Consider the following 115,343-nt stretch of genomic DNA (forward strand, 5'->3'; position numbering starts at 1 on the left):
GATGTTCGCGCAACTGGGCCTTCGCTTCGTCGGCGAGCAGAAGACGCAATTGCGCCTGCGAGCGCAGCTTCGCGCGTTCGCGCTGGTCGCGCTCGTAGTCGGACAGGCCCTCGGTGACTTCGCTGACGCGCAGCGCGATCTGACCGCCCTGCCCTTGATGCGCACCCAGCAGGCTCGCCTTGATCTTCCAGTAACGCGGCACGTCATGCGGCATATCGCTGCCGCTGTCTTTACCGTTCTCGCCATGACGCGATCCGGGCATCTCATAGCGAAACAACGGCGACCATTTCGCTTCGCCCGCGGACAACTCGCGCAGCGCGCTGCCCAACCAGGCACGGCGCGCTTCGCGCTGTTCCACCGGACCGAACTGGTTGACGTCGAAAATCGATTTACCCAGCAAGTCGCTCAACGACTGTCCCATCAACTCGAGATAACGCGCATTGGCCAGCACGATCTCGTAGCGATGATTGAGGATCAGATAAGCGTCCGGCAACGACTCGAACGCGGTAGCCGCGTCGAACCGATGCGAAGGGTGGGAGGAATTCTGGTGACGGCTATCCATAAGCGTATTCCGGGCGCGCTTCAATCGACGTTCGCGCAGGCCGCCGACGTGGGGCATTGCGCGAGTTCGATCAGACGGTCGAACGCATCGGCCGCGCCGCGGCACGCTTCGTCGATCGTGGCTGGCGAGTGGACCTCGGCCGACAGCGCGCGGATAAAGGCCTGCCAGCGCGCGCCGAGCGTCTCGCGGCCAGCGGCGAGGTAACCGAGCGGATGCGGCGCGAGGCGGTCTTTCAGGCGCGCATATAACACCGCGCCGCCGAGTTGCGAACCTTCGATCACGTAGCAGACACCCCAACGGTAAGCCGCGCTTTGCGCGCCGCGCCATGGCTGCGTGCTAGTCGGTTCCGTCACGCCGGTGCGTTCATCTTGCCGGCGAGCCGCTGTGTGCGCGAGATCCGCGTCGATCAACGCAAGACGGTCAATGCGCGCCGGCAACGTGGACGCTTGCGGCCCGTCGTCGAACTTGTCGAGCCAGGCTTCGAGCGGTTCGAGCCAGTCGCGCAGTATCGCCAGATGCGCAAGATAATCGCGCAGCGCCACGCTCTCGACCGACAGCGGCATGATCACGTGCAGCAGTTCATGACGCGCCGCGGTGGCGGCACGCAATGCGCCGAGCGCGCCGTCTTTACCCGGCGACACGCGGTTGACGGATTCTGGTGTGTCGATCAAACGAGTCCGGTTCAACATGATTGAGTAGCGAATGATTATAGGGGCGCGTGCGCGCACGCGCGATAGGCGATTTGCACGGGGTGCTTCGCATGGCGGCAGCGCGAAAATCGCGGGTCGACTGTCGCGCCAACTCGCTCGCGTAGAGCCTGTACACCGCGCGAGAAACGGCACGTGGATCACGCGAGAACCCACCACATCGAACGTCAAGCCGCGACCGGGCAACCGGCCTGTTCGAGTGCGCTTTGCGCGTGGTCATGCAGGTCGTCGCTGGTCAACGACGCGTCCGGCGAACGTACCCACGCGGCGATGCGCAGCGTCGCGCCGCCGCTGTCGGGATAGTCCGCCACCGTGATGACCGGCGCGAGCGTCGAGCCGCTCAACACGCGCGGTTCGTCGGCGACGAGTTTCTTCAATTCGCCGATCGCAGCATCGACATCCTTACGCTCGGCCAGGCCCACTTCAACCTCGATACGTTGCGTGCCGCCGCTGCTGTAGTTGATCACCGGATTGCTCCAGATCTGGCTATTCGGCACGAACACCGCATTGCCGTCGCCGCGTTCGATGCGCGTGGTGAACAGCCCCACTTCGCGCACGATGCCGGCCGCGGCGCCGCTACCTTCGATCACGTCGCCGACGCGAAACGGCCGCAACATCAGCAGCATCATGCCGGCCGCGATGTTCTGCAGCGTGCCTTGCAACGCGAGGCCGATCGCGAGGCCGGCTGCGCCGAGCACCGCCAGCACGCTGGCTGTGGCAATACCGACTTCGCCGAGCGCCGCGATGAACACCAGCACGCGCACGGCCCAGGTGCTCATGGCGGCCAGCATCGGCGCGAGCGTCGGGTCCGCATGAGTGCGCGCGAGCGCGCGGGCAAACATGCTGCCGGCGCGATTGGACAGCCACCAGCCGACCACGAGGATCAGCACGGCGAGGACGATATGAAGGGCGTCGTGCGTCATCGTGACGAGCAGCGACGGCTGGAAATGCAATAGACGGGCAAGGAGATCGTTCATGGGTCGTCGTTCCGTTGCGATAGGTTCACCCGATGCAACCAAGCAGGATACGTTCCCGCCCTTTACAAAACGGTTGAGGCGGCACACGGCTTGCTCGACGGCTAGCGGTCCACGGCCGGGAGCGCACGCATGAACCCACCTCTGAAATTACATGACCGCGTCAGTTGGAACACGCCGCAAGGGCTCACGCACGGCAAGATCGTGCGTGTCATTTCTACCCATACGAGCGTGGACGGCAGAACCGTCGATGCGTCGGCGTCCGACCGGCATTACGAAGTGGAGAGCGACAAAAGCGGCAAGCATGCCGTGCATCGCGGGGAGGCGTTGCGGCGATTCAAGGCGTAGCGGAGGAATGAAGGAACGAACGAATGAATGAATTAAGCCGGGACGCTTCAGACAGCGCCCAACGGCTTCAGCAGATTGCACAACGCGGCAACCGTGATCGGCCGTGAGAACCAGAAGCCTTGCGCCTCGTCGCAACCCAGCGCTTCGAGTTGCGCGGCCTGTTCAGCGGTCTCCACGCCTTCGGCCGTTACGCGCAATTTGAGCGCGTGCGCCATCGCGATGATCGCGCCGACCAGCGCCTCGCACTGCGGATCGCTGTTCATGCGCATCACGAACGAGCGATCGATCTTGAGACGGTTCAGCGGAAAACGCGTCAGATACGCGAGACTCGAATAGCCGGTGCCGAAATCGTCGAGCGCCACTTCCACGCCCAGTTCACGCAGCGCATGCAGCGTCTGCAAGGCTTGTTCGGTGTCGCCCAGCAGCACGCCTTCGGTGATCTCGACTTCGAGGTACGACGGATCGAGCGCGGCGTCTTCGAGCGCGCTGCGTATCGTCTCGAACAGGTTCTGGCGCTGGAACTGTTGCGGCGATACGTTGACGGCGATTCGCGGCAGATTGCCGGTCAGGCGCAGCAGCTTGCCGGCGTCGCGGCACGCGGTGCGGATCACCCATTCGCCGATTTGCTCGATCAATCCGGCTTCTTCCGCGACCGGCACGAATTCGACCGGGCTGATCAGTCCGCGCTGCGGATGATTCCAGCGCAGCAGCGTCTCGACCTGCGCGATACGGCCGTTCGACAGCGTGACCTGCGGCTGATACACCAGATGCAGTTGCTGCCGTTCAAGCGCTTCGCGCAGCATCCGCTCCAGTTCGAAACGGCGCGCGGCCTGCCCTTCGAGCGCGGTGGAAAAACGTCGCACCGCATTGCCATGCACCGCCGACGCCGCCGACAGCGCCACGCCCGCGCGACGCATCAGCGTGGGCGCATCCGCACCGTCGGCCGGATACGCGACGATGCCGATGCTCGCCGTGATGTTCAGCGCGGTGCCGCCGCAATCGATCGATTCGGCGATACGGCCGAGCGCTTCGGTGGCGAACGTTTCGGCTGCGGCGCCGCTTTCGTTGATCAGCAACGCGAACTGCGTGCCGCTGATCGACGCGATCGTGCCGTCGTTGGGAAAGAGCCCGCGCAATCGCTCGCCGACAATCTGCAACACGAGTTCGGCCGCATGCAGGCCGAGCGCGTCGCGCAGTTTGCGCAGATGATCGAGTTCGGCGATCACGACGCTGAAGCCGTTGCCGTTGCGCGCACAGCGCTCGATCATCATGTCGAGGCGTTCGGTGAAAAGCGTCTGGTTCGGCAGGCGGGTCACGCCGTCGTGATGCGCGACGTACCAGAGGCGTGCTTCGGACAGCGCGTAGCGCGTCATGTCGATCGCAATGCCGACGTAGCGGGCCGGCTCGCCGACCAGCACCATGCCGGTCTGTGCCGAGTCCGTGACCAGCGGCGCCAGCGCAAGCACCACGCGAATCGTCGTACCATTGTGCCGCACGAAGGTCCACTCGCCTTCGTAGCGTGCGCCGATCGCCGCCAGTGGCGGCAATTCGGCGCGGCGCTTCGCGAGTTCGGCCGGGTCGAACAGGGATTCGAACGACCGCGCGCCGAGCAACTCGTCGGCGGCGAAACCGGTCAGCTTTTCGAAAGCGGCATTGACGGCCTCAAACGTGCCGTGCGCGGTGCAGATGAACATGCCGTACGGCGCCGACGCGAGCGCAGCGTCGCGCGTGTGCGCATCGGCATAGAGGTGATGTTGCATCGCGCCGGCCTTTGAATTTCCCAGGTGGTAACAGCGAACAGGCAAAAGCGAACAGGCGTTTCTTCAAGCGGGGCGCAACCGGTCCGGCCTCGCGAAATCGCTTCGGCATGCCCGCGTGAATTTTCGCAGAAGCCGCTGCCGGATGAGCGCCCGGATTAGCCCGGATTGCTCCCCGCCTCCACTCATGTACGCCGGCCAACCGTGCGTATCATAACGGCTTTCCCGCCGCGCTCCCCTCGCGCCGGACGCGGATTCTTCACGGCAATCGTTTCCCTCCGTGTAATCCCCAATTCGCGCGCCGCGCCGGCTGTCGTTCGCCTGTCGCGCTGCTGTCGTTCAGCTGCGGGTCGGCTGCGGTTCAGTTGCCGTTCATTAGCGAATCGCGCACCTCATACCGCACCGGCTATGGCCAGGATATTCCGTGCGTCATAAGTCAATACGCATCGGTGTTTCATCGCGTTGCACAGGGTGTCGCCGGATTGACGACCGTTATATCCGTGGATATATTTTGCTCGCACTTTCCCCGATACAAAGCGCCGTTCCGCCGCATCGATCCGCACGGATCCGCACGTCACCGAGTCCCGCATTGCATGTCCAAGGAAGTCATCGACTCGCACCTGCTCAAGGTGCTGCACACGCTACTGACCGAGTCGAGCGTGTCGCGCACCGCGACCTTGCTCGGCCAATCGCAGCCCACGGTCAGCGTGGCGCTGCGCAAACTGCGCGACATGACGGGCGATCCGCTGCTGGTACGCAGCGGCAGCCGGATGGTGCCGACGCCGCACGCGCTGACCCTGATCGAACCCGCCGCGCAGGCGTTGAGCCATATCGCGGCGATCCTGCATCCCACCACGTCGTTCAATCCGGCCAACACCAGCCAGACCTTTCGAATCGGCTCGCCCGATTATCTCGACGCGTTCTTCGTGCCCGCCGTGGTCGACGCGTTCCATCGCGAAGCGCCGCACGCCAAGCTCGAATTCCGCCATCTGATGATGGTGGACGGCGGTTACGAACACGGCCTGGAAAGCGGCTTTCTCGATCTGGTGATCGGCAACTGGCGCACGCCACCCGAGCATCTGCATCTGCAGCCGCTGTGCAAGGACGAACTGGTGTGCCTGCTGCGCAATGGTCATCCGATCAAACCGGGACGGCTCAATAAAGCGGTCTATGAAGAAGCCGAGCATCTGGCGGTGACGACCTACAACACGACCGCATGGGGCACGGTGGATATCGAACTCGCGCGCAACGGTTTGTCGCGCACGGTCACGACGACGCTGCCGTATTTCGGCATGGCGCCTTACGTCCTCGCGCGCTCCAATCTGCTGTTCACCACCACGCGCGCGCTGGCCACGCATTACACGAAACTGCTGCCGCTGCGCATTGAACCGGTGCCCGGCGAACTGCGTGCGCTGACCTACTATCAACTGTGGCACGACCGCACGCATCGCAGCGTGGCCGCGATCTGGCTGCGCAGGCTGATCGCCAACGTCGCGAAAGATCTGGCTTCCTGATAAAACTTCCCGGCGGCTTCTCGCCGACTCCACACGCAAGCGCAAGATAAAAAAACGCCGCAAGCAAAGCTTGCGGCGCGAACGGGATCAACGGATGCTTTTCAGGTTGACAGGCCCTGAGAACACCAGGCGATCACGAAGTGAGGTCGGTCAGAAGGAAGATTGTTATCGCGTGCTGCGTTAAGAGTTAAGGGTTACGGGTTACGGGTTACGTACGGGTTACGGGTTACGGGTTACGGGTTACGGGTTACGGGTTACGGGTTACGGGTTACGGGTTACGGGTTACGGGTTACGGGTTACGGGTTACGGGTTAGATGTTAGGCGTTAGGCGTTACGGATTCGGCGGCGGCGCCATCGCTTTGATCAGCGCCGCTTTGCCCTCGACGGATTTGCCGAGCAACGCGAAGCCCAAGGTCCGTTCGCCATCCACCTGCGTGCACACCGCACGCGCCGCATGCACCGCTGTGTCGCCGCCGGTTTCGATCGACCACGCGCCCTCGCCTTCCGGCGTGACGACCACCGCGGGACTCGCCGGCGTCTTCACCGTGATCGGCATGACCGGGAACGCTACACGCGTCGGCTCGCCGGCCAGCGTGCGCGCCAACGCCCGCGCCGCGTGCATGATCGGCAGCACATACGGCTGCAATTTGCCGTCGATCGCCGCGCAATCACCGAGCGCGTAAATATCCGGCGCGCTCGTGCGACACCACGCATCGGTACGAATCCCCTGCTCGATCTCGAGCCCGGCCGCCGCGGCCAACGCCGTGCGTGGCGCGAGCCCGATCGCCGAGACCACGAGGTCGGCGTCGATCCGTTCGCCGTCGGCGAAACTCAGGCGGTAACCGTCCGACAGCCGATCGATACGACTCACGCTACGGCCCGGATGAAAGCGGATGCCGCCTCCTTCGAGAGCGCGCGCGAAAATCTCGCCCACCTGCTGCGGCAACAGACGCGCCAACGGCGTGGTCGCCGGATCGATCAGATCGACCGCGTAACCGACGGCGGCCAGGTCGTTAGCGAACTCGCAGCCGATCAACCCCGCGCCGAGAATCGCCACCGAACGGCAGCGCGTGAGCGCCAGCCTGAACCGCGCGTAGTCGTCGAGATCGTTGATCGACAACACGTCGTCCGCGCCGTCGCCGCCTACCAGCAAACGGCGCGGATCGGCGCCCGTGGCCAGCACGAGCTGGCGATAGCCGACCAGCGCGTTATCCACCAGCAGCGTGTGCTCGGCCGGCATGATGCGCTCGACGTTCTGATGCACGCGAATCCACGCGCCCAGTTGCGAGGCCATCGCCAGCGCGTCGAAACTCGCCAGCGCTTGCGGCTCTTTTTTCATGGCCAATGCGTTCGACAACATCGGCTTCGAATAGAAGCTGCCCGCGTCGCGGCTGATCATCACGATCGGCACGGCGCTGTCGAGCTTGCGCAGTTCGCGCGCCACCGTATAACCCGCCATGCCGGTGCCGACGATCACCACCGGCGCCACGCCGTTCTCCTGCTGCGCGGCCGTCATGCGACCACCTGCATTTCGAAATCGTGTTTGCCGGTCGCGCAGTCCGGACACAGCCAGTCGTCCGGCACGTCTTCCCAGCGCGTGCCCGCCGCGATGCCCGCTTCGGGCAGGCCCAGCGCTTCGTCATAGCGAAATCCGCAGATCACGCATTCCCATACTTTCATGACTTCTCTCCCGAATCGCCGCGCGCGTTAGCGCACATAAGCCTGGCCGAGACCGATCTCGGCCAACGCGCGCCGGTAAGCGCCCGACGAGCGGTCCGCCAGAATCGGCGCCTCGGCCGCGCGGTCGATCGGCAAGTCTTCCGGACGCTGTTGCTCGACGATCGCGCGGTCTTCCTCGAACACCTGACGGTTGAACGCGTAGACGTCCTCAAGCGGCAGATCCTTGTCGAAGTTACGCACGATCGGCACGAACAGACGCGTCTTGCGCGCCGACACCGGGCTCGCGGCATTCAGGATCGACAGACGGCCGCTCTCGGGAAACTGCACAGTGAGGCGCGCGAAGAACGGCACGTCCACTTCGAAAATGCGGTGCCACAGATAATCGTCGGGCGCGCGATGCTGCATCGACTTCGGGAAGTTGCTGACGTTGCTCACATACTCCGCCTTCATGCCGCGTTCGCGTCGTTCGACGGAGTACTGCGGCACCACCGGGTTGTGCCGGTCGGCGAAACTGTCGTGGTGAATCCACGCGAAATGCGCGACGTCGATAAAGCCTTCCGTCTGACGTCCCGCCGACGCGTTGATGTCGATCGAAGGCGGCAGAATCTGCTGGAAATCCGGATCGTTCCAGTACGGAAACGAAGGCAACGCTTCCGTGCCGCCGCCGAGCGACACCCACACGAGTCCATAGGCCTCCTGCGTCGCGTAGGTGACCAGACGCAGGCGGTCGGGGATCGGGCCGTCCGTTTGCGACGGAATGTGGTTGCACTTGCCGTCGCTGCCGTACGCCAGGCCGTGATACGGGCACACGATGTTGCCGTTATCGACCCAGCCCTGACTCAGCGGCGCGCCGCGATGCGGACAGATGTCGCGTGCGCTCACCAGTTGGCCGTTCGAGCGGAACACGACCAGCGGCTCATCGAGCAGCGTCACGCTGACGGGTTTGTCGGTGACGTCCGCGGCGAACGCGACCGGATGCCAGTAGCGGCTGAGAATCTCCCAATCGTGGGCGTCGAACGTGCAATTGCGGGGTAACGCGGGGGAGCGCTGAAACGTCAGCGGCTGGGTGGTCGTAGCAGCAGCCGTCGAGGAAGCGCTAGGGGTAGCGGTGGCGGAACTCATGCGTGTCTCCAAAACCTGGTGGGGGTTCGTCGCGCCCATGTGAAGTCCTGAGCGCGTGGAGAGAACGATAGCGGGATGAGGTCCGCCGACCCATCCCCTGAAGGGCATCTAGTCTATGTACGAAAGCGCATAGGGTGTCCCCGCGCGCTACGTGGAAAACGTTACGCGGCGCGCGGCATCGCCGCTTCGATAAACACCGCGCAGAGCGCTTCCATGCCCTTCGCGTCTTCTTCGTCGAAGCGCGCGACCAGCGGGCTGTCCACGTCCCATACGCCGATAAGCGTGCCGTCCGGCGCGACCAGCGGCACGACGACTTCCGAATTCGACGCGGAGTCGCAGGCAATGTGACCGGGGAATTCATGCACGTCGCGCACTACTTGCGTTTGACGGGTTTGCGCGGCCGTGCCGCACACGCCCTTGCCGAGCGGAATGCGCACGCACGCGGGCTTGCCCTGGAACGGACCGACGACGAGTTCCTGACCGTCGTGGAAGTAGAAACCGGCCCAGTTCAGGTCGCTCAGCGAATGGAACACGAAGGCGGAAAAATTCGCGGCGTTGGCGATCCAGTCGGTTTCGCCGGCGAGCAGCGAACGCGCCTGCGCGACGAGTTCTTCGTAGTGCGCGGCTTTGGGCAGAGAGGAGGCGGAAGAAACTTCGAACATGACGGTGTCCGTGACGAAAGCGGAAAGAGGAACAGCAAGGCTGTGCAGTTTAATGCAAGCGGCTGTTTCGTTCACGGGACTGGTGCGGTGGGCAACGCCCTCGTCAATGTCGGCCAGTCGCGAAACCGGCCGACACGCAGCGCTTACTGATCGACGCCGATGATCACGCTCGACGCCTTGAAGATCGCCGTGGCCGCTTTACCGTTCGCGAGCGCCAGACGATCGACGCTGTCGTTGGTGATGATCGCCGCGATCTGTGCGCCGCCGGCGCTGATCGTCACTTCCGAATTCACCGCGCCCTTCGTCACCGCCGACACCGTCCCGGCGATGCAGTTGCGCGCCGACACCTGGTTCTTCGCGACGTCGACCATCACGATCACCGACGACGCCTTGACCAGCGCGAACGCTTTTTTGCCGGCCGCGAGACCGAGTTTGGTCGCGCTGCCGTGCGTGATGATCGCGACGATCTCGAGACCGTCCTGGGTCCGCAGCGTGACTTCGTCGTTGACGGCGCCGTGTTTGACTTCGGTGACGTCGCCGGTGAATTGATTGCGTGCGCTGGTTAGCATGTCGTTCTCCTGGTGGTAGGGCCGCGTACGTGAGCGTCGAGGCCCGATGTGAAGGTGGCGGCGAATGGTGCGAAACACTCGCCGGCCGCGCCCGCGCTTTGCGTCGACAGAGACGTCATATAGACGTCGATACAGACGTAAAGCACGGGTTGGCGCAGCCGTATTTCACGGCCTGAAACGCCATGAAAACACGAAAGCATTATGTAGGGTTTTTCACAACGCAGCGGGGACACGACATATCGTTCACGTCGATCGCTTCGCCGACACCGTATCATCGTGCCCTTGGCCCTTTTCCCCGTCGAAGCTCATGCCTGTCGCCGTCCTGCCCCGCCGTGCCCTCATTGGGTCGAACCACTGGTCGAACGCCTGCCGCGCCGCCGCGCTGTGCTGCTCACTGACCGCACTCGTTACGCTCGGCGCCTGCAGCAATCCATCGCAGTCCCACGACGCCCGTGTGCCGCTCGACACCGTCACGCTGTTTCCGATCGCCAACTACGATCAGAACGTCGATCACTGGCTCGAACCGGACAGCCCCGACTACGACAAGCCGTTCCTGAGTGCCGCGGACCAGCAGGCGCAAGTCAAGTCGCTCTACGCGCGCTACTTCGGCACTGGCAGCGACGCGCCGTCGCCGTGGAATTCGGCGTTCGTCGCGATGCGGGTGTATCGCCAGCAAGGCGCGGACATTGCCGCGTTGCAACAGCGCAGGCTCGACAAGTTCGACAACACCGGCAAGAGCGGCGCGGCGCTCGGCTATGGCGAGAACTTCCGTCCGCACGACAAGGCGTGGATCGACGCGATCGCGCAAAACGAAAACGTCGCGCAGTTCACGCAGAACGCCGCGTATCGCCCCGAACAGCGCGCGATCGCCACGACCAATCTGATGGTGCGCGAACTGCCGACCATCGACCCCTCGTTCTACGATCATCGTCTGGCCGGCGAAGGTTATCCGTTCGACAACCTGCAGATCTCGGCGGTGCGGCCGGGCACGCCGCTTTATGTGCTGGGCAGCACGGTGGACGGCGCGTGGCGCTACGTGCAGACGCCCGACGTGCAGGGCTGGGTGCGCAGCGACGGCGTCGGCATGACCGACGACCGCTTCGTCGACAGGTGGCGCGCCGCCACGGCGAAATCGCTGGGCGCGGTGATCGTCGCGTCGGCGCCGGTGCGCGACGACCGTGGCGTGTTCCGCTTCGACGCGCCGGCGGGCACGCTGCTGCCGCTGCTGCCTCGGGCGGCGGCATCGGCAAGTACCGCGAAGCGGGCTGTAGCTAACACGGTGCCAGCGAAATCAGGCGCGGCAGCACATGCGGCAAGTGCCGCCCATGCCGCAGACCGCGCTGCGGAAACCAGCGCAATCGCAAACGAGCCGGACACCTCCGCACCGACCAGCGCCGCTGCGTCCCACCAACTCCTCGTCCCTGCCCGCGATGCCGACGGTCAGGCGCTGATCCGCACCGCCACGCTGACCGACACGCAGATCGCAGCGACGCCGCTTGCCGCCACGCCGCGTCATCTGGCCATGCTGATGAAGACGCTGATCGGGCGGCCGTACGGCTGGGGCAATAGCGGGCTCTACAACGATTGTTCATCGGAACTGCAAAGCATCTTCGCGACCTTCGGCGTGTGGCTACCGCGTCATTCGTCCACACAGATGAACGCCGGGCGCATGGTCGATCTGTCGGCGTCCACACCCGCGCAGCGGCTCGACTATCTCGCGCAGCACGGCGTGCCGTTGCGCACGCTGATCTACATCGGCGGCCATGTGATGCTGTACATCGGCAACACGACCCGCAACGGCGTCGCGGTGCCGGTGGTCTACCAGGACGTGTGGGGCCTGCGCCCCGCCGACGACAGCCGGCGCGCGGTGATCGGCGGCTCGGTGATTTTGCCGCTGCTCGAACATATTCCGGAAGACGCGACGCTGCAGTCGCTGGCGGCGACGCCGACCTTCCAGGTCAGCATTCTCGGCGCACCGGACGGCGCAGCAGCGACACCGGGCGCCTCCGGCACGCCGGCCACGCCGCCGGACGAAGACAACCCGGCCGGCTGACGCAGTCAGCCGGCACGCCCGTGCTGAGAATATTTTTCCCGGCGTGTCGATTCGACGGCAGTGCACTCGTCGTACGGTTGAAGGCCTCGCTCAGCGAGCCGGCCTTCCACTCACGAAGCCGTTCAACCAAGGAGTCGCCGTCATGTCCAGCACTGCTGTCAAACCGATCCCGGATGGGATGCACTCGCTTACCCCGTATCTGATCTGCGCCAACGCCGCGGACGCCATCGCGTTCTACGTGAAAGCCTTCAACGCCGTCGAACAGTTTCGTCTGCCCGGCCCCGGCGGCAAAGTGATGCATGCCTGCCTGAAGATCGGCGACTCCATGCTGATGCTCACCGACGAATGGCCCGAGCACAACACGCTCGGCCCACTCGCGCTGAAAGGCACGCCGGTCATGATTCATCACTACGTGCAGGACGTCGACGCCAGTTTCAACCAGGCTGTCGAGGCCGGCGCGACCGTGATCATGTCGGTCACCGACATGTTCTGGGGCGACCGCTACGGTCAGTTGAAGGACCCGTTCGGCCACGGCTGGTCGCTCGCCACTCACACCCAGGATCTGAGCCCGGAACAGATCCAGCAGAACATGGCCGATTGCATGAAGTAACCCGCGGGTCCAACAGAGAGCGGCGCCAGGCCGACCCTCGGGTCGGCCTTTTCTTTGCCGGAAGAACCCGTATCGACCGGTTGATCGCAGCACTCGCAGTGGCAATCATTTGGCCCGAGTGCTAATCGCGTATTGACGGCAAATTAAATGCCCGTTTTAATCTCGCCCAATTCGATTCAAGTCGCATTATTAATTACCCGATTCGCATAACTTCGAATCATCGCTAACAACACCGAATTGCCGGACGCAATTGAAGTTAGAAAAAAATACCACGCTTAGGGTTTTTCCCCAGCCTCGCCAGGCAGAAACAATTTCCTGCAACACGCCCGCCCCGTCTACCATTGCCGTTGACGCACCCTTGACCCATTGCCTGAACCGCAAATTCTCATCTAAGCATTTGTATGGCAAAGAAAGTCTGGTGTAGACTCATTTTCAACAATTGCAATAACGTTTTTCATAAAGCAAACACTCAGCGGGGAAATTTCAACCACTCGCCGTCTATCCGGCGGCTTGAATTGAAATTGACCGCGCGATAAAACCGGTGTCCTGTCGGCCTGAGAGGTTTCATGATGAAACGAAAACTGCTGTCATCCAGCCTGATCGTCGCAATGATGTTCGGCTTGCCTCTTCAGCTTGCGCGCGCCGCCGTCTATTCGAACGGCACCGCGACCAGTACCTTCACCGTCACACTCACGCTCGCCGCCAACTGCTCGATCAGCGCGACCCCGCTGAACTTCGGCAGCAACGGCGTGCTCGCCACCGCGATCAACCAGCAGACCACGGTCGCGGTCACCTGCACCAACACCACGCCGTACAACGTCGGGCTCGACGGCGGCACCGTGACCGGTTCGACCGTGACGAGCCGTCTGATGGCCGGCACCGCCACCGGCAACACCAGCACCACCGTCGGCTTCCAGTTGTATCAGGACGCCGGCCACACCACGCTGTGGGGCAACACGCAAGGCACCAACACGGTCAGCGGCACCGGTTCCGGCTCGTCGCAATCCATCACCGTCTACGGCCAGGTGCCAGCGCAGACCACCCCGAAACCTGACACGTATCAGACCACCATTACCGCCACGGTCTACTTTTGACGCGCGGCGCCTGGCGCCTGGGCGCGACTCGCCGGCTCCTCGCGGCAAGCGCGTTCGCGTGGTGCCTGAGCGCGGCGGTCGCGCCGTTCGCGCAAGCCGCGACGCTGCAGATTTCGCCGGTCATGGTGGACCTGTCGGCAGACGCCAACGCGACCGGCATCACGCTGAAGAACCCCGGCGAGAAACCGCTGTTCGGTCAGGTGCGGGTGTTCCGCTGGGATCAGGCTAACGGCGAGGACACGCTGACGCCCACGCAGGATCTCGTCGCCAGTCCGCCGCTGATCCAGATTGCCGGCCACGCCGATCAACTGGTGCGGCTGGTGCGCACGAATCCGGCGCCGTCGGCGGCTGAGCAGGGCTATCGCGTGCTGATCGACGAGTTGCCCGAGCCCGACGCCGCGCCCACCAGCGGCGTGACGATCCGCCTGCGTTATTCGGTGCCGGTGTTCGTCGAACCGGCCGTCGACATCGGTCAGCCGAAACTGTCGTGGCATCTGTCGCGCGGCACGCAAAGCTGGATGCTGCGGGTCGACAACAGCGGCCGAAAACGCGCGCAGATCGCCGCCGTACAACTGATCGACAACGCCGGCAATGCCTACCCGATCAACAAAGGACTGCTCGGCTACGCGCTGGCCGGACGCGAACGGCACTGGCCGGTCGCGCTGCCTGACAACGTCGCGCAGAACGGCCCGCTGAAGGTGCGCGCCTCGGTCAACTCGCTGCCGGCCGAAGCCGCCGTGAAGCTCGACTAGGCACGCGGCTGCACGCTGCTGCACGCGGCCACGGCGCGACCCCGCGCGACCCGGCGCACACGAGTCCGGCCGCGAGCGAGCGCCGGCCGGAGGGAACCGACACGATGGACCGCCACGCAACCGATGAGAATGACACGACGGCGAATACGTCATGGATGGAAGCCGCATGCCGTCGCGCTCGCGGTCACGCTGTCTCTGCTCGGCGCGAGCCGGGCCGGCGCGCAAACGCCGCCGACGTTGCAGCGATCGCAACCGCAGCCACAGCCACAGCAGCCAGCCATGCCCGCCGCCGCACCGGCCAACCCGCCCGCCGCGGGCGCCGCGCCGGCACGTGATCTGTATCTGGAAGTCATGCTCAACGGCCAACGCACTTCGTTGATCGCGCACTTTCGCGAAGTGGGCGGCCGCCTCAGCGCGACCGCGAAAGACCTGAGCGACATCGGCGTCGCCACCGACAAACTCGGCGCCGCCGACAGCGCCTCGCTCGAACTCGACCGCATTCCCGGCCTGCAGTACCAGTACGACGCCGCCAGCCAGAGCATCGACCTGCAAGTGCCCGACGCGATCCGCAAGCCCTATACGTTCGACACCCGCGAACTCACGAAAACGCCGGACGCCGCGTCGTCGCGCGGCTTCCTGATCAACTACGACGCGTTCGCGCAAACCGACACCAACGCGCAACTCGCGCTCTGGAGCGAGGAACGCTACTTCGATCCGAACGGTGTGGTGAGCAACACCGGCATTGCGTACCTGTACCGCGATCTGCATCGCTACGTGCGCTACGACACGTCGTGGAGCAAGTCGGACCCCGCCAAACTTACCACCACGCAAATCGGCGACACGATTTCGTCGTCGCTCGACTGGAGCCGCTCGATCCGCATCGGCGGCTTTCAGTGGCGCAGCAACTTCGCGCTGCGTCCCGATCTCGTGACGTTTCCGGTGCAGTCGCTGTCGGGCACGGCGGTGGTGCCGTCGGCGGTGGATCTGTACATCAACAACGTGCGGCAATACAGCGGCAACGTGCCGAGCGGACCGTTCATCGTCAACAACGTGCCGGGCATTACCGGCGCGGGCGAAGCGACCGTCATCACGCACGACGCGCTCGGCCGCACCATCGCGACCTCGCTGCCGCTCTATGTGGATACGCGGATGCTCGCGGCGGGTCTATCGAGCTATTCGTTCGAAGCGGGTTTCCTGCGCCGCAACTACGGCATCGATTCGTTTTCCTACGATCCGCGGCCGGCCGCCAGCGCGACCGCGCGCCGCGGCATCAGCGATTCGCTGACACTCGAAGGTCACGCGGAAGCGACCGGCGGCCTCGTCAACGCGGGCGCCGGCGCGCTGGTGCGCATGGGCATGGCGGGGGTGATCAACGGTTCGGTGTCCGGCAGCGCCGGCAAGCTGAACGGCACGCAACTGGGTCTCGGCTATCAACTGATCGAGCCGCACTTTTCGATCGACGCGCAGACCTTGCGCGCCTACGGCAACTACGGCGACCTCGCCGCGCGCGACGGCACGCCGGTGCCCACCACCACCGACCGCGTGACGCTCGCGCTGCCCCTCTTCAGCCGGCAGACGCTGTCGCTCAGCTATATCGGCTACCGGTATCCGGGCGTGTCGGCGTCGCGGATCGGTTCGCTGTCGTACACGCTGAGCTTCGGCAATCTGGCCTCGCTCACGTTCAGCACCTACAAGGATTTTCTGCAGCACGACGCACAAGGCGTGTTCCTGACCGCAAGCTTCGGCCTCGGCAACAACACGTCGATCAATGCGAGCGTGGGCCGCCAGAACGGCCAGTCGACCTACAACCTCAACGCGCAGCGGCCGCCCGATTACGCCGGCGGCTGGGGCTGGGGCGTGCAGGCGGGCGGCACGGGCGCGGTGCCGTATCGTCAGGCACAGGCGCAATACCTCGGCAAATACGGCGAAGTGACGGCGGTGGCGCAGGACATCGACCGGCATGCGGGCGCCTCGCTCGACATGACCGGCGCGATCGTGCTGATGGACCATACGATCCTGCCGGCGCGCCGCATCGACGACGGTTTCGCGCTGGTCTCCACCGACGGCGTCGCGGGCGTGCCGGTGTTGCATGAAAACCGCGTGATCGGCACGACCGATCGCAGCGGTCATTTGCTGATTCCCGATCTGAACGCGTACCAGCACAACCAGGTCGCGATCGACAGCATGAATCTGCCCGCCGACGCGCGCATCGCGACTACCTCGATGGATCTGGTGCCGCAGGCCCATGCGGGCGTGCTGGCGACTTTCCGGGTGTCGCGTTACAGCGCGGCGTCGGTAATTCTGCGCGGCGCGGACGGCAAGCTGCTGCCGCCGGGCACGCGCGTGCATCACGTGGAAAGCGGCGGCGATACGATTGTCGGGTATGACGGGCTGACGTTTATCGAGCATCTGGAGCGCGACAATCATCTCCAGGTGGACGGCGCGAACGTGCATTGCAGCGTCGCGTTCACCTACGAGCGGCCCAGCGATGGCTCGCTGCCGACGATCGGGCCGTTGACGTGCGGGAAAGCGATGTCGAATGCAGCGCAAGGTGACGCGGGCGACGCTGCGGTGAACGGCGTATCGGGTGCACCGACCGACACGATCGGCGCGGCCGCCCACGCTGCGACCATCCCCACGGCGGCGCGATGAAGCGGCTCTTCCTGCTCCTCGCACTATGCGCCCTGCTCGGCTGCTTGCCGCGCGCCGCGAGCGCGCAAACCTGCACGGCGAGTCCCTCCGCGCTGAGTTTCGGCAACGTCAGCCCGATCGCGCTGAGCGTCGTCAACGCGACCGGCAGCATCACGGTTCAATGCACGTGGCCCGCCGTCACGCTGACGCCAAGCGTGCAGGTCTGCCTGAACATGGGCGGCACGACGCCGCGCTATATGACGAGCGGCGCCAACCAGTTGCAATACAACCTGTATCAGGACGGCGGCTATTCGATTCCGTGGGGGTCGTCGGCACTCGGCACGACGCCGATCTCGCTGATCCTCAATAAACCGTTGACCGACGTCACCGCGTCGGCGACGGTCAATTTCTACGGGCAGGTCAGCAGCAACCAGCCGACCGTGCCGACCACGGGCAACGTCAGCACGGTCTATTCGCAGCTCCTGAGTCAGACGTCGCTGAACTATGGCTTTTATCTGCTGGTCGGGCCAACCTGCGCGTCGCTGACGACGAGCGGCGGCAGCTTCGCTTTCACGGCCAGCGCGACGGTAATCAACAACTGTCTGATCAGCGCGACCAACATCGCGTTCACGTCGACGGGGGTATTGAGTTCGGCGCTGAGCGCGACGGGCGCGGTGACGGCGCGCTGCACCAATAACGACGCTTACCAGATCACGCTGAACGGCGGTTCGAGCGGCAACGTCGCGGCGCGCCAGATGCAGCGCTCGGGCGGCGGCGGCGCGGTGAATTACCAGCTTTATACCGATGCCGGCCACACGCTCCCATGGGGCGACGGCACGGGCAGCACGACGGTGGCCACCGGCACGGGCACCGGCAATCCGGTCGCGATTCAGGTCTACGGTCTGGTGCCGGCGCAGAGCACGCCGATGCCGGGGAGCTACAGCGACACGATCACCGCGACGATCAGCTTTTGAGGGTCGCGGAAGAGGCGCGACTTAGAAATTGACGGTCCAGACGGTTTGCCGGGCGTCGCGAGCCGCGACGTATTCCACTGGCGGCGGCGCGTTCCGTAGCGCGTTCTGGGTCGCGTTCTGAGCTGTACTTTGAGTCGTACTTTGAGTCGCGTTTGCGGACCCCGCCGGATCGATCCCAGCCTGCGTGATCTCGAACGGCGCGCCGTGCAGACAGGACACCACCGGCTGGTTCGCCACGCTGATGGCCGCGTCGGTGGCTTGCACGAGGCAGGTTTCCTGCACGGTCAGACTGACGGCGATTGCCGCCAGCTCGGCCGGTGCGGCCTGCGAAGCCGGCGCACCGGGTAAGGCAAGAAGAACGGCCGCGAAAACGGCGGCCAGGTTACGGGAAATCATGGTGTTCCGGAGTCGGCTCGGGGAGCGGGATTAAGTCGAAAGCGCGTTCAAACGCCGGGTCAAAACCAGGCCGAAAGCGAAAGTCAAAAGCAGATGCATAGCATGTCGGCATCTCGTGCAAAAAACTTTAGGCTTTCCTCGACAAAACCCGCTAAACCGGCTCGCACACCACCGTGAACTTCAGCAACTGCGTCGGCCCGAACGCATTGCTGATGGCGACGTCCGCGGCATCCCGCCCACGCGCCATCAGCACCCGCCCAATGCGCGGCACATTGTTACGCGGATCGAACGTCTGCCAGCAACCGCCGACGTACGCCTCGAACCATGCGGCAAAATCCATCGCCGAATACGGCGGCGGCACGCCGACATCGCTGATATAGCCCGTGCAATAGCGCGCGGGGATGTTCATCGCCCGGCACAGCGCCACGGCCAGATGGGCGAAGTCGCGACACACGCCCTTGCGCTCCTGCCACGCCTGCCATGCGGTCTTGGTGGGCCGCGCGAAGTCGTAGCCGAACTCGATATGCTGGTGCACGTAGTCGCAGATCGCCTCCACCCGCACGCGCCCGAGCGGCAATTTGCCGAACGTCTGCCACGCGAATTCGGACAGCAGATCCGTTTCGCAGTAGCGGCTGCCCAGCAGGAACAGCAGCGAATCGTTCGGCAACGCCTCCACCGGATGCTGCTCGGTAAACGGCGGCCGCCGTTCCGGTTCCGACGACACTTCGAGCACGGCGCGCGTCGAGAACGACACCTTGCCCTGCGGCGCCACCAGCCGGCTGCACAGATTGCCGAAGCCGTCGCGATACTGGGTGATCGGCACCGACGGATCGACCGTCAGCAGATCCGGACTCAGCACTTCTTTGACGTGCGAAAAGTGGGTGTTCAACATCAACATCATCGGCGTCGGTTGCACGCACTCGTAAACCAGCTCGTAGCCGACGTGCAATTTCATCGTGTTCACACTTGCAAAGAAAGCCGCCGCCTCAGTAGGCGCGAAGCGCCCGGCACGGTTTGATTTCTGAATGAGCCACGGCCGGTTCCGGCGTGGTCGGGTGCTGTCGAAGAGGCCAGTTACGGCTTGAGCATACACCCGCCATATTGGATAAAGAATGTCACTTTGGCCGCGGCGGTACGCGCGAAAGTTATCAACAGAAACTGTTCGCAAATCTGTGCATAACTATCCGGCAAAATCTGCAAGCTGTTGATGTGATTGCCATTTTTACCGTGTCGTCGAAGTTGGGCAGCGGCTTGTGGTGCAGGCGGGTCAATCGCGCGGTTGAGTCGGTGTAGCGCCAGGTGGGGCTGGTTGTTGCAGCTCGTCCGCCACCTCATGTCCCGCTTCGCGCGCAGCCGGCGCATTGCGCGCCTCCTCGCGCCATTGACGGCGCGAGCGAACCATTCTGCGCACGGCGACGCGCGCCATCGTGACCCAGCCCGACGGCCGCGGGTCGGCGAGCATGCTGAGGGCGCGTGCGTAGTCGAGCGTGAGGCCGGGCGTCCAGGCCATCGTGGCGGCGCGTTTGCGCAGTTGTGCGGCAACCCACAGTTCCGGTGTAGTGATCACGCGCAGAAACGGCCGCCATCCGCCGAGATCGCCCCACACGCGTGCCGACGCGCCCTCGATCGCCGCTTCCAGCGCGCGCGACACGCTGCTCGAACAATTGCGATGCGTGAGGTTGTAGGTGGCGTCCTCCCGATAGGTGTCCCAGAAGCGGCGCAGGCGCACCGGATCGTAATTGCGAATCCGCACCTGAACCGTCGACGGGCACCACGCTTTCGATTCGGTCGGGTAATCGGGCTGAAACACGCCCGGCACGTCGTTCTCGTGCGTGGCGCGCAGGAGCCGCGCGAAATCGTCAGGTGAGCGATCGATCTCGACACCCGGGTACAGGCTGATGTAAATGCCCTCGGGCGATTCGAGCGCGGCATGGCCGGTGGAGATCACGCCGTTGCGATCCACCGCCGCGATATAACGATCGACGATCAGCTGACGGCGCGCCTCGCTTTTGGCGGTGCCGACCGGGGTCCAGACGTGAACGGTCAATGCGGCTTCGTCGGCGCCGGGTGGGCCGTCCCATTCGAGGGTGGGCGGTCGGCGGGGCGGGGCGGGGTTGGTGGCACTTGCAGCACTCGCGGCGGCGTTAGCGCCATCCGCCACTTCCTCGCCGACCACCGCCGGATTCGACGCCATCCGCCGAACCCGCGTACTCAGCAGAATCATGTTCCAGCCGCCGAAGATCAGACCGAGGCCCAGACAGTACGGCACGGTGCCGACATAGTGCGTCGGGTACGGCTGGTAGAAAAAAACCGCCAGCGCAATTTCGACACCGCCGCCGATCATCGCGAACCGCCACGTGCGATAGCGCACCACTCGGGCCGAGACGATCTGCAGCAAACCGTCGGCCAGAAACAGCGTGCCGAAAATCATCGACAGAATGAAATTGCCGTGATGATGGCCGGCGAGAATCAGCGCGGCCGCGCAGCAGAACGCGAAGCCCTTCACATAGCGCAGCGTGCGCTGCCCGCCCATGCCGGTCCACGCGACGGCCAGCGTGGCGAGACCTTCGAGCAGCAGCAGCAACGCGAACGGCGTGATCGGAAAATACAGCGCGTTGTCGAGCGCGTCGACGAACACCACCACGCCAAGCAGCAGGCTCACCCAGCCGATCAACTGCAATGTGCGCCAGCGCGTACGCAGGTAATCGACTCCCAGCAGAATCATGACCAGACGAACCATCGGCAAACCTCCGTGACAGGCGCGCGCTTCTGATCGCAATCTTAACCATGTTTGCGGGGATGGGACTCACACGTACTTGTGCTTCTCATGACGACGCGGTTTCGACGAACGTCCTTCGTGTTTGCTCGAACGCGTGCTCACGCTCGCGGCGGTGTGCGTTTCATTCCGCGGCGCGGCATACGAACCGCTCTGCACGCCAGTCGGGACAGCAGGCGCGGTCACCTCGCCTCGCGGCGCGCTCAGGACAGCCTGCGCATCCGGCGACGAACCGCTCGCGGCATCGACGACTCGCTGCAGTTCGTCCTGCGCATAGGCCGGCAACGGGGCAGGCGGATACTTCGCGTCGGTGGCGCTGGCCGAGGCCGGCACGGCAGCGGCGCAAGCAAGGCCGAAGGCAATCATCAAGGGGGCGAGTTTCATGGCGGGTCCTGGTCAGGATGACGCGGCCGGCATGAAGGCAATGACAGGCCCGGCGCGCGTCGATGGATCGGAAGGTTCCTGACGGCTTGCACCGTCAGCACAAGCAGTGTGACGGCCGGGACATGAAGGGTAAATTTTATTAAGCCGGATTCAGATAGGCATAATTCGGCTTAATAAGCACCGACGCGGACATCTGGGCGCGCGCCGGCCTGCAACATCAGAAACGCGAACGAAAACGCAGACGAAACGGCCTCAGGCCGCCGCGGCTTGCGGCATCGCAACGTCCTGCTCGCCGCCCAACGCGTCGAGCAGATCGCTCAGCATGCGGTCGAGTTCGGCGGTCATCAGCGTGACGTCGGAGTCGAAGCGTTCGTCGTCGTTTTGCGCGGTGGGATCGCTCGCTTCTTTCAGCACGTCGAGCGCCGCAATGCGCTTGATCACCAGCGACGGCGTCAGCACGAACGACACGCGGTCGTTCCACGTCATCGCAAGTCGCATGCATTGCTTGCCGGCTTCGATATGACGGCGCATGTCTTCGGCGTCCAGCGTATGGCCGACGTAACGCACGGTCGCATTGCCTTCGGTCGGCGAGCGCAACTCGGTGTCCTGATCGAGCGTGAAGCCGGCGGGGCCTTCGCCGGAGAGCAGCCAGTTGGTCATTGCCGCGACCGGCGATTGCGTGACGCGCACCGTGCCGAGCGGCAGTTGATCGATCGACTTCGCCAGCAAACCGCGCACTTCATCGGCGACCGCTTGCGAGGCCGCGTCGATCACCAGCCAGCCGTTCTTGCAATCGATCCACACGCGCGTATCGCGGCGAATGCTGAACGCGCGCGGCAGCAGGTCGTCGGTGACCTGTTCCTTGAGTTCGCGCATCTGCTTGCGGCCAGGTTTGAAGCCCTGCTGTTCCTCGAGTTCGGCGGCGCGCGCCTTGGTCACCTGCGTGACCACCGATGCCGGCAGCAGCTTCTTTTCGGTACGGAACACCAGCAGCATCTGGCCGTTGAGCGTGTACACCAGCGAGTCGTTATCGCGCGGCGAGGCCCAGCCCTGGCTTTGCATCTCGACGGTATTGCCGGGCGCAAATGCGTGCGGCGCGAGCCACTTCTGCATCTGTTCGGGGGTGACGGACCACGGAGCGGGGAGACGGTGCAACTGAAGGTTTTTGAACCACATGGGCGACGGTCGTGTTTGGAGCAAGGCGCGTCATTCTATATGACGACGGAGGGATCGCGCGTCCTGGCGCTGACCACGCGCGGTTCGTTGAAATGACAGCGTCGAACGGGTTATTTTCAAATTAAACAATAAAATCCTTTCGATGAAAGACCCATTATCAAATACCGTCGTTAGCTGGAGAATGCGTTTCATCAACTTCAACTTCTCCGGAGCCTGTCATGTCCCACCATTCTTTTGCCCGTCTTTCTCGTCACGCGCTGCTTGCAGCTAGCCTTGCCGGCGCCTTGGGCACCGCTCATGCGGCTCATGCGGCTCATGCGGCTCAAGCCACTCAAGCCACGAGCGACGCCGACCTGCCCGTGCCGCACCACATCGCCGTTGACACGCGTTCCGCGCACAGCGCCGCGATCGTGCAAACCGCGCGCCGCTACGCCGCGTTCTGGAACACCGGCGACACCTCCTACGCGAAGCTCGCGCTGTCGCCGGCGTTTATCGATCGCACCTTGCCTGACGGACGGCCGCAAGGGCCTGAAGGGCCGTTGGCGGCGTCGAAGGGATTTCGCGCGGCGGTGCCCGACCTGCATGCGGAAATTGACGACCTGGTGGTGGCCGGCGACCGCGCGTCGGTTCATTTGCATTTCCGTGGCCACTTCACCGGCCAGTTCCAGAACCTCAAAGGTAGCGGCCAGACCGTCGACTTCCAGGCGTTCGATCTCTACCGTGTCCAGGACGGCCGAATCGTCGAGAACTGGCACCTCGAAGACAATCTGACGCTGCTCAGGCAACTCGGCGCGATCAAGCCGTAAAGCGCGCGCGGCGCCGTTGTTTAAGCGCGCCGGACGCGGAAATCACCTAGACTTTTTGAGAGGCGTGATAGGGAAGGAGGCGACCATGGCCGATGAAACCGCACCCTGGCAAATGGTGGAGTACGAGGGTTTCGAGATTCACGTGGCGCCCTTTCCGAAGACTCCGCCGGGAGAAGGCGGCGGCGGCTCAGTGCCGGCGGTGGCGGATAACCGCTACACGTATGTCGGCTACGTCTGCCATCCTGGCGCCGATGCGGCGATTCCCGGCCATTCAGTGCCGTTTCATGCGGATGGAGAGGAAAGCTTCGCCGGTCACGACGAAGCGTTGTACGAAGGGGTACAGGTGGGGCGCAGCATCGTCGAAGGAACGCATCCGGATTTGACGGTGCTGCCGTTGGTGACGGGCGGCGTGTGAACGTTGCGTCCGGCCGCTAGCAATCAGCTGAACGCGCGCTTGATTCGCGACTTGAACAATGCGCGCCGCAGACGGCCGTTCTGCTCCGGTTCCGTCACCGCCAGGCCGCCTTCGACCGCAATGCCGCGCCGCAAAAAATAACGGTCGAACGTGGCCTGCGTCATGCCCCACTTGTTGAGGAATTGACGACGCCCGTCGTTCTTCACGACCTTGCCGGTGCTCTTCTGCTGGAAGTGATACACGAGACTATCGCCGACGCCCAGAAACACACGGCAACCGGCATCCCACAGCTTCATCGAAAAGTCGTTGTCGCTGCTCATGCCCGGGCTCAATTCGCTGCTATAGCCGCCGAGTTTGTACCACCAGTCGCGATGCACGAGCGTGGGCGGCCAGGTCGCGCCGCGCCAGTCCGCCCGCACGAGTTTCGGCGTGGCCGCGACCAGTTCGTCCGCGCGGAAATTTTCCACGTCGCGGCCGAAGTTCTGCACCACCACGCAGGGGTTGCCCGAATCGACCGGCTCGACCATCGTGCCCGACAGCATGAACAGGTTGTCGGCCGGCATCTGCGCGAGCCGTTTGACGAGCGCGTCGTCCCAGCCGGGGCAGCAATACATGTCGTCGTTCATGTAGACGATGTAGTCGTGCGTGGCGCGCGCCGCCGCGATATTCACCGCGTGGCAGATGCCGATGTTGCCGGGCGACGCGGTGTGTTCGATGCCCTCGTCGCGCACCCACGCCAGCGTGCCGTCCGACCCGTCGTTGACGTGCACGATGATCTGATGCGTGTGCGTCGAATGACGCCGCAGGCTCTCGATCACGAGGCGCAGATAAGGCAGGTTGTTCCAGGTCGGGATGATGATTGAGAACATCGAATAGGTATTCCGTGGTGATGGCCCATGCAAACGGATCGTGCCGCTGGGATGCGGCGCGGATCGGCGGCGCCCGGTCTAGTCTTTTGCCGTTTTGTTGAACGGCGTGTTGAACGTGAGCTTGGCGGGAAGATCCGCTTCCCAGCCTTCCAGATCCTCGAACGGATAACGGCCCAGCGCATACAGCACGCGCTTGAAGCGGCTTTTGAACGGCGCGCTCGGCACATTGGGCAGCGAACCCGGTGCGGCGCCGGCCGTCTGGCGAATATAGTCGCGCGCGAAATCGCGCTGCGAAATGCCCCACTTCATCAGGAATTCGCGGCCGCCGCGATTGCGCCGGATACGGCCGGTCGATTTGGTGCCGAAGTGATAGATGCGGCAGGCCCCGACCGAGCGGAACGTGCGGCAACCGACCAGCCAGAGCTTCATCAGGAAGTCGTCGTCGCTGCTCATGCCGGGTCCGAACTCGATGCTGTAGCCGCCCACCATGTGCCACAACTGACGGCTGATCAGCATGGGCTGCAACGCGACGCCGTCGCGATCGGCCGACTTCATCGCCGCGGTGTACTTGAGCAGCCCGGCTTCGTCGAAATTGTCGGGTCCGCTGCCGAAGTTGGCCGCCGTGACGTTCGCATTGCCGGTATCGGTCGGCTCGATCAGCACGGAGGACAGATACGCGGACGCATGTCCCAGCCCGCGCAGACTGGCCTCGAATGCGAGGTCCCAGCCCGGCGTGACGAACATATCGTCGTTCAGGAACAGAATCCAGTCGCGCGTGGCGAGGCGCGCCACGTCGTTCAACGCCAGGCAGACGCCGACGTTACCTTTGCTCCACGTGTGGAGAAGGCCTTCCGAGCGCACCCAGTCGAGCGTGCCGTCGCTGCCGTCGTTGACGTGCACGATGATCTCGTGATCGAACGCCGAATGACGGCGAACGCTGTCGATACACAGCTTCAGATACGGCAGATTGTTCCAGCTCGGAATCAGGATACTGAACATGAGGCGACGGGAAAGCTCGTTGAATGGGATCGCGCGACACGGAAATGCTGAGTGCCGCGGGAAAGAAACGGGAAGGCGGACGACATGACCACGGCCGCCATCGATAACGCGTTGCCCGCGCAATGCTTAAGCGGATCGAGCAAGCCCAGCCGACCGGCTGACGCAAACGCGAGCGGAAATAACGCTGACAACGGGCTTCGTGAGTTGACGCTCAGAAACGGAAGATGGGCGGGCGTCGACATGTCTTATGAATTTAGCCGGCCGCCGCGACAGTTGCCGTGCGACCCGGTAGGATGGCCTCGCCATTGTACCGGGTTAGGGTCCTGATCCTGCAAATCGGCCGGGAGCCCAAAGCCCGCGCGGGTTGCCGATAACGCGGGCATTGCCGCGCCGTGACCACGGCGGCGCCGGCCTCCGCATCGGCCTCCGCATCGACGCGGCAATGTCCGCGTAAGCTTGCTGGAGCGTGCTGTTACCATACGGCCCACTCGCCTGCCCCTGCAAGCCGCCGTCATGCCGACATGCCGACACGGCGGGCGCTGTGTCGGCGGCCGGCTTCAGCATTTATTCCGTTTTTTTCAGTTTCGAGCAATGAACCGATTGATGAGCGCGCTCTACCGCGGCGCGCCTGCCGCCTTGAAACGCTTCGTGGAGACGGCTGTCGAGCGCTCCACGCGCATCCCTTACGCGGGCGTTGCGCATGAGCCCGAGGTGTTTCTGCGCAAGACGTCGCGAGCCAAAATCGTCAAGAAGTACCTGCACAAGCACTGGCTGCTCAGATGGCGCGGACAATCCCGCCTCGAACTGAGCAGCGCCGCCGACGCGAAGCGGTTGCTATGGATCTACACCGGCAAGCGCAATTTCGGCGATGCGACGATGGACATGTCCGGGCGCGCGCTCCTGAAGGGTCGCGGCTTCGACATCGACCTGTTCACGCTACCGAATCTGCACAAGCTGTTCGAGGAAGACGATGTGTTCCAGCACGTCTACTCCGATTTGCAGCAGCTTGCCGGCCGTCGATACGACGCGATCGTGATGTCGGAATTCAACCTGCCGTCCATCAAGCTGAAGACGCGCAATTTCGGGCATTTGCCATATGTCTGCCTGTTCCAGTATTTCTACGGCCCGGACCGCAACCAGACGACGTTCAGTTACGCCGCGGTGAATCACGCGTTTTCGCTGGGCTATGCGCCAACGAGCATCGTCGCGCTGAGCAAGCCTTATCTGGCTGCGAAGACCGGCACGCGCGAGTCGGTGCGAGCGTTGGTACCGAACGAACCGTTCGTGGCGCTGGCGGTCGGCGGGCTCGATACGAACCGCACTTATGGGCGTTGGGGCGAATTACTGGATCTGCTCGATCGATCGGACGAGCCGGGCATACCGAGGCACATCGTGCTGCTCGGCTCGGACAACGGGCTCGCCATGGCGGAAGTGTTGCTGAAGCGGGCGTTTAGCACGCTGAAGATCAGTTCGTGCGTTGCACGATTGACGTTGTTGCAGTCACGCGAAGCCGCGGCACAGGCAAGCCTTTTTGTCGGCGCGGATGGCGGTTTGATGCACGTGGCGCACTCCACACCGACGCCGAGCGTATCGTTATTTTCCGACCGCGAGCCACCGTATCTGCGACTGACTGAAGCGTGCCGCTCGATTGGAATTCAGAGTACTGGCGACGTCGACGAGATTGCGCCGACGGCGGTGATGAATGCGATTCGGACGCAGTTGGTGGGTTTGTCGAGCGCGGCGGGTCCGGATAAGCCGGGTGTTGCAGCTTAAAGGAGAAGGTGCGAGTCTCTTTCGCCGCTCAACTGCCGAGTCCCACTGAACACTGCGGCACGCGAAGCGCTGCCGGAAGAATGACTGCTGTGCCCCTGACGTGGAATGTGCGAGAGCACAGATTCCAGATGCACCACTACCGGAACCGTGCGGGGGACCCACTTATAAGCTAGCGGTGTGAGCCGCTTTCTTTTGCTTACTTTGCTTTGCGGCAGGCAAAGAAAAGTGAGTGCCGCCCCGCACAGGGGCAACGCTAATAGACCACTAACAAAGCAAGGAAAGGCCAACCCACCAAGCCCCGCGCCGCCCCCTCACGCCGCATCCTGCTGAAACTGAATCCGATGCAAATTCGCATAAAGCCCATCATGCGCCAGCAACTCCCGATGACTCCCCCGCTCGACGATCCTCCCAGCCTCCATCACAAGAATCCGGTCGGCCCGCTCGATAGTCGACAACCGATGCGCAATAACGAGCGTAGTACGCCCCTTCATCAACGTCTCCAACGCCGCCTGGACATGGCGTTCCGACTCAGAATCCAGCGCCGAGGTCGCTTCATCGAGAATAAGAATCGGCGCGTCCTTATAGATAGCCCGCGCGATCGCGAGCCGCTGCCGCTGCCCACCTGAGAGCATCAGCCCGTTATCCCCAACCAGCGTATCGATACCATTCGGCATAGCCTGAACCGTATCCCACAGGTTAGCCGCACGCAGCGCCGCCCTGACCTTATCCGAATCGGCCACTTGCCCATAAGCAACGTTATTGGCAACCGTATCGTTAAACAGCACGACATCCTGACTCACCATAGCAATCTGCCCACGCAGCGCATGCAGGTCATACTCAGGCAACGCAACACCATCGACCAGAATCTCCCCGCCGGTCGGATCAAAAAACCGCGGCAGCAAATTCACCAACGTCGTCTTGCCACTCCCCGACGGTCCCACGAGCGCAACCATTTCCCCTGGCGCCACCTTGAACGACACCTTATCCAGCGTGTGCCGATTATTCGTAGCGCTAGCGCCATAACTGAACGACGCATCGCGGAACTCCACTTCACCGCGCGCGCGCTCGAGCGGCTTGCCGCCGCCTTCCGGCTCGGACGGCTCGTCGATCAAGCCGAAGATCAGTTCACATGCCGTCATACCGCGTTGCAGCGGCTGATTCACGTCCATCAGGTGCTTGAGCGGTGAAATGATCAACAGCATCGCTGTCACGAACGCGACGAACCCGCCGACCGTGGTCTGATCCGACGACGACTGCATCACCGCAATCGTGATCACCACCGCCAGCGCGATCGACGCGAGAAACTGCGTGAGCGGCTGCGCGAGACCGCCGGAGACGGTCATACGCATTGCGTAACCGCGCAGGCGCTGGCTCATCGACGTAAAACGGTCGATCTCGTACTGCTCGCCGTTGTGCACCTTGACGACCTTGTAGCCGCCCACCGTCTCTTCGACGATGTACGACAGTTCGTTCGTCAACAACTGATGTTCACGGTTCAGGCGCCGCAAGCGACGGTTGATCTTGCCGACCAGCCAGCCGATTGCCGGCAACAGCACCGCGACGATCAGCGTCAGACGCCAGTTCAGATAGAACAGATAGCCGAGCAGGAACACCACGGTCAGCGAATCGCGCACCAGCGTGACCATCACGCTCAACAGCACGTTGAGAATCTGGTTCACCTCGAAGACGATCGCGTTGATCACCGTACTCGCGGTTTCGCGCTGGAAAAACGCGACGCTCGTGTGAATCATGCGGTTGAACATCTTCAGGCGCAGTTCGAGCAGGATACTGTTCGACACATACGCGAGCAGGTAACCGGATGCGTATTGCGACAGACTCCGAATCAGCGCGAGACCGATCACCGCGGACGGCACGAACCACTTGGTCTTGTCGTTGGCGTGCGCACCGAAACCCTTGTCCAGCAACGGCTTGAGCAGGGCCGGGATCGCCGCGTCGGTCGCGGAACTGATGGCCATCGCGACGATCGCACCGATGAGGACCCAGACCATCGGCTTGATGTACGGCCACAGGCGTCGAAAAATGACGGATGGCGACGACGCCTCGCCTGTGCCGATGGGTTTGCTTAACGTTGGCTTCGCGCTCAAGGAATCCTCTGGGAATGCGGGACGGCTGCCGCGCGGCGGACGGAATGCCCGCCGCGAGGAAATTCAAAGAAGAGCATTGTAAACGGTTGCGGGCGACGGCTGGGAGCTGGCTGAATGGGCTGTGTATACTGCTGCAACTCGCTGCGAACACCTCGCTGGCGGGTCGCCCCGAGTTGCCGGCGCGACCCGCTCGCGAATGTCGCTCGTGCGGCTCGTTCCATCACTTTGCCCTCCACCCGATTCAGGCATGCAAGAAACCACCCTCGGCGTCGCCATCATCACCAAAAACGCGGCGGCGCGGCTGGCCGAATGCCTGCAAGCTGTGTCGTTCGCCGACCAGATCGTCGTGATCGACGGCGGTAGCACCGACGGCACCGCGGATATCGCCCGCGCTCACGGCGCCCGGGTGATCGAAGAGACCGACTGGCCAGGTTTCGGCCCGCAGAAAAACCGCGCGGTAAAGGCGCTCTCCACCAACTGGATTCTTTCTCTCGACGCCGACGAAATCGTCTCGCCGGAACTGGCCGCTTCGATCCGCGCGGCACTCATCTCTCCCACCGCCGACGTCTACGCGGTGGACCGCCTGTCGAGTTTCTGCGGCCACTGGATTCATCACAGCGGCTGGTATCCGGACTGGATTCCGCGTCTGTTCAAACGCGGCGCGGCGCGTTTCTCCGACGACCTCGTCCACGAGCGTCTGGTGTTCGACACGCCCGCGCAACGGCTCACCGGCAAGCTGATGCACTACTCGTACGAGGACTTCGAAGGCGTGCTGCGCAAGCTCGACACGTATTCAACCGCCGGCGCGGCGCAACGTCATGCGGCGGGCAAGCGCGGCAGTTTCGGCAAGGCGCTCGGGCGCGGCGCCTGGGCGTTCGTGCGAACCTACGTGCTACGGCGCGGCTTTCTGGATGGCAAGGCCGGCTTCATGATCGCGGTGTTTAACGCTGAGACGGTGTACTACCGGTTTTTGAAGCTGGCGCGGTTGGGCGATGAGGCGCGGCGCTGAGGGCGAGACGGGACGCGGCGTGGGCCGTGAGAGGTGTTGCTGTGCCGCTTGAGTGTGTTTTGCTGCGCCGCCTGGTTGTCGAGGCTTGTCCGTGTCCGGGCAGCTGCTGCCGCATCGCCGCGACCGTACGAAGCCCTGAGCGGCAGCCCTATAAGCCGTAGCCCAACCCTCTGCTCGTTTTGCCCGCGCCACTGGCGCGGGCAACCCAACCATCAATAGACGATTTCGATCGAACTGCCGGCAAATTCGCCGCGCAACGCCGCGAGGAGTTCGTCGGTCGGCTTCACGCGCCACGCGTCGCCCAGACGCATTTCACCCTGCGCGGTTTCGCTGCGATACACCACCTGCACAGCCAGCCCGTTCGGGATCTGCACCGCCTGACGCTGACGGCCATTGTCGCCGCCATAGCCGCCGCCTCCGCCGCCGTTACGCCCGCCACCATTGCCACCGCGCGCCGACGCAACCGGCGCCGGAGCCGCCGCCGGTTCGTCCTTACCCGCGCTATGCGCTTCGAGCACGCGCCGCAACGCGAGTGCGTCTGCGTTGCCGTTCATCTCCACCTTCACGGCCTCCGCATAACGGCAGCGCGCGCGTCCGAGATCCATGACCGTCTCGACGGTAAAGCGGATGCCGCCGGTGAACGCGTCGTTACGCGCCTGACCCTGCACGACCAGCAGTTCGTCTTCCTTGAACAGTTGCTTGTGGGCTTCGAACGTCTCGTTGAACACCGTCACTTCGCACTGGCCCGTGCCGTCGTCGAGCAGCGCGATCAGCATCTTGCCGCGCTGGGTCATCTGCGTGCGCAGCGACGCGATCACGCCCGCGACCAGCTTGTCGCGCCCTTCCTTCAATTCGCCGATCTTCTGCCGCACGAAACGGCGCACTTCGCTCTTGTACGCGTCGAACAGATGGCCCGACAGGTAAAAGCCGAGCGCGGCCTTTTCTTCCTGAAGCTTCTTCTTTTCCGCCCACTCCGGCTCGTCGACCAGTTCGTGACCTTGCGACGGCGCGTCGCCCATGTCGAACAGGCCCGCCTGCAGCGCATTGGCGCTCGCCTGTTCGGCGGCCTCCATGGCGAGCGAGACGGAGGCAATCAACTGCGCGCGATTGGCATGCAGCGAGTCGAACGCGCCGGCACGGATCAACGCCTCGACCGTGCGACGATTGACGATACGGCGGTCGACGCGATTGCAGAAATCGAAAATGTCGATGAACGGACCGTCTTCCCGCGCACGCAGGATTTCTTCGATCGCGTTCTGGCCGCTGCCCTTGATCGCGCCGAGACCGTAGCGGATCGTTTTCGAGCGCTTGCCGTCCGGCTCGGCGACCGGTTCGAAGCGGTACGCCGACAGATTGACGTCCGGCGGCAGCACCGCCATCTTGTTCGTCAGGCAATCTTCGAACAGGATCTTGACCTTGTCCGTGTCGTCCATGGCGAGCGACATATTCGCCGCCATGAATTCCGCCGGATGGTGCGCCTTCAGCCACGCGGTGTGATACGCGAGCAGCGCGTACGCGGCCGCGTGCGACTTGTTGAAGCCGTAGCCCGCGAACTTCTCCATCAAGTCGAAGATTTCGTCGGCCTTTTCGCCGGTCAGCCCGTTCTTCGCGGCGCCCTGGCGGAACAACTCGCGATGCTCGGCCATTTCCTCGGCCTTCTTCTTACCCATCGCGCGACGCAGCAAGTCGGCGCCGCCCAGCGAGTAGCCGCCGATGATCTGCGCCATCTGCATCACCTGCTCCTGGTAGACCATGATGCCGTAGGTCTCTTTCAGAACAGATTCGACGCGCGGATCCGGATACTCGACGACTTCGCGGCCGTGCTTACGCGCGCAGAAGCTCGGGATCAGGTCCATTGGGCCCGGACGGTACAACGCGACCAGCGCGATGATGTCCTCGAAGCGGTCAGGCTGCGCGTCTTTCAGCATGCCTTGCATGCCGCGGCTTTCCAGCTGGAACACCGCGACCGTATTCGCTTTCTTCAGGATCGAGAACGACGGCGCGTCGTCCAGCGGCACCTGCGCGAGCGACCAGTCCTGCTTCGACGGATCGAGACGGCGGATATAGCGCTCGGCCCAGTCGAGAATCGTCAGCGTGGTCAGACCCAAAAAGTCGAACTTCACGAGGCCGACGGCTTCGACGTCGTCTTTGTCGTACTGGCTCACGACGCCGCTTTCGTCGCCCTGCGTGTACAGCGGACAGAAATCGGTCAGCTTGCCGGGGGCGATCAGCACGCCGCCCGCGTGCATACCGACGTTACGCGTGAGGCCTTCCACGCGCTGCGCGAGTTCGAGCAACTGATGCACTTCGTCTTCGTTGTCGAAGCGCTCCTGCAACAGCGGCTCTTCCTTCATCGCGTCGGCAATCGTGACGTGCTTGCCCGGCTTGAACGGAATCAGTTTGGCGATGCCGTCCGTGAACATGTAGCCGAGATCGAGCACCCGCCCGATGTCGCGCACCGCCGCCTTCGCCGCCATCGTGCCGAACGTGGCGATTTGCGACACCGCGTCCGCACCGTACTTTTCCTTCACGTACTGGATCACGCGATCGCGGCCGTGCTGACAGAAGTCGATGTCGAAGTCGGGCATGGAGACCCGTTCCGGATTCAGGAAACGTTCGAACAGCAGGTTGTAGCGCAGCGGATCGAGGTCGGTCACGCCGAGCGCGTAAGCGACCAGCGAACCCGCGCCCGAACCCCGGCCGGGGCCAACCGGCACGCCGTTGTTCTTCGCCCAGTTGATAAAGTCCGCCACGATCAGGAAGTAGCCCGGAAAGCCCATCTTGATGATCGTGCCGCACTCGAATTCGAGGCGCGCGTAATACGTTGCGCGTTGCGCTTCGCGTTCGGCCTCGTCCGGGTACAACTGTTCGAGACGCTTCTCGAGCCCCTCTTTCGACAACTGCACCAGGTAGTCGTCAAGCGACATGCCGTCTGGCGTGGGGAACAGCGGCAGCTTCGGCTTGCCGAGTTCGAGTGTGAGATTGCAACGCTTGGCGATTTCGACCGTATTGGCGAGCGCCGACGGAATGTCCGCGAACAGTGCGGCCATTTCTTCCTGCGTGCGGAAAAACTGCTCGGACGTGAAGCGCTTCGAGCGGCGCGGATTCGCGAGAATGTCGCCTTCGGAAATACACACGCGCGCTTCGTGCGCGGTGAAATCGTCTTGCGTCATGAACTGCATGGGATGCGTGGCGACCACCGGCAACTTCAGCGCCGCGGCAAGCGCGACCGACTGCTGCACGTACTGCTCGCCGCCCGGCTGACCGCTCCGTTGCAACTCGATATAGAAGCCGCCCGGAAAGACCTTCGCCCAATGCAATGCGTTGCGTTTGGCCGCTTCTTCGTTACCCGCCGCGAGCGCGAGGCCAATGTCGCCGTGCTGCGCACCGGACAACGCGAGCAAGCCTTCGCCCAGGCCGGATTCGAGCCAGCCAGCCTCGACTTCCGCGCGACCGCGATACTGATTGGTGAGCGACGCCTTGCTGAGCAACTCGCACAGATTCAGATAGCCGCGCCGGTCTTTGACCAGCAGCAGCAAACGGGAAGGCTTGTCGCGGTCGTCGGGATTGGTGATCCAGACGTCGCAGCCGGCAATGGGTTTGACCCCTTTGCCACGGGCTTCCTTGTAGAAACGGACGAGGCCGAACGCGTTACCGAGATCGGTGAGGGCGAGCGCGCCCTGACCGTCTTTGGCAGCGGCCTTGACGACGTCGTCAAGACGCACGATGCCGTCGGCAATCGAGAATTCGGAGTGAACGCGGAGATGAACGAAGCGGGGATCTGACATGGGCGACATTGTAACTCCACCCTCCGGGAGTTTTCAGGCCAAAACCGCGCGTTGGCCGTTCGGCTTAGGACACGAACGCGGCAGCCTTTATGCACTGGCGCTCCGCGCTATTTTTGACAATTGCGACGGTCACGTGAGAGCGACGCCGCTCGCCCGCGGCGTCAAAAAAACCTTGCGCGAATTCGCGTGAATTCGCGTGAATTCGCGTGAATCCGCGTGAATTCGCCCCGCCGTTGTTGACAACCGGCCGCAACGCGCCACGAGATCACGGACGATTTGCGCTAGCGCAAATCCCTGGCCATTCGGCCGAGTCGGGGAAAGTGCCGGGTTGAGGGATAATACGGGTTTCGCCCTATTCGACGTGGCCGCGCCAAACGAGGTCCAAACGGAGGCCAAACGTGAGCGCCCAACCGCGGGCAGCCTCACTCGCTCCGTTCTCCGCGCCGCCGGCCACCTCTTACCGCTGAACACACATGAGTATCGTCAACCTCTCCGCGTACCATTTCGCGACCATCGAAGACACCGCCGCGTGGCGCCCGTTCGTCACCGATCGCTGCAACGCGCTCGGCCTGCGCGGCACCGTGCTGCTCGCGCCGGAAGGCATCAACCTGTTCGTCGCCGGCACGCGTGAGACGACCGACGCGTTCATCGACTACATCCGTCACGACGCGCTGTTCGAAGGCAAGTTCGCCACGCTGCAATTCAAGGAAAGCCTGTCCGACAAGCAGCCGTTCACGCGCATGCTGGTCAAGCTCAAGCGCGAAATCATCACCATGAAGAAGCCGGCGATCCGCCCGGAACTCGGCCGTGCGCCGTTCGTCGACGCGCCCACGCTGAAACACTGGCTGGACCGCGGTCACGACGACCAGGGGCGCCCGGTCGTGATGCTCGACACGCGCAACGCGTTCGAAGTCGACGTCGGCACCTTCGAGAACGCGCTCGACTACCGCATTTCGAAATTCAGCGAATTTCCCGAGGTGATCGAGCAGAACCGCGCCGACCTCGAAGGCAAGACCGTCGTGTCGTTCTGCACCGGCGGGATTCGCTGCGAGAAGGCCGCGATCCACATGAAGGAAGTCGGCATCGAGAACGTGTATCAGCTCGAAGGCGGCATCCTGAAGTATTTCGAGGAAGTGGGCGGTGCGCATTATCAAGGCGACTGCTTCGTGTTCGATTACCGCACCGCGTTGAATCCGCAACTGGAACCCACGTCGACCGTGCAGTGCTTCGGCTGTCGCGCGGTGGTGCCGCCCGAGGCGCAGCAGTCGCCGCTGTACGTGGCGGGCAAGACGTGCCCCGCTTGCCATCCGGACGGCAAGGCCGCGCACGCGGCGTAATGCGGGCGGACATGCCGGCGGTGCGGATCACCCAGCCATGACCTATCGCGGGCGCTTCGCGCCATCGCCTACCGGGCCGTTGCATTTCGGCTCCCTGGTCAGCGCGCTCGCCAGTTGGCTCGACGCACGCGCGCATCGCGGCGCTTGGCTGGTTCGCATCGAAGATATCGACGGTCCGCGCACCGTGCCGGGCGCCGCCGAGAGCATTCTCTCGACGCTCGAACGTTTCGGCATGCACGCGGACGAGCCGCCGGTCTGGCAAAGCCGTCGCATGCCGCGCTACCTGCAGGCGCTGGAACAGTTGAAGTCCACCGGACTGATCTATCCGTGCGGCTGCACGCGCAAGGAGATCGCCGACTCGCTGCTGCACGCACATGCGCGCAATACGACTCTCGCTTATCCCGGCACTTGCCGCACCGGCCTGCATGGCAAGCCGGCGCGCGCGTGGCGCCTGCGCGTGCCCGACGGCGATGCGGCCGTCATCACCTTCCAGGACCGCTGGCAGGGTCCGCAGACGCAGAACCTGGCCACTGAAGTCGGCGATTTCGTGCTGCGGCGCGCGGACGATCAATGGGCGTATCAACTGGCCGTGGTGGTTGACGATGCCGACGACAACATCACGCATATTGTCCGCGGCGCGGATCTGATGGATTCGACGGCGCGGCAGATTTATCTGCAGCGCTGTCTTGGCGCGCCGACGCCGCACTATTTGCACGTGCCCGTGGTCACGAACGAACACGGCGAAAAACTCAGCAAGCAGAACGGCGCGACCGCGCTCGATGACGACCAGCCGCTCGACGCGCTGAACGCCGCGGCGCGGCATCTCGGCCTCGACCTCGGCCTGACGACGAACGGCCAAAAACCGGCAGCAACGCTGGAATGCTTCTACGCGGCCGCCACGGCAGCATGGGCCAAGCGAATGGGAATAAGCGAGTGAATGCGGGCGGGAGTTTCTGCCTGGCGACCGGACCGAGAGCCCAGTAGAACCGAACCCGAGCGGCGCCAAACGAAGCAGAAAGCGAAGAAAAAAGAAGAAAAGCGCGAAGCAAAAAACAAAGGGCGATTTACAGAGAAACCGCCGCGATGACCAACCTGTCCGGCCTAAAACTATCGGCTGCCGCCCCGCTCGGGGCATAGGGCGCAGCGCCGATCAACCTGCAAAGACCACCATCCGCATCCGCGCGATCAGGAAGACGGAGTAGTCGACTTCCGCGGCATCCCAAACCCACCCAGCAACGCCGCCAAAGGCTGCTTGGAACCGGACTTCTGCGGCGCGGCAGCGGAAGAAGCCGCAGCCTCTTCGACCTTGCGAACCGAAGCCGGCGACGGCTCATAAGGCTTGAGAAAGAAATCGTCCACCGGCTGCGCGCGATGATGATGCGGCCGATCGAACGAACCCGACGACGCCGGACCCGAACGCCGGCGAGCACCGCGCTCATCACGGCCTTCGCGACCCTCACGGCCTTCGCCGCGGCTTTCGCTGCGCTCACGGCGCGGCGCGCGCTCTTCATGATGATGACGCACAGGCGTATTCACCGTCAGATGCTGCACGTCCAGCGGACGCTTGATCAGCTTCTCGATATCGGCGAGTTGCTTGCGCTCGTTCGGGCTGCACAGCGACAACGCGTCGCCCGACGCACCCGCGCGGCCGGTACGGCCGATCCGGTGCACATAGTCTTCCGCATTGAACGGCAGATCGAAGTTGATCACCGCCGGCAGTTCGGCGATATCCAGACCGCGCGCGGCGACGTCGGTCGCCACCAGCGCTTCGATCTCGCCGCGCTTGAACGCGTCGAGTGCCTGCATCCGCTCGTTCTGCGTACGGTCGCCGTGAATCGCGGTCGCGACCACGCCGTCGCGCTCCAGACTGCGCGCAAGGCGGCTTGCGCCGATCTTGCTGTTACAGAACACGATCACCTGCTTGAGGCTGCGTTCGCGAATCAGTTGCACGACCGCGCCGGTCTTATCGCCTTCCGCGACTTCGTAGACGATCTGCGTCACGTTGGTCGCGGTGGAATTGCTGCGCGCGACTTCGATAGTCTGCGGGTCGCGCAGATACGTGGCGGCCAGTTTCTTGATTTCGCCCGAGAAGGTGGCCGAGAACAGCAGCGTCTGACGTTCCTTCGGCAGCAAATTCAGAATGCGCTGCAAATCCGGCAGGAAGCCCATGTCGAGCATGCGGTCGGCTTCGTCGAGCACCAGAATCTGCACCTGGCCGAGATTGGCGGTTTTCTGTTGCACGTGGTCGAGCAAGCGGCCCGGCGTGGCGATCAGAATTTCGACGCCGCGGCGCAATGCTTCGGACTGCGGGTTCATATCGACACCGCCGAACACCACCGTGCTGCGCAGCGCCGTGTGCTTCGCGTACGACTGCACGTTCGCGGCGACCTGGTCGGCCAGTTCGCGGGTCGGCGTGAGAATCAGCGCGCGCACCGGATGGCGGGCCGGCGAAGCACTCGTGCTCGCCTGCGGCAGCAGCCGCTGGATGATCGGCAGCGAGAAGCTCGCGGTCTTGCCGGTGCCGGTTTGCGCGGCGCCCATCATGTCACGGCCGGCCAGCACGACGGGAATCGCCTGCTCCTGGATCGGCGTAGGCGTGGTGTAGCCCGATTCTTTGACGGCTTTCAGGATATCGGGCGCGAGGCCGAATTGATCAAAAGTCGCAGTGCTGGGCGTGACGGCTGTGTCGGACATGGTGGCTTTCGCTAATAAATGCGCTTGGCGCGTGCGCGCGGCAGCGGTCGGAACCGCAGAGGGCATTGTGATGAAGGCGGAGCCACGGCGTTCCGCACGGGACCCGTTGGTATTGCAGGAAAAAATGCGGCCGGCTCCGGCCGGCGGAAACACCCGCCGGAAAGGCCGGTATTGTAGCACTTCAGCAAAAACACTCATGGCGCATCTGCCGGCTTTCTGCTTACGCCGGCGAAAGCCGCACCGCCGCTCGCTGTCCGCGGACCGGCAATGCGGTGCGAATTTCAGCAAACACCAGCCAAACCCGGCAAAACACCGCCGCGCCTCGCTGGCGAGCGTAGTGCGCGCAGGCGACAGTTCCGTGACAGCCTGCGCTCACTGGGGGCTAACCACCATTTACCCGCGCTTACCAGGTTTCGCGCATCACCATCAGGCGCAATTCGGTCATGTCCTCGATCGCGTAGCGCACGCCTTCGCGTCCCAGCCCGGAATCCTTCACGCCGCCGTACGGCATGTTGTCGACCCGGAACGACGGCACGTCGTTGATCACCACGCCGCCCACGTCGAGTTCGTCCCACGCGCGGTGCGCATTCGCGAGCGAATCCGTGAAGATACCGGCTTGCAGGCCGAAGTCGCTGTCGTTGACGGTGGCGAGCGCCGCGCCGAAGTCGTCGAAACGCTCGAGGATCGCCACCGGCCCGAACGCTTCCTTGCGATACAGGTCGCTATCGCGCTTCACGCCTTCGAGCAGCGTAGCCTCGAACATCGCGCCCTCCACCTTGCCGCCGGCGACGATCTTCGCGCCCGCCTGCACCGCGCTGTCCATCCAGCCGGCGAGGCGTCTGGATTCCGATTCGGAGATCATCGGGCCCACAAAAGTCTTTTCGTCCTTCGGATCGCCCATGATCAGCGACTTCGTCTTCGCGATCAGTTTCTCGCGCAGCGCGTCGTAGAGGCTTGCATGCACCAGAATCCGCTGCACGCCGATACAGCTCTGCCCCGACTGATAGAACGCGCCGAACGCCAGCCGGTCCACCACGTAGTCGAGCTTGCCGCCCTGATCGCCGTCGACGATCGCGGCCGCGTTGCCGCCCAACTCCAGAATCACCTTCTTCTTGCCGGCCTTTTTCTTCAGATCCCAACCCACCGCCGGCGAGCCGGTGAAGGACAGCAGCTTGAAACGTTCGTCGGTGGTGAACAGATCCGCGCCGTCGCGATGCGCCGGCAGAATCGAAAACGCGCCTTTCGGCAGATCGGTTTCCGCCAGAATCTCGCCCATGATCAACGCGCCGACCGGCGTGCGGCTCGCCGGCTTCAGCACGAACGGTACGCCCGCCGCGATCGCCGGCGCCACCTTGTGCGCGGTCAGATTCAGCGGGAAATTGAACGGCGAGATAAACGAACACGGCCCGATCGGCACGCGCTTCACATAGCCGTGAAAGCCCTTGGCACGCGGCGCAATCTCCAGATTGATGATCTCGCCGTCGATCCGCACCGATTCCTCCGCGGCCACCTTGAACGTGTCGATCAGCCGCGTGACCTCGCCCCGCGAGTCGTTGATCGGCTTGCCGGCTTCGATGCACAGCGCCAGCGCCAGTTCGTCGTAACGCTCGCGAAAACGCTTCACACAATGTTCGAGCACCGCCTGGCGCTTGAACGGCGGGAAGGCGCGCATGGCCGGCATCGCCGCGACCGCATGGCCGATCGCCTGGTCGATCGCGGCGACGTCGGCCATGGCCACACGGGTGGCCACTTCGCCGCTGAATTTGTCGGTGACTTCGAGATCGGTGTTGGCCGCCACGGCTTCGTTGGCGAGGTAGTACGGGTAAGTCTTGTTCAACATGACACGCTCTCCTGGTTCCAATGCCTGACAGTGCTCACAGTGCTCACAGTTGCGCGCTCAACCGCTTGATCTCGCGGTTCAACACGCGCTCGTTATCCGAATAGTCGATCGGCAGATCGATCACATGCACGCCCGGCGTGACGAAGCATTCGCGCAGCAAAGGCGCAAACTCCGCCGCCGATTCGATCCGGTGTCCCTTCGCCCCATAACTCTCCGCATAGGCCACGAAATCCGGATTCGCCAGCGTCATGCCGTAGTCCGGGAAATTCATGTTTTCCTGCTTCCAGCGGATCATGCCGAACGCGTCGTCGCGCAGAATCAGGACCACCAGATCGAGCTTCAGGCGCACCGCCGTTTCCAGTTCCTGCGAATTCATCATGAAGCCGCCGTCGCCGCACACGGCCATGACCTTGCGGTCCGGGTGCACGATCTTGGTGGCAATCGCGGACGGCAAGCCCGCGCCCATCGACGCCAGCGCGTTGTCGAGCAGCAGCGAATTCGGTTCGTGCGCGCGGTAATAGCGGGCGAACCAGATCTTGTACATGCCGTTATCCAGACACACGATGCCGTCCACCGGCGCGGTCTCGTACACGTCGTTGACGATCCGCACCGGGTACATCGGGAAGCGGTCGTCGTGCTGGCCTTTGACCAGATGCGCCTCGAAGTGCTGCTTGATCTCCTTAAAGCGCGTGAAGTCCCAATGCTCCTGACGTTCCTTCAGACTTTCCTTCAGTTGCCACACCGCGTTGGCGATATCGCCGACCACTTCGATCTGCGGGAAGTACACCGTATCCACTTCCGCGCCGAGAAAATTGACGTGAATCACCGTCTTTTCGCCCGCTTCGCCGCTGCGCATGAAGAACGGCGGCTTCTCGATCACATCGTGACCGACATTGATGATGCAGTCGGCGTGATCGATCGCGCGGTGCACGAAATCGCCGTCGGACAAGGTCGCGTTGCCGAGCCACATGGGATGCGATTCGTCGATCACGCCCTTGCCCATCTGCGTCGTGAAGAACGGAATGCCGGTCTGGTCGACGAACTCGCGCAGCATCCTGGTGGTGGTTTTGCGATTGCCCCCCGCGCCGATCATCAGCAGCGGATGCTTCGCGCTCTTGATCGCCTCGACCGCGCGCGCCACCGCTTTTTCCTCGGCCACCGGACGGCGGCTGAAGCTCTTCGGGATCGGCTTGCCGTCGCCCTCTTCATGCGCGACGTCTTCGGGCAACTCGAGGTGAGTGGCGCCGGGCCGTTCTTCTTCCGCCTGCCGGACCGCCTCGCGCACCGCCGCCGGGATATTGCCGATCGAAACGATCTGCCGCGTGTACTTGGTGAGCGGCTCCATCATCCGCACCACGTCGACGATCTGGAAATGGCCCTGCTTGCTCGACTTGATCGGCTTCTGGCCGGTGACCATCAGCATCGGCATGCCGCCGAGCTGCGCGTACGCGGCGGCGGTCACGAAGTTGGTCGCGCCCGGGCCGAGCGTGGCCAGACAGACGCCCAGGCGGCCGGTGAGACGCCCGTAAGTGGCGGCCATGAAACCGGCCGCCTGTTCGTGACGCGTGAGGATCAGACGGATTTTGGAGCGGCGCAGCGATTCGAGCAGATCGAGATTTTCTTCGCCGGGAATGCCGAACACGTACTCGACACCTTCGGCTTCCAGCGATTTGACGAACAGGTCCGATGCTTTCATGGAGGGTCTCGCTTGATGAAACGGACGCGGGCCGTGAGCCCGGCCGTCAGGGTCCGGGAACGGACGAAACGGACGATCGAAGACGACAGCAGTCGCGCGGAGAACGCGCGGCATGGCGGAACGGCGTGGTGCATGCCACGCCGGACAGCTTACTACTCGAACGGAAAGGATGTGTGCGGGCGGGCAGTGCCGCGCGGCGGAAGGCGGGTGACGCAGGAGAAGCAGGCGATGCGGGTAACGCAGGTGACGCGGGCGAAGCAGGCAGCGCAGGCGAAGCAATCAAAACAGGCGGCGTTGACACGCAAGGCCGCCGCATCGCGGTCAGCGATTGATGGTGACGCAGTCGGACAGCATGGGCGGTGCGTTTTCGCCGTCTGTCGCGTCGTACAGGTCGGCGCGCGGCCCCTTGGTCCACCACGTGTAGCTGCCAGCCTGGTATTTTGCGCCGGACGCCGACAGCGTGTTGACGAACAGCAATTGCTGACCCTTCACGGGCACGAGCGCAAAGCTCTGGCCGTTGGCCGTGTTCCAGTAAGTGACCTGCAGAATCTTGCCGGTCGCGCAGGTGTATTTATGCGTCTGACGGTTTTTGGTTTGAATCTCGGCGAGGCGTAACGGTTCGGCGCACGCGTTGCCATAGAGCGCCGCGAGACCGGCCGCCGTGGTGACTGCAACAAGCCATTTCTTCATAGGAAGCCTCGTTAGTTGCTGCTTGCCGCCGATGCGTGGCGCGATGCCGATGGCGCGACGAACGCCGCCGCGCTGCGCGGCCGCATGACGCGCCTCGATATCGCGGACCGCGTGCTTACGGATCGATCACATTGGCGCACGCGTCGGTCGGCGCGGCGGCGACGTGCCCGACCAGCGGCACGATCTTCAGACCCGCCGATGCGACCCGGCACGGCGCGGCCGCGAGACCGCAACCTGCCAGACCAGCGCTCAACGCGAGCACCACGCTCAATGCGCCCAACCGCCCGGCCACACCACGCTGCTTTCCAGCGCTGGAAGCGGAGTCGACACCCGCGTCGGACCCGGACTCAACCTCGAAGTGACTGTTCGACTGACTGCTGCGGAATCCCTGCATCATGCCTACCTCTTACACTTGCTTACCTTCTACGACGATTCGGATTCCGCGCGCGGCACCGCGCACACGGCGGACTGTATGGCACATAGACATGCGTCGCCGTGCATTCGTTCGCCCTGTTTCGCGTAGCCCTGTTCGACGTCGCTTCGACGTCACTTCGACTTCGTGGACACCGGCCGCACCGCCGCCGCGGCCTGCTTCGCACGCGAGCGGGCTTCGTCGAGATTTTCGCCGGTGGCCAGCGCCACGCCCATGCGACGCTTGAGGAAACTCTCGGGCTTGCCGAACAGCCGCAGATCCGCGTTGGGCACGGCCAACGCCGCCGCCACGCCTTCGAACGCGATGCCGGTTTCGTCGAGCCCACCATAAATTACCGCCGACGCCCCCGGCGCCCGCAGCGACGTATCCACCGGCAAACCGAGGATCGCGCGCGCGTGCAGTTCGAACTCCGAGAAACGCTGCGAGCACAGCGTGACCAGACCCGTGTCATGCGGACGCGGGCTCACTTCCGAGAACCACACCTCGTCGCCGCGCACGAACAGCTCGACGCCGAACAGGCCGCGGCCGCCGAGCGCCGCCGTCACCTTCTCCGCGACTTCGCGCGAACGTTGGAGCGCGAGCAGGCTCATCGGTTGCGGCTGCCACGATTCGACGTAGTCGCCCGCCACTTGCACGTGGCCGATCGGATCGCAGAAATACGTGCTGACCGCGCCGCTTGCCGGATCGATGGCGCGCACGGTCAATTGCGTGATTTCGTACTCGAAGTCGATAAAGCCTTCGACGATCACGCGGCCATGATTCACGCGGCCGCCGGCCATGGCGTATTGCCACGCGGGTTCGACGTCGGCGTCGCTCTTCAGCACCGACTGGCCCTTGCCCGACGACGACATGACCGGCTTCACCACGCACGGATAGCCGACCTTGGCGATGCCGGCGCGCAGTTCGTCGAGCGAATCGGCGAACGCGTACGGCGAAGTCGGCAAGCCGAGCTCTTCGGCGGCCAGACGGCGGATGCCTTCGCGGTTCATGGTGAGCTGCGTGGCGCGCGCGGTCGGGATCACTTCGGCGAGACCGTCGGTTTCGATCGCGGCAAGAGCCTCCGTCGCGATGGCTTCGATCTCGGGGACGATCAGATGCGGGCGCTCCTGCTCGACCAGCGCGCGCAACGCGGCGCGGTCGGTCATGTCGATCACGTGGGCGCGATGTGCGACCTGGTGACCCGGTGCGTTCGGGTAACGGTCGACGGCGATCACTTCGACGCCCAGCCGTTGCAGCGCGATGATCACTTCCTTGCCGAGCTCGCCGGCGCCGAGCAGCATGACGCGCGTAGCGGATTCAGAAAGGGGCGTGCCGATCCGTTGGCCGATCTGCATGGGGTCTCCAGATAAAAGTCGGATGAGGGTGGGATTGGATAGAACACGATGTTAACATGCTGGCCCCTCGCCGCGCCTTGCTCGCAGCGGCCGCATTCTCATCTGCGCGTGGGGCGCGCAGGCGCGCCGCGGACCGATCCGCCGGCGGCCCGATTAAGCGCTTGGCACGCCGTTGCGCTCGCGTGCGGCGAGCTTAGTGCGTTACCCTTACGCCTTCGCCAGTTTGAAGAGGAACGACGCCATGCTCCAAAGCTCCTCCGCGCGACGTATTGCGCGCTTTACCTCACCTTTCGTCTCGTATTTCGCTCCGCGTTTTGTTCCGCGCTTTGTTCCGCGTTTTGCTCGTCATGCGCGCACGGTTTTGGCCGGGCTGGGCGTCGCCGCGCTGTTGAGCGCCTGCGCGATCCCGAAACATCCCGATTCGGAAGCCGCGGCGCCCGATCCGTTCAATCCCGCCGCCACGCAATTGCTCGACGACACGAGCTGGGTGCTGAGCGGCTGGAAGCAGGCCGACGGCAGCGCGCGCGCGATTCCGTCCGCCGATCAGGGCGCGCCGATCACGCTCACGCTCTCCACCGACAAAGGCCAGCGGCACGCGAGCGGCTTTTCCGGTTGCAACCGCTACATGGGTTCGTATGGGCTGAAAGACGGCAAGCTGAGCTTCGGCACGCTGGGCGGCACGCGCATGGCGTGCATGACGCCGGGTGGGCAGCTCGAAGGCGCGTATCTGAACGCGCTGACGCATATCGACCGTACCGGCGTGCAAATGCGCGCACCGCAGCAGATGCAACTGGTGCTCGATAACGGCGATACGCTGACGTTCGACCGCAGCGCAAAATGATCGGCGCGCGGCGCGCGGCAATGCACCGTTTTTCTTTCGACGCAAGCTCGCTTGCGTCTGCTTTCGAAGCCACTGGCTTCGCCGGTTTAAACTCGACGGATTGCGTTCTCGCGCGTCCGTCATTCGTTGATGTCTAGCATGCACACGGTAGTTTTCGGCTGGTTCGGCGGGTCGGCCGTCTGGTTCATTCCTCTTTTGTGGCGTCTCGTGAAGTCGGTGCTGCCGGGCGGCGCGGGTTTGCGCGGTCCGGGCACGATCCGGCTGTGGCTCGGCTTCGTCTGCGTGATGGTGGCGAGCTGCACGCTGGAGGCGTCGCTGCTCGACGTGGTCGGCGTGAACGGTGTCGGCCACGCGCTGGCCGCGGGCTTCGGCCATCTGCTCGGGCATATCGGCACGCCGCTCGCGGCGCTGGCGCTGCTCGGCATCAGCCTGCCCTGGCTGATCGATTTCCGCTGGCGCGATGTCGCCGTGTGGGCCGACGGCGCGTTCGGGCTGGGCTTGTCGCGCGGGCTGGCTAAACGCGATGAAGAAGCGCGCCGTCATCGCAGCGTCGATGAGGGTGTGTCGTCGCATGTGTCGCCGACGACTAATACGATGGCGCCCAAGACTAACGGGCGTTACGCGCGGCCGACGGTGTGGCGGCCGCCCTCGCGTGGGCGTGGGGCGGATGTGGCGGCGGGTGCGGCGGGTGCTGCTGCGGCGGCTAAGGATGCGGCGGCGCGGAATTCCGGCGCGAGCTGGCGTGCTGGTGCGACGCCGTCGCGGGCCCGCGCGGCGCAGCCGGCGGAGCCGGTGCTGCGCACGGGTGTTGCGACACCGCCGCGACAAGCGCAGATGCCCGCGCAAAAGTCGGGCGCGGATAAGGCTGCGTGGATGCCCGCTGAGCCGGTTGCGCCGGCGGGATGGTTGCGCGAGCAAAGGTCGGCGGGATCGGCGGCGGGTACGGCGGGGTTGGCTGGTGCTGCCGGATTGGCCGGTGCTGCGGGTTCGGCTAGCGCGTCGGGATTGGCTGGTGCCTCAGGTTTGGCCGGTGCTGCGGGCGCCGCGAATGCCGGCGGTTTGGCCAGCGCTGCCGGTCTGGCGAGCGCCGCAGGTTTGGCAAGTACCGCAAGCTCTGCTGCCGCTCAAACCAGCGCCGCGAGAGCTGCCCAGACCATGACTGCGGCTGCGACACGCGCCACGCCTCGCACTGCTGGGCCAGCTCTTACAAGTTCACCCGCGAACACGTCTGCGGGTTCCGTGAGGAACGCCACAGTTCAGACGGGTCGTCCGTCGACGGGCCAAAGTTCCGCGAATCCGGCGGGTCCGATCAATCGCGCTACCGTGCAGCGACAACCGTCCCCAGTTGCGCCGCGTGCCGACATCGCAATGTCGACGGCAAGCACACGCCGCCCCGGCGCGTCCGCATACACGCGGCCCATGCCGACGACGCAAAAAGTCGCACCGCCCGCGAGCGTCGAGGAAACGCTGCGCAGCATCGCCGAAAACACCGCACGCTGGACCGACATTGCCGGCGTGAGCCTCGCGCGCACGAGCGGCGCGGAAAATGCAAAGCTCGGCACGGGGCCTGCGAATACGGCGGTCTCGGCTGCGGCCGAAGCTGAGCATGGTCAACCGGCGCAACCCACAGTTGAAACGGCGCAGGCTGAAGCTGCGTCCGCGATATCGCCTGAAGCACGGCATGCGGATAGCGCATTCGATGCGCCGCTTGGCGCGGACGCTCACTCTGATATCGAAGCGGAAGCAGATGCTCACGCCCGCGCTGACACCAAAACCCACGTCGACACTGACGCCAACGCCGAACCCGTCGTGCAATGGCCGATTGAACCGCCGGTCATTCAGCCACCGTTGACGGCCGCGCCGGCATTCGCGCCGGTTGTAGCGCCCGCATCGGCGACGGATGCGCCTGTGGCCGGATCCTCGCCAGCGACGACGTCCATGACCGACACATCGCCAGCGCCGACATCCGCGGCTGAATCCTCGCGCGCACCGGCAACGCCGCCGACGCCCGTGACTTCGTTCATCCCCACGGTTGCCGTTGCGCCCAATTCGCAGTCGGCCGCGTCTGTCGCAACGCCCACGCCGTTCCAGATCTTTGCGGCCCGCCTGCAACAGAGCGAGACCTCCGACAACGCGTCTCCGTTAGACGACGCGGAAAACGCAGAAAACGCAGAAAACGACGCAACGCCATCCGTCGCTCACACGGAAGCCTTGACGAACACCAGCGTCGAAGATGCGCACCCGGCCGCCCAGTTCTCGGCGCGTGCACACGTAGCGACATCGGAAACCGCAGCGCCAGTTGGGAACGCGGCAACAACGCACCCGGCAGATGCCGAGCCAGTCGCTCAGCCGCCATCCACAACGCCGGCGCCGGTTGCCGAGGTCGTCATTCCGAAGCCGCTCGCGCCCTGGGAAACCGTCAACAGTGTTGCCGCGTCGTCGCACGCGGCGCTGTCAGCGAGCGAATCGCCTGCGCGCAGCAACGCACTGTCGGAAACATCGGTGCCGCCGCATCAAGTCACGCCGTCGTCGCCGCGCATCGAGAGCCCGAGTGACAACGTGGCACCACGCGCAGCGGAACCGGTGGACTCCCCTGCCCCATCCGTTGCATCGGAGACATCCGAATCGTCAGCGGCCCATAGCGCGGCGGACGTAGTCGCCGCCGTGCGGCCGACCGACGTCCCTCCGTCTGCTTCGAACGTGGTCCGCTTCCCGTTCGCGGTGCAGGCCGCGCCGGTCGATTCGAGCCCGATCGTCGTCGAAGCCGCCGACCCGTCAGCGCAAGCAGGCATAGCTTCGCAGTCGGCATTGCCCGCCGGACACGTCGAACCCATCGAAGCCATCGAGCCAAACGAACCGATCGAGTCCAGCGAACCGGCCGAACCCACCGAACCCCCCCCGCCACCCAGCGCCCACCCGTACGCGGCCACAGCCCCGCCAACGGTTTCGAATTCCGCGCGCCCGCCGCATCGATGGTCGAACTCCCGACCCTCGACCTGCTCGCGCCCGCCGACATTGACATCGAACCGGTCTCGGAAGAAAAGCTGATCGAAACCGGCCTGCTGATCGAACAGCGTCTGCAGGAGTTCAAGGTGCCGGTCACCGTGGTCGGCGCATCGGCCGGTCCGGTCATCACGCGTTTCGAAGTCGAGCCGGCGCTCGGCGTGCGCGGCAGTCAGATCGTCGGTCTGATGAAGGATCTGTCGCGCGGCCTCGGCCTCACGTCGATCCGCGTGGTCGAAACGATTCCCGGCAAGACCTGCATGGGTCTCGAACTGCCGAACGCGAAACGGCAAACCATCCGTCTGTCCGAAATCCTCGAAGCAAGCGTCTATCAGAACTCGCATTCGCAACTGACGCTCGCGATGGGCAAGGACATCACCGGCCATCCGGTGGTGGCCGATCTGGCGAAGGCGCCGCACATGCTGGTCGCGGGCACCACGGGGTCGGGCAAGTCGGTGGCGATCAACGCGATGATCTGCTCGCTGCTCTACAAGGCGACGCCCGAAGAAGTGCGCCTGATCATGATCGACCCGAAGATGCTGGAGCTGTCGGTCTACGAAGGCATTCCGCATCTGCTCGCGCCGGTCGTCACGGATATGAAGCTGGCGGCCAACGCGCTGAACTGGTGTGTCGGCGAAATGGAAAAACGCTACCGCCTGATGTCCGCGGTCGGCGTGCGTAACCTGCCCGGTTTCAACCAGAAAATCCGCGACGCCGAAGCCAAGGGCAAGAAGCTCGGCAATCCGTTCTCGCTGACGCCGGAAGCCCCCGAGCCGCTCGCGCCGCTGCCGCTGATCGTGGTGGTGATCGACGAGTTGGCCGATCTGATGATGGTGGCCGGCAAGAAGATCGAAGAGCTGATCGCGCGCCTCGCACAGAAAGCGCGCGCCGCCGGCATCCACCTGATTCTGGCGACGCAGCGGCCGTCGGTCGACGTGATCACCGGCCTCATCAAGGCAAACATTCCGACGCGCGTGGCGTTCCAGGTGTCGTCCAAAATCGACTCGCGCACGATTCTCGACCAGATGGGCGCGGAGTCGCTGCTCGGTCAGGGCGACATGCTGTTCCTGCCGCCGGGCACCGGCTACCCGCAGCGCGTGCACGGCGCGTTCGTCGCGGATGAAGAAGTGCATCGCATCGTCGAATACCTGAAGCAGTTCGGCGAGCCGCAATACGAAGAAGGCATTCTCGATGGTCCCGCCACCGACGGCGGCGCGGCCCAGGACCTGTTCGGCGAATCGCCCGACGCGGAAGCCGATCCGCTTTACGACGAAGCGGTCGCCTTCGTGGTGCGCACGCGGCGCGCGTCGATCTCGTCGGTGCAGCGGCAATTGCGCATCGGCTATAACCGCGCGGCGCGTCTGGTCGAGCAGATGGAAACCGCTGGGCTGGTGTCGGCGATGGGCATCAACGGCAGCCGCGAAGTGCTCGCGCCAGGACCTGCGGAGTAACTTCGGGGTCACTGCGCGATCGAAAGCGAAACACGCAGCCAAAGCAAAACGGGCCGCTCAACTGAGCGGCCCGTTTTTTTATCCAGCGCGTGAGATCAAGGGAAATCAACTCACGCTGCCTCGACGCTCACGACGGCGACACCAGCTTGAAGTCCACCGGCGAATCGATCTCGATCCGCTTCGGGTTCGCCTCGAGCAAGCCGCTCTGCTGATCGCGTTTGAACACATACACCGTGCCGCTATTCTGATTGCCGACGATCAGCCAGTTGCCGGTCGGATCGATCGCGAACTCACGCGGCGACTTGCCGAGGCTCGATTGATGGCCGATCTTCTTCAGGTGCCCATTCGTCGGATCCACCGAGAAAATCACGATGTCGTTCGCGTCGCCGCGATTGGACGCGTAGAGAAAGCGCCCATCCGGCGAAAGATGGATCGCCGAGCCGCCCACCGCGCCCTTGAAGCCCGGCTCGGTCAGCGAAAGAGTCTGCACCTGCGTGAGCTTGCCGTCGTCGTAATTGAACGTGCTGACCGTGCCCGCCAGTTCGCTCGTCAGATACGCCTGCTTGCCGTTGGCGCCGAACACCAGGTGACGCGGTCCCGTGCCCGCCTTCTCCTGCGTATAGCGCCAGTCGGTCGGACCGAACAGGCCGCGGCTGCCGTCCGGCGTGTAACGGTACGAGTACAGCTTGTCGGCGCCGAGATCTTGCGCGAACAGATAGTGACCGTCCGGCGAGAACACCGTGGAGTGCACGTGCGAATTGTCCTGACGTCCCTTCACCGGACCGCCGCCTTCATGATGCACGGTCAGCACAGAAGCGCCGACCTGGCCGTCGTCCTGCAACGGGAACACCGCGAAGCTGCCGCCCGGGTCGGCCGCGACTGAGTAGTTCGCCGTCAGCAGATACTTGCCGTCCGGCGACAGGCTCAGATAGCACGGATCGTTGCCGTCCGACGAGACCTTGTTGAGGAAGCTCAGTTGCCCGCTCGCGGCATCGAAGCGGAACGCGCTGATGCCGCCGCGCTGCGAAGCCGGGCCGTTGTCGCCGGGCAATTCGTTGACCGCGTAGACGAAGCGGCGGTCGCGGCTCACCACCAGATACGACGGGTTGACCGTCTGCGCGACCGAGACGCGTGTCGCTTCGCCCGTCTTCGTGTCGAAGCGATAGACGTAGAGCCCCTGGCTCGTGCCGCCGGTGTAAGTACCGACCAGCATGTCGTAAACACCATCGGCCGGTACCGGGCCGGAATCTTGCGCAAACGCATGCGTTGCAACAATCGAGACCATGAGCGCGAAACCTTTTATTATCGAACGGACGGAGCGCAACGGAGCAGGCCGCCCCGCGCGCCATGAAGTGGATTGAGCCGCGTCGGTAGCAGCGGCAGGCTGATGAGAATCCGCGACGGCACGCTGAGCGGCCCGGTGACGACGAAGCATTGAGACCTCCTGGACATCGGTTATTCGGTGAATCGGTTGTAGTGGTGTCTCTGGTCTGCCGCGCGATGGGTCGAGCGTTGTTCTTGTCGAAGCAGTATAGAAGCGTTGTGTCGGATCATGCAGCGAATCCGGTCGACTCGCAGGCTGCTGCATGCGAAGCTGCATCAGTAAATAGTGTCCCGCCTGACGGGGCATTTTTTCAATCTTTTTCAATCGTGTCTCACGCGTCTCACACTTTGGAGTCTTCATGAACGTCACACTCAGCCTGGGCCCGCTCGTTTCGTTGATCGCCGGCATTCTGATTCTCGTCATGCCGCGCTTGCTGAACTACATCGTCGCGCTCTATCTGATCATCATCGGCATCATCGGGATCTTCGGCATGGGGTCGACGCATTTCTGAACCAGGCAGCGGACCCGCAGCGCGAACGCAACCCGTGGACGCACGAAAACGCACGACCGGCATTTGAATCCGGTCGTGCGTTGGTTCAGGGTGAAGAGGTGAAGGGCGGAAGCGCGCGAGCGCGCTTCAGCGTCAGTTCGTCACGCGGCCGGTAGTCGGACCGATGGTCTTCCCGACAGTCAGCCGTTCGAAAGCTGATCGAGACGCAGACGCCCCTGCAACGACAATCCGCCAACGGCATAATGGCCGTCACCGTGTTGATAGCGGCGGAAGCAGGCCCGTTCGACCAGAAATGCCATGGCCGTCAACATGCCGTTGCGGCTTAGGCCCAACCGGCCATGATCGAGAGGCAACATCGAATCGTCGGCCACTTTGCTCGCGGCCGAGAGTATGGTGATGCAATCGGTTTTCGACGGGTTCAGCATCGTTCGGATCCTCGGAAGCGGCGTCTGGTTGCGCCAGGGGCAAGGCCGATCACGATCCGGAGCGTTCCGGGCATCGGCTCGAAATCCGATTGTAGGCAGGGATTTGACAATTTACCAACCCGCGTTTCGCGGTATTGCCCGATGAACCAAAGCGCATTAGGCGAGTCCGGTAATAACCACGACCTCGCGCGCGGCGGTGCTCGCCGTGCGTCACTCTGACACGCTATTCCATGCCCGCACTCATCGAAGACTATGCGCTTATCGGCGACGGCCACACGGCCGCGCTTGTCTCCCGCGACGGTTCCGTCGACTGGCTCTGCTGGCCGCGTTTCGACTCCGGCGCCTGCTTCGCCGCCCTGCTCGGCACGCCCGACAACGGCCGCTGGCTGATCGCGCCGGTCACGGACGCTACGCCCACCTTCACCCGCCGGTATCGCGGCGAAACCCTGATTCTCGAAACCGATATCGAAACGCCTGAGGGCGCCGTCACGCTGATCGACTTCATGCCGCCAGGCAACGGCTGGTCGGAGATGGTCCGCATCGTGGTCGGCAAACGCGGCAGCGTGCGCATGAAGATGGAACTGGTGCTGCGCTTCGACTATGGCTTTTCGGTGCCGTGGGTTGACCGCCTGAAGCACGACAACGGCATCAAGGCGATCGTCGGGCCGGACACCGCCGTGCTGCGCACGCCTGTCGAATTGCGCGGCGAGGATATGAAAACGGTCGCCGAATTCACCGTGAACGAAGGCGAACGCGTGCCGTTTTCGCTCGCCTACGCGCCCTCGCATCTGCGCATTCCGCCCGCGCGCGATCCGCATACGTCGCTCGCGCGCACCGAGAATCACTGGCTCGAATGGTCGGCGCGCGGCACGGTCGAAGGACGCTGGGCCGAGCCGATCCGCCGCTCGCTGATCACGCTGAAGGCGCTCGCCTATGAGCCGACCGGCGGCATTGTCGCCGCGCCCACCACCTCGCTGCCGGAACAGCTCGGCGGCACGCGCAACTGGGACTACCGTTACTGCTGGCTGCGCGACGCCACCATCACGCTGCTCGCGATGATGCGCGGCGGCTACTTCGACGAAGCGCGCGCGTGGCGCAGTTGGCTCGGCCGCGTAATGGCCGGCGCGCCGGATCAGTTGCAGATCATGTACGGCATTGCCGGCGAGCGGCGTTTGCCGGAGTTCGAGATCGACTGGCTGTCGGGCTATCAGGACGCCAAGCCGGTGCGGATCGGCAACAACGCGGTCGGCCAGCGTCAGCTCGACGTGTACGGCGAAGTGATGAACGCGCTGCATCTGGCGCGCGTGGGCGGCCTGCAGGCGGACGACACGGCGTGGAACGTGCAGCGCGCGCTGCTGAGCCACCTCGACACGATCTGGCAGGAACCCGACGAAGGCATCTGGGAAACCCGCGGCGGCCGCCAGCACTTTACATTCTCGAAGGTGATGGCGTGGGTCGCGTTCGACCGCGCGATCCGTTCGGCGGAAATGTTCCAACTCGAGGGCCCGCTCGACGCATGGCGCGCCACTCGCGCCACGATTCACGCGCAGGTTTGCGAACAGGCGTGGAATCCGACGCTCAACGCGTTCTCGCAGTCGTACGGCAGCGATCAACTCGACGCCAGCGTCTTGCTGATGCCGATGGTCGGCTTCCTGCCGCCCGACGATCCGCGCGTTAAAGGCACGGTCGCGGCAATCGAAAAAAATCTGATGCACGACGGCTTCGTGATGCGCTACCGCACCACCGAATTCGACGACGGCCTGCCGCCCGGCGAAGGCACGTTCCTCGCGTGCTCGTTCTGGATGGTGGACAACCTCGCGCTGCAAGGCCGCCTCGACGAAGCGATCGCCATGTACGAGCGCCTGCTCGCGCTCGCTAACGACGTCGGCTTGCTCGCGGAAGAATACGATCCGGCGACGAAACGCCTCGTCGGCAATTTCCCGCAGGCGTTTTCGCATGTGGCGCTGGTGCACACCGGCCTGAACCTGATGAAACACGAACAGCAGATGGCCCAGGCGACCGGACAGCCGCCGCATAACGGCACCGGACAGTCGGAACTTGAGGCTGAGGCAAGCCCCGATAGCGGCGGAGCAGCATCGCCAGTAGCATGATTTAATGACAGTTTGCGTGCAGGTAGTACGCGAATTGCTGCATTGCACAAGTAGGCGTTGTTCGATATGATCGGACAGATTGTTGGCCGAAAATCAATGCGCCCACAACCAATTTGGCCCGCCACAACGCCACACGCGTGTTTGCGAAGCCCCATGCGAACCGCCTTGAAACGGAGCACCCATGCTCTACCAATTGCACGAATTCCAGCGGGCGATGTTGAGCCCTCTCACCGCCTGGGCCCAGGCCGCTTCCAAATCATTCGCGAATCCCGCCAGCCCGCTAGCTTATGTGCCCGGCGCCACGCGCCTCTCGGCCGGTTACGAACTGCTCTACCGGCTCGGCAAAGATTACGAAAAGCCTGAGTTCAACCTTCACCAGATTGTCAAAGACGGTCACAACATTCCGATCATCGAACAAGCGATCATCGAGAAACCGTTTTGCCGCCTGATGCGCTTCAAGCGTTTCGCGGACGACAGCGACGCTGTTGCCCAATTGAAAGATGAGCCGGTCGTGCTGGTGTGCGCGCCGTTGTCGGGCCACCACGCCACCTTGCTGCGCGACACCGTGCGCACGTTGTTGCAGGATCACAAGGTCTACCTGACCGACTGGATCGATGCCCGCATGGTGCCGCTCGAAGCCGGCGAGTTCCGTCTGGACGATTACGTCGCCTACATTCAGGAATTCATCCGCCACATCGGCGCGAAGAACCTGCACGTCATTTCGGTATGCCAGCCCACGGTGCCGGTGCTCGCCGCCATTTCGCTGATGGCGAGCCGCGGCGAAGAAACGCCGCGCACCATGACGATGATGGGTGGCCCGATCGACGCGCGTAAGAGCCCGACCTCGGTCAACTCGCTCGCCACGCAGCACTCGTACGGTTGGTTCGAGAACAACGTGATCTTCACGGTACCGCCGAATTATCCGGGCGTGGGCCGTAAGGTTTACCCGGGCTTTCTGCAGCACACCGGTTTCGTCGCGATGAATCCGGAACGTCACGCGGCTTCGCACTGGGACTTCTACCAGAGCCTGCTGCGCGGCGACGAAGACGACGCGGAAGCGCATCGCCGTTTCTACGACGAGTACAACGCCGTGCTCGACATGGACGCCGATTACTATCTCGACACGATCCGCGTGGTGTTCCAGGACTTCAATCTGGCCGAAGGCACGTGGGACGTGTCCGGTGAACGTGTGCGTCCGCAGGACATCACGAAGACCGCGCTATTCACGATTGAAGGCGAGCTCGACGATATTTCCGGCGACGGCCAGACCTATGCCGCGCACGATCTGTGCACCGGCATTCCGGAGAAGGACAAGCGTCACTTCACTGCGGAAAAGTGCGGACACTACGGCATTTTCTCGGGGCGCCGCTGGCGCACCATCATCTATCCGCAGTTGCGCGACTTCATCCTCGAGCACAATAAAGCGCCGAAGGTCGTGAAGGAAAAAGTCGAAGCCTGACTCTGACTGAATACCCAGCGCGTAGTCACTCACAACGGCCTCTTCGGAGGCCGTTGTTGTTTATAAAGCCGGCAAGTGATAGCGCGAGTACGACGGTTAGGAATACCGCGCGAATACCGCGGCATTCCACCCACCGCGATATTCGCCGCTACTTTCGCAACAGATACGCGAGCAGCAACTCGGTGTTCATCTGAACCACTTCGCTGCGTTCGGTCGCACTGCTGAAATCGCGGCCAAGGGTGGCCTCGAGCGTGAAGCGGTTCGACACGATGTAATAACCCATGCCGGACAGCGTCACATAGAAGCGCAACGGATCGACGTTGGTGCGAAACAGTCCCGCGCGTTGACCCCGCTCGAGAATGCCGCCGAGCGTGGCGACGATCGGCGAGATCATTTCGCGGATGCGCGTCGACTTCTGCATGTAGCGTGCTTCATGCAGATTTTCGTTGTTGATGAGACGTAGCAGTTCGGGATGATCGCGGTAGTAATCCCAAACAAAATGCGCGAGGCGCGTCACGGCCTCGACCGGCGCGATACCGGCCAGTTCGAGCGTGCGTTCCGCTTCGTTGAGCGCGCTGAACGCGTGCTCGAGTACCGCAGTAAAAAGCTGCTCCTTGCTACCGAAGTAGTAATAGAGCATGCGTTCATTCGTCTCCGCGCGGCGGGCGATCTGATCGACGCGCGCGCCGAATAGCCCCCCATTTGCAAACTCTTCGGCCGCCGCAAGCAGAATGCGGCGCCGCGTGCCTTCAGGATCTCTTTTGATTTTCGGCTGATTCATGGTGGCATCATCTTCGTGAGCCGCGTTATCCGGATCGCGCCGCCGGTCTCTCCTCGGACCTTGCACCGACAGCGTTGAACGGGCGCGCCATGGTTGGGGGACACCCTTCTGCGGTCTTTCGAAAAAGCGCTTCGATTATGGCACATGGATTGCGGATGGCAATTGGGGAAATCGGCGATAATGTGCTATTTAGTTCAAGCTGTGCGGCCGCAAGCCAAGCCCCAACGTCGTGACCGTGACAGACAATAAAACACTCGCAGATCGCATCGAAGATCTGCTCCCCCAGACGCAATGCACGAAGTGCGGTTATCCCGCGTGCCGGCCTTATGCCGAAGCCGTCGCGAGCGGCGCAGCGCTCTATAACCAGTGCCCGCCGGGCGGCGCCGAAGGCATCGCGCGTCTCGCCGCGTTGCTCGGCAAACCCGCGATCCCGCTCAATTCCGCCAATGGCGTGGAAAGGCCCCGGCCGTTGGCGGTTATCGACGAACAGGTTTGCATCGGCTGTACGTTGTGCATGCAGGCGTGTCCGGTGGACGCGATAGTTGGCGCACCGAAACAGATGCATACGGTGATCGCCGAACGCTGCACCGGCTGCGATCTGTGCGTGCCGCCCTGCCCCGTCGATTGCATTGCGCTGCCGCCGGTCACCGGCGCGGCGACCGGTTGGGACGCGTGGAGCCAGAGCCAGGCCGACACGGCACGCGAGCGCCATAACCGGCGCGAAGCACGCCTTGCACGCGAACGCGAAGCCGCCGAAGCGCGTGCTGCAGCGCGGCGAGCCGGCAGCGGCGCCACTGTCGCAGTGGCCCAAACGGTTGAAGCCGGCGCCTCGGTTGCACCCGCAGCCGCCGCCGTGGAAGACGCCGACGCGAAGAAACGCGCGATCATCCAGGCCGCGCTCGAACGGGCTCGCAAGAAGAAAGAGGAGTTGGCCGCCAAGGGCCAGGGGCCGCTGAACACCGAGCAGGTCAGCGCGGACGTGCAAGCGCAGATCGACGCCGCCGAAGCACGCCGCCGCCGTCTCGCACTCGCCGCGGCCGATGCCGGCGCCAGCGCCGGCCAGAGCGACGACACATCGGCCAACGCCACCCCCGCCGCCGGCGCCGCCAAAACCGGCCCGTCGTCCAAGCCGCACTAACAGCCCCTGCACCCGCACGCTCACTCAGCATGAACGCGAACAAACGCCGCGCCATCTACGAAACGCTTCAGAGTCTCAACCCGCATCCGACCACCGAGCTCGAATACACCTCACCGTTCGAACTGCTGATCGCCGTGCTGCTGTCCGCGCAAGCTACCGACGTGTCGGTCAACAAGGCGATGCGCAAGATGTTTCCGGTCGCGAACACGCCGCAGCACGTGTTCGATCTCGGCGAGGAAGGCGTGGTCGGGTATATCAGGACCATCGGCCTGTACCGGACCAAGGCCAAAAACGTTATCGCGACCTGCCGGATTCTGCTCGACCAGTTCGGCGGCGAAGTGCCCGAAGATCGCGAAGCGCTCGAAAGCCTGCCGGGCGTCGGCCGCAAGACCGCCAACGTCATTCTGAACACGGCGTTCGGTCATCCGACCATCGCCGTCGATACGCACATCTTTCGGGTTGCCAATCGAACCGGTCTGGCGCCGGGCAAAGACGTGCGCACGGTCGAAGCAGCGCTGGAGAAATTCACGCCCGCCGAGTTCAGGCAGGACGCGCACCACTGGCTGATCCTGCACGGCCGCTATGTGTGCAAGGCACGCAAGCCCGAATGCTGGCATTGCACGATCGAACCGCTCTGCGAGTTCCGGCCGAAGACGCCGCCGCCGGATCTGTGAGCGCACGCCCAGCATGGCGCCCGGTCCCGGCGTAAAATGTCGGGCTTCACGGGCGGCTCGCCGCCCCACATAACGCCCCACCCACAGCACCGGTCCCACGATGTTCAATCCCAGCCGCGATGAAGTCCGCCTCTTTTTCACCGACACCTGGCGCAAACAGCGTCAAGGCGAAATTCTGACGCCGCTGGAGGCGATCGCCGCCGACTGGATCGTCGAACATCCCGAGTACCACGCCGACCTCACCGACGGCGACGCCGCGCAGGCCCAGGACTACTCGCCCGAGCGCGGCCAGACCAATCCGTTCCTGCATCTGTCGATGCATCTGGCGATCACCGAGCAGTTGTCGATCGACCAGCCGCCCGGCATTCGCGCCGCGCACGAACGACTCGCCGCGCGCCTCGGTTCCACTCACGAAGCGCAGCACGCCATCATGGACTGCCTCGGCGAGACCATCTGGGAAGCGCAGCGCACCGGCACGCCACCGGACACGGACGCGTATCTGCAGCGTATCGAGCGGCGCGCCACCCGCGACTGACGTGCCGGACTGGCGCCCGGGATTAACGCCCGAGACAAACCCAAAACCGACGCCCCAAAAGCAAAACACCCCGCCGAAGCGGGGTGTTTTTCATTCAGGAAGCCGCGCGCGGCAACCAGCCGGACGCGCTTACTTCTTCTGCACCAGATCGCCGTTCAGCGATTCGACATAAGCGGCGATGTCTTTCATATCGCCTTGCGACAGGCTCTGCACCTGCGCCTGCATGATCGCGTTGTTGCGACCGAGGTGCGGGTTGCCGTTGCCCATCTGGTATTGGCGCAGCGCCCAATAGACGTAATCGGCGTGCTGACCGGCAAGCTTCGGATACTCCGGGCTCACCGGCTTGTTCAGGTTGACGCCGTGGCAAGCCGCGCAGTTGTGGGCGTCGGCCAGCACCTTGCCGTTGCCGGCGTCGGCGGCATGCGCGAGGTTCGCTGCAACCAGACCGATTACTGCCGCCGACGCGCATGCAGCCTTGAACACCGTGTGGAGTGCCTGTTGTGGCTTATTCATGAATTCTCCTATCCCGCGAATTGATTAACCGGGTGACTGGACGGACGACCGCGGCCGATCACTTGTCGGGATTGCTTTTCGAAGAGGAATTTTGCGCTGCGTAGTAAGCGGCGATGTCGGCGATGTCCTGATCGGACAGCGACGTGGTGATCGCATGCATGGTTTCGAAGTGGCGGTCGCCCTTCTTGTAACCGTGCATGGCGTTTTCGAGGTACTGCTGATTCTGGCCACCCAGCATAGGCACGCGGTACACCTCAGGGTAAGCCGTGCGGTATTCGGGAATGCCGTGGCAGCCGATACACATTGCGACCTTGCCTTGACCCGCCTTGGCATTGCCGACGACATCCGCTGCCTGCACACTGGCCGCATAGCCCGCGAGCACCGACAGCGCTGCGATCACGACGTGTTTGCCGACGAATTTATTCATAGCATGTAACCTGGCATGAGGGGAACGGGCGCCCAAAAAGGCAACGGCCCGCGCCGTTCTTCTTATAGGGTAGCCACGCAGGCCAAAAAAATCGGACTAATTGTACCGCGACGTCGCGCGAAACGTCCACCGAGCGGGGTGGACGGCCCGTCCGCCCGCCGCAAAGCCAGCGCTAGCGTAGCTTTGCTCCGCCGTGCGGCATCGCGGGTCACACCTTACGCGAGCCCGTTTCGGGCCAACAGGCCTTCTGACTTATACTGGGTTTTTTCCCAAAAAAGAGCATCTCGCCATGCGTTTCGAAGGCTCATCGCAGTACGTCGCCACCGACGACCTCAAGCTCGCGGTCAACGCCGCGATGACGCTGAAGCGCCCGCTGCTCATCAAGGGCGAGCCCGGCACCGGCAAAACCATGCTCGCGGAAGAAGTCGCCGCCGCGCTCGGCATGCCGTTGATGCAGTGGCATATCAAGTCCACCACCAAGGCCCAGCAAGGGCTGTACGAGTACGACGCGGTGTCGCGCCTGCGCGATTCGCAGCTCGGCGACGAACGCGTCAAGGACATCCGCAATTACATCGTGAAGGGCGTGCTGTGGCAGGCGTTCGAAGCGGACGAGCAGACCGTGCTGCTGATCGACGAGATCGACAAGGCCGACATCGAGTTTCCGAACGATCTGCTGCGCGAACTCGACCGCATGGAGTTCTACGTGTACGAGACGCACGAGCTGATCCGCGCGAAACATCGCCCGCTCGTGATCATCACGTCGAACAACGAGAAGGAATTGCCCGACGCCTTTCTGCGCCGCTGCTTTTTCCACTACATCAAGTTTCCCGATCCGGTCACGATGCAGCAGATCGTCGAGGTGCACTACCCCGGCATCAAGAAAGAACTGCTGGCCGCGGCCATGCAGAGCTTTTTCGAACTGCGCAATGTCGCCGGCCTGAAGAAGAAGCCGTCCACCTCGGAACTGCTCGACTGGCTCAAGCTGCTGCTCGCCGAAGACATTCCGCCCGAAGCGCTGCGCTCGACCGACCAGAAACAGATCATCCCGCCGCTGCACGGCGCGCTGCTGAAGAACGAACAGGACGTGAGCCTGTTCGAACGCCTGATCTTCATGAACCGCAACAACCGTTGATACCCGTCTGACGCGCGACCAGGGCGGCGCCGCGCAGACGCCGAGGCAACGCCACCCGCCACCGATGAGCCCGTCACACCGACCACCCGCCGCCGAGGACCCAGCATGCTGATCGACTTCTTCTACTCGCTGCGCGCCGCCAAGCTGCCGGTGTCGGTAAAGGAATATCTGACGCTGCTCGAGGCGCTCAAGGCCAACGTGATTGCGCCGTCGCTCGACGAGTTTTACTACCTGTCGCGCATCACGCTGGTCAAGGACGAGAAGTACTTCGACAAGTTCGACCAGGCGTTCGGCGCCTATTTCAGCGGCGTCGCGAAAGCGTCCGAACTGGCCTTCGACGTCCCGCTCGACTGGCTAAAGAAGAAGCTGCAACGCGATCTGTCGCCGGAGGAAAAAGCGCAGATCGAAGCCATGGGCGGCCTTGACAAGCTGATGGAGCGCCTCAAGGAACTGTTCGACGAACAGAAAGAGCGCCACGAAGGCGGCAGCAAATGGATCGGCACCGGCGGCACCTCGCCGTTCGGCAACGGCGGCTATAACCCGGAGGGCGTGCGCATCGGCGGCGACGCGGCGGGCAACCGCACCGCGGTGAAAGTGTGGGAATCGCGCGCCTATCGCGACTACGACGACCAGGTCGAAATCGGCACGCGCAATATCAAGGTCGCGCTGCGCCGTCTGCGCCGCTTCGCGCGCGAAGGCGCCGCCGAAGAACTCGACCTGCCCGACACGATCCGCAGCACCGCCGCGAACGCCGGCTGGCTCGATCTGAAGATGGTCCCGGAGCGGCACAACAAGGTGAAAGTGCTGATGCTGCTCGACGTGGGCGGCTCGATGGACGACCACATCAAGCGCGTCGAGGAACTTTTCTCCGCCGCCAAGGCCGAGTTCAAGCACCTCGAGTTCTATTACTTCCACAACTGTGTGTACGATTTTCTGTGGAAAAACAACCGCCGCCGTCACGCCGAGCGCATGCCGACGTGGGACGTGCTGCACAAATTCACGCCCGACTACAAGCTGATCTTCGTCGGCGACGCGACCATGAGCCCGTACGAAGTGCTGCAGCCGGGCGGCTCGGTCGAATACAACAATCCCGAGGCCGGCGCGGTCTGGCTACGGCGTCTCGCGGACCACTTCCCGCATCACGCGTGGCTCAATCCCGAACCGGAAGGGCTGTGGGCGTATCGCCAGTCGGTCAGCGCGATTCGCGAAGTGCTCGGCCACCGTATGTACCCGCTCACGCTCGCCGGGTTGGAGACCGCCATGCGCACGCTGAGCAAATAAATCCGTTCGTGCTTTATCTTCACCTGCTTCACCTTCAACGATAAGAAAGCTGCCGCATGCGTCCGTCTGCCTCCCCCGATTTGTCCCCTTCCGCCACGCCGCCGGGACGTTCCAACCCGTTCGCCGACACCTCGCTGTCCACCATCGTCGCCGGTTTCGTTGCGATGATGACCGGCTATACCAGTTCGCTCGTGCTGATGTTCCAGGCGGGTCAGGCCGCGCATCTGAGCGATGCGCAGATTTCGTCGTGGATCTGGGCGCTGTCGATCGGCATGGCCGTCTGCACGATCGGCCTGTCGCTGCGCTTTCGCGCGCCGATCGTGATCGCATGGTCGACGCCCGGCGCGGCGCTGCTGGTGTCGTCGCTGCCGCATGTGGCGTATCCCGAGGCGATCGGCGCGTTTATCGTCTGCGCGGTGCTGCTGACGGTGGTCGGTCTGACCGGCTGGTTCGACACGCTGATGAAAAAAATCCCGGCCGGCATCGCCTCGGCGTTGCTGGCGGGGATTCTGTTCGAGATCGGCATTGAGATTTTCCGCGCCGCGCAATTCCAGACCGCGCTGGTGCTGACCATGTTCTTCACCTATCTGATCGTCAAACGGCTGGCCCCGCGCTACGCGATCGTGACGACGCTGATCGTCGGCACGGCGGCGGCCGGTGGGCTCGGCCTGCTCGATTTCAGCCGCTTTCACGTAGCGCTCGCGCATCCGGTGTTCACGATGCCGGCGTTTTCGTTGGCCGCCAGCGTCAGCATCGGCATTCCGCTGTTCGTCGTCGCGATGGCGTCGCAGAACGTGCCGGGCATTGCCGTGTTGCGCGCGGACGGCTACAGCACGCCGTCGGCGCCGCTGATTTCCACGACCGGCCTCGCCTCGCTGCTGCTCGCGCCGTTCGGCTCGCACGGCATCAATCTTGCGGCGATCACCGCGGCGATCTGCACCGGCCCCGAAGCGCACGAAAACCGCGACAAGCGTTACACCGCGGCGGTCTGGTGCGGCATTTTCTATCTGATCGCCGGGGTGTTCGGCGCCACTATAGCCGCGCTGTTCGCGGCGCTGCCGAAGGCGCTGGTGGTGTCCGTCGCGGCGCTGGCGCTGTTCGGCTCGATCATGAGCGGCCTCGCCAACGCCATGCAGGACCTCAAGCAGCGCGAAGCGGCGCTGGTAACGTTCATGGTGACGGCCTCCGGGCTGACCTTGCTGTCCATCGGCTCGGCGTTCTGGGGGCTGGTGGCGGGCGTGGTGACCCAGGTGGTGTTGAACGCGCGGCGTGGCTGAGCGCCCGAAATAAGGGTGAACGGATCGGGTTGGGCAAGTGTCAACCCTGCATCAGGCGATCCGCCATAGAATAGAAGCATCCGGCAGCGCTTTCCGTCAAAATGCCCCGGCACTATGACGGGCAGCGCTGCAGCGTGACCCGCGGCCGCCGGCACTGGTGAATCCGATCAGTCCGGCGGCGATCTCATTTCTCCTGAACCACGGCGCGCATGCGCCCTGAAGGCTCGAACATGACAACCGCACTCGACCAACTCAAGCAATACACCACCGTCGTCGCCGATACCGGCGACTTCCAGCAGCTTGCCCAGTACAAGCCGCAGGACGCAACGACCAATCCGTCGCTGATTCTGAAGGCCGTCCAGAAAGACGACTACAAGCCGCTGCTCGAAAAGACCGTGAAGGCGCACGCGTCGAAGCCGGTTGGCGCGATCATCGACCAGTTGCTGATCGCGTTCGGCACCGAAATCCTCAAGATCATTCCGGGTCGCGTGTCGACTGAAGTCGACGCGCGTCTGTCGTTCGACACCGAAGCGTCGATCGCCAAGGGCCGCGAGTTGATCGCGCTGTATAAGGACCACGGCATCGGCCGCGAACGCGTGCTGATCAAGCTCGCGTCCACGTGGGAAGGCATCCGTGCCGCCGAAGTGCTGCAGAAGGAAGGCATCCACTGCAACATGACGCTGCTGTTCTCGCTCGCACAGGCCGCGGCTTGCGCCGAAGCGGGCGCGCAACTCATTTCGCCGTTCGTCGGCCGTATTTACGACTGGTACAAGAAGAACGCCGGCAGCGCGTGGGACGAAGCGAAAGACGGCGGCGCCAACGATCCGGGCGTCAAGTCGGTGCGCCGCATCTACGCGTACTACAAGAAGTTCGGCTACAAGACCGAGGTGATGGGCGCGAGCTTCCGCACGCCGGGTCAGGTTCTGGAACTGGCCGGCTGCGATCTGCTGACCATCAGCCCGGATCTGCTGCAAAAGCTGCAGGAGAGCACCGAGAAGGTTGAACGCAAGCTGTCGGCGGACCTCTCGCAGGGCGCGGATATCGAACGCGTGCCGGTGGACGAATCGTCGTTCCGTTTCCTCGTCAATGACGAAGCCATGGCGACCGAAAAGCTCGCCGAAGGTATCCGCGCGTTCGCCGCAGATGCCGTCAAGCTGGAAAAGCTGATCGAAGCGCTGCGTTGATGGCGGTGAGATTCGCGGCGGCGGAGTAAGTCGCCGCGCTTGCCGCGAAGATTGTTCGGCAAACGGCCCCGGACCTGACGGTTCGGGGCCGTTTGCCGTTTACCGACCCGCCCTACCCTACGATATAAAGTCACGATCCCGCCGCAACGGACGACTACAATTTTCACCACGCCCGTCCCTCTTGGCGGTCTACCGAGGGCCGCCGGCGCCTGCTGTTCCTACTTCAGGAGACGATCATGTCCGTTCAGCCTTACGTGTTTTTCAACGGCCGTTGCGAAGAAGCGCTCGACTATTACACCGAGAAACTCGGCGCCGAAGTGCTGCTCAAGATGCGCTACAAAGAAGCGCCGCCCGACCCGCACAACGCGCCGCGCGCCGGCCTCGAAGAAAAAATCATGCACGCGTCGATCAAGATGGGTTCGACCGTCTGGATGGCGTCCGACGGCCATTGCGATCCGGCCGCGAAAATGGAAGGCTTCGCGCTGTCGCTCACGGCCGAGCCCGCCGTCGCCGAAAAATACTTCAACGCACTCGCCGACGGCGGTCAGGTCACGTTGCCGTTTCAGCCGACCTTCTGGAGCAAGGGCTTCGGGATGCTGGTGGACCGTTTCGGTCTGATGTGGATGGTGACGTTGCCGGAAGACTGAACTCGCCGCCGCGCCGTGCCGCGGACGCTGCTAAACCTTCAGCAAGGTCCGCGAATGCCGTTCGATATTCCAGTTCGGCTCGGTTTCCAGCAATAGCGCGCGCAGCCGGTCCACCTGCTCCGCGAGCCGCTGACCGAGCCAATACGGCCCCTGCAGATCGGCCGGCAGTCTGAGCGCCGCGTCGCCATGCGCCTGCGCGAGCGGCGACGCGGCCGGAATCCCAAAGTGCGTCGCCCGGCCGAAGCGCAAGCCCCGCGAAATCGCCAGCAGAGTCGCCCGCACGGCGTGCACCTCGGCGCCGCACTGCGCGCCATACGCGGCGCGTGCGACCGCGTCGGCATGCATCAGCGGGCCGGTGGCGAGCAGTTCCAGCGAACTGAGCACCGAGGAGCGGTGCAGCCGCTGAATTTCATCGAGTCTGGACTGCGGCACGTCGATCTCTTTCGCGACCGACGGCATCAGCGCAAGCATCTGCACCAGCCGCTTGTTGATCGCCAGAAAGTGCTGAACCTGTTCTTCCTCGCTGATCGTCTCGCCACCGATCAGCCGCGTATAGATGCGCGCGCATTCGCGCAGATTGGTCGCGATGCCGTAGCGCCACGAATAAGTGGCATGCAGCGGCAGCGCGAACGAAAACGCCAGCGCGATCACAATGCCGATCAGCACGTTCAGCGTGCGCCACAGCCCGACGTCGATCAGATTGTCGCCATGCCCGGCGACGATGCACATCGTGATGGCCGTCAACAGCCCGATGTAACCGGACGAGCCGATCGCGAACCACGCGCAGATCGCCGCGACGATCGACATCAGCACATAGGTCACCGGCAACGAGCCGGTGAAATTCTGCACCAGGATCAGCGCGAGTCCGATCGTCGCGCCGAGCAGCGTACCCGCCGCCCGTTCGGCGGCTTTCTTGCGGATATTGCCGTGATGCTGCAAGCCGCCGATCACCACCAGCAACGTTACCGACGACCAGATGCCATGCGGAATGTCGATGCCCGTAGTCGCCAGAATCGACACCAGCATCGCGAGGCCAACGCGCAGGCTATGCAGCACCTTCGCGTGACGATAGCGGTAATACGGCGAGGTGATCGCGCGCACCATCCGGCTGAGCGCCGAGCGGCGTGGAATCACAGTGTGGGAATCGGCAGAGGCCATGGCGGCGCGGCGAATCCTTCGAAAGACAGTTCCGCTATCGTGCCCTGGACTGCCCTATAAAGACAAACGCCCGCGAACTTTCGTCCGCGGGCGCCGTGATTCATGCTGCGATGAGACAGTCAGGCGCTGTTAGCCCTCGACCACATCCAGATAATCTTCCGGACGCGTGCGGTCCTCGGCGCGCTGCATGCCGAGCACGCGCACCAGCAGACTCACCAACACCGACACCACCAGGTTCACGATCAGCGACCACACCGCCGCATAACCCGGAATCGCCAGACCGAACAGGTGAATCGTGAAGATCGAGCCCGCCAGCTTCAGCGAAATCGCCATCCACGTGCCGGTTGCAATCCCCACCGCCCAGCCGGCCAGCAGGCCGCGATAGTCGAGCACGCGCGTGTACAGACCGAGCACGATCGCCGGCAGCGTCTGGATGATCCAGATCCCGCCGAGCAGTTGCAACTGGATCGCGTACGTGAGCGGCAGACCGAGAATGAACGCGACCGCGCCGACCTTCACGATCAGCGAGACCAGCTTCGCGACATTGGTCTCCTGCTCGTGCGACATGTTGCGGTTCACGAACTCCTTGTGGATGTTGCGCGTGTACAGGTTGGCCGCCGCGATCGACATGATCGCCGCCGGCACCAGCGCGCCGATGCCGATTGCCGCGAACGCCACGCCGACGAACCACGACGGGAAGAAGTGCAGGAACAGCGCCGGCACCGCGAAGTTCGGGCCGAACGCCTTGAAGTACGGCGCGAATTCCGGCATGTCCTTCACGCCCGAGGCCAACGCCATGAAGCCGAGCAGCGCGAGCAGGCCGAGCACCAGTGAGTACGCCGGCAGCATCGCCATGTTGCGGCGGATCGTGTTACCCGACTTCGACGACAGCACCGCGGTGATCGAGTGCGGATACAGGAACAGCGCGAGCGCCGAACCCACCGCCAGTGTGGCGTACGCGCTATAGCCGTTCAGGCTCGACACGTCCGGCGCCTTCAGCAGCAGCTTGGCCGGCGGCACGACGCTGAAGATATGCCCGAAGCCACCCAGTTGCGGCGGAATCACGATAATTGCGGCGAAGATCACGATATAGATCAGGATGTCCTTCACGACCGCGATCATGGCCGGCGCGCGCAGACCCGAGGTGTAGGTGTAGGCCGCCAGAATCGCGAACGCGATGATCAGCGGCAGATCGCCGACGAAGCCCTTGGTGTCGAAACCGAGCGCGCCGATCACCACTTCGATACCGACCAGTTGCAGCGCGATATACGGCATGGTCGCGACGATGCCGGTGACGGCGATCGCGAGAGCCAGCATGCGGCTGCCGTAGCGTGCCGACACGAAGTCCGCCGATGTCACGTAGCCCTGACGTTTGGCGATGCTCCACAGTTTCGGGAACACGACGAACGCGAACGGATAGATCAGGATCGTGTACGGCAGCGCGAAGAAACCGGTTGCGCCCGCACCGAACACCAGCGCCGGCACGGCGATGAAGGTGTACGCGGTGTACAGGTCGCCGCCCAGCAGGAACCAGGTGACGACGGTGCCGAAGCGCCGGCCGCCGAGGCCCCACTCTTCCAGATGGGCGAGATCGCCGCGCCGCCAGTGGGCTGCGACAAAGCCGAGAATCGTGACGCCGATGAAAAACAGAACGAAGACGAAAGTTGCGGTGGCGTTCATTATCGCGCGCCCCCTTGCGGACGGCCCGATGAGCGCGCCTTGGTCTTGAAGTACACGAGCGCCGTGATGACGGCGCTGATCAGCACCCACAGGAGCTGATACCAGTAGAAGAACGGGAAATCGAACAGTTGCGGTTCGACCTTGTTGTATGACGGCACCCAGATCATCGCGATCCAGGGCAACAGCAGCAACCAGAGCCAGTGCTTGCTGGCCTTGTTCGCGTCGGCGTCGTGAGCCATGACGTCTCCTCTTCCCTATTATTGAAATGTTGTTGGCCCGTGTTTGACGGGTGGTGGAACCCATTGCGGATAGCCACGGGCGCCCCGAAAGCTTCGAAAGAGTATAGGAGCCGCGAACGTGCGGTCAAGCAGGGCCGACCCGAGGCGCGAGCCTGCTGTTGGGGCGCGCGGAGCGGCGGCTTAACGGAGACGAGGGGGTATGGCGGACTGCAGAACCGTCGCATGCACGCAACGGGGAGGCGCGAAGCCCTGGGGGAAGTCGAGCCGGCGGCAGCCGGCCCGACCTTGACGGCATCAGATCGCGAACGAGTCGCCCTTCTGCCCGGTCGATTCCTGCAGACCCTTGATCCACTTGCGCGCCGGCAAGCCGAGTTCCGCTTCGATCAGCCTGGCGCGCGCCTGCAGCGCCGTGAACGGCACGTCGAGCGCCGGGCCCGAGAACGCGATCGCGATGCGGTTGCCGTCGTGCACTTCCGGCAGCGCGATCACGCGGCCGTCGAAGGCTTCGTTCAGGCGCTTCATGTTGCGCACGAAGCTCGGATGATCGCCGAACAGATTCACCGTCACCACGCCCGCATCGGTCAGGCACGCGCGCACCGCGCGGTAGAAGCCGACGCTGTCGAGCACCGGGCCGCGCGCGGTCGCTTCATAGACGTCGACCTGCAGCGCGCCGATCGTGCCGTGGTTGGCGCTGTCGTTGACGAAGTCCCACGCGTCGGTTTCGTGCACGGTCAGGCGCGCGTCGTCGTGCGGCAGTTCGAACATCGTGCGGGCGGCAATCACGACCGCCGGGTTCAGTTCCACCGCCTCGACCTTGGCGCGCTTCAGGAAGCGGTACGCGAACTTGGTCAGCGCCGCCGCGCCCAGACCGAGCTGGACGACGCGCCTGGGCGTTTCGATGAACAGCAGCCAGGCCATCATCTGCTGTGCGTATTCGAGTTCGATGTGATCCGGCTTACGCAGACGCATGGCGCCTTGCACCCATTCCGTGCCGAAATGCAGGAAGCGCACGCCGCCTTCTTCGGAGAACGTCACCGGTGCGAAACGCGGCTTGCGCGGCGTTTCGATTTGCGGCGCGTCGTGCAGATCGTCGTCGTGCAACGGGCGCTTCCTGCTGCGCACGGCTTGCTGTTTGCCGCCGGCGCTGGCGGATTCGGCGTCGCGATTGCGGAAGGCGCGCGCTTCGGCCGAAGCGCGCTTGATCAATTTCGTCATGTGAGGATGTCGCGTTAGAGGCACAATTTTTGGTCGAACGAGAGCATAGCATTCGCCGGACTGGACGAAGGCAATACGAGGGCGGCGTAGCCGGCCGCGCCGATCGCCGGCGCCGGCGAGGCGCCGCAACGGATCGATATTTTGTCCAGTTTGACACCTCTGCCGATCACCCAGCATGCTGCTGCCACGCACGCCTTGCCTGCCGACATGACCTGTTTCGTCGTTACGTCACCGAAACCTGCTAGCCTCGGTTTCGGCGCTACCACCTCCATCACACGGGAACCGTAAGCATGAGTCATATCCACTTCATCGGCGGAGAAAAAGGCGGCGTGGGCAAATCGCTCGCCGCCCGCGTGCTAGCCCAGTATTTCATCGATCGGGGCGTGTCCTTCATGGGCTTCGATACCGACAGATCGCATGGCGCGCTGCTGCGTTTCTATGCCGACTTTGCCGCGCCTGCCGTTCTCGACCAGCATGACAGCCTCGATCCCGTCCTGGAAGCGGCCATCGCAGAACCGCAGCGACGCATCGTGGTCGACCTCGCGGCCCAGACGCAGCAGGCGCTCGCCGGATGGCTCGACGATTCGGACGTATTCGGTTTCGCCGAAGAACACGGCCTCGCGCTAACGTGGTGGCACGTCATGGACACCGGGCGCGATTCGGTCGATCTGTTACGGCAATGGCTCGACGCCTTCGGCGGACGCATCAAGCTGGTACTCGTGCTAAACGAAGTTCGCGGCGACCGCTTCGAGATTCTGGAGGCATCGGGCGAGCGCAAGCGGGCCGAAGCACTCGGCGCCAGCGTGATAACACTGCGCCACCTGCCCGATACAACGATGCAGAAGATCGATCGACAGAGCGCGAGCTTCTGGGCGGCAGTCAATCATCCGGATCGTGCCGCCACCGGGCTCGGCTTGCTGGAACGCCAACGCGTCAAGGTGTGGCTACATCGCGCTTATGCGGAACTGGACACGCTGGCCTTGTAGGCGGATCCGGCTTCTACGCGGGGCGCACGGGAAGCCCCGCGTTTGCGCGATTGAGAAACAACGTCAGGAAACAACCTCTCGCCACAGCAACAGCTTCTGATCGAAAGACAGTGTCGCATTCGCCGGACTAGAAGAAGGCAGCACCAGCGTTTCATATCCCGCCTCGCCTATCACGCCGGCAAATCGCCCCGCCGTCTTGCCGTTGAAACACACCTTCTTCAGCAAGGGCGCATGCTCGCGCAGCGCATCGAAATCGTTCGGCTTCGCATTCCGGATCGCCGAATCGAGACTGCCTTCGCGATGGCACGCGGCAAGCACGTCCCAGACACCGATCCCGTGCTTCAACACGAGCTTGAGACGTTCGTCATAAGCGAGCGTATGCAACTGAGGCTCGCCGAGCACCTCGCCCAGTAAGCGCCAGAACTGATTCCGCGGATGCGCGTAATACTGCGTCGCGACCAGCGACGCCTCGCCGGGAAAGCTGCCCAGAATCAGCGTATGGGTATTCGCCGCGACGACGGGAGGAAAACCGCGCAGCATCAGCGGCCTCGCTCATTGGATGGACGCGGCGCCGGCGGATCCTCTGACGGCACCTCCTTCGGCGCGTGCGCGCGTGAGACGGTGTGGTCGAGCGGTCGGCCGTGCTCGCGCACACGTGGATGCGCGGCGTGGGCCGTTAGGGCAGAGTTCGCGTCGTCAGCGTGGGAAGAAGCCGTCGCCGCGAGATGCGACCACAGTGCAGGCAGAAAGCATTCCGTCACCATCAGCGGCGCGCCGTGGCGTTCGAACACCGAGCGACGCGCGACCAGCGCATGCGGCGACGCCGTGGTCGCGGCAATTTCACGCGCCGCCAACCGGTACAACGGATGACGCTCGGTTAAACGCCGGCTCACCAGCGCCGAACGGGCGACGCTGCTGTCGCTATACAGCAGTTCGGCCAACGGCCGCGTGCGCAAACGCCGGGTGGCCTGCCACACGCCGACACTCGCGACGAGCGGCGTCACGCTATGCGCGGCGACGAACGGCACGCGGTCGACCGACAGCACCACTTCCCGAACCCACACCGGCGCGCGTGACGCGAGGCCGAGCGCGGCGTACTCGTCGGCCCATGGCAGCGCGACGCTTTCACGCGTCACACGCACCGCGACCGCACCGAGCGCACGCAGATGCGCGGTCAGTGAACCGCCGCGCGTCAGCCAGTCTTTCTGGGCGGCGCTGAAGCCGGGTAAAGGAGCAACGCGCCAGTGGGCGTCGGCGGCATCGAAACGGATAGGCATGGTGTCGGATTATAGCGGCGCTCAGCGAAGAGCTTGCGGCGGCCGCACCCGCTCGTTCAGCGGTGGTTTCCACCCACGCTTCGCGCCAAACTTTGCGCCACACTCACCGGTTGCGGGCCGGCATCGCCTGCAAGCGGTTTTTGACCCGCTCGACCACCGGCGCCCAGTCCGCCGGCTGTGGCTGCCTGAACAGTTCGATCGAGTCGTACCAGGACTGCGTCTCCTCGCTGCCCCACGACCAGTGCGACACATGGTCGAGCATTGCGAACACCGGGCAACCGAGCGCGCCGCCCAGGTGCAACGGCGCGCTGTCGATCGTCACCAGCGCATCGAGCACGCCGAGATGCGCCGCCACGTCGTCGAAGCCGCTTTCATAGGCCGCCGTCAGATCGCACACGCGATAGCCTTGCGCGAGCAGCGCCGCCGCGTCTTCGTGACGGCCAGGCGTGAGCGGGTAAAACACGACATCCGGCAGCGTCAGCAGCGGAGCAAGCGCGGCAAGCGGAATCGACCGCTTCGCATCGCGCCGATGCGTCGGACTGCCGGACCACACCAGACCGACGTGACGCTTCGCATCCGGCGCGCAGGCGTGAAGCCGCTCGCGCCATGCGGCCATCTTCACGACATCGGCGTGCAGATACGGTGCGCCGCGTAGTTCGTCCGGCCGCAGATCGAGCGCGAGCGGCAAGCTCATCATCGGCAAGCCGTAGTCGGGCGTGCCGAGCGGGCCGTCCTCGATCGACACGCAATCCGCGTAAAAACGCGCGAACAGCGGTTGCAAGGCGCGCCGCACGGCCAGCACCAGGCGGCCGCCTTCGGCGTGCACGCGTGCGGCCATTCGCGGGACGAAACGGACCATCTGGATATCGTCGCCGCTACCCTGCTCGCTATGCACGACGAGCGTTTTGCCCGCCAGCGATTCACCCCACCAACGCGGACACAGCGCGGCCATCACGGTGACGATGTTGTTGGGTTCACGGTCGGCGCGTGCGAGCCGCGCCTCGAAGCGCGGCCATCCGCTCGTCCACGCGCCGCGTCGCAATTCCAGATCGGCCAGATCGACGGCCGCCTCGACCGTCGACGGGTCGAGCGCCAGCGCCGCTCGCAACGCCGCTTCGCTGGCGTCATAACACGCCTGCTCGGCCAGATACATGCCGATCGCCGCCGACACATGCGGATTGCCGGGCGCGGCGCGATCGACGGCGCGCATGGTGGCTTCCGCTGCGGCCGCGTCGTTGCTTTGCCACTGCGCGTGACTGAGTTGCCAGGCCATTTCCGCATCCGCGGGATTGCGCGCGAGGCGCTCGCGGCAGAGGCGTTCGACCGTCGGCCAGGCGCGAATCTCGCGGAAGGCCAGCGCGAGTTGCAGCGGCAGCGCGGGGTCCAGCTCAGGGTTTAGCGCGTAGGCTCGCGCGAGCGTCGCGCGGCGCTCGGTCTGCGCGGAGGAGTTTGCCAGGGCGGAATCGTGCATGGGAATTCACAGGAAGTCGCGACGCGCGAACGCGTCTTCGTTGAATAAGATCCGGCGCAAATGCGACCTAGAAGATTGCGATAAATCCTTCAGGCATCCGAATTTAGAATGCGGAAGAATAAGACAATCCCCCGTGATTACGTCTCATAAACCAATCTCAATTTATGGTCGTTGATTATGTTTAGTTAGTTACCCATACTTATTCGAGTCGACCAAACAGGCCATGCCTGTGCGGCCGACATAATCGATAACTAACACGCCAGGAGTCACCCTTGAATACTGTCAACACGAAAGAAACGTCTGACCGAATCGCTCATCTGGCCGCGCTGGTTTTGCGGCGTTCGTCGGTTACGTTCATGGAGAAGGAACTCGCCGGCTCGGCGCTCGCGCAGCATCACACGTCCAAGCAGACTAGCCAGAAGATCGGCAGTCTGGCGGCAAAGGTACTGGCCGACCATGCGTCCTGCCAGGAAGCCAAGGAACTGGCCGGCTGCGTGCTCTCGCAGGTCACGCATTTGAACGGCCCGGTTCCGGCCCGTTAAGTCTCGCGCTCACTAAGGCTCACGCCGCTGGTCGGGCGCAGCCAAAAAAAATGCGCTGCCAAAAGGCAGCGCATTTTTCACCTCCCAGCGTCAACTAGACGCCAGTTACATCGCACTCACTGCGCACGCGCCAGCAACAACGCGTTGGTGCGCTTCACGAAGCTCGCCGGATCTTCCAGCGATCCACCTTCGGCCAGCATGGCCTGATCGAACAGCAGGTGGCACCAGTCGTCGAAGTTCGCGCTGTCCGCGTGCAAGCCCTTCACCAGCGCGTGTTCCGGATTCACTTCGAGAATCGGATGGAACGACGGCGCGTCCTGGCCTGCGGCCTTCAGCATGCGTTGCAGATAACCGCTCATTTCACCGTCGTCGGCCACGAGGCAGGACGGCGAATCGGTCAGGCGGAACGTGAGACGCACGTCTTTCGCCTTGTCCTTCAGCGCTTCCTTCATCTTCTCGACGAGCGGCTTGAACTCTTCGCCGACCTTCTCCTGCGCCTGCTTTTCTTCATCGTTCAGCGCGCCCAGATCGAGATCGCCGCGCGCCACGCTTTGCAGCGGCTTGCCGTCGAATTCGTTCAGGAACGACAGCATCCATTCGTCGACGCGATCGGTCAGCAGCAGCACTTCCACGCCCTTCTTGCGGAACACTTCGAGATGCGGGCTGTGGGTCGCGGCCAGCCAGGTATCGGCGGTCACGTAGTAGATCTTGGTTTGCTCGGGCTTCATTCGCGCGACGTAGTCCGCCAGCGAAACGGTTTGCTCCGCCGTGTCCGTATGCGTCGACGCAAAGCGCACGAGCTTCGCGATCCGCTCGCGATTGGCGAAGTCTTCGCCGATACCTTCCTTCAGCACCTGGCCGAATTCTTTCCAGAAACCGGCGTACTTGGCGCGCTCGGCTTCGTCTTCCGAATTGGCCAGCTCTTCGAGCATGGACAGCGAACGCTTGATCACGCCTTCGCGAATCGTCTTGACGTCGCGGCTTTCCTGCAGGATTTCGCGCGACACGTTCAGCGGCAGATCGCTCGAATCGACCACGCCCTTCACGAAGCGCAGATAGCCCGGCAGCAGTTGCTCGGCTTCGTCCATGATGAACACGCGCTTCACGTACAGCTTCAGCCCGCCGCGGTTGTCGCGGTTGAACATGTCGAACGGCGCGTGGGTCGGCACGTACAGCAGTTGCGTGTACTCGCTGCGGCCCTCGACGCGGTTATGCGTCCAGATCAGCGGGTCCTGATGGTCATGCGCGAGGTGCTGATAGAACTGCTTGTACTGCTCTTCGGTGATCTCGTTCTTCGAACGGGTCCACAGCGCGCTGGCCTGATTGACGGTCTCGTCTTCGTCTTTCGTGACCATCTCGCTCTTTTCCGCGTCCCACTCTTCCTTGTGCATCAGGATCGGCAGCGCAACGTGGTCCGAGTACTTCTGAATGATCGCCTTCAGACGATGCGACGACAGCAGCTCGTCTTCTTCGGCACGCAGATGCAGCGTGATGGTCGTGCCGCGCGCGGCGCGCTCGATGCTCTCGACCGCGAAATCGCCCTCGCCCGCGCTTTCCCAGCGCACCGCGTCCGACGCCGGCAAACCGGCACGGCGCGTTTCGACGGTGATCTTGTCGGCGACGATAAAGCCCGAATAAAAGCCCACGCCGAACTGGCCGATCAGCGCCGCGTCTTTCTGCTGGTCGCCGGAAAGCTTGCCGAAGAATTCCTTCGTGCCCGAGCGGGCGATCGTGCCAAGGTTGGCGATCGCTTCGTCGCGGCTCATGCCGATGCCGTTGTCGTCGATCGTGACAGTGCGGGCGGCCTTGTCGAACGCCACGCGAATCCGCAGATTCGAATCGCCTTCGTACAACGCGCTGTTTTCGATCGCTTCGAAGCGCAGCTTGTCGGCCGCGTCGGACGCGTTCGAAATCAGCTCGCGCAGGAAAATTTCCTTGTTGCTGTACAGCGAATGGATCATCAGGTGCAGAAGCTGTTTCACTTCTGCCTGAAAGCTCATGGTTTCTTGTGCCATGGTCGGACTTCCTCTCTGTTGCGAATGGGATTCAAATCAGGGTAAAGCGGGACGCCTGGCGCGGCCGGTGCGGGCTGTGCGGCCTTTGCAACTGGCCGCGCAGCGCCGGCGGTCGGTGCGCCGAGTCGGTCCGTCGGTGCGTCAATTCGGCGGCTACCGGGCGGCTACCGGATTGCCCGCGTATTTTGGGGCAAGCTCGCGCGGTTTCAAGAGGCGCGGCGTGCGACTCCGTCAAGATAGCGGGACAGAAACGTCGCCAGTTCCGGATCGCCGCAGTTGGCGATATTGAAGCGCATCCAGGTGGTCGGCGACTGCTGCGGCGAGAACAGGCTGCCGGGCGTCAGCAGAAAGCCGGCTTCGTGACCGGCGGCGGCCAACGCGCCGGCGTCGACGCCGGTATCGGCCCACAGGAACATGCCGGCCGCGGGCGTCAGGAACAGCTTCAGGCCGGTCTTTTCCAGCATCCGCACGGATTTTTCGCGCACGCCGTCGAGCCGCACGCGCAGCCGCTCGACATGCCGCCGGTAATGGCCCTCGGTCAGAATCTTGTACAGCACGCGCTCGTTCAGTTCCGGGCTGGTCATGCCGACCAGCATCTTCTGATCGCTGACCGCCCGCGCCACGTCCGGCGCGCACGCAATAAAGCCGACGCGCAGATTCGGCGCGAGCGTCTTCGAAAAGCTGCCGAGGTAGATCACCCGCTTCAACTGATCGAGGCTCGCGAGCCGCGTGCCCGGATAGCTTGGCGGACACAGGTCGCCGTAAATATCGTCCTCGACGACGATGAAGTCGTAGGCCTCGGCGAGCCGCAGAATGCGGAACGCCTGGGCCGCCGTCAGCGACGTGCCGGTCGGGTTCTGCAGCACCGAGTTGATCACCAGCATCTTGGGCCGCCATGTCTCGACCAGCGCTTCGAGCGCGTCGAGGTCCGGGCCGTCCGGCGTGTACGGCATGCCGACCAGCCGCGCGCCCTGCGACACGAAGCGCCCGAACATCTGAAACCACGCCGGATCGCCGACGATCACCGCATCGCCCGGTTTCACGTAGATGCGCGAGATCAGGTCGATGGCCTGCGTGACGCCGGACACCATCACGATCTGGTCCGGCGAGGCGCCGATTTCCAGCTCCTCGAGCCGCGTCTGCAACTGCTGGCGCAGCGGCAGAAAGCCCTGTGGCGTGCCGATGCCGAGCATCTGCGCGCCGCTTTGCCGGCCGAGCGTGCGTAACGCATTGGTGATCAGGTCGCCGTCGAGCCAGCGCACCGGCAGATAACCGAGACCCGGACTGCGCTCCGAGCGCGCGCCGGTATGCAGCATGTTGCGCAGCAGCCAGACCACGTCGAGCGCGGCCGGCTCGGGCGTCGCGATGCTCGGCGCGCGCGTCTCGACCAGCGCCACGCCGCTCAGACGCTCGCGCACATAAAAGCCGGAACCGCGCCGCGACTCCAGATAGCCTTGCGCGACCAGCCGCTCGTAGGCCTCGACCACCGTGAAGCGCGACACGCCTTTGTCCAACGCGAGCTTGCGGATCGACGGCATGCGCATGCCGGGACGAAACACCCGTTCCTCGATGCGGCGGCGGGCCCACTGCACAAGCTGTTCGACCAGCGTCATCGAGGTGGTGTCGTGCGGCGTGGGAATCTGGGCAAGCGGGACGGACATGACAGGCTCCAACTGTTCCCCGAGCGGACGTCGTACGGGACGTCGCTCAGGACGTCGTACAGGCGTACTGGAAAGTATCGAATCGATTGTACCGTTACTGTGCCGGTCGTCGCCGCTACATTTTGAGAGAAGCAACGGGACAACGCGACCCGGCCGCGACGGGACGAACGTCCCACCGGCCGCCAGCGATCCGGCAAGACCCGCCGAAAACACCCCGCGCATGGCCCGCCGATCCGGCAAACGGTTATGCTTACGGCCCCGGCAGCGCAGCCGCTCACCCTGGCGCGCGCCGGCCGGCCGCAGACAACCCGTTTTCCGTTTCCCGATCCGTCATGACCGCCCATACGCTTCGTCTCGACCACCTCGTGATTTCCGCCCGTACCCTCGACGAGGGCACGCAGTACGTCGCCGATACGCTTGGCGTCGCCCCGGCCGGCGGCGGCGCGCATCCGCTGATGCGGACCCACAACCGTCTGCTGAACCTGTGGGGCGGCGTGTATCTGGAAGTGATCGCAATCGATCCGCAGGCCGCCGCACCGGCCGACGGCAATACGCCGCGCGCCCGCCTGTTCGCGCTCGACGATCCGGCCACCCAGGCCCGGCTCGAAAGCGGGCCGTATCTGTCGCACTGGGTCGCGCGGGTCGACCGGCCGAAGCGGCTGTCGGCGTGGCAAACGCAGTATCCGCAGCGCATCGCGCCGATCGTGCCGATGACACGCGGCGATTTCACATGGGGCCTGTCAGTCCTCGACGACGGCGCATTCCCCAGTTGGCAAGACGTTGGCGACGGTGTGCTGCCCTCGCTGATTCAATGGGACTCGGCGCACCATCCATCCGCGTTCCTGCCGGACTCGGGCATTGCGCTGAAAGCCTTGAAAGGCGCGCATCCGCAAGCCGACGCCATCGCGGCGCAGTTGCAATGGCTCGGCGCCGCGCATCTGATCGCATTGCAGCCGACCGAGGGCGCCGCGGCGCTCGTCGCCGAGTTCGATACGCCCGACGGTCTACGGACCCTTAATTAAAGCAGCGCGCGCGGGTCGCCGACTCGCGCGATAATTGAAGTTTTGACCGGTTCCACCAATACCAGCAGAGGAAGACCATGGACCAAAGCGACTTGAAAGCCCCCACGTGGCAACTATCCGAACGCGCACGCAAGCTCACGAGCTCGGCGATTCGCGAGATTCTGAAAGTCACGGAACGGCCCGAAGTCATTTCGTTCGCGGGCGGCCTGCCCTCGCCGGCCACCTTCCCGGCTGAACGCATGCGCGAAGCATCGGACCGCATTCTGCGCGACTCGCCCGCCGCGGCGCTGCAATACAGCGCGACCGAAGGCTATCTGCCGCTGCGTGAATGGGTGGCGAAGCGCTATTCGGTGAACGGCGCGCAGATCCGTCCCAGCCAGGTGCTGATCACCACCGGTTCGCAACAGGCGCTCGACCTGCTCGGCAAAGTGCTGATCTGTCCGGACAGCCCGGTGCTGGTCGAAACGCCCACGTACCTCGGCGCGCTGCAATCGTTCTCGATGTACGAGCCGCGCTACGTTCAAATGCCGACCGACGAACAAGGCCTGATTCCCGAAGCCCTCACGCCCGAGCTGACGGCCGGCGCGCGCCTGTTGTACGCGCAACCGAATTTCCAGAATCCGACCGGCCGCCGTCTGCCGGTCGAGCGCCGCCGCGCGCTCGCCGAGTTCGCGAAGACCGCACCGTTCCCGGTGATCGAAGACGACCCGTACGGCGCGCTCGACTACGCCGGCGAGCCGTTGCCCACCATGCTCTCCATGGCGCCGGACCATATTGTCCACCTCGGTTCGTTCTCGAAGGTGCTGGCGCCGGGCCTGCGGGTCGGCTACATCATCGCGCCCGAAGAACTCATCTTCAAACTGGTGCAGGCCAAGCAGGCCACCGACTTGCACACGCCGAGCTTCACGCAGCGCATCGTGTACGAAGTGATCAAGGACGGTTTCCTCGACACACACGTGCCGACCATCCGCGAGCTGTATCGCAATCAGTGCGAAGCCATGCTGGCCGCGCTCGAACGCTATATGCCCGAAGGCGTGAGCTGGAACCGTCCGGAAGGCGGCATGTTCGTGTGGGTCGATCTGCCCGCGCAGATCGACAGCATGAAACTGCTCGAAGAAGCCGTCGCGCAAAATGTCGCGTTCGTGCCGGGCGGACCGTTCTTCGCGAACGAGGCGCAACACAACACGCTGCGTCTGTCGTTCGTCACGGTGCCGCCGGCCAAGATCGACGAAGGCATGGCGCGTCTCGGTGCACTGATCCGCGCGAAGATTTAAACGCAGCCTGCTTGCGCGCATAGCGCCCAGCACGCCTCACCGAATTCCATCACTGACCAAGGACGCAACATGGCTCAAACCAATGTGTACGACAAGCTCAAGGAACTGGGCATCGAACTGCCGACCGCCGGTGCGCCGGCCGCCGCTTATGTAATGAGCGCGCAAAGCGGTAACACGGTGTACCTGTCGGGTCACATCGCGAAGAAAGACGGCAAGGTGTGGACCGGCAAGCTCGGCGCCAACCTCACGACGGAAGAAGGCAAGGCCGCGGCGCGTTCCATCGCTATCGACCTGCTCGCTACGTTGCACACGCACGTCGGCGATCTGAACCGCGTCACGCGCATCGTCAAGCTGATGAGCCTCGTCAACTCGACGCTCGAATTCACCGAACAGCATCTGGTCACCAACGGCGCGTCCGAACTGGTCGCCGACGTGTTCGGCGAGCGCGGCAAGCATGCGCGCTCTGCGTTCGGCGTTGCGCAGATTCCGCTCGGCGCGTGCGTCGAGATCGAGATGATTGCCGAAGTCGAGTAAGGCTGCGTAACGGTAACCAGAACGCGTCGCGAGGTCTCAGCACCTCGCGGCGCGTTCTGCTTTTTGCGGCGAGGTGGCTCGTTGCGTCAGCACCGGATAGAATCCGCGAACCCGATTCACTCGCACGATTCGCCGGACCGCGCACGATGCTCGCCAACACTGTTCGTTTCAAACAAGTCGACGTGTTCACGTCGGTGCCGTTCAAAGGCAATCCGCTTGCCGTGGTGTTCGACGCCGATACGCTCGATGCGGATCAGATGCAGGCGATCGCGCGCTGGACCCATCTGTCCGAAACCACCTTTCTGCTGAAGCCGACCGACCCGGCCGCCGACTATCGCGTGCGCATCTTCACGATCGAGGGCGAGTTGCCGTTCGCGGGTCACCCGACGCTCGGCACCGCGCATGCGCTGCTCGAAAGCGGCTATCAGCCGAAGCAGGCCGGCCGCCTCGTCCAGCAATGCGGCGTGGGTCTCGTCGAACTCAAGGCGTTGCCGGAAACGACTAGCGCGGACGGCGCGGCCAACACCGAACAACACGCGTGGGCTTTCGCCGCGCCGCCCGCTCGCGTCACACCGCTCGGCGCGGATCGCTATACCGAACTGTCTACGGCTTTGCGTAGCGACGCGATCGATTTCAGCGCCGTGCCCTGCGCGGTCGACAATGGTGCACCGTGGCTGGTGGTGCGCGTTAATTCGGCGCAAGACTGCCTCGCGCTCGATCCCGATGGGAGCGCACTTGCCAAACTCGTGCAGTCGGTCGATGCCATTGGCCTCGCTGTCTACGGTCCGCATGAAGCCGGCGGCCCGGCCACATTCGAAGTCCGCTGCCTGATGGCCGGCGATCGCTTCGGCACCGGTGAAGACCCGGTCACCGGCAGCGCCAATGCGGCGCTCGCCGGTTTGTTAAGCACGCAGCAGCGTCGCCCGGGCGAGCGTTATACGGCTCGTCAAGGCACCGTGCTCGGTCGTGCGGGCCAGGTGTCGGTGCACTACGACGACGCACACGGCAAGACGTGGATCGGCGGCGCCTCGGTGACGATCGTCGACGGCACGTTCCGCCTGCCATGAACGGCACGCTCTTTGCCTGCCCAGTGTTGGCCAGCGTGTCCGTGTCCTCGCCACGCAATAACGGACGCGATTTGCCCCACTCAGCCACGCTAAACCACAAAGCGCCGCAGACTCTGCCCAATTAATGCTTTTTGCATTGCGAAAGGCCTGGCACACCTGAACGCCGCACCGCGACTCCCGATGAAACATTCGAAAACGACCACCGGGCCGCGGCCCCAGCACCGGCCGAAGCGGCCAGAAATTCAGCCGGGCAGCGCCGTTTGCTGCGCCCGCGTATACCCGATGCGCGGCCCCTTCCTTAATGCAGTGGCATTAAGTAATATCGAAAGGTGCCTGATAACGTGCGGACGGTTGGGCACGACACCACGCTCCCTCCTCCTGCGCAGCAGTTCCGGCACCCTGGTCACGATGCAGCCAACCATGAAATCAGCGCAGTCGACGCTCGCTCGTTTGCAACCGGCCGGAACCCGCGCACGGACTCGCCGATGAGCAAGTCACGCTTCTCCGACCAGCGCGAAGCCCAACCCCGCCGCGACCCAGCCGTGTCGCGCCGTCGAGCCCTGCTCGCCATTCCGGCGCTCGGCGTGTTGGTGCTGATCCTGCTGTGGACCGTGATCTTCGCGCGTCTGTCGGTCGAGAAAGAAGCCACCAATCGCGAGGCCATGGCCTCTGCCGCGATACTCTCCGCGGCGCTGGAGCAGCACACGGTCAAGGCGATTCACCAGGTCGACCAGATCACCCGCTTCGTCAAATACGAGTTCGAGAAAACCCCTGGGCATTTCGATCTTGCCAGCACGGTCGAAAAAGGCGTGGTGCAAAGCGAGACGCTGGTGCAGGTGTCGTTGATCGACGAACACGGCACGTTGATCGCCAATACGGCCGAACTCAATCCAAAACACATCGATCTGTCCGACCGCGAACACTTCAAGGTTCACGAGCACGAGAACGACGACCAGTTGTATATCAGCAAGCCGGTGCTCGGCCGCGTGTCCGGCCACTGGACCTTGCAGATGACGCGGCGTCTGAATCATCCGGACGGTTCGTTCGCGGGCGTCGTGGTGGTGTCGGAAGATCCCAGCTATTTCACCAGCGACTTTTATAACAATGCAGCGATCGGCCGCGAAGGCGTGATCGCGGTGATCTCGGACAACGGCACCGTGCTCGCGCGGCGCACCGGCAGCGCCGACAGCGCCAACGGCACGTTCTCGGCGAGCGGCACCTACCCGACCTCGGAACACGTGTCGGGCACCTACATCGATTCGATCGACAATGTCACGCGCATCGTGTCGTACCGGCATATCGACGGCTATCCGCTCGGCGTGCTGGTGGGTCTGTCGCAAGCCGAGGAATTCGCCGACTACAACCACACGCGCAACGTCTATCTGCTGATGGCGGGTTTCATCTCGCTCGCCATGCTGAGCTTCTTCGCGGTGGCTACAGGACTGATCGGCAAACTGCTCGGCCGCGAGCGCGAGATGACGCATCTGGTCGAATACGATCTGCTCACCGGTCTGCGCAATCGCTACGCGACGCTGCAGAGCCTGCGTCATGACGTCACGCAGCCGGCCAACCTCGGCTGTCTCGCGATTCTGTTTATCGACCTCGACAACTTCAAGACCGTCAACGACACGCTCGGCCACAACGCCGGCGACATCGTGCTGCAGATGACCGCGTCGCGCCTCGCTACCGCTGTCGGTGAGAGCGGCGCGTTGAGCCGCATCGGCGGCGACGAGTTCGTTGTCGTACTCAAGGGCGACGACGTCGAGAAGCAGGCGGTCGCGCTCGCCGAAGCGGCGGCGGACGTGTTCGCCAAACCGTTCGAAGTGCGCGGCAGTTCTTTCGTGCTGCATGCGAGCATTGGCATTGCGCTGTATTCGGTCGCGAACGAAAGCGAGATCGACCTGCTGAAAAAAGCCGACCTCGCGATGTACAGCGCCAAAGATGCCGGCAAGAACTGCTACCAGTTCTATTCGCCGCAACTGTCGCACCGCGCCGATCATTTGATGAAGTGGGAACAGCAACTGCGCGTGGCGCTGACCGAAGGTCAACTGTTTCTCGCCTATCAGCCGAAGATCGACCTGACGCGCCGCTGCATCACCGGCTTCGAGGCACTCGTGCGCTGGAACCATCCGCAGCACGGTTTGATTCCGGCGAACGAATTCATTCCGGTCGCCGAATCGACCGGCCTGATCGTGCCGATCGGCGACTTCGTGATCGAGACTGCCTGCCGGCAACTCGCGTTGTGGCAGCAACAGGGCTACGACACGCTGTCGCTCGCGGTGAACATTTCGGCGGTGCAGTTCTGGCGCGGCGACCTGTATGAAACCATCTCGCACGCCATCGAGGAAAGCGGCATCTCCGCGCGCCGCCTCGAACTCGAAATCACCGAAACGGCGATGATGGAATATCCCGAACTCGTCTCCGAGAAGATCTTCGCGTTGAAGCGTCTCGGCGTGCGCGTCGCGCTCGACGATTTCGGCACCGGCTATTCGTCGCTGTCCTATCTGAACCGCTTCTCGGTGGATACGCTGAAGGTGGACCGCTCGTTCATCCAGGCCATTCCCGGCGACCGCAGCGTCTGCGTGATGGTCACCGCGATCGTCAACCTCGCGCGCTCGCTCGGGCTCACCGTAGTGGTTGAAGGCACCGAGACTGAAGAGCAGATCGCGTGGCTCGCCGCGCTCGGCCATATCGAGGCGCAAGGCTTCCTGTTCTCGCGGCCCGTGCCGGTGGAGGCCATCCCCGCGCTGCTGGAACGCTTCGGCGTATGCGGCATGGCTGGCCGTCGCACCACGCATGAAGTGGACAACGCCACCATCATCTCCAGCACGAGCGCCAGCGCCAATCCCTGAGCCTGATGGCGCGCAATGGCCTCACCACGGCCGCCTAAAACCGGCTACATTCACGCACTACCGCATCACAGCGCGATGCCCGCCACCGGCCGCGCCACCCTATCACAATGATCCCGGAGGGTGGGCGCGCCGCGTGCCGGTCGCCCGCGGCGCCATGCAGACGATCACGAGCCAGGATGCCGCCCGACGAGGCGCACGAGAACCACTATGGACGCTATTCCGGGTCGTATTCGGCCTGTCGGCGCTGTCATGGGGCGGCCTCGCGCTGATGGCGCAACTCGAAAACCACTACGTCGAACGCGAAGGACGGCTGTCACGCATCGCCTTCTCCGATCTGATCGCGCTCGCGTGGATGGTGCCCGGTCCCGTGGGCTGCAATGTCGCCGTGCAGGTGGGGCATGCGCTGCGCGGACGCGCCGGCGCGTGGATCGCGGGCGTCGCCAGCGTGCTGCCCTTCTTCATGCTGATGACGCTGTTCGCAATCTTCTACCGCACCCCGTTCGTGCGCGCCGCCGCGTCGCAAACCTTGTTGAATCACTTCAGTGTCGTGCTGGCCACGTTGATCGCCGTCACCTGGTATAAGCAGGCGCGCGCGCTGCTGCGCGGCAAGCTCGAATGGATCGCGGCGGCGCTCGGCTGCGTGGCGCTTTTCTATGCGCGCAGTCCCGCTGCTTATGTGGCGATGCTCGGTGCAGCCTTCGGCGCGGGCTGGGTGATCAGCCCGATTCGCAATACGCGGCTTGTCGTGTCGTTCGGACGCGGCGACCGGCATCTGCTGATCGCGCTGTGCGTGCTGCTGGTGCTGTTCGCGGTGCCATTGCCGACCCGCTATGAACTCGCGCTGCTGTGGCCGCGTCTGGCGGGCGCCGGGATGACCTTGTTCGGCGGCGGCTTCTCCGCGCTGCCGGTTTTGAAGACGCTGTTCGTCACCCCGGCGATCGGCGTATCGGACAATGACTTCACGCTGGCGTTTTCTTTGTCGCCGCTGTCGCCGGGTCCGCTGCTGAACGTGGTGCCGTTTTTCGGCTATCTGGTGGATGGCTGGGTGGGCGCGCTGATCGCCACGCTCGCGTTATTCGTGCCGTCGGGCTGCCTCGTCGTGCTGGCGCAGCGGCATCTGCATCAACTGAAGGCGAATCCGCGCTTCGAGCACGGCATGCGGATGCTGCGCGCAGTGACCACCGCGTTTCTTGCGGTGGCGGTGCTGCGCATTGCCGGGCATGTGCCGTTCAAACCAGCGTATCTGATCACCGCGCTGTTTTCCGGCATGTGCTTCGTAAAGCTGAAGGTGCCGGTCTACGTGGTGTATGGGACGGTGGCAGTGGTGTGCGGGTTGTGGCTTGCGTATGGGGCGCTGCCATAGACCCGCTTGCCGTGCGCATTCGTAGCGCCGCCCAGGCTGCGCGGCAGCCTTGCCACGCAGCGGTCCTGCTTCAGGCCTGCAACATCAGAATCCGCGCGACAGCACGGCGACACCGATCGTCACCACGCCAAGCACGATATTGATCAGCACCAGACGCCGGATCGTACCGACCGCTTGCGCGCCGTCCGGCCATTTCTGCGCCTGCACCGCACGCCGAATGCGCGGGAACACCGCAAACCGGATATGCCCGAAGATCAGCATCATCACGATGCCGAGGCCGGCCATGGCATGCAACGGCCACGTGGCGTGACCGCCGCCGAATTGCATCAGCAGGAATCCGCCGGTGATCAGAATCACCAGCACCGCCGCCGCGACCCAATTGAAGAAACGGCTAAACACCGATTCCCACAAAGGCAGGCGTAATTGCGGCGATAAATCGGCAATGGCCGGGCGCAGACAGAAATGCGCGAAGATCATCCCACCCACCCACACCGCGACCGCGAGCAGATGGAGAAAGAGTGCGAGTTCGATAGCTTTGTTCATGTTGTTTTCCTCTCCCGACGACGCCATGCCGCTTATGACGAATAATATTTGCGGCGGCTATTGAGCGCATTCGACCGCGCGCTGTGCGTGCAGTTCCTGACGCGTGAGGCTTTTCCCCGCGGCGAGCGCCCCGCATGCTAGCAGAGGCTCGCCGCGCTCGAACGTCAAGCTTTGTTAAGCCGCCGGCACCGGACGCATACCATCGAGCTTCATCTTGCTCTCGGGCGTGCGTCCCTTGCGCGCCCGTTTGCCGACGTGCGGCGCGAGCGCGGCGGGGCCGAGCTTTTCTTCGTCGACGCGGCCACCGCGCCGCGTGCCGATCAGGATCACGCCCGCGTGATTGACCGACAGCGCCTGCACCAGCGTTTCGTTATCGTCGAGCCCCATCAGCGTGACGCCGCGGCCACCGCCCGACAGCGTCTTCATCTCGTCGAGGCCGAACACCAGCAAACGGCCGCCCGACGACAGACAGGCAATGTGCGTGGCATCCGGCAGCATCGGCATCGGCGCGAGCGGCGCGGCGCCGGCGTCGATCGTCATGAACGACTTGCCCGCCTTCACGCGGCTCACCATGTCGCCGACCTTGGCGACAAAGCCAAAGCCGTTGCTCGACGCGAGCAGCAAGGCCTGATCCGCGGATGCCGCGTAGTAATGCATCAGATGACTGCCCGACTCGAGTTCGATCAGCGACGTGACCGGCACGCCGTCGCCACGCCCGCCCGGCAGTAGCGCAACCGCCACCGAATAGACGCGGCCGTTGCTGCCCCACGCGACCAGCGTGTCCGGCGTGCGGCACTGGAATGCCGCATAGAGGCCGTCGCCGGCCTTGAACGTAAAGCCCGCCGCGTCGAGGCCGTGGCCCTTCAGCGCACGCACCCAGCCCTTCTGCGACACGACAACCGTGACCGGCTCGTCGACCACCCGCGCTTCGAAGGTAGCGCGCTTTTCCTGCTGGATCAGCGTGCGGCGCTCGTCGCCGTATTGCTTCGCGTCGCCCTCGATTTCCTTGATGAGCAGGCGCTTCATGGCCGATTCGCTGCCGAGCAGTTCTTCGAGCTTGGCCTTTTCGTCGCGCAGTTCGGCCAGTTCCTTCTCGATCTTGATCTTCTCAAGGCGCGCCAACTGACGCAGCCGGATTTCAAGAATGTCTTCGGTCTGCCGGTCGGACAAGCCGAACGCGGCCATCAACGCGACCTTCGGCTCATCCGCTTCGCGAATGATGCGGATGACTTCGTCGATATTCAGAAAGACGACCATCCGGCCTTCGAGGATGTGAATCCGGTCGTTCACCTTCGACAGCCGATGACGCGTGCGGCGCGTCACGGTCGCGAAGCGGAACGCGATCCACTCCTGCAGAATTTCGCGCAGGCCCTTCTGACGCGGCCGGCCGTCGCCACCCACCATCACCAGATTCAGCGATGCGTTCGATTCTAGGCTCGTATGCGCGAGCAGCGTGTTGACGAAATCGGTCTGGTCGATACGGCTCGACTTCGGCTCGAACACGAGACGCACCGGCGCATCGCGGCCGGATTCGTCGCGCACCGCGTCGAGCAGCCCGAGCATGGTCTGCTTGGTCTGCAACTGTTCGGGCGTGAGCGTCTTCTTGCCGAGCTTGATCTTCGGGTTGGTCTGCTCTTCGATTTCCTCAAGCACCTTCTGCGCGGCCGTATTCGGCGGCAGTTCCGTGATCACCAGTTGCCACTGGCCGCGTGCGAGTTCTTCGATCTTCCAGCGCGCGCGTACCTTCAGACTGCCGCGACCGGTTTCGTAGGCCGCGGCGATTTCCGCTTCGCTCGAAATGATCTGGCCGCCGCCCGGGAAGTCCGGCCCCGGAATGTGTTGCATCAATTCGGCATGCGACAGGTTCGGGTTGCGGATCATCGAGACCGCGGCGCCCGCGACTTCGCGCAGGTTGTGCGACGGAATTTCCGTGGCCAGACCCACCGCGATACCCGATGCGCCGTTGAGCAGCACGAACGGCAGACGCGCGGGCAGCAGCCTCGGCTCGTCGAACTCGCCGTCGTAGTTCTTCATGAAATCGACCGTGCCCTGGTCGATCTCGTCGAGCAGCAGCTTCGCGATCGGCGTCAGGCGCGCTTCGGTGTAGCGCATGGCCGCTGCGCCGTCGCCGTCGCGCGAACCGAAGTTGCCCTGGCCGTCGATCAGCGGGTAGCGCATCGAGAAGTCTTGCGCGAGACGCACCAGCGCGTCGTAGGCCGACTGGTCGCCGTGCGGGTGGTACTTACCCAGCACGTCGCCGACCACGCGCGCGGACTTGACCGGCTTCGCGTTGTCGGACAGGCCCATGTCGTTCATCGCAAACAGGATGCGGCGCTGCACCGGCTTCTGGCCGTCGCACACGTCCGGCAGCGCGCGGCCCTTGACCACGCTCACCGCGTACTCGAGGTACGCGCCTTCCGCGTAATTGCCGAGCGTCAGAAAGTCGCCCTCCGGGGGCGGCGGCGCGGTGAAAAGGTCGAGAGTGTTGTCGTCGTCCATCTAGATTCCGTATCCGTGTTTGGCTTGAAGTGTGTTCAGGGAGGTCGAGCGCGCTTCTACGCGCTCAGATGTCCGCTTCCACTTCATTGCCCTTTTCTTCCAGCCAGCTGCGGCGCGAGGCCGCTTCGCCCTTGCCCATCAGCATGGTCATGCGCGCTACCGTGGCGTCGTAGTCGAGTTCGCCGAGCGCGACCGGCGTCAGACGCCGCGTGTCGGGGTTCATGGTCGTGTCCCACAGCTGTTCCGCGCTCATTTCGCCGAGGCCCTTGAAGCGGCTGATCGACCACTGCGTGTCGCGCACGCCGTCTTTACGGAGTTTGTCGAGGATCGCTTCGAGCTCGCCCGCGTCGAGCGCATACAGCTTCTGCGCGGGCTTCTTGCCGCGCGCCGGTGCGTCGACCCGGAACAACGGCGGACGCGCGACGCACACATGCCCGCGCTCGATCAGTTGCGGGAAATGCTTGAAGAACAGCGTGAGCAGCAGCACCTGAATATGCGAACCGTCGACGTCAGCGTCCGACAGAATGCAGATCTTGCCGTAGCGCAGATTCGACAGATCGATCTTGTCGTCCGGGCTATGCGGATCGACGCCGATCGCTACCGAAATGTCGTGCACTTCGTTATTGGCGAACAGCCGGTCGCGTTCGGTTTCCCACGTGTTCAGCACCTTGCCGCGCAACGGCAGGATCGCCTGATATTCCTTGTCGCGGCCCATCTTCGCCGAACCGCCCGCCGAGTCGCCCTCGACGAGGAACAGTTCGTTGCGGCCAATTTCCGTCGACTCGCAATCGGTCAGCTTGCCCGGCAACACCGCCACGCCCGAGCTCTTGCGCTTCTCGACCTTCTGACCGGCACGCGTGCGCGCCTGCGCCTGCTTGATGACGAGGTCGGCGAGTTTCTTGCCGTGCTCGACGTGCTGATTCAGCCACAACTCCAGCGCCGGCCGCGAGAACGACGACACCAGTTTGACCGCGTCGCGGCTATTCAACCGTTCCTTGATCTGCCCTTGGAATTGCGGATCGAGCACCTTGGCCGACAGCACGAACGAGACGCGCGCGAACACGTCTTCGGCGAGCAGCTTCACGCCCTTCGGCTGCAGGTTGTGCATTTCGACGAAGCTCTTGACTGCCTGGAACAGACCGTCGCGCAAACCGGATTCGTGCGTGCCGCCCGCGGGCGTCGGAATCAGGTTCACGTACGACTCGCGCATCAGCGTGCCTTCTTCGCTCCACGCGACGACCCACGACGCGCCCTCGCCTTCCGCGAAAGTCTCTTCGCTCGTGCGCGAGTTCTCGACGAAACGCTCGCCCTCGAACAACGGGATCAGCAGATCGCTGCCGTTCATGCCTTCGAGCAGATAGCCGCGCAGACCGTCTTCGTATTTCCAGGTTTGCTGTTCGCCGGTTTTCTCGTTGATCAGCGTGACTTCGACGCCCGGCAGCAGCACCGCTTTCGAGCGCAGCAGACGTTGCAGTTCGCCGAGCGGCAGGTTCGGCGAATCGAAGTATTTCGGATTGGCCCACGCGGTGACGCGCGTGCCGGACTTCTTGTCGCCCTTCACGGCGGAACGCACTTCGAGCTCTTTGGCGACGTCGCCATTGGCGAAGCTCAGATCGGCGACCTTGCCGTCGCGCCACACGGTGACGTCGAGGCGGTTGGACAGCGCGTTGGTGACCGACACGCCGACGCCGTGCAGGCCGCCCGAGAACGTGTACGCGCCGCCCGCGGCTTTGTCGAACTTGCCGCCCGCATGCAGGCGCGTGAAGACGATTTCGACGACCGGCACGCCTTCTTCCGGATGCAGACCGAAAGGAATGCCGCGGCCGTCGTCTTCCACCGAGACCGAGTGGTCCGCGTGCAGCGTGACGGTGATTTGCCGGCCGTGGCCGCCGAGGGCCTCGTCCGACGCGTTGTCGATGACTTCCTGAATGATGTGCAGCGGATTTTCGGTGCGGGTGTACATCCCGGGCCGTTGCTTGACCGGCTCGAGGCCCTTCAACACCTTGATCGACGCTTCGCTATACGCGGCGTTTGGCTTTTTCGTAGACATGGTTGACTCGGGTGCGGCGGTTCATCGTTGTCCACAGCTCCTGTGGACAGGTCCGTGGACAATGCGTTGACTTTTCAAAAAAAGCGAAACGAAACAACGGAGTTAGGTCTCGTGCCCGCCATGCGGGCATGCCTGTTCGCGGGGTATTTTACTGATTTCGAATCAGGCGGCAATTCACTACGTGCCGGATTGGCCATCTGGATAAGGGGCGACGTGGACGAAGACCCCGTTTTGATCTCGACGAGCGACGGCTGGCGGGCGCGCCGCGACGCACAGCGCGCTATCGCGCCGCGCTCGCGGCCGCCGCCCGCGCGCATCACTTGCGACGGTTTTCCAGTTCGTCCCAGCGTTCCAGCGCGACCAGCAGTTCTTCGTCGATCGCGGCGTAGCGTTCAGTCAGGCGCGTGCCCTCCTGCGGGTCTTTAGCGAACACGGAACCGTCTTCCAGTTGCGCGCCGATGGTCTTCTGCTCGGCTTCCAGCGCGGCGATCTTCGGCGGCAGCGCCTCCAGTTCGCGCTGTTCCTTGAAGGACAGCTTGGCGGCGCGCTGCTGCGTATTGCGGGCCGCCGGTTCTTTGGACGCCGCGGCGTCTTTGCCCGCTTCTTTACCGGCTTCCTTCTGTGCCTCAAGCGCCATTTGCTGCGAGCGGTCGCGCTGAATCTGCCAGTCGGTAAAACCGCCGACGTATTCGCGCCACTTGCCGCCGCCTTCCGCCGCGATCACCGAGGTCGCGACGTTATCGAGGAACGCGCGATCGTGGCTGACCAGCAGCACCGTGCCGTCGTATTCGGTGAGCAGTTCTTCGAGCAGTTCGAGCGTGGGAATGTCGAGGTCGTTGGTCGGTTCGTCGAGCACCAGCACGTTAGCCGGCCGCGCGAACAGACGCGCCAGCAGCAGACGGTTGCGCTCGCCGCCCGACAGCGACTTGACCGGCGAACGCGCGCGTTCCGGCGCGAACAGGAAGTCGCCGAGATAGCTCATGACGTGCTTCTTCTGGCCGTTGACTTCGACCCATTCGCTGCCCGGGCTGATCGTGTCGGCGAGACTCTTTTCCAGATCCAGTTGCGCGCGCATCTGGTCGAAATAGGCGACCTGCAGATTGGTGCCGACGCGCACCGTGCCTTCGTCCGGTGCGAGTTCGGCGAGGATCATCTTGAGCAGCGTGGTCTTGCCCGCGCCGTTCGGACCGACGAAACCGATCTTGTCGCCGCGCATGACCGTGGCCGTGAAGTTGTCGACCACCGTGCGCGAACCGTAGCGCTTGGTCACGTCGGTCAATTCGGCGACGATCTTGCCGGACTTCTCGCCCTGGCCGACGTCGAGCCTGACGTTGCCCTGCACGTTGCGGCGATCCGCGCGCTGATTGCGCATTTCCACGAGCCGCGCGATCCGGCCGACGCTGCGCGTGCGGCGTGCCTCGACGCCTTTGCGAATCCACACTTCTTCCTGCGCGAGCAGCTTGTCGAACTTGGCCGCTTCGACCTGTTCGATTTCGAGTTGCTGCGCCTTGCGCGTCTGGTAAGCGGAGAAATTGCCCGGATACGACAGCAGACGGCCGCGATCCAGATCGACGATACGCGTGGCGACACGGTCGAGGAACGCGCGGTCGTGGGTAATGAAGAACAGGCCCGCGCGCAGCGAGACCAGCAGGTCTTCGAGCCAGCGAATGCCTTCGAAATCCAGGTGGTTGGTCGGCTCGTCGAGCAGCAGCACGTCCGGCTGCACGACCAGCGCGCGCGCCAGCGCCACGCGCTTTTGCATGCCGCCCGACAGCGAACCGACGCGCGCTTCGCCGTTCAGGCCGATCTGCTGCAGCGTGGTGGCCACGCGCGTGCTCCAGTTCCACGCGTCCACCGAGTCCAGCGACGATTGCAGCGTGTTCATGCGGTCCATCAGCGCATCGTGCTCCGCGCCTTCCGGCTCGTCGGCGAGCTGATTGGCGACCACGTCGTATTCGTCGAGCAACGAACGGGCGTGCGCGAGGCCTGCAGCGACCGCCTCGAACACCGTGTCGTCCGTATCGAACTCGGGTTCCTGCGGCACGTAGACCGTGGTCAGGTTCTGTTGACGCGTGACGAGGCCGTCGTCAGGTTTGGTCAGATCCGCGACGATCTTCAGCAGCGACGACTTGCCCGCGCCGTTACGGCCGATCAGCCCAACGCGCTCGCCCGCTTCGAGAGAGAAATCCGCGTGATCGAGCAACGCGACGTGACCGAACGCGAGTTGCGCCCCGGTAATGGTGTAAAGCGACATGGAGAATTGGAGAAGACAGCGATGAGTCGGAACTGCCCATTGTACCGGGCGCGCGGGGCGGTGCCTGTATGGCGGAAGAGATAGGCTGTTTGGCGGGGTTGTGAAACGTGGAACGGCCGGGTGAGCGGCCGGTTCGGCATCTGCGCCGAGCCGGCCGGCCTGTGCGATGCGCGATTACTTCACGTGTACGGTGATGGTCTTGCTCATTTCCGGACCGTACGAACGATGCATGCCGTCGCCGAACTGCAGCGTCAGCGTGTGATCGCCCGGCGGCAGCGTCAGATCGGTCTCGGTCTGGCCCTTGCCGAAGTGCAGCGACTTGTCGGTCGCGGGAATCACCTCGCCCTTGGGCAGCGGCTGACCGTCGATCAACAGATGATGATGACCCGTGCCTTCGGTCATCGTGCCGGCCGGCGCGATCTTCATGCCGTCGACGGCGAACACCACGTGCACGGGATTGCTGACGGTTGCGCCGTCCGCCGGCTGCACGAACGACACGCTTGCCGCCTGCGCCACGCCCGACACGGCGAGCAATCCAGCCAATGCCGCACCTGCCAGCCATTTGTTTTTGAACATCGTTTTTCTCCTTGTTGGATACGAAAATGATGCGCGGACCGAGCCGGCGATAGCGGCCTGACCGTCTGTGGCCGATCGTCGCAACCTATGCCGGACGCCCGGCGCGGCTGTCCAAACGACGGGCTGCGGATCAGAGCATACACGCTGTGCGTGACGGAATTCGCGGGGAGTTCGCCGGTCTGGCGCGAGTTGTCGTTGGCGCTTTGCGGCGGCGCAGCGTCGGTAGTTTTCGGTCGAATTGACAAATTCCGGTAATATTGCGGGTCGCCGCCGTGCCTAAAAAAGGGGCAGACGGGCGGATCATTGCATTGAATAGAGAGAAGAGTACGTCGTGAGCGAAGTAATTGAAGTGACTGAATATAAGAGCTGGGTCTGCCTGATTTGCGGCTGGATCTACAACGAGGAAGAAGGCATCCCCGAAGAAGGCATCGAGCCGGGTACGCGCTTCGCCGCGATTCCGGAAGACTGGCGCTGCCCGCTTTGCGACGTGGGTAAGGCGGAGTTTGCGGTGGTGGAGTTTTGAGGTTGGAGTGAGTTTGCTCGTTGAGTGAGCTTTGAGTTTTGGGCTCGACACGCTGCGATGGTGGCGTGACGGCACGGTGGTTCTGACGGTCCGGCAGGGATTGCCCGCTGGGCCGTTTTGCGTTTTGGGGTGGGCTTTTCGCGGGTTGGCGTAGGCTCGACGCTGCCCTCCTCGCGGCCGGGTCGGTTTGATATACTCTGCGCTCGCTGGTGAAGTTGACTCGCTCGATCCCGCAGTGCCCAACAAAAGGCCGCACGGGTCGAAGCGATCTGGTCCGGCTTCGGTCCCTCTCCCTGTAGTTCAGAGGGTGGAATGACAACCAGAAGACCCGCCAGATAAGGCGCGGCAACAGTGCTGTAGCATTTTTGTAGCATCGAAAAACGAGCCCGCCAATGCGGGCTTTTTGCTGTCTCGGATGCCCGTGATCGACCCAGAGCGGTCAATCAGGCGATGGAAAAGCGGACATTCGAATATTGAAAATCACTGGGCAGATTTGCCGGGATCGGTGGATTGACGTGTTTCACCTATACCAGGATGCGGTTTAATGACATCGTAGATATACGAGGCAATTAGTGATCCCGCCACTCCGAGTGATATCGCGAATACACTTGATATTAATAACGCAATAACGGGCTTTGTTTTTGCGAAATCGAGAGACCTATAGTAAAGAGGCTTCCGAATTTTCTTTATTTCTTTTTGAACAGCCTTGATAGTCTGATTCGGAACATGCTCACTCTTACTTCGCGTCTCACATTCTCCGCACACAATAGGCTTATTGCATGATTCGACGATATCAGTCTTTATGCCGTTCATATCAAAAAGGCATCCGCGCGTATCATCGTGAGTAAAACTTTGCGCCGCACCAATTTGCGGAATTGCGTTCCCTGATCGCCGGTAGCGAAGTGAATATGCGTACAAAACACGCAGAATTGCGTTTGCAAGCGGAATATTCTCCGCATTTAAGATTTCTTTTATTTCAAAAAAAGTGAAGACAATTTGATTTTCGCCAAGAGGCCTAGCATACCAATTGTCTTCGAGCGGAACATTAACAATCGCGATCAAAAAATCGGCGCTATAATTTTTCTTTAGAGGGAGCTGCCTCTTAATCAATTTATCGGAGAACGCCCAATTCCCTATATCCGAGTCACCGCGTAATTCATAGTTTTCCACGCCACCGACAAGCTCGAAAACCTCCGATTTCCACCCCGAGACCGTGTTGAAGTTTAGGTGCAGCGGAAAACGACCAACAGTTACGAGTTTAATTTTTACTTTTTCCATGTGCTCACTGTCACAAAATAGATGATGCAGAGTCAACCGGTACCACAGCCCCGCCGCGTGACTCCGGTCGTCAGCATACAGCGGGAGGTAAATGTCTGCATTCGAGAAGTTAGTGGAAATGTCCGAATTTGGCCGATTGCTGCCTGTGACCGGGTCGCTCGCGTTGACGCCTCCAGCCGTCCTACCCTCAGTTAAGTGGATCTGACATGCATAAGTCCCGCCGGCGCCGGCGCGTTCTGGCTCGGAACTGTCCCGTCTATTTCCTGCTTGCGCTTTCTGGCCACACCACGTCGCCATCGACGGCATATAGACGGCAGTGGTGAAAGAGCCTGTTGCACGCCTCCTGCGCTTCGGCGGCTGGATCAATTCCCAGCGAGACCGCCTCCCAGGCACCATTTGACGAAATAGAGAAGGCACGCGGGCGGCGCATTTTCAGGAAATTCCGGTATCCTTCCCTGCCCTGCGCGTTCAGGTACGGCACAGCGCTCACATCCCCCAACTGGGCAAAGCGCGTCGCGACGGGTACGGAGCTTGGCCGTGTCCATACAACATCGTTATCGACCGCGTAAAGCCGGCAGTCCGAACTGGCTTTTCCGCACAGCTTCAAAGCTTCGAGTTGCGCGTCAAATCCTTCGGAACTTGACGCCGCGCCGTGCGGGCCGATAGCGAATGCGCGTGGCGAAGGCATATTCAGGAATGCCCGGTAATACGCATAATCATGCTCCGTCAGGTAGGGCAATGCCTGCATGTCGTCGAGCGCCGCGTAGTGGCTCGGAGCAGGTGCTGGCGTCGGCATATACTCGGGACTCACCTGCGTGTGCGGTAATCCCACCTTTGCAAGAAACGCGTCGAGTTCGGGCACCCACAAATGAAGGGCTGCGGCCGAACCCAGAAGGTTGTGCGAATCAGCGCCAAACTGGCCGTAGGCCACAAGCGTCGCCGGACCGCCCGCTGCGACGTAGTGCTCATACATCGCGCGCCACACCGGTGTGGGGAATACCGCATCGTTATCGCCGAAGAACCAGATGGACGGAGTTGCCGTGCGCGCACCCAACCGCGCCGCAGCGTCGCTCAGTGCAGTGTCCTGATCGGCGCAGTCGTTTGCCCGCATGCCACCTGCGAAACTCACCAAAGCCTTGACGCCCGGTACGTTCAGCGTGCCGAGTGCCAGCGTGTTCCAGCCACCGAAGCTCTGCCCCGCCACCACAATGCGACTTCCGTCGATATTGGGTTGCTGTTTCAGGTAATCGATCACCGCCCGAATGTCGCGCGCCGCATCCAGGCCAATGGCCACATCGTCGCAACCATGTTGCAACAGATGACCACCCGAGCCGGCGTAGCCCCGCATCATTGGCAATGCGACCGCGTAGCCGCGCGACAGAAAGTAATACGCTGAGAATGTGAGGTAATAACGTGGCTGGTCACTGGGCGCCGTATTTCCGGTCGCACCATGATTCATCACGGCCAACGAAAAGGGACCTGGGCCCTTCGGCGTGTAAATGGTCATCTGCAGGTCGACAGGACGATCGGGGTCGCCCGGCACCGTAATAACGCGTTCGCTCTCTAGCGCCGCGGCCGGTGCTTTGGATGCCGCCTTGGGATCGTCTGCCAGCGCAGGTCGTGCCGCACCCAGCCACAGAAGGATGATGAAAAAGAAAAACCACCCTTTGCTAAACGTCATCTGGATTCGAGTGAATAGTTGTCAGCAAAGTTTTCCACGCCCAGCCGGCCAAGCTTCGCCGCAAGCTGCACCTTCGCGTTATGCCAGTCGGTCAGCGCCTGCACGCGCCGCTGCCGGGCCGTCGCCAGCGAGGTCTGCGTATTGAGCAATTCCAGAATATTGCCCACGCCCGCGCGATAGCGCTCCTCGGCGGCATCGAACGAGAGACGCGCAATATCCAGAATGGTCGCGCTATGTGCCGCATTCTCCGTCGCGGTGCGTAAAGTCTGATACGCCGTCCACACGTCAAGCGCGACCTGCTGCCGGGTTTCGCTCACCACGTCGAGCTGGTGCTCCGCTTCCGCCTCCGCCTGGCGGATCTGGTAATGCCGGCCGAATCCCTCGAAGAACGGTATCGTCAGCTGCACGCCGATATACGCGTCGTGCCCGGTCGCAGGGAAACTCGGAATCCCGAGCCCCAGACTCGCCGGCTGATTGTTGCGGCTGTATTTCGCGACCAAACTCACATTCGGTAGGCCTTCGTCACGCGTCTGCGCAACCTTCGCGCGGGCGGCTTCGAACTGCGCCTGCGCAGCAAGTACGCTCGGATGCGACCGCTTCACGTCGTCGATCAGCTCACCGACCGACTCGCTGAAGACCTGGTCGGGCTGCGCGCCCGCCGACACCTCGGGCACGACAACTGGTTCGCCCGGATCCAGTCCCATCTCAGAAGCAAGTGTTCCCGTCGCCGTCTGCGCGTCGCCTTCCGCTTTCGTGAGATTGAACACCGCCTCGTCGTGCTGGGTCTGCGCCTGCAGCTCATCCGTGATGGGCGCGACGCCTTTGTCGACGCGCGCCTGCGCGGCGGTCAGGCTGTCGCGCGTCATGCGTTCGATATCGGCCGCCGCGATCAGCGCGCCTTGCGCAGCCTGCGCTGCGTAATAGTCCTTCGCGACATTACCGAATTCCGTTTGCAACGTCGCATTCTGCGTTGCGCGCGCGGCGCTCAGCATTTCGGACACATTGCGCAGCGCCGCTGCCCGGCCGCCGAAGTCGAACAACACCCAGTTCAGCGTCGCGCTTTCGGAGCGGATCGTGGACGACGTACTGGAGCTGAGTTGCGGCTCTCCGGTGACATTGGTTGCCGAGTTGTCGCGCACGCCCTGCCACGTGCCGGACAGCGTCGGCAGGAATGCAGCGCGCGCGACGCCAACCGCTGCTGCCTGTGCCTTTACGTCAGCCCAAGCCTCACGCGTTTTCGGGTTGTTGCACAACGTGCGCTCGACCGCTTCGAGCAGCGCGAGCGGCCGCCCCACCGCGCCGAATACGCACATGCCCGGTGAGCTGATCAACTCACCCGCAGCCGTCGCGGGCACGCCCTGCTCGGCTCTCAGGATATCGATCGCATGCGCGGGCAAGCAGGCGGCAAGCGTCAGCACGGCACCGCCCGTTAGCGACAATCGCCACAAACGGCTACCGCTCATGCATGCTCTCCTGCGCGCCCTCGACCATTGGTCCAAGCAGATAGTGCGCAACGCTCTGACGCCCGGTCTTGATCTCCGCCGTGACGCTCATGCCCGGCGTCAGCGCGATCCATTTATTGTCGATGCGCATGCGATTCGTGTTCAGGCGAACACGCGCCGTAAATGCCAGCCCCAGTTTCTTGTCCTGCACCGCATCGTTTGATACCGAGACGACCGTTCCTTCCAGCATTCCGTAGCGCGTATAGGGAAATGCCTCGATCTTGACCGCCGCGCGCTGGCCAACATCGACAAAGCCGATATCCTTGTTCTCGACGGTCGCCTCGACTTCGAGCGCATCGTCCGGCACGATTTCCATCAACGCCTGCGCGGTCGTCACGACGCCACCGAGCGTGTGCACCGCCATCTGCTGCACCGTGCCGGCAACCGGTGCGCTCAGGCTCATCAAACCCGTGCGCGTATGCGCCTTCGCTTCGTCGTTGCGGCTCTGGGTCAACTGCTCGCTGGCTTTCTCCTGCTCGTACAGTTGCTCACGGAGAAACTGCGACTCGGCCGACGCGATGTCGGCGCGCTGCTCCGCAATGCCAGCGGCCAGTTCGCGCGCGTGGCTGCGCTGCGCATCGAGCTCATGCTCCTGTTCGAGTGCCGTCTGTTCCTTGTCCAGATAGTCGTGCTGCGCGACATATTTCTTCTCCGACAGCGTCTTGTAGTCGTTCGCCTGTGCCCTCGCAAGCGGAGCCGTAGCGACGAGCTTCGCGATCTCCTGGCGTGTACTGTCGAGTTCGGCCCCGCGTTTCTCAAGCTCGGCGCCGGCCGCGCGCTGTTTGTCCTCGAACTCGAGCCACGCACCTTCGGCAAGCCGCTGCGCTTCGAGCTGGCGCTGTTCCGGCGCACCGTCGACGATCGCAACCCGCGGCGCACAGTTGTCGCGCTGCGCCTCAAGCAAAGCCTGCGCACGGGCGGCAGCTAGTCCCGCGTCGAGGCGGCTCGCACGGGCCTTGTCCTCGTCGGCCGAGGCCTGCGAGGTATCGAGTTTCATCAGCAGTTGCCCGGCCGTCACCCGATCGCCGTCCTGCACAGCGATTTCGCGCACGACGCCGGTAATCGCCGGCTGCACAATCTTCACGCGCGCGTTGGGTACGAGCTTGCCCTTCGCGGTCGCGACGATGTCGAGCCGCGCAAACAGCGTAATGGCGAGCACGATAACGGTGAGCGCCACCAGAATGCGCGCGCTCCAGCGCGGCGCCGGATGTACCGGCGTTTCGACCAGCTCCAGCTGCGCCGGCTGGAACGCCAGTTCGTATTCGAGTTTGGCGGGTGCGTCAAACTGTCGACGGATTGACCATGCGGCGCGCCAGATGGCCGCATAGCGGCGGCCGAGATCAGCCAATGCCTGTAATCGTAGTCGCATGATCAGCTGTTCTGCAGGAAGACGAGATGGGCGTAGTAGCCGCCTTTGGCGACCAGCGCGTCGTGCGTGCCGCGCTCGACGATCCTGCCCCTGTCCATCGCGATGATCTGGTCCGCGTGACGCACGGCCGTCAGACGGTGCGCAATGATGATGACCGTGCGGTTCGCGCAGATGGCCCGCATGTTGTTCTGGATTACGCGTTCCGTTTCGAAATCGAGCGCGCTGGTCGCTTCGTCGAAGATCAGGATGCGCGGATTGGTCAGCAGCGCGCGCGCGATTGCGAGCCGCTGGCGTTGCCCGCCCGAGAGGTTGCCGCCGTGCTCCTCAACCGCCGTGTCGTACGCCTGCGGCAGCTCGCAGATGAACTCATGCGCGCCGGCCAGTTTCGCGGCGTGAATCACTGCGTCGAGCGGCGCGCCCGGGTCGGTCAGCGCGATATTCTCGCGAATCGTGCGGTTGAACAGCAGGTTCTCCTGCAGCACCATGCCGACTTGCCGACGCAGCCACGCGGGGTCGGTCAGCGCCAGATCGATGCCGTCGATGCGCACCGTACCCTGCTCCGGCAGGTAGAGCCGTTGCAGCAGTTTAGCGAGCGTGCTTTTACCCGACCCCGAACGGCCGACGACACCGATCACCTGACCGGCACCGATCTCCAGCGATACATCGTCGATGATCGGCGGGCCGTCCGGTCTATAGCGAAACCGGATGTTCTCGAAGCGGATGTCGCCCTTGAGCGCGGGCAATGCCTGGCGGCTCGGCGGCGCTTCTGTGCGCGAGTTGAGAATGTCGCCCAGCCGGCTCATCGAAATGCCGATCTGCTGGAAGTCCTGCCAGAGCTGAGCGAGACGCAGAACCGGCGACGCCACGCGCTGCGACATCATGTTGAACGCAATCAGCTCACCTACGGTCAGGCGTCCGTCGATCACGAGCTTCGCGCCGAGCAGCAGAGTCGCGAGCGTGACGAGCTTGCCGACATACTGGATCAACTGCTGGCCGATGTTACCCAGTTGCGTCACGCGGAAACCGGCCGACACATAGGCCGCGAGCTGGATCTCCCACTTCTTGACGAACTGCGGCTCGACCGCCATCGCCTTTACGGTCTCCACGCCAGAGACGGTCTCGACGAGGAACGATTGATTGTCCGCGCCGCGCGCGAATTTCTCGTTCAGGCGCCGTCGCAGAGTGGGCACGAACGTGCCCGAGACCAGCGCGTACACGGGCAGCGAAGCTGCGACGATGAGCGTCAGCCACACGCTGTAGATACACATCACGCCGATGAACACGAACGAAAACACCAGATCAATGACGGCGGTCAATGCCTGCCCGGTCAGGAAATTGCGTATGTTCTCGAGTTCGCGCACGCGCGCCACGGTGTCGCCTACGCGCCGTGCCGCGAAATACGGCAGCGGCAATGCGATCAGGTGGCGGAATAAGCGCGCGCCCAATTCCACGTCGATACGGTTGGTCGTGTGCGAGAAGATGAAATTGCGCAGTCCGGTCAGCAGCACCTCGAAGGTCGAGCTCACGAACAGCGCAATGCCGACGACCGCCAGCGTGTTGTACGTACGATTGACCAGTACCTTGTCCATCACGATCTGGAACATCAGCGGCGAGACAAGACCGAAAATCTGCAGGATCAGCGAAATCCCGAGCACTTCGAGCAGCAGGCGCCGGTATTTGACGATCGCCGGAATGAACCACGAGAAGTCGAAGCGCGCAAGTTCGCCCGCGAGCGACGCGCGTGAGGCGAACAGCACCACCTGGCCCGTCGTGCGTTCAGCCAGGGTATCGAGCGGTACCACGGTGGGTGCCGTTGCATCAGCCTCCAGGATGAGTGCCGTCTTGCCGTCGCAACGGGCGATGATGAAGTGATCGCCGTTCGCGTCGAGCGCGAGCGCGGGCAGTGGCATGTGGTCGATCCGGTCGGCTTTGAGCGGCGCGAGCCGTGCCTTGAGGCCAAGCGAGCGGGCGCTGAGGATCAGTGCGTCGCTGTCGAAGGGCTGGTCGCCGCTTCCAGCGGCGTGCCGCAGTTGCGAGGCGTCCGCCGCGATGCCGTGGAAACGGGCAATCACGACCAGGCAGGCCAGGGCGGGATCGGCGGCAGCGGATAGTTCAACGGCGGGTGAACTTAGTTGTTCGGTAACGTCTGGGGCATTCACGGAATTGTTAACGTCCTGGATGCTGCAACCGCGGCTTGTCCGGCGCGGGCTGTACGGGTACACAAAAGACGCCCACGACCATCATGGTCGTGGACGCCTGAACAGCAGCTAGCGATGTAACATCAGTGCGCGCTGGCGAGCAGCATCGATTCCTGCGCGGTCTGTGCCGGCGCCAGGGTCGAGCTTGCCGCGGATTGCGTGCCGTAGGACGCCATTGCGGCGATAAGCGAACTGAGCTGCGTATCCGAGAGCGTCGCCGTATTGCCCTCAGCGCTCGACGTGACATTCGGGTTGTACTTCAGATCGACGCCTGCGATGTCGCCCGTTTTACCGTTCGCGTACGTGAATGAACTGTCGACCAGGATCTCGTTGCCGTTGCTGTTCTGGCTGACCTGCGTTCCGTTCAGATCGATCGAGGTGATGCCCAATTGTGACAGCGACAGCAGTTCGCCCGACTGGAAGTTCGCCGTGCCGGTGGGATCGACCCAGACTTTCAGCGAATTCCAGAGGGCGTCGCTGCTGGTCAGCGAGCCGTCCGACGTCCCGTCGACCTGCTGGGCGAGCGACTGCAGCGCGCCAAAGCCGCCGACGAGTTGACTGTCCTGAGTCACCGCTGTCGAATTTGTAGCGTCGTTCGGGTCATAGACCAGGTAGCCCTCGCCGGCTGTGCCCCAACCGGTTTGTACCTTCTTTCCATTGTTCTGCATATCGAACGAAGCACCGGACGTCGACAGCGAGGTAGTCGCGACACTATCACCGTTGAGGTTCAGGATGATCGGGTCAATGCCATCGGGACACATCGTAACCGTAAGGTTACTGCCCGGCACACCACCGCCCTCTGTCGGCACTGCGTACGCTATGACCCCGTTGTCACCTCCTAGTACCGGAATGGAGGGAAAACTACTACCAGTAACGGGAGAAACGGCATTAAAAGTGCTGACGGGGGTACCGTTTGTCATGTTTTTGTTGCCGACTACATAGTTGTTTGCGGATGAGAAGAATACCGAGCCATTGTTCGCATAGACGTAATTTCCAGTCCCATGGACGTTTATTATTATTTGGCTAGCGTTGTCACCCGCATAGATATAATTGTTATCGCCATTGACTTCCAAGGTTGACTTTGGAACAACCGCTCCCGCACCGACTACGATCTCTGAGCCGGACGCGTCAATGACGTTGTTGACTCCGTTATCGATGATGGATGATCCGGAACTCATCCCGATGTCGTTGCCGTTACCGTTCACGCTGACGCTACAACTGCTCCCCATGATCAAGGAGTTACTCGTGCCAGTAAGAGCGAAACTCGTACCGTTCGCCGCAGTGATGGTAGAGAGCTGCGAAGTAACGTTGTAATTCGTGCCGCTGAGCAAGGTGAGGTAATCCCCTGTACCTCCAAGATTAACGTTGTCGCTGCCGCCGGAAATTGCCGTTGTACTAGCCGATTGACCTGTCGCGAGATTAGCACCAACGTTGATCTGGTCTAAAACCGCCGTTATGGTGTTGTTAGTCGAAGTGTTGAACGTTAGTCCTGTACTTCCGGCGGTTACAGACGTGCCCGCGCTGAGGTACACCTGATCGCTGATGCCGTTGATGAGATCGTTCTGCCCGATGACGGCCAACGTGTTTGCCGTACCCCCGTTGATTGTGCTGCTGTTGCCTATGACTGTCGTTACCCCTGCCGACTGACCAGACACAAGATTACTTCCGACATTGATCTGATCGGAAATCGCGGTGATAGTATTGTTCGTGGAAGTATTAAAAACTAGTCCCGTACTGCCCGTCGATACGGACGTGCCCGCGCTGAGATACACCTGATCACTGATACCATTGACGAGATCGTTCTGCCCGATGATAGCCAGCGTGTTCGCCGCACCTCCATTAATCGTGCTGCTATTACCTATAACTGTCGTGACGCCTGCTGACTGGCCAGCTACAAGGTTACTTCCGACATTGATTTGATCGGACAACGCCGTAATTGTATTGTTGGTCGAAGTATTAAAAACCAGACCGGCACTGCCCGTCGATATAGACGTCCCAGCACCCAGATAGACCTGATCGCTGATGCCGTTGATGAGATCGTTCTGCCCGACGACAGCCAGCGTGTTTTGCGTGCCGGCATTGATCGTGCTGCTATCTCCGATAACTGTCGTCACCCCTGCTGACTGGCCAGCCACAAGGTTACTTCCGACATTGATCTGATCGGAAATCGCTGTAATTGTATTATTGGTTGACGTGTTAAAGATGAGGCCGCTACTGCCCGTCGATACAGAGGTACCCGCGCTGAGATAGACCTGATCGCTGATGCCATTGATGAGATCGTTCTGCCCTATAAGAGCTACTACGCCCGCCGTACCTGCATTGATCGTGCTGCTGTTGCCTATAACTGTTGTCACACCGGCAGACTGGCCAGCCGCAAGATTGCCAGCGATGTTGATCTGGTCTCCAATACCAGTGATCGTGTTATTGCTCGAGGTGTTGACGGAAAAACCCGAACCACTCGTCGTCAACGACGAATTTGCTCCAAGAAATACTTGGTCACTACCGCCGTTGACTGTGGCACTTGACGATGCGGCCAGATTAACTTGAAAGCCTCTGACGTCTGAATTCACGCCTTGACCACTGATGTACTCAACGTCTGTCGCACCATTCTGCGCGAGCGTCACACTACTTGTTACAGCACCCTGATTAGTCACTTCAGAATACTGAAACGCTCCCCCTCCAAGCGATGTCGTGGCAATCGTGTCGCCAGGGGTCCCCGCCATGATAATTGCAGGATTACCGTCCGGGCCATTCATGGGTGTCAGCATATCCCCGTCTTGCGACGCAGGTACATTTCCGATCCATTTGTTAAAGCCTGGCAGGAACGTGTTGTTAAACCAACTCCCCGCATTGTCGAGAACCGGTACGACGCCAATCAATATGCCGAACGCGTTTGCGCGTGATGCAATTACTGCCATCTCCTCAGCCAGCGCACCGTCGCCGAGCCCTTGTGCAGCGGCCGCAATCGCCGTCGCCGCACCGCCCCCAATTCCAGCGGCATCATTTGCGACTGACGCCAAAGCTGCATTCTGGACACTGGCGCTCTGATTTTGTGCCACGGCGTTTTGATAAGCCGCAACATCATTTGTGATATTTGTAAGACCACCGACCGTCGACAATGCTGCAGATAAAATCGGATTTCCTGACAACGCTTTTACCGCGCTTGCCAAATTGGCAGCACTACCAATAACGGCCTGCTGTGCACTTACCGAATCCGGATCATTTTTAAGCTGCGTGCATGCATTAAGGTAATTTATCCACGAATTGACGAGCGATGTGACGTTCAGCGTAGTTTCAGAAACAATCAATCCTGACATAATTTATTTTCCTTAACTTATCTTTTAAGATCTGCAGCCAAGCGAAATCCGACACTACTATCCCGTTTGTCCGGCGGCAGTCCGTTCCGGCCAGCTGCCCGAGTCGTGATCGGAATCGTTGCCCAACTCGCCCCTCGAATGGATCTGAGTGCACAGGCCTCGGATTTAGGGAGCGGTACAGACGAAAAATTCCAATAGCTGATTTGATAGCAATCCGCCATCCATTTGCTCACATTGCCGAGCGTATCGAACAGCCCCCACGGATTCGGTCGGAACGATCCGACGGGAGCTGTTTCAACATAGCCATCAGTGCAGTCGGCAATCGGCGCAGTTGCATCGAGTGCCCGCGCGCTCTGATCACGGGTATTCTCATATACGCACACATCCACCGGATTGACTCCCCAATAAGTTGGGGTTGTCGTCCCGGCTCTGGTCGCATATTCCCACTCCGTCTCACTCGGCAACCGATAGATCGCTGCTTTGCTTGTCTGCAGGCGTGCATTTACCCAAGAAATGAATTTTTGAGCGTCACTCCAAGAGACACACACGACCGGGTCTAGATCCGTCTGTCTGAAGCCCGGATTTTTCCAGTCGGCATGTGTATCAAATAGCCATTCCTTGCCGTCAAAAATATAACAACCCTTTCCGGTAAAACCAGTGGCCTCTGCAAATGCCGCGAACTGTTTTCTCGTCACGTCGAATCTGGCAATGGCAAATGATTTTACGTAGGCCTCGTGCCGCGGCGATTCAACTGCGTACATGAAGGCATACCGATCGTGCCCCCGAAATTCTTCTTCTGTAGCTCCCATCATGTACTTTCCAGAAGGAAGAACAATCATTTCAGAACACACGTCACAATCACGAAAATTCTCGAAATTATTCTTAGCAACACCCTTATCCGATGCCATGGCATTAGATGTGAAAATGAGAATAATTAAAAAAATCTGAAGCACGCACCCCCCCCAAAGAAGCTCAGGACTACTATAACTAATATTTAAAATTACGATCAAACCGAATATTCGCGATACCGCTCACCACAACAACACCAGCCATTTACCACGCACCGCCCGGACTCACTGCGCAAATACTGTATTGCCGAGATAACGACTATACAGCGCCGAAATCAACCTCCGGCATCCGATGCTACCGCAAAAAATCAAAATCCACACGAAACTTTCGCCAGCAATTGTTAATAACTTACAATAAGGCACGTCAGTTTCTTACAAAATTATTTCCGCCATGCATTACAAATATCAAGCATCGAGAAAACATGCCGAATCCATAAACTGGACACAATTTGACTTCATTAGCGACGGAACTCAAAAGCCAGTTTTCTTTTTCTTCGAAGCACCAACCTAGAATAGGCCGACCGGTTCCCGGCTGTCGTCCCAGCTGAAAATAATCACCTCCTTGCGCAGGGTTTCGCGGCCCCCGCCGCCGACCGTATATCGGATATCCACCGTCTCGATATGAAAGCCTTCGAACGCTCGCCGGATATCCGGATGGTCGTTCAGACTGACGATTGCTCGCCCCTTGATCGTGCGCAGCCGTCGCGCCATCTCTTCATATTCGCTGAAGGCGAACGGGACACCATACCCTTCTGTCTCCCAGTAAGGTGGGTCAAGATAAAACAGCGTGTGCGGCCGGTCGTACCGGTCGATACAGGTCTTCCAGTCGAGCCGCTCGACAAACGTATTGGACAGGCGCAGGTGCGCGGCCGAGAGGTTTTCTTCGAGCCGCAACAGATTCAGGCCGGGTGGCGTGGTGGTCGCCGTGCCAAATGACTGCCCCTCAATCTTCCCGCCGAAGCAGTTCTGCTGGAGGTAGTAAAAACGGGCGGCACGCTGGATATCGGTGAGGGTTTCCGGGACTGTGTCCTGCAGCCATTTAAACACCTGCCGGCTGGACAGCGCCCATTTGAACTGGCGCACGAACTCCTCCAGATGATGCTGCACGACGCGGTACAGATTGACGAGCTCGCCATTGATGTCGTTGATGACTTCGACCTTCGCTGGCGGCCTCATAAAATAAAGTGCTGCGCCGCCCGCGAACACTTCGACGTAGCACTCATGTGCGGGAAAACGCGGAATGAGGTGGTCTGCGAGACGGCGCTTGCCGCCGATCCAGGGAATGATGGGAGTTGCCATGGTGAAAGCCGTTTTTAAACTTGGTGTAGAATCCGGCCCGCCTACCGGTAGGTAGCAGGGCCCTGGCTGATTCACTGGCACAAGCAGTGGAGAGGCGGCTGGGGAAGATGCGCTAACATCCATCCGGTCGCCCTGTTTCTTCCCGTACGTGCTGAAGCTCGCACGGGTCGGTTAAAAGTTACTTTGCGTCGCGACTCATGGGCTGCGCTATCGTTGCGTTACTGCAGCGCCCTGCTGCCTAGGTGACGCAGCGGGGTCCCGCGCCGACACAATGGTGTCCGGTGAAACGGCGAATTGCGTGATGGCCGCCGCCTGCCTGTCAGCGCGCGACGACGAACCGAAGAAATACTCCTTCGAACCCAGCACCATCGCGATCAGGATGCCGAACAGCGTATCGAGCGCACGCATCACGCTGTCGTCCACCCTGACCTGCTGCGCCGCCAGCAGGAATTCCAGCCCGATCACGCCGAACAACGCCACCGTGTACATATAGGCGAGATTGCGCGCGGTGTGATCCTGCTCGGCTGCAGCGAAATTCCGCGCGCCGGCCCTGTCGTCCGCCGCGACCTTATCGGCCTGCACCTGAATGCCGGCCATGTTCTCCGCGTGGGTAAAACCGGCCTGCCGCATCTTCAGAGCGAAGTCGTCGTCGGCCTGTCGCAACGCCAGCAACTGCTCAGGTGTCATCTGCTGGCCGGGTTGCTGGCCACCGAGCGCCGTCTTCACCGCGTCCACCGACGCGTCGGACAGGTCGAGCGTGCCGGCAATGGTCGACGCCGCCATCGCGGCAATGCCCGGCACCCCGCCTGTCAGCGCTGTAACCAGCCACGGTGCGACTGTTTTCAGAAAATCCATCATGCGCTCACCCCGAACTGACTGCCGAACTCGTGCCCGAATGCCCGGTTAAGTTGCCACCCGTATTCGAACGTCTCGTTCTCCGGGCGTTTCTCGGCCAGTTCGATGTAATAGACCGACTGCTGCGCGGCAATCATGCCCATCAACACGCGATGACCATCGACACCGCGTGCCGCGAGAAATGCCTTGAGCGCGGTGAGTGTCATCGCACCGATGCCGCCATCGACCGCGATATCGGCGAATGACCGGCCGTTCTGGTTCAGCACGTTCAGCGCCCGCTGCAGGAACCGCACACCGGTGGTCTGCCCGCAATTCACGCCTATATCGAACAGCTTCTCCGCGAGCGCCGACGACACCGCATCGACCAGATCGAATTTCGGTTGCAGCCAGTAGCGGCTGTGATAGATCTGCGCGGCAACCGGGCGCGGCATGTCGCGCATCGCGCCCATGTAACCAAACGCGCGCGCGACGGCTGCCGTGATACCCCACATCGTCTCGCCGCCGGCGTCGGCCGGATTGTTCGAATACCGGCCTTCGCGCCCGATCAGCGCATCGATCTTCTGGTCAACTGTTGTCACACTCATTGCCTGCTCCCGTCTGTTCTGGATAATGTTTTCTCAAGCTCCTCGATCCGCTGCTGCTGCAGCCGGTTGAGGATGTCGCCCTCGTTGACGTGGGTGAACACCCACACGATCGAGCCCACGAGGAAGGTCTGCACCACGCCGAGTACGATGCCCAGCACCCACATCGCGCCACGTGCGGTGTTCTTCATCGCGGCCACCCGCTCGTCGACGCCGTCGATCTGTGCGCCCAGTTCATCGCCCAGCGCCTCACGCTCCGTTCTGCCTGCATCGACACGTACCCACAGCAGCTCGATGTCCTTACGCGCGTTCTGGTTGTGAATCGACATCTCGGCAATCGCGCGGTCGAGCGCTGCAACCGGTTTCACCGAGAGCTTGATGTCCTCGACGCTCGCGGCGACGTTGCGCAACTGCTCGCCGAAGCGTGCGATCTGCACCACCAGATCGCCGTTTTGCTGGTCTCCCATCGGCCCCGTCCGTTCCAAATAAAAAACCGCCCTTCAGCTCACCTGAGGGCGGTTCGTTGTTGCGTTGTATCGTGTTGCGTTCGATTGTCCGGTCGATTCCTATCACAGACCGGTATCAATGCGACGGCGTCGGCACGACCAGACTGATTTTCTTCGCCGGTTTTTTGCCGTGCCCCACCTTCGCCTTACCTTTGTTCCCCGCGTTCAGCTCGAGGCGTGTCTCCCAGCTGCGGCCCGCATACTCGTGCGAGACCGACTCGATCAGGAAATCGCCGTCCGCCTCTTTCTTGAAGCCCTTCAGCGTCACACTCTTTTCCGCCGAGAAATCTGCGCGGCCCTGCATCAGCATCGTGCTCTTCGCCGTGTGGTGGTTCAGTTTCTGCAATCGCGCACTGGCCGCGGCCTTCGCGGCCTCGGGACTCGCGAAGGCATGACGTTCCGTATGCACGGCAGCCGCCCCCTTCGGGGCATCCGGATTCGGGATCACAAGATCGATCTTCTTTCCGGTCTTCACGTCGTGCACGCGGGTGCGCACCGCGACGAAGCTCGCCCGGTCGGGAAAGGTGATCTCATAGTCGATGAGCATGTCGGGCGTGAGCGAGATCGACGGCAACTGCCGCCCGCTCACACTCCTGCCTGCCCCGCGCCCCGTCACGATCAGCCTGCCCGCCTTGACCGTTGCGGTCGCGCCATACTGGCGGGAGAGGCGCGTCACGAAATGAAGATCGCTCTCGCCGAACTGGTCCGCGCGCGGCACCACCACGTCGATCGCACATGCCGGTGTCCACCGGTTGCGCCGGGCGATATCGCCCACGATGTCCGCCAGCTTTGCGTTCTCCCAACTGCCGTAGCGATGCGTCTTCGAGGTCGCGCGCATGTTGGCCGGCTTGCCGCGAATGATCACCGACGTCGGCGGCCCCTTAAGCGCGATCTCGTCGACCGCGTACTCGCCGAGGAACGCCAGGCCGCTGCCCTCCCAACCCAGCGACAGCCGCAGCGTCGCGCCCTTCGGTGGAAATTCGATACGTCCGTCCCGGTCGTCCAGCTCGATCTCGCATTCGTCCGCTTCGAGCCCCGGCTTGTCGACCGTGCGGATCCGCAGCACACGATCCTGAAGCACCTTCGTGATGTCATCGCCATTGGCGATGATCTGGAATATCGCTTTCATGTGGTCCTGCCCTGCTCATTAGCCTCGTTCATGCGCTACGTCCATAACTGCACCGGTTCGTCGCGCTGCACCTCGACCTCGGGCAGCGTGATGATGATGCCGGCCGCAAAGGGTTGCTCGTGCCGGGCGAGCCCAGGGTTGGCCGCGTACACGGCCTCCACCATGCCGGTCACGCGTCCATAGAAGGCCTGACAGATCGTGTCGAGCACATCGCCCTCAGACGTTCTTATAGTCTTCGCCATAGCGGCCGAACTCCAGGCTGAAGGTCTGCTTGCGCGGCGCACCGTCCGACATGAGCGCCTCCTGTTCCTCGTCGACGCCCTGCAGATACCACCGCCCTAGCACCTCGCCGTAACCGGTCGTCAACTGGAGCGGCACCAGTCGCGCGCCGATCGCGCGCAGCGCTTTCAGCTGCCCCGCGCCCGCGCCCACCGCAGCGAACACGACGCCCGACAGCGTGATCGTCTCGCCGCCCTGGCTGACGGCCTGCAGCGCCTCCGGACGGTTCAGACGCTCCTGCGAGGCGACCTTGTATTTCGTGGTACGCCGCAGCCTGTCGAAGGCCGCTGTAGACAGGTTGAAGTGGAACGTATCGCCCGCGTCGGAACTGAGCGTCATCAGATGCGGCGTTGCTGTTGATGCACCGCTGGATAACCCCGAAAGCAGTCCACCCGCAACGGACGATGCTGCGAACGAGCCGGTCAGCGGCGAAGGCTGCTGTCCCGGACCCGCCAGATTCTTTGCGCCGGCCCACGCGTTGAACTTCGTGCGGACATCGCCGAGCGCAGAGGTGACGGTGCCGGCCGCCGACCGGATGAGCGGGTTGCTGGCTGCGTCCGCCATGCGCAGTACGCTGCCCATGGACGACTGCACGGCATTGAAACTGCGCAATACCGTGCCGACCTTCGGATTGAGATCGCCTGCCACGGACAGAGCGCTGCCCGCGCCCGAGAGCAGTTCAGCAGCATTGGCGAGATTGCCGGTCGCCAGCTTCTGCAGGACGGCGACCGTGTTGGCGCTGGCCACCCTATTGCGCTCGTAGACACGGCTCATGTTGCGCACGCGCTCGGTCGCGATGCTCGCCTGCGTCGCGGCCTGCGAGATCTGTCGTTCAAATTCCATTCCGTGTCTCCCGATTGCTAATCAATGCGACTAAAGATGTGGCGCATCGAACATGGCCGAGCGATTGCTGCGTGCGAGCTCGTCCTTCATGAGCCTCTGCAGTTGCGGCGACACTTTCGCAAGAAAGCGGTCGGCCACGTCGTTGTCTGGCGCACCCTGAAGCGTCACGTGGAATACCGGCGCGAAGGTGTTCTGCTGGTCGATCTTCGTCATCGGCCTGTCCGCGCCCGGCGCTTTCTGAAGTGCTTTCGCTTTCGCAAGCGCATCGGTCACCGTCGCCTGCTGGCCTGTGCGAGCATTGTCATTCCCGCTCCCCGGCCACGCCCACTTCGTGACTGCCCGCAGTGCCTTGCCGCCGGCGAACGTGCCCAGCGCTCCGCCGACCACGCCCCCGACGGCTACACCTATCGGACCACCCAGCGCACCGACGGTCGCGCCGATCTTTGCACCCAGCAGACCACCGGCGAGATTGCCGGCGATGCCCGCAAAACCCTGCGCCTTCGCTGCACGCGTGTCGTGGCTGTTCGCTACTGCATAAGCGTCGGTCGCAGCCAGCCCGAGCTTCAGGACGGACCCCGCCATGGCAAGCTTCCCCGCGTACGGCAAAACGCGCGGCAGGATACGACCCGCGAAGCCCCGCGCTGCGCCGAACACACGCCCAAGCCGGCCAGCACGCCCGGCACGACCTGCAGCACGGCCCGCCGCGCCACCCTTATCGGCGCCAGACAGATCCTCAGCGATGTCTGCGGCCGCCCCTGCCAATCCACCGCCGGCACCGCCAGCACCGCCACCACCAGGCAGGTTGACCACGAACACGCGCTGCACACCGGCCGATGCGGCTGCACCGCCCAGCGCCTCCAGTGCGCGGCCGGCAACACCTGCTACACCGCCGCCCTTGCCTCCGCCGCCCGCTTTGCCACCGCGCGCAACGAGGATCGAACCGCGTGCAATATCGAGTGCGCCCCGACCGATGCCCCAAAGCGACTTTGCCCCGCGCCATGCAATCAGTCCCGCTGCGACTCCGGCCACCGCCATCGTCGCTTTGGGCGCTGCGTCCGTCATCTTCGCGAGGCCCGTGCCGGTGGCTTTCGTGGCGTGTCCGACGGCGTCCGTCACCGGCCGCAGCGCGTCGCCGATGCTGCGCATCGCATCGTTCCACTGCTGGCCGACTTCGCTCCACACCTGTTTCGATGAGTCGCGCCGGTCGGCCAGATCCTTCGCGATCTCGCCGGTTGCCTGTGACGAGTTCTTCTTCAGGCGCTCGTACAGCTCCGCGTTCTGCAGGTACGCGGTCAGCGCCGCCTTGACCTGCATGTCCGTGAAGAGGTCGCCGGTCTTCATCGTGTCTTCGAAGGCCGCGATCTGCGCACGACGCTTCTGCGGATCCGTTTCGCCGCTTATGTCCTGCGCGGCACTGGCAAGCTGCTTTGCCTTGGCCGGATCGACACGCTCGATGTACGCACGCGCGAGAACGAAGGAAGCCTCGAGCGTCGACCAGCCCTTGCCGATCGCCTCGCGCATCTTTACTTCGTAGTCGACTCCAGCCTTCTTATAGTTGCTGGCGGTTTCATTCGATCCGATCTTCGAGAACCAGTTTTTGAGGTTATTCGCGGCTTCGTCGGCGTTACCGGCCGTCTTCATCTGCACCTGCAGCATCGCGCCCAGCTGCGTCACCGAATCCTGCCCCGTGATGCCGATCTTCTGCATCTCGGCGAGCAGCACCGGAAACCAGCGGGCCATATCGGCCGACTCGAACGAACCCTCCTTGCCGAGAAACGCAATGGCCTCGAACGCTTTCTGCATCTGCTGCGGATCCGCGATCTTCGCGTTCTGCTGCAGCGCCTGGATCATCCGTGCGGTCTCCACGGTGGTCGCCCCCTGGCCGATCGAGAACTTCGCCGCAAGCGGCGCGAAGTCAAGTGCACGGCTCACGTCCATGCCGCCCGCCACCATCTGGTTGACGGCCTCGGCGAGCACGTTGCGGCCGATGCCGTTATCGCGCGCATCGCGCCGGATGCGCTCGCCCATCGACGCCTCCTGCGCGGTGCGGGCAATGCCGGCCTTGATCGCAATGTCGCGGATGATCGCCTGATAGTCCGCTGCGATCGTTGCTGGCACGGCCACCGCCGCCGAGAACTTCACGGCGTCGCCGATCGCGCCGCGTGCGCCGTCGCGGCCGGCAGCGAGCCGCTCCTGCCCGGTCGCTTTCAGTTCGAGCCCGCGTGCGGTGCGCCCGAGCCTCGCATACGCACGGTCAAGCCGGTCGACTTCAATGCCGTTCTCGCGCAACGTGCGCATGTTCGATTCGATGCGCCGGCGGATACCATCGGCTGCACGGTCGCCCGCCGCATGCAGCCGGCGGAATTCATCCTGCAGTTTCACCGTCTCGCCGATCGTGCGCTGCCACAGGCGCGTTTCGCTCGCGGTTTTCTTAAGCCCCGTGATGCGCGAACTGGTTTCGGTGATGGCCCGACCGAAGCTCGCCGAGACGGCCCCGCCGATGACAATCCCGAGTGCAATATCGTTTGCCATGCTGTTGCCTTTTTCAGTCGGTCAGCCACCACACCAGATCGTCGGGCGTCATGTCGTCAATTGATGTCGGTGGCACGTGGTACTCCTGAAGCAGCCGCCTTGCGAGCGCCTTGAGTGTTATGCTGTCCATCCGCACGAGCGGATGTGAGGCGAAAGTAGGCGTCCTGGACGCGGTGATAATCACCCAGGTCCAGGCCCTCCAGATCCGTCGGCGAGACACCCGCGAGCGTCGCAAAGATCGCCAGCTCCTGCGCCTCTTCATCGCCCGGCGCGACCTTCTGCGCGGCACGCATGTCGCGCACCTTCGGTCGCCGGAAGACCAGCGTATCGCGCAGCACGCCATCGAATTCGGTGGGGTAATTGAGTTTGACCGTCACGCTGTCGACGAGCCCCGATGCTGTCTGTCCTGCCGACGATGCCGGGGCTGCCGGCGTCGTGCCTTCTGTGCTTTCCATCTGTTCACTCTCCATACGATCCAAACGACAACGGCGGACCACGTGAAATACGTAGCCCGCCGTTCTGATTAAAGTTGCCTTGCTGCTGCGATGTCGCAGCAATTACATACCGATGGCCTTGCGGATATCCGCAAGCTGGTCCACGCCGTCGATGATCCGCACCATGCCCAGCACGTCGATCTCGTACACCGTCGCACCGTCGATCTCGAGCTTGTAGTACGTGAGCGACACCGTGAATTTCGCATCGACCTTCTCCCCCGGCTTCCAGTCGCCCGGATCCACCTCGGAGAGCATGCCCCGGAACGTGGCCGCTACCGCCTTCGTCGCGCCCTTCGTGTCGCGGAACGCCCCACGAAAGACGCCGTTAAACGCGGTCGCATCGGCGAGCCCAAAGAACTTCAGGGCATCGCGCTCCATCGTCGACATCTGGAAGCCGGCCTCGAGCCCCTCCATGCCGAGATCGACCTTGACGGGGGCATCCATGCCGCCCGCGCGATGGTCGTCCGTCTTGAGCTTCAGCTTCGGCAGCGTGCATTGCGTCACACGGCCGGCGAAGCCCCGCCCGTCGACGTACGCGTTAAAGTTATAGAGTGTTTCCGGAATCACGGATCACCTCATTATGGGTAG

The 115,343-nt window shown here is 63.1% G+C and carries 96 protein-coding genes and 3 pseudogenes (1 of these 99 cut by a window edge); 38 read left to right on the forward strand and 61 right to left on the reverse strand.

All coding sequences use genetic code 11. The features are described from left to right. From FA94_RS13615 to FA94_RS13625, 3 genes are all read right to left on the reverse strand, one after another. On the reverse strand, positions 1 to 562 hold the beginning of the coding sequence (locus FA94_RS13615; RefSeq protein ID WP_035551903.1) for a sensor histidine kinase. Its footprint begins 1,103 nt before the window's first position; 562 of the gene's 1,665 nt are visible here — the first part of the coding sequence; its start codon is at positions 560 to 562; its stop codon lies off the left edge, out of view. Positions 563 to 582: 20 nt separating this feature from the next. Next, positions 583 to 1,251 (reverse strand): biliverdin-producing heme oxygenase, encoded by a 669-nt coding sequence (locus FA94_RS13620; protein ID WP_081935911.1) that lies wholly within the window; start codon positions 1,249 to 1,251, stop codon positions 583 to 585. A 185-nt stretch (positions 1,252 to 1,436) separates the two neighbouring features. Next, a complete protein-coding gene (locus tag FA94_RS13625) occupies positions 1,437 to 2,246 on the reverse strand; it encodes a mechanosensitive ion channel family protein (RefSeq protein ID WP_035551904.1) in 810 nt (269 codons plus the stop codon). A gap of 129 nt (positions 2,247 to 2,375) precedes the next feature. Between FA94_RS13625 and FA94_RS13630 the strand changes: the two genes are divergently transcribed. Beyond that, positions 2,376 to 2,591: a hypervirulence associated TUDOR domain-containing protein gene (locus FA94_RS13630; RefSeq protein ID WP_035551906.1), complete on the forward strand. Its 216-nt coding sequence runs from the start codon at positions 2,376 to 2,378 to the stop codon at positions 2,589 to 2,591. Positions 2,592 to 2,638: 47 nt separating this feature from the next. Here FA94_RS13630 and FA94_RS13635 read toward each other — a convergent pair whose 3' ends face one another. Beyond that, entirely contained in the window at positions 2,639 to 4,351 is a 1,713-nt protein-coding gene (locus FA94_RS13635) for a putative bifunctional diguanylate cyclase/phosphodiesterase (protein ID WP_035551907.1), read from the reverse strand. Positions 4,352 to 4,941: 590 nt separating this feature from the next. Here FA94_RS13635 and FA94_RS13640 point away from each other — a divergent pair. After that, positions 4,942 to 5,862, forward strand: coding sequence for a LysR family transcriptional regulator (locus tag FA94_RS13640; RefSeq protein ID WP_035551911.1), 921 nt, complete (start codon positions 4,942 to 4,944; stop codon positions 5,860 to 5,862). Positions 5,863 to 6,193: 331 nt separating this feature from the next. Here FA94_RS13640 and FA94_RS13645 read toward each other — a convergent pair whose 3' ends face one another. The 5 genes from FA94_RS13645 to FA94_RS13665 form a co-directional block, all read right to left on the reverse strand. Continuing rightward, positions 6,194 to 7,378, reverse strand: a complete 1,185-nt coding sequence (locus FA94_RS13645; RefSeq protein WP_197070204.1) for an NAD(P)/FAD-dependent oxidoreductase — start codon at positions 7,376 to 7,378, stop codon at positions 6,194 to 6,196. Beyond that, positions 7,375 to 7,542, reverse strand: a complete 168-nt coding sequence (locus tag FA94_RS13650) for a rubredoxin (protein ID WP_035551914.1) — start codon at positions 7,540 to 7,542, stop codon at positions 7,375 to 7,377. The genes FA94_RS13645 and FA94_RS13650 overlap by 4 nt, the downstream gene beginning before the upstream one ends. A 27-nt stretch (positions 7,543 to 7,569) precedes the next feature. Further along, the gene (locus tag FA94_RS13655; RefSeq protein WP_081935913.1) at positions 7,570 to 8,664 is read right to left on the reverse strand and encodes a Rieske 2Fe-2S domain-containing protein; all 1,095 of its coding nucleotides are present in this window, start codon (positions 8,662 to 8,664) and stop codon (positions 7,570 to 7,572) included. Positions 8,665 to 8,825: 161 nt separating this feature from the next. Beyond that, on the reverse strand, positions 8,826 to 9,326 hold the full coding sequence (msrC, locus tag FA94_RS13660; protein WP_035551916.1) for a free L-methionine (R)-S-oxide reductase MsrC: 501 nt from the start codon (positions 9,324 to 9,326) through the stop codon (positions 8,826 to 8,828). Positions 9,327 to 9,469: 143 nt separating this feature from the next. Then, positions 9,470 to 9,895, reverse strand: a complete 426-nt coding sequence (locus FA94_RS13665; protein WP_035551919.1) for a TOBE domain-containing protein — start codon at positions 9,893 to 9,895, stop codon at positions 9,470 to 9,472. A gap of 307 nt (positions 9,896 to 10,202) precedes the next feature. Between FA94_RS13665 and FA94_RS13670 the strand changes: the two genes are divergently transcribed. The 6 genes from FA94_RS13670 to FA94_RS13695 all read left to right on the forward strand — a co-directional run bounded on the left by FA94_RS13670 (position 10,203) and on the right by FA94_RS13695 (position 18,009). Further along, positions 10,203 to 11,948: an SH3 domain-containing C40 family peptidase gene (locus FA94_RS13670; RefSeq protein WP_081935915.1), complete on the forward strand. Its 1,746-nt coding sequence runs from the start codon at positions 10,203 to 10,205 to the stop codon at positions 11,946 to 11,948. Between the two features lie 142 nt (positions 11,949 to 12,090). Further along, positions 12,091 to 12,558, forward strand: coding sequence for a VOC family protein (locus FA94_RS13675; RefSeq protein ID WP_035551921.1), 468 nt, complete (start codon positions 12,091 to 12,093; stop codon positions 12,556 to 12,558). A 608-nt stretch (positions 12,559 to 13,166) separates the two neighbouring features. Continuing rightward, positions 13,167 to 13,652 (forward strand): Csu type fimbrial protein, encoded by a 486-nt coding sequence (locus tag FA94_RS13680; protein ID WP_231585119.1) that lies wholly within the window; start codon positions 13,167 to 13,169, stop codon positions 13,650 to 13,652. Positions 13,653 to 13,669: 17 nt separating this feature from the next. Then, on the forward strand, positions 13,670 to 14,404 hold the full coding sequence (locus tag FA94_RS13685; protein WP_035562073.1) for a fimbrial biogenesis chaperone: 735 nt from the start codon (positions 13,670 to 13,672) through the stop codon (positions 14,402 to 14,404). 279 nt (positions 14,405 to 14,683) lie between these two features. Then, positions 14,684 to 17,056, forward strand: a complete 2,373-nt coding sequence (locus FA94_RS13690) for a fimbria/pilus outer membrane usher protein (protein ID WP_408305899.1) — start codon at positions 14,684 to 14,686, stop codon at positions 17,054 to 17,056. After that, positions 17,053 to 18,009: a Csu type fimbrial protein gene (locus FA94_RS13695; RefSeq protein WP_035551924.1), complete on the forward strand. Its 957-nt coding sequence runs from the start codon at positions 17,053 to 17,055 to the stop codon at positions 18,007 to 18,009. The genes FA94_RS13690 and FA94_RS13695 overlap by 4 nt, the downstream gene beginning before the upstream one ends. Before the next feature lie 21 nt (positions 18,010 to 18,030). Here FA94_RS13695 and FA94_RS13700 read toward each other — a convergent pair whose 3' ends face one another. From FA94_RS13700 to FA94_RS13720, 5 genes are all read right to left on the reverse strand, one after another. Beyond that, entirely contained in the window at positions 18,031 to 18,405 is a 375-nt protein-coding gene (locus FA94_RS13700; protein WP_035551927.1) for a hypothetical protein, read from the reverse strand. 151 nt (positions 18,406 to 18,556) lie between these two features. Next, the gene (locus tag FA94_RS13705; RefSeq protein ID WP_035551930.1) at positions 18,557 to 19,360 is read right to left on the reverse strand and encodes a transglutaminase-like domain-containing protein; all 804 of its coding nucleotides are present in this window, start codon (positions 19,358 to 19,360) and stop codon (positions 18,557 to 18,559) included. 312 nt (positions 19,361 to 19,672) lie between these two features. Then, positions 19,673 to 21,145 carry an HdeD family acid-resistance protein gene (locus FA94_RS13710; protein WP_231584955.1) on the reverse strand — a complete coding sequence of 491 codons (1,473 nt, stop codon included), beginning with the start codon at positions 21,143 to 21,145 and terminating at the stop codon, positions 19,673 to 19,675. 66 nt (positions 21,146 to 21,211) lie between these two features. Next, a complete protein-coding gene (locus FA94_RS13715; RefSeq protein WP_156126627.1) occupies positions 21,212 to 21,565 on the reverse strand; it encodes a hypothetical protein in 354 nt (117 codons plus the stop codon). A 252-nt stretch (positions 21,566 to 21,817) separates the two neighbouring features. Beyond that, the gene (locus tag FA94_RS13720) at positions 21,818 to 22,741 is read right to left on the reverse strand and encodes a recombination-associated protein RdgC (protein WP_035551934.1); all 924 of its coding nucleotides are present in this window, start codon (positions 22,739 to 22,741) and stop codon (positions 21,818 to 21,820) included. Positions 22,742 to 22,959: 218 nt separating this feature from the next. On the opposite strand from FA94_RS13720, the gene FA94_RS13725 reads away from it, so the two are divergent. Then, positions 22,960 to 23,547 (forward strand): ester cyclase, encoded by a 588-nt coding sequence (locus FA94_RS13725; protein ID WP_035551937.1) that lies wholly within the window; start codon positions 22,960 to 22,962, stop codon positions 23,545 to 23,547. 85 nt (positions 23,548 to 23,632) lie between these two features. Further along, on the forward strand, positions 23,633 to 23,962 hold the full coding sequence (locus FA94_RS13730; RefSeq protein WP_035551939.1) for a hypothetical protein: 330 nt from the start codon (positions 23,633 to 23,635) through the stop codon (positions 23,960 to 23,962). Positions 23,963 to 23,985: 23 nt separating this feature from the next. Here the strand turns inward: FA94_RS13730 and FA94_RS13735 are convergent, their stop codons facing one another. Next, on the reverse strand, positions 23,986 to 24,831 hold the full coding sequence (locus FA94_RS13735; RefSeq protein WP_035551940.1) for a glycosyltransferase family 2 protein: 846 nt from the start codon (positions 24,829 to 24,831) through the stop codon (positions 23,986 to 23,988). 78 nt (positions 24,832 to 24,909) lie between these two features. Next, the gene (locus FA94_RS13740) at positions 24,910 to 25,830 is read right to left on the reverse strand and encodes a glycosyltransferase family 2 protein (RefSeq protein ID WP_035551942.1); all 921 of its coding nucleotides are present in this window, start codon (positions 25,828 to 25,830) and stop codon (positions 24,910 to 24,912) included. A gap of 603 nt (positions 25,831 to 26,433) precedes the next feature. Between FA94_RS13740 and FA94_RS13745 the strand changes: the two genes are divergently transcribed. Next, positions 26,434 to 27,603 carry a glycosyltransferase family 9 protein gene (locus tag FA94_RS13745; protein WP_051980565.1) on the forward strand — a complete coding sequence of 390 codons (1,170 nt, stop codon included), beginning with the start codon at positions 26,434 to 26,436 and terminating at the stop codon, positions 27,601 to 27,603. A gap of 311 nt (positions 27,604 to 27,914) precedes the next feature. On the opposite strand, the gene msbA is transcribed toward FA94_RS13745, so the two are convergent. After that, entirely contained in the window at positions 27,915 to 29,678 is a 1,764-nt protein-coding gene (gene msbA, locus FA94_RS13750; protein WP_231585120.1) for a lipid A export permease/ATP-binding protein MsbA, read from the reverse strand. On the opposite strand from msbA, the gene FA94_RS39430 reads away from it, so the two are divergent. Continuing rightward, positions 29,572 to 29,790, forward strand: coding sequence for a hypothetical protein (locus FA94_RS39430; protein ID WP_231585167.1), 219 nt, complete (start codon positions 29,572 to 29,574; stop codon positions 29,788 to 29,790). The genes msbA and FA94_RS39430 overlap by 107 nt on opposite strands. Positions 29,791 to 29,955: 165 nt before the next feature. After that, positions 29,956 to 30,717 carry a glycosyltransferase family 2 protein gene (locus tag FA94_RS13755; protein ID WP_035551947.1) on the forward strand — a complete coding sequence of 254 codons (762 nt, stop codon included), beginning with the start codon at positions 29,956 to 29,958 and terminating at the stop codon, positions 30,715 to 30,717. Positions 30,718 to 30,929: 212 nt separating this feature from the next. Here the strand turns inward: FA94_RS13755 and dnaE are convergent, their stop codons facing one another. Continuing rightward, positions 30,930 to 34,514, reverse strand: coding sequence for a DNA polymerase III subunit alpha (dnaE, locus tag FA94_RS13760; protein ID WP_035551949.1), 3,585 nt, complete (start codon positions 34,512 to 34,514; stop codon positions 30,930 to 30,932). Between dnaE and FA94_RS13765 the strand changes: the two genes are divergently transcribed. The 3 genes from FA94_RS13765 to gluQRS all read left to right on the forward strand — a co-directional run bounded on the left by FA94_RS13765 (position 34,504) and on the right by gluQRS (position 36,779). Further along, positions 34,504 to 34,695: a hypothetical protein gene (locus tag FA94_RS13765; RefSeq protein ID WP_035551952.1), complete on the forward strand. Its 192-nt coding sequence runs from the start codon at positions 34,504 to 34,506 to the stop codon at positions 34,693 to 34,695. The genes dnaE and FA94_RS13765 overlap by 11 nt on opposite strands. A 283-nt stretch (positions 34,696 to 34,978) precedes the next feature. Further along, the gene (locus FA94_RS13770) at positions 34,979 to 35,842 is read left to right on the forward strand and encodes a sulfurtransferase (protein WP_035551955.1); all 864 of its coding nucleotides are present in this window, start codon (positions 34,979 to 34,981) and stop codon (positions 35,840 to 35,842) included. A gap of 37 nt (positions 35,843 to 35,879) precedes the next feature. Next, positions 35,880 to 36,779 carry a tRNA glutamyl-Q(34) synthetase GluQRS gene (gluQRS, locus tag FA94_RS13775; protein ID WP_035551957.1) on the forward strand — a complete coding sequence of 300 codons (900 nt, stop codon included), beginning with the start codon at positions 35,880 to 35,882 and terminating at the stop codon, positions 36,777 to 36,779. A 248-nt stretch (positions 36,780 to 37,027) separates the two neighbouring features. Here gluQRS and FA94_RS13780 read toward each other — a convergent pair whose 3' ends face one another. From FA94_RS13780 to purT, 6 genes are all read right to left on the reverse strand, one after another. After that, positions 37,028 to 38,536 (reverse strand): DEAD/DEAH box helicase, encoded by a 1,509-nt coding sequence (locus FA94_RS13780; RefSeq protein WP_035551960.1) that lies wholly within the window; start codon positions 38,534 to 38,536, stop codon positions 37,028 to 37,030. A 403-nt stretch (positions 38,537 to 38,939) separates the two neighbouring features. Beyond that, the gene (locus tag FA94_RS13785) at positions 38,940 to 40,376 is read right to left on the reverse strand and encodes an aldehyde dehydrogenase family protein (RefSeq protein ID WP_035551963.1); all 1,437 of its coding nucleotides are present in this window, start codon (positions 40,374 to 40,376) and stop codon (positions 38,940 to 38,942) included. Between the two features lie 43 nt (positions 40,377 to 40,419). Beyond that, positions 40,420 to 42,072 (reverse strand): acetolactate synthase large subunit, encoded by a 1,653-nt coding sequence (locus FA94_RS13790; RefSeq protein ID WP_035551966.1) that lies wholly within the window; start codon positions 42,070 to 42,072, stop codon positions 40,420 to 40,422. Positions 42,073 to 42,393: 321 nt separating this feature from the next. Next, complete coding sequence (locus FA94_RS13795) at positions 42,394 to 42,762, reverse strand: MliC family protein (RefSeq protein WP_035551969.1); 369 nt, start codon at positions 42,760 to 42,762, stop codon at positions 42,394 to 42,396. Between the two features lie 115 nt (positions 42,763 to 42,877). Then, entirely contained in the window at positions 42,878 to 43,054 is a 177-nt protein-coding gene (locus FA94_RS39890) for a DUF6726 family protein (protein WP_347880822.1), read from the reverse strand. Between the two features lie 254 nt (positions 43,055 to 43,308). After that, positions 43,309 to 44,529: a formate-dependent phosphoribosylglycinamide formyltransferase gene (gene purT / locus FA94_RS13800; protein WP_035551971.1), complete on the reverse strand. Its 1,221-nt coding sequence runs from the start codon at positions 44,527 to 44,529 to the stop codon at positions 43,309 to 43,311. A gap of 241 nt (positions 44,530 to 44,770) precedes the next feature. Here purT and FA94_RS13805 point away from each other — a divergent pair, with 241 nt between their 5' ends. Together FA94_RS13805 and FA94_RS13810 are read left to right on the forward strand one after the other, a co-directional pair. Further along, positions 44,771 to 45,370 (forward strand): META domain-containing protein, encoded by a 600-nt coding sequence (locus FA94_RS13805; protein WP_035551973.1) that lies wholly within the window; start codon positions 44,771 to 44,773, stop codon positions 45,368 to 45,370. 138 nt (positions 45,371 to 45,508) lie between these two features. After that, a pseudogene (locus FA94_RS13810) lies at positions 45,509 to 49,824 on the forward strand (DNA translocase FtsK). Between the two features lie 127 nt (positions 49,825 to 49,951). On the opposite strand, the gene FA94_RS13815 reads toward FA94_RS13810, so the two are convergent. Beyond that, positions 49,952 to 51,259, reverse strand: coding sequence for a lactonase family protein (locus tag FA94_RS13815; protein ID WP_081935916.1), 1,308 nt, complete (start codon positions 51,257 to 51,259; stop codon positions 49,952 to 49,954). Between the two features lie 247 nt (positions 51,260 to 51,506). On the opposite strand from FA94_RS13815, the gene FA94_RS37975 reads away from it, so the two are divergent. Continuing rightward, complete coding sequence (locus tag FA94_RS37975) at positions 51,507 to 51,659, forward strand: DUF3096 domain-containing protein (RefSeq protein WP_081935917.1); 153 nt, start codon at positions 51,507 to 51,509, stop codon at positions 51,657 to 51,659. 179 nt (positions 51,660 to 51,838) lie between these two features. On the opposite strand, the gene FA94_RS13820 is transcribed toward FA94_RS37975, so the two are convergent. Continuing rightward, complete coding sequence (locus FA94_RS13820; protein WP_035551979.1) at positions 51,839 to 52,084, reverse strand: hypothetical protein; 246 nt, start codon at positions 52,082 to 52,084, stop codon at positions 51,839 to 51,841. A 230-nt stretch (positions 52,085 to 52,314) separates the two neighbouring features. On the opposite strand from FA94_RS13820, the gene FA94_RS13825 reads away from it, so the two are divergent. Together FA94_RS13825 and FA94_RS13830 are read left to right on the forward strand one after the other, a co-directional pair. Further along, on the forward strand, positions 52,315 to 54,195 hold the full coding sequence (locus FA94_RS13825) for a glycoside hydrolase family 15 protein (protein WP_035551981.1): 1,881 nt from the start codon (positions 52,315 to 52,317) through the stop codon (positions 54,193 to 54,195). Between the two features lie 181 nt (positions 54,196 to 54,376). Further along, on the forward strand, positions 54,377 to 55,654 hold the full coding sequence (locus FA94_RS13830) for a polyhydroxyalkanoate depolymerase (protein ID WP_035551984.1): 1,278 nt from the start codon (positions 54,377 to 54,379) through the stop codon (positions 55,652 to 55,654). A 148-nt stretch (positions 55,655 to 55,802) separates the two neighbouring features. Here FA94_RS13830 and FA94_RS13835 read toward each other — a convergent pair whose 3' ends face one another. Further along, positions 55,803 to 56,435 (reverse strand): TetR/AcrR family transcriptional regulator, encoded by a 633-nt coding sequence (locus FA94_RS13835; protein ID WP_035551986.1) that lies wholly within the window; start codon positions 56,433 to 56,435, stop codon positions 55,803 to 55,805. Positions 56,436 to 56,670: 235 nt separating this feature from the next. Here FA94_RS13835 and rsxB point away from each other — a divergent pair, with 235 nt between their 5' ends. The 3 genes from rsxB to FA94_RS13850 all read left to right on the forward strand — a co-directional run bounded on the left by rsxB (position 56,671) and on the right by FA94_RS13850 (position 58,782). Further along, positions 56,671 to 57,573, forward strand: a complete 903-nt coding sequence (gene rsxB / locus FA94_RS13840; RefSeq protein ID WP_035562084.1) for an electron transport complex subunit RsxB — start codon at positions 56,671 to 56,673, stop codon at positions 57,571 to 57,573. Positions 57,574 to 57,602: 29 nt separating this feature from the next. Beyond that, the gene (nth, locus tag FA94_RS13845; RefSeq protein WP_035551988.1) at positions 57,603 to 58,247 is read left to right on the forward strand and encodes an endonuclease III; all 645 of its coding nucleotides are present in this window, start codon (positions 57,603 to 57,605) and stop codon (positions 58,245 to 58,247) included. A gap of 100 nt (positions 58,248 to 58,347) precedes the next feature. Beyond that, a complete protein-coding gene (locus tag FA94_RS13850; RefSeq protein WP_035551992.1) occupies positions 58,348 to 58,782 on the forward strand; it encodes a DUF1841 family protein in 435 nt (144 codons plus the stop codon). Positions 58,783 to 58,911: 129 nt separating this feature from the next. On the opposite strand, the gene FA94_RS13855 is transcribed toward FA94_RS13850, so the two are convergent. Together FA94_RS13855 and FA94_RS13860 are read right to left on the reverse strand one after the other, a co-directional pair. After that, on the reverse strand, positions 58,912 to 59,295 hold the full coding sequence (locus FA94_RS13855; protein ID WP_035551995.1) for a c-type cytochrome: 384 nt from the start codon (positions 59,293 to 59,295) through the stop codon (positions 58,912 to 58,914). A gap of 58 nt (positions 59,296 to 59,353) precedes the next feature. Then, a complete protein-coding gene (locus FA94_RS13860; RefSeq protein WP_035551998.1) occupies positions 59,354 to 59,722 on the reverse strand; it encodes a c-type cytochrome in 369 nt (122 codons plus the stop codon). A 289-nt stretch (positions 59,723 to 60,011) separates the two neighbouring features. Here FA94_RS13860 and FA94_RS13865 point away from each other — a divergent pair, with 289 nt between their 5' ends. The 5 genes from FA94_RS13865 to FA94_RS13885 all read left to right on the forward strand — a co-directional run bounded on the left by FA94_RS13865 (position 60,012) and on the right by FA94_RS13885 (position 65,243). After that, a complete protein-coding gene (locus FA94_RS13865) occupies positions 60,012 to 60,854 on the forward strand; it encodes an AAA family ATPase (RefSeq protein WP_035552001.1) in 843 nt (280 codons plus the stop codon). A gap of 105 nt (positions 60,855 to 60,959) precedes the next feature. Next, a complete protein-coding gene (locus FA94_RS13870; RefSeq protein ID WP_035552004.1) occupies positions 60,960 to 62,135 on the forward strand; it encodes a vWA domain-containing protein in 1,176 nt (391 codons plus the stop codon). Between the two features lie 56 nt (positions 62,136 to 62,191). Further along, complete coding sequence (locus FA94_RS13875) at positions 62,192 to 63,412, forward strand: benzoate/H(+) symporter BenE family transporter (RefSeq protein ID WP_035552006.1); 1,221 nt, start codon at positions 62,192 to 62,194, stop codon at positions 63,410 to 63,412. A 230-nt stretch (positions 63,413 to 63,642) separates the two neighbouring features. Continuing rightward, the gene (tal, locus tag FA94_RS13880; protein ID WP_035552009.1) at positions 63,643 to 64,596 is read left to right on the forward strand and encodes a transaldolase; all 954 of its coding nucleotides are present in this window, start codon (positions 63,643 to 63,645) and stop codon (positions 64,594 to 64,596) included. A 236-nt stretch (positions 64,597 to 64,832) separates the two neighbouring features. After that, the gene (locus FA94_RS13885; RefSeq protein WP_035552012.1) at positions 64,833 to 65,243 is read left to right on the forward strand and encodes a VOC family protein; all 411 of its coding nucleotides are present in this window, start codon (positions 64,833 to 64,835) and stop codon (positions 65,241 to 65,243) included. A 30-nt stretch (positions 65,244 to 65,273) separates the two neighbouring features. Here FA94_RS13885 and FA94_RS13890 read toward each other — a convergent pair whose 3' ends face one another. The 5 genes and pseudogenes from FA94_RS13890 to FA94_RS39435 form a co-directional block, all read right to left on the reverse strand. Further along, positions 65,274 to 66,401 carry an FUSC family protein gene (locus FA94_RS13890; RefSeq protein WP_081935918.1) on the reverse strand — a complete coding sequence of 376 codons (1,128 nt, stop codon included), beginning with the start codon at positions 66,399 to 66,401 and terminating at the stop codon, positions 65,274 to 65,276. A 129-nt stretch (positions 66,402 to 66,530) separates the two neighbouring features. Continuing rightward, entirely contained in the window at positions 66,531 to 68,081 is a 1,551-nt protein-coding gene (gene mctP, locus FA94_RS13895; protein ID WP_035552015.1) for a monocarboxylate uptake permease MctP, read from the reverse strand. Further along, a complete protein-coding gene (locus FA94_RS13900; protein ID WP_035552017.1) occupies positions 68,081 to 68,320 on the reverse strand; it encodes a DUF3311 domain-containing protein in 240 nt (79 codons plus the stop codon). The genes mctP and FA94_RS13900 overlap by 1 nt, the downstream gene beginning before the upstream one ends. A gap of 294 nt (positions 68,321 to 68,614) precedes the next feature. Further along, a complete protein-coding gene (locus tag FA94_RS13905; protein ID WP_035552020.1) occupies positions 68,615 to 69,535 on the reverse strand; it encodes a class I SAM-dependent methyltransferase in 921 nt (306 codons plus the stop codon). A 14-nt stretch (positions 69,536 to 69,549) separates the two neighbouring features. Beyond that, positions 69,550 to 69,648: pseudogene (locus tag FA94_RS39435) on the reverse strand (DNA-deoxyinosine glycosylase); the annotation flags it as partial. Positions 69,649 to 69,825: 177 nt separating this feature from the next. On the opposite strand from FA94_RS39435, the gene FA94_RS13915 reads away from it, so the two are divergent. Beyond that, positions 69,826 to 70,521 (forward strand): P-loop NTPase family protein, encoded by a 696-nt coding sequence (locus FA94_RS13915; protein ID WP_035552025.1) that lies wholly within the window; start codon positions 69,826 to 69,828, stop codon positions 70,519 to 70,521. Between the two features lie 63 nt (positions 70,522 to 70,584). On the opposite strand, the gene FA94_RS13920 is transcribed toward FA94_RS13915, so the two are convergent. The 3 genes and pseudogenes from FA94_RS13920 to FA94_RS13930 all read right to left on the reverse strand — a co-directional run. Continuing rightward, entirely contained in the window at positions 70,585 to 71,061 is a 477-nt protein-coding gene (locus FA94_RS13920; RefSeq protein WP_035552028.1) for a DNA-deoxyinosine glycosylase, read from the reverse strand. Further along, positions 71,061 to 71,798: a chorismate--pyruvate lyase family protein gene (locus tag FA94_RS13925; RefSeq protein ID WP_035552031.1), complete on the reverse strand. Its 738-nt coding sequence runs from the start codon at positions 71,796 to 71,798 to the stop codon at positions 71,061 to 71,063. The genes FA94_RS13920 and FA94_RS13925 overlap by 1 nt, the downstream gene beginning before the upstream one ends. A 103-nt stretch (positions 71,799 to 71,901) precedes the next feature. Further along, positions 71,902 to 73,239 (reverse strand): annotated as a pseudogene (locus FA94_RS13930) (hypothetical protein); the annotation flags it as partial. Between the two features lie 302 nt (positions 73,240 to 73,541). On the opposite strand from FA94_RS13930, the gene FA94_RS13935 reads away from it, so the two are divergent. Further along, positions 73,542 to 73,811, forward strand: coding sequence for a hypothetical protein (locus FA94_RS13935; RefSeq protein ID WP_035552033.1), 270 nt, complete (start codon positions 73,542 to 73,544; stop codon positions 73,809 to 73,811). Positions 73,812 to 73,927: 116 nt separating this feature from the next. Here FA94_RS13935 and htpG read toward each other — a convergent pair whose 3' ends face one another. Together htpG and FA94_RS13945 are read right to left on the reverse strand one after the other, a co-directional pair. Then, a complete protein-coding gene (gene htpG, locus FA94_RS13940; RefSeq protein WP_035552036.1) occupies positions 73,928 to 75,826 on the reverse strand; it encodes a molecular chaperone HtpG in 1,899 nt (632 codons plus the stop codon). 206 nt (positions 75,827 to 76,032) lie between these two features. Next, positions 76,033 to 77,487, reverse strand: coding sequence for an aminotransferase-like domain-containing protein (locus tag FA94_RS13945; protein WP_035552038.1), 1,455 nt, complete (start codon positions 77,485 to 77,487; stop codon positions 76,033 to 76,035). 332 nt (positions 77,488 to 77,819) lie between these two features. Between FA94_RS13945 and FA94_RS13950 the strand changes: the two genes are divergently transcribed. The 6 genes from FA94_RS13950 (at position 77,820) to FA94_RS13975 (ending at position 85,599) form a co-directional block, all read left to right on the forward strand. Then, entirely contained in the window at positions 77,820 to 78,509 is a 690-nt protein-coding gene (locus FA94_RS13950) for a VOC family protein (RefSeq protein ID WP_035552040.1), read from the forward strand. 77 nt (positions 78,510 to 78,586) lie between these two features. After that, complete coding sequence (locus tag FA94_RS13955) at positions 78,587 to 79,783, forward strand: aminotransferase-like domain-containing protein (protein ID WP_035552042.1); 1,197 nt, start codon at positions 78,587 to 78,589, stop codon at positions 79,781 to 79,783. A gap of 69 nt (positions 79,784 to 79,852) precedes the next feature. Then, on the forward strand, positions 79,853 to 80,317 hold the full coding sequence (locus FA94_RS13960; RefSeq protein WP_035552044.1) for a RidA family protein: 465 nt from the start codon (positions 79,853 to 79,855) through the stop codon (positions 80,315 to 80,317). Positions 80,318 to 80,463: 146 nt separating this feature from the next. Further along, on the forward strand, positions 80,464 to 81,384 hold the full coding sequence (locus FA94_RS13965) for a PhzF family phenazine biosynthesis protein (RefSeq protein ID WP_035552046.1): 921 nt from the start codon (positions 80,464 to 80,466) through the stop codon (positions 81,382 to 81,384). A 485-nt stretch (positions 81,385 to 81,869) separates the two neighbouring features. Then, the gene (locus FA94_RS13970) at positions 81,870 to 84,236 is read left to right on the forward strand and encodes a bifunctional diguanylate cyclase/phosphodiesterase (protein WP_035552047.1); all 2,367 of its coding nucleotides are present in this window, start codon (positions 81,870 to 81,872) and stop codon (positions 84,234 to 84,236) included. 154 nt (positions 84,237 to 84,390) lie between these two features. Beyond that, on the forward strand, positions 84,391 to 85,599 hold the full coding sequence (locus FA94_RS13975) for a chromate transporter (protein ID WP_035562089.1): 1,209 nt from the start codon (positions 84,391 to 84,393) through the stop codon (positions 85,597 to 85,599). Between the two features lie 84 nt (positions 85,600 to 85,683). Here the strand turns inward: FA94_RS13975 and FA94_RS13980 are convergent, their stop codons facing one another. The 5 genes from FA94_RS13980 to FA94_RS14000 all read right to left on the reverse strand — a co-directional run bounded on the left by FA94_RS13980 (position 85,684) and on the right by FA94_RS14000 (position 93,521). Then, positions 85,684 to 86,142 (reverse strand): CopD family protein, encoded by a 459-nt coding sequence (locus tag FA94_RS13980; RefSeq protein WP_035552051.1) that lies wholly within the window; start codon positions 86,140 to 86,142, stop codon positions 85,684 to 85,686. A gap of 174 nt (positions 86,143 to 86,316) precedes the next feature. Beyond that, positions 86,317 to 88,641 (reverse strand): DNA topoisomerase IV subunit A, encoded by a 2,325-nt coding sequence (parC, locus tag FA94_RS13985; protein ID WP_035552056.1) that lies wholly within the window; start codon positions 88,639 to 88,641, stop codon positions 86,317 to 86,319. Between the two features lie 64 nt (positions 88,642 to 88,705). Continuing rightward, on the reverse strand, positions 88,706 to 90,691 hold the full coding sequence (parE, locus tag FA94_RS13990) for a DNA topoisomerase IV subunit B (RefSeq protein ID WP_035552059.1): 1,986 nt from the start codon (positions 90,689 to 90,691) through the stop codon (positions 88,706 to 88,708). Between the two features lie 316 nt (positions 90,692 to 91,007). Further along, positions 91,008 to 92,945 (reverse strand): ATP-binding cassette domain-containing protein, encoded by a 1,938-nt coding sequence (locus FA94_RS13995; RefSeq protein ID WP_035552062.1) that lies wholly within the window; start codon positions 92,943 to 92,945, stop codon positions 91,008 to 91,010. A 174-nt stretch (positions 92,946 to 93,119) separates the two neighbouring features. Continuing rightward, positions 93,120 to 93,521, reverse strand: a complete 402-nt coding sequence (locus FA94_RS14000) for a DUF4399 domain-containing protein (RefSeq protein WP_035552065.1) — start codon at positions 93,519 to 93,521, stop codon at positions 93,120 to 93,122. A 331-nt stretch (positions 93,522 to 93,852) separates the two neighbouring features. On the opposite strand from FA94_RS14000, the gene FA94_RS14005 reads away from it, so the two are divergent. Then, positions 93,853 to 94,044 carry a rubredoxin gene (locus FA94_RS14005; RefSeq protein WP_035552069.1) on the forward strand — a complete coding sequence of 64 codons (192 nt, stop codon included), beginning with the start codon at positions 93,853 to 93,855 and terminating at the stop codon, positions 94,042 to 94,044. A 480-nt stretch (positions 94,045 to 94,524) separates the two neighbouring features. On the opposite strand, the gene FA94_RS37985 is transcribed toward FA94_RS14005, so the two are convergent. The 17 genes from FA94_RS37985 to FA94_RS14085 all read right to left on the reverse strand — a co-directional run bounded on the left by FA94_RS37985 (position 94,525) and on the right by FA94_RS14085 (position 115,322). Continuing rightward, positions 94,525 to 95,322, reverse strand: coding sequence for a hypothetical protein (locus FA94_RS37985; RefSeq protein WP_081935920.1), 798 nt, complete (start codon positions 95,320 to 95,322; stop codon positions 94,525 to 94,527). 256 nt (positions 95,323 to 95,578) lie between these two features. Continuing rightward, positions 95,579 to 97,003 carry an alpha/beta hydrolase family protein gene (locus tag FA94_RS14010; protein ID WP_051980566.1) on the reverse strand — a complete coding sequence of 475 codons (1,425 nt, stop codon included), beginning with the start codon at positions 97,001 to 97,003 and terminating at the stop codon, positions 95,579 to 95,581. Continuing rightward, a complete protein-coding gene (locus tag FA94_RS14015; protein WP_035552072.1) occupies positions 97,000 to 98,466 on the reverse strand; it encodes a TolC family protein in 1,467 nt (488 codons plus the stop codon). The genes FA94_RS14010 and FA94_RS14015 overlap by 4 nt, the downstream gene beginning before the upstream one ends. After that, positions 98,456 to 99,874 carry an HlyD family type I secretion periplasmic adaptor subunit gene (locus tag FA94_RS14020; RefSeq protein ID WP_035552074.1) on the reverse strand — a complete coding sequence of 473 codons (1,419 nt, stop codon included), beginning with the start codon at positions 99,872 to 99,874 and terminating at the stop codon, positions 98,456 to 98,458. The genes FA94_RS14015 and FA94_RS14020 overlap by 11 nt, the downstream gene beginning before the upstream one ends. A 2-nt stretch (positions 99,875 to 99,876) precedes the next feature. Then, on the reverse strand, positions 99,877 to 102,033 hold the full coding sequence (locus FA94_RS14025; protein WP_081935922.1) for a type I secretion system permease/ATPase: 2,157 nt from the start codon (positions 102,031 to 102,033) through the stop codon (positions 99,877 to 99,879). Positions 102,034 to 102,155: 122 nt separating this feature from the next. Beyond that, positions 102,156 to 105,389 carry a beta strand repeat-containing protein gene (locus FA94_RS38620; RefSeq protein ID WP_156126629.1) on the reverse strand — a complete coding sequence of 1,078 codons (3,234 nt, stop codon included), beginning with the start codon at positions 105,387 to 105,389 and terminating at the stop codon, positions 102,156 to 102,158. 17 nt (positions 105,390 to 105,406) lie between these two features. Beyond that, positions 105,407 to 106,342 carry a formylglycine-generating enzyme family protein gene (locus FA94_RS37990; RefSeq protein ID WP_081935924.1) on the reverse strand — a complete coding sequence of 312 codons (936 nt, stop codon included), beginning with the start codon at positions 106,340 to 106,342 and terminating at the stop codon, positions 105,407 to 105,409. A gap of 402 nt (positions 106,343 to 106,744) precedes the next feature. Continuing rightward, positions 106,745 to 107,536, reverse strand: coding sequence for a DNA adenine methylase (locus tag FA94_RS14040; protein ID WP_035552081.1), 792 nt, complete (start codon positions 107,534 to 107,536; stop codon positions 106,745 to 106,747). A 207-nt stretch (positions 107,537 to 107,743) separates the two neighbouring features. Further along, on the reverse strand, positions 107,744 to 108,394 hold the full coding sequence (locus tag FA94_RS14045; RefSeq protein ID WP_051980567.1) for a hypothetical protein: 651 nt from the start codon (positions 108,392 to 108,394) through the stop codon (positions 107,744 to 107,746). Next, positions 108,391 to 108,975: a glycoside hydrolase family 108 protein gene (locus tag FA94_RS14050; RefSeq protein WP_035552084.1), complete on the reverse strand. Its 585-nt coding sequence runs from the start codon at positions 108,973 to 108,975 to the stop codon at positions 108,391 to 108,393. Before FA94_RS14050 ends, FA94_RS14045 begins: the two co-directional genes overlap by 4 nt. Further along, positions 108,972 to 109,439, reverse strand: a complete 468-nt coding sequence (locus FA94_RS37255) for a hypothetical protein (RefSeq protein WP_051980568.1) — start codon at positions 109,437 to 109,439, stop codon at positions 108,972 to 108,974. The genes FA94_RS14050 and FA94_RS37255 overlap by 4 nt, the downstream gene beginning before the upstream one ends. Positions 109,440 to 109,554: 115 nt before the next feature. Next, positions 109,555 to 110,607, reverse strand: a complete 1,053-nt coding sequence (locus FA94_RS14060; protein WP_035552086.1) for a phage late control D family protein — start codon at positions 110,605 to 110,607, stop codon at positions 109,555 to 109,557. A gap of 35 nt (positions 110,608 to 110,642) precedes the next feature. Then, the gene (locus tag FA94_RS14065; RefSeq protein ID WP_035552089.1) at positions 110,643 to 110,849 is read right to left on the reverse strand and encodes a tail protein X; all 207 of its coding nucleotides are present in this window, start codon (positions 110,847 to 110,849) and stop codon (positions 110,643 to 110,645) included. After that, on the reverse strand, positions 110,824 to 111,729 hold the full coding sequence (locus FA94_RS14070; protein WP_035552091.1) for a phage tail protein: 906 nt from the start codon (positions 111,727 to 111,729) through the stop codon (positions 110,824 to 110,826). The genes FA94_RS14065 and FA94_RS14070 overlap by 26 nt, the downstream gene beginning before the upstream one ends. Positions 111,730 to 111,759: 30 nt before the next feature. Further along, positions 111,760 to 114,261 (reverse strand): phage tail tape measure protein, encoded by a 2,502-nt coding sequence (locus FA94_RS14075; protein WP_035552094.1) that lies wholly within the window; start codon positions 114,259 to 114,261, stop codon positions 111,760 to 111,762. A gap of 56 nt (positions 114,262 to 114,317) precedes the next feature. After that, on the reverse strand, positions 114,318 to 114,716 hold the full coding sequence (locus FA94_RS14080; RefSeq protein WP_081935926.1) for a phage tail assembly protein: 399 nt from the start codon (positions 114,714 to 114,716) through the stop codon (positions 114,318 to 114,320). A gap of 102 nt (positions 114,717 to 114,818) precedes the next feature. Then, positions 114,819 to 115,322 (reverse strand): phage major tail tube protein, encoded by a 504-nt coding sequence (locus FA94_RS14085; RefSeq protein WP_035552096.1) that lies wholly within the window; start codon positions 115,320 to 115,322, stop codon positions 114,819 to 114,821. Positions 115,323 to 115,343: the final 21 nt, after the last annotated feature.

Source organism: Burkholderia sp. 9120, assembly GCF_000745015.1.
Lineage (GTDB): Bacteria > Pseudomonadota > Gammaproteobacteria > Burkholderiales > Burkholderiaceae > Paraburkholderia.

What these genes read in the sequence shown, in the direction of transcription:
- FA94_RS13620 (WP_081935911.1), bottom strand. Translation starts at nt 1,251, where the DNA reads ATGTTGAACCGGACTCGTTTGATCGACACACCAGAATCCGTCAACCGC.
- FA94_RS13625 (WP_035551904.1), bottom strand. Translation starts at nt 2,246, where the DNA reads ATGAACGATCTCCTTGCCCGTCTATTGCATTTCCAGCCGTCGCTGCTC.
- FA94_RS13630 (WP_035551906.1), top strand. Translation starts at nt 2,376, where the DNA reads ATGAACCCACCTCTGAAATTACATGACCGCGTCAGTTGGAACACGCCG.
- FA94_RS13635 (WP_035551907.1), bottom strand. Translation starts at nt 4,351, where the DNA reads ATGCAACATCACCTCTATGCCGATGCGCACACGCGCGACGCTGCGCTC.
- FA94_RS13640 (WP_035551911.1), top strand. Translation starts at nt 4,942, where the DNA reads ATGTCCAAGGAAGTCATCGACTCGCACCTGCTCAAGGTGCTGCACACG.
- FA94_RS13645 (WP_197070204.1), bottom strand. Translation starts at nt 7,378, where the DNA reads ATGACGGCCGCGCAGCAGGAGAACGGCGTGGCGCCGGTGGTGATCGTC.
- FA94_RS13650 (WP_035551914.1), bottom strand. Translation starts at nt 7,542, where the DNA reads ATGAAAGTATGGGAATGCGTGATCTGCGGATTTCGCTATGACGAAGCG.
- FA94_RS13655 (WP_081935913.1), bottom strand. Translation starts at nt 8,664, where the DNA reads ATGAGTTCCGCCACCGCTACCCCTAGCGCTTCCTCGACGGCTGCTGCT.
- msrC (WP_035551916.1), bottom strand. Translation starts at nt 9,326, where the DNA reads ATGTTCGAAGTTTCTTCCGCCTCCTCTCTGCCCAAAGCCGCGCACTAC.
- FA94_RS13665 (WP_035551919.1), bottom strand. Translation starts at nt 9,895, where the DNA reads ATGCTAACCAGCGCACGCAATCAATTCACCGGCGACGTCACCGAAGTC.
- FA94_RS13670 (WP_081935915.1), top strand. Translation starts at nt 10,203, where the DNA reads ATGCCTGTCGCCGTCCTGCCCCGCCGTGCCCTCATTGGGTCGAACCAC.
- FA94_RS13675 (WP_035551921.1), top strand. Translation starts at nt 12,091, where the DNA reads ATGTCCAGCACTGCTGTCAAACCGATCCCGGATGGGATGCACTCGCTT.
- FA94_RS13680 (WP_231585119.1), top strand. Translation starts at nt 13,167, where the DNA reads ATGATGTTCGGCTTGCCTCTTCAGCTTGCGCGCGCCGCCGTCTATTCG.
- FA94_RS13690 (WP_408305899.1), top strand. Translation starts at nt 14,684, where the DNA reads ATGCCCGCCGCCGCACCGGCCAACCCGCCCGCCGCGGGCGCCGCGCCG.
- FA94_RS13695 (WP_035551924.1), top strand. Translation starts at nt 17,053, where the DNA reads ATGAAGCGGCTCTTCCTGCTCCTCGCACTATGCGCCCTGCTCGGCTGC.
- FA94_RS13700 (WP_035551927.1), bottom strand. Translation starts at nt 18,405, where the DNA reads ATGATTTCCCGTAACCTGGCCGCCGTTTTCGCGGCCGTTCTTCTTGCC.
- FA94_RS13705 (WP_035551930.1), bottom strand. Translation starts at nt 19,360, where the DNA reads ATGAAATTGCACGTCGGCTACGAGCTGGTTTACGAGTGCGTGCAACCG.
- FA94_RS13710 (WP_231584955.1), bottom strand. Translation starts at nt 21,145, where the DNA reads ATGGTTCGTCTGGTCATGATTCTGCTGGGAGTCGATTACCTGCGTACG.
- FA94_RS13715 (WP_156126627.1), bottom strand. Translation starts at nt 21,565, where the DNA reads ATGAAACTCGCCCCCTTGATGATTGCCTTCGGCCTTGCTTGCGCCGCT.
- FA94_RS13720 (WP_035551934.1), bottom strand. Translation starts at nt 22,741, where the DNA reads ATGTGGTTCAAAAACCTTCAGTTGCACCGTCTCCCCGCTCCGTGGTCC.
- FA94_RS13725 (WP_035551937.1), top strand. Translation starts at nt 22,960, where the DNA reads ATGTCCCACCATTCTTTTGCCCGTCTTTCTCGTCACGCGCTGCTTGCA.
- FA94_RS13730 (WP_035551939.1), top strand. Translation starts at nt 23,633, where the DNA reads ATGGCCGATGAAACCGCACCCTGGCAAATGGTGGAGTACGAGGGTTTC.
- FA94_RS13735 (WP_035551940.1), bottom strand. Translation starts at nt 24,831, where the DNA reads ATGTTCTCAATCATCATCCCGACCTGGAACAACCTGCCTTATCTGCGC.
- FA94_RS13740 (WP_035551942.1), bottom strand. Translation starts at nt 25,830, where the DNA reads ATGTTCAGTATCCTGATTCCGAGCTGGAACAATCTGCCGTATCTGAAG.
- FA94_RS13745 (WP_051980565.1), top strand. Translation starts at nt 26,434, where the DNA reads ATGAGCGCGCTCTACCGCGGCGCGCCTGCCGCCTTGAAACGCTTCGTG.
- FA94_RS39430 (WP_231585167.1), top strand. Translation starts at nt 29,572, where the DNA reads ATGGCCATCGCGACGATCGCACCGATGAGGACCCAGACCATCGGCTTG.
- FA94_RS13755 (WP_035551947.1), top strand. Translation starts at nt 29,956, where the DNA reads ATGCAAGAAACCACCCTCGGCGTCGCCATCATCACCAAAAACGCGGCG.
- FA94_RS13765 (WP_035551952.1), top strand. Translation starts at nt 34,504, where the DNA reads ATGGGCGACATTGTAACTCCACCCTCCGGGAGTTTTCAGGCCAAAACC.
- dnaE (WP_035551949.1), bottom strand. Translation starts at nt 34,514, where the DNA reads ATGTCGCCCATGTCAGATCCCCGCTTCGTTCATCTCCGCGTTCACTCC.
- FA94_RS13770 (WP_035551955.1), top strand. Translation starts at nt 34,979, where the DNA reads ATGAGTATCGTCAACCTCTCCGCGTACCATTTCGCGACCATCGAAGAC.
- gluQRS (WP_035551957.1), top strand. Translation starts at nt 35,880, where the DNA reads ATGACCTATCGCGGGCGCTTCGCGCCATCGCCTACCGGGCCGTTGCAT.
- FA94_RS13780 (WP_035551960.1), bottom strand. Translation starts at nt 38,536, where the DNA reads ATGTCCGACACAGCCGTCACGCCCAGCACTGCGACTTTTGATCAATTC.
- FA94_RS13785 (WP_035551963.1), bottom strand. Translation starts at nt 40,376, where the DNA reads ATGTTGAACAAGACTTACCCGTACTACCTCGCCAACGAAGCCGTGGCG.
- FA94_RS13790 (WP_035551966.1), bottom strand. Translation starts at nt 42,072, where the DNA reads ATGAAAGCATCGGACCTGTTCGTCAAATCGCTGGAAGCCGAAGGTGTC.
- FA94_RS13795 (WP_035551969.1), bottom strand. Translation starts at nt 42,762, where the DNA reads ATGAAGAAATGGCTTGTTGCAGTCACCACGGCGGCCGGTCTCGCGGCG.
- purT (WP_035551971.1), bottom strand. Translation starts at nt 44,529, where the DNA reads ATGCAGATCGGCCAACGGATCGGCACGCCCCTTTCTGAATCCGCTACG.
- FA94_RS13805 (WP_035551973.1), top strand. Translation starts at nt 44,771, where the DNA reads ATGCTCCAAAGCTCCTCCGCGCGACGTATTGCGCGCTTTACCTCACCT.
- FA94_RS13815 (WP_081935916.1), bottom strand. Translation starts at nt 51,259, where the DNA reads ATGCTTCGTCGTCACCGGGCCGCTCAGCGTGCCGTCGCGGATTCTCAT.
- FA94_RS37975 (WP_081935917.1), top strand. Translation starts at nt 51,507, where the DNA reads ATGAACGTCACACTCAGCCTGGGCCCGCTCGTTTCGTTGATCGCCGGC.
- FA94_RS13820 (WP_035551979.1), bottom strand. Translation starts at nt 52,084, where the DNA reads ATGCTGAACCCGTCGAAAACCGATTGCATCACCATACTCTCGGCCGCG.
- FA94_RS13825 (WP_035551981.1), top strand. Translation starts at nt 52,315, where the DNA reads ATGCCCGCACTCATCGAAGACTATGCGCTTATCGGCGACGGCCACACG.
- FA94_RS13830 (WP_035551984.1), top strand. Translation starts at nt 54,377, where the DNA reads ATGCTCTACCAATTGCACGAATTCCAGCGGGCGATGTTGAGCCCTCTC.
- FA94_RS13835 (WP_035551986.1), bottom strand. Translation starts at nt 56,435, where the DNA reads ATGAATCAGCCGAAAATCAAAAGAGATCCTGAAGGCACGCGGCGCCGC.
- nth (WP_035551988.1), top strand. Translation starts at nt 57,603, where the DNA reads ATGAACGCGAACAAACGCCGCGCCATCTACGAAACGCTTCAGAGTCTC.
- FA94_RS13850 (WP_035551992.1), top strand. Translation starts at nt 58,348, where the DNA reads ATGTTCAATCCCAGCCGCGATGAAGTCCGCCTCTTTTTCACCGACACC.
- FA94_RS13855 (WP_035551995.1), bottom strand. Translation starts at nt 59,295, where the DNA reads ATGAATAAGCCACAACAGGCACTCCACACGGTGTTCAAGGCTGCATGC.
- FA94_RS13860 (WP_035551998.1), bottom strand. Translation starts at nt 59,722, where the DNA reads ATGAATAAATTCGTCGGCAAACACGTCGTGATCGCAGCGCTGTCGGTG.
- FA94_RS13865 (WP_035552001.1), top strand. Translation starts at nt 60,012, where the DNA reads ATGCGTTTCGAAGGCTCATCGCAGTACGTCGCCACCGACGACCTCAAG.
- FA94_RS13870 (WP_035552004.1), top strand. Translation starts at nt 60,960, where the DNA reads ATGCTGATCGACTTCTTCTACTCGCTGCGCGCCGCCAAGCTGCCGGTG.
- FA94_RS13875 (WP_035552006.1), top strand. Translation starts at nt 62,192, where the DNA reads ATGCGTCCGTCTGCCTCCCCCGATTTGTCCCCTTCCGCCACGCCGCCG.
- tal (WP_035552009.1), top strand. Translation starts at nt 63,643, where the DNA reads ATGACAACCGCACTCGACCAACTCAAGCAATACACCACCGTCGTCGCC.
- FA94_RS13885 (WP_035552012.1), top strand. Translation starts at nt 64,833, where the DNA reads ATGTCCGTTCAGCCTTACGTGTTTTTCAACGGCCGTTGCGAAGAAGCG.
- FA94_RS13890 (WP_081935918.1), bottom strand. Translation starts at nt 66,401, where the DNA reads ATGGCCTCTGCCGATTCCCACACTGTGATTCCACGCCGCTCGGCGCTC.
- mctP (WP_035552015.1), bottom strand. Translation starts at nt 68,081, where the DNA reads ATGAACGCCACCGCAACTTTCGTCTTCGTTCTGTTTTTCATCGGCGTC.
- FA94_RS13900 (WP_035552017.1), bottom strand. Translation starts at nt 68,320, where the DNA reads ATGGCTCACGACGCCGACGCGAACAAGGCCAGCAAGCACTGGCTCTGG.
- FA94_RS13905 (WP_035552020.1), bottom strand. Translation starts at nt 69,535, where the DNA reads ATGACGAAATTGATCAAGCGCGCTTCGGCCGAAGCGCGCGCCTTCCGC.
- FA94_RS13915 (WP_035552025.1), top strand. Translation starts at nt 69,826, where the DNA reads ATGAGTCATATCCACTTCATCGGCGGAGAAAAAGGCGGCGTGGGCAAA.
- FA94_RS13920 (WP_035552028.1), bottom strand. Translation starts at nt 71,061, where the DNA reads ATGCTGCGCGGTTTTCCTCCCGTCGTCGCGGCGAATACCCATACGCTG.
- FA94_RS13925 (WP_035552031.1), bottom strand. Translation starts at nt 71,798, where the DNA reads ATGCCTATCCGTTTCGATGCCGCCGACGCCCACTGGCGCGTTGCTCCT.
- htpG (WP_035552036.1), bottom strand. Translation starts at nt 75,826, where the DNA reads ATGGCACAAGAAACCATGAGCTTTCAGGCAGAAGTGAAACAGCTTCTG.
- FA94_RS13945 (WP_035552038.1), bottom strand. Translation starts at nt 77,487, where the DNA reads ATGTCCGTCCCGCTTGCCCAGATTCCCACGCCGCACGACACCACCTCG.
- FA94_RS13950 (WP_035552040.1), top strand. Translation starts at nt 77,820, where the DNA reads ATGACCGCCCATACGCTTCGTCTCGACCACCTCGTGATTTCCGCCCGT.
- FA94_RS13955 (WP_035552042.1), top strand. Translation starts at nt 78,587, where the DNA reads ATGGACCAAAGCGACTTGAAAGCCCCCACGTGGCAACTATCCGAACGC.
- FA94_RS13960 (WP_035552044.1), top strand. Translation starts at nt 79,853, where the DNA reads ATGGCTCAAACCAATGTGTACGACAAGCTCAAGGAACTGGGCATCGAA.
- FA94_RS13965 (WP_035552046.1), top strand. Translation starts at nt 80,464, where the DNA reads ATGCTCGCCAACACTGTTCGTTTCAAACAAGTCGACGTGTTCACGTCG.
- FA94_RS13970 (WP_035552047.1), top strand. Translation starts at nt 81,870, where the DNA reads ATGAGCAAGTCACGCTTCTCCGACCAGCGCGAAGCCCAACCCCGCCGC.
- FA94_RS13975 (WP_035562089.1), top strand. Translation starts at nt 84,391, where the DNA reads ATGCAGACGATCACGAGCCAGGATGCCGCCCGACGAGGCGCACGAGAA.
- FA94_RS13980 (WP_035552051.1), bottom strand. Translation starts at nt 86,142, where the DNA reads ATGAACAAAGCTATCGAACTCGCACTCTTTCTCCATCTGCTCGCGGTC.
- parC (WP_035552056.1), bottom strand. Translation starts at nt 88,641, where the DNA reads ATGGACGACGACAACACTCTCGACCTTTTCACCGCGCCGCCGCCCCCG.
- parE (WP_035552059.1), bottom strand. Translation starts at nt 90,691, where the DNA reads ATGTCTACGAAAAAGCCAAACGCCGCGTATAGCGAAGCGTCGATCAAG.
- FA94_RS13995 (WP_035552062.1), bottom strand. Translation starts at nt 92,945, where the DNA reads ATGTCGCTTTACACCATTACCGGGGCGCAACTCGCGTTCGGTCACGTC.
- FA94_RS14000 (WP_035552065.1), bottom strand. Translation starts at nt 93,521, where the DNA reads ATGTTCAAAAACAAATGGCTGGCAGGTGCGGCATTGGCTGGATTGCTC.
- FA94_RS37985 (WP_081935920.1), bottom strand. Translation starts at nt 95,322, where the DNA reads ATGGAAAAAGTAAAAATTAAACTCGTAACTGTTGGTCGTTTTCCGCTG.
- FA94_RS14010 (WP_051980566.1), bottom strand. Translation starts at nt 97,003, where the DNA reads ATGACGTTTAGCAAAGGGTGGTTTTTCTTTTTCATCATCCTTCTGTGG.
- FA94_RS14015 (WP_035552072.1), bottom strand. Translation starts at nt 98,466, where the DNA reads ATGAGCGGTAGCCGTTTGTGGCGATTGTCGCTAACGGGCGGTGCCGTG.
- FA94_RS14020 (WP_035552074.1), bottom strand. Translation starts at nt 99,874, where the DNA reads ATGCGACTACGATTACAGGCATTGGCTGATCTCGGCCGCCGCTATGCG.
- FA94_RS38620 (WP_156126629.1), bottom strand. Translation starts at nt 105,389, where the DNA reads ATGTCAGGATTGATTGTTTCTGAAACTACGCTGAACGTCACATCGCTC.
- FA94_RS14040 (WP_035552081.1), bottom strand. Translation starts at nt 107,536, where the DNA reads ATGGCAACTCCCATCATTCCCTGGATCGGCGGCAAGCGCCGTCTCGCA.
- FA94_RS14045 (WP_051980567.1), bottom strand. Translation starts at nt 108,394, where the DNA reads ATGATGGATTTTCTGAAAACAGTCGCACCGTGGCTGGTTACAGCGCTG.
- FA94_RS14050 (WP_035552084.1), bottom strand. Translation starts at nt 108,975, where the DNA reads ATGAGTGTGACAACAGTTGACCAGAAGATCGATGCGCTGATCGGGCGC.
- FA94_RS37255 (WP_051980568.1), bottom strand. Translation starts at nt 109,439, where the DNA reads ATGGGAGACCAGCAAAACGGCGATCTGGTGGTGCAGATCGCACGCTTC.
- FA94_RS14060 (WP_035552086.1), bottom strand. Translation starts at nt 110,607, where the DNA reads ATGAAAGCGATATTCCAGATCATCGCCAATGGCGATGACATCACGAAG.
- FA94_RS14065 (WP_035552089.1), bottom strand. Translation starts at nt 110,849, where the DNA reads ATGGCGAAGACTATAAGAACGTCTGAGGGCGATGTGCTCGACACGATC.
- FA94_RS14070 (WP_035552091.1), bottom strand. Translation starts at nt 111,729, where the DNA reads ATGGAATTTGAACGACAGATCTCGCAGGCCGCGACGCAGGCGAGCATC.
- FA94_RS14075 (WP_035552094.1), bottom strand. Translation starts at nt 114,261, where the DNA reads ATGGCAAACGATATTGCACTCGGGATTGTCATCGGCGGGGCCGTCTCG.
- FA94_RS14080 (WP_081935926.1), bottom strand. Translation starts at nt 114,716, where the DNA reads ATGGAAAGCACAGAAGGCACGACGCCGGCAGCCCCGGCATCGTCGGCA.